The following is a 115343-nucleotide window of genomic DNA, read 5'->3' on the forward strand; positions in this document are numbered from 1 at the left end:
CCCGCGCCGAAGACCGCGTCCACGGAGCCCACGTCGACGGCGCCCAGGCCCGCCGCGAGGTCCGCGGCGCGGGCCGGGTCGGCGTCGGCGATCAGCAGTTCCGCGACGTCCTCGTGGTCCCGCAGCGCCCTGGCGTGGAAGGCGCCGATCCGGCCCGCGCCGATGAGTGCGATGCGCATGTGCTCGCTGTCCAATCTCGTGAGGGGTTCTTCGCGACCAGGGTGTACGGCCCCGGGCCGCCGGGAGCGCTAGGCGCCGCAGCCGCGCAGGAAGCGCCGCGTGCGCCGGGCGATGGGCAGCGGCCGGTCGGGAGCGCAGGGGTACATGTCCTGCTCGACGATGGCGAACAGGTCCACGCCGAGCTTCTGCGCCGCGCGCAGCACCGGCGGCAACTGGGGTACGCCGTGCGGCGGTTCGCACATCACGCCGCGCCGCACCGCGGGGCCGAACGGCACCTCGTTCGCCACCACGTCGGCCAGGATCGCGGGGTCCACCTGCTTCAGGTGCAGGTAGCCGAGGCGCTCCCCGTAGGTCTCGATCAGCTTGACGCTGTCGCCGCCGCAGTACGCGTAGTGGCCGGTGTCCAGGCACAGGCTCACCAGGTCCGCGTCGGTGGAGTCCAGGAAGCGGACCACGTGCTCCTCGGTGTCCACGTGGGTGTCGGCGTGCGGATGGACGACCACCCGCAGGCCGTAGCGCTCCCGCACCTCGCGGGCGAGGCGTTCGGTGCCGGTGGCCAGGTCCCGCCACTGGGCGGCGGTCAGCTCCCGGGGCTCCAGCTCCCGCGCGGTCCTGTCGTCGCGCCAGAACGCCGGGATGACCACCAGGTGGCCCGCGCCCATCGCCTGGGCGAGCGCGGCGACCTCGCTGACGTGCTGCCAGGTGGCGTCCCAGACGGCGGGGCCGCGGTGCAGCGCGGTGAAGACCGTGCCCGCCGACACCTGGAGGTGACGCCGCGTCAATTCGTCTCGCAGCCGGTCGGGTTGGGTCGGCAGGTAACCGTAGGGGCCCAGCTCGATCCACTCGTAGCCCGCCTCGCTCACCTCGTCGAGGAAGCGGGCCCAGGGCACCTGAGCCGGGTCGTCGGGGAACCACACGCCCCAGGAGTCGGGCGCGGAGCCGACGCGGATGCGGTCGAGGACCGGTGCGTTGGTGGGGTCGGCGCTCATGCGGTGTGCTCCTCACGGGTCTCGTCCGGATCGGCGGCGCCATCGGCTCCGGCTTCGGTGGCGGGGGCGGCGTCCGGATCCTTCGGCAGCTCGTCGGTGTCCACGCCGCGAACCTGCGCCAACTCGTGCTTGAGCGCCGCCAGTTCCGCGCCGCCCGCCATGTGGTGGGTGAGCTGGTCGAGGGCGATCTCCTCGCGGGCGGCGCTCAGCTCGACGGTGCCGAGCCGCAGCACGGTGAAGTGGTCGCCGACCATGTAGGCGTGGTGCGGGTTGTGGGTGATGAAGATGACGCCGAGCCCGCGCTCGCGCGCCGCCGCGATGTACTTCAGCACGACGCCGGACTGCTTGACGCCGAGCGCGGCGGTCGGCTCGTCCAGGATCAGCACCCGGGCGCCGAAGTGCACCGCGCGGGCGATCGCCACGGACTGCCGCTGGCCGCCGGACAGCGAGCCGATGGGCTGCTCCAGGTCGTCCAGCACGATGCCCATCGCGCGCAGTTCCTCGTCGCACACGCGCTTCATCCGGGCGATGTCGAGCCTGCGCACCGGCCAGGGGCCACGGGTGAGTTCGGACCCCAGGAAGAAGTTGCGCCACACCGGCATCAGCGGCACGGTCGCCAGGTCCTGGTAGACGGTGGCGATGCCGTGGCCGAGCGCCTCGCGCGGATTGTTCAGCCGCACCGGCGCGCCGTCGATCAGGTACTCGCCCTCGGTGTGCTGGTGCAGCCCCGAGACCACCTTGATCAGGGTGGACTTGCCCGCGCCGTTGTCACCGAGGACACAGGTGACGGTGGACGGCCGGACCACCAGGTCCACGCCGTGCAGCGCGCGCACGTTGCCGTACGACTTGCCGACGCCCCTCAGCTCGACGATCGGCGGCGCGGTGGAGGATCCCACGAGTTCGGGTGCGCTGAGGGCGGGGGTGGTGTCGGACATCGTGCCTCACCTCCGGGTCGCCTGGCGGCGGACCCACAGATTGACCAGCGTCGCCGCGAGCAGCATCACGCCGAGGAAGAACTTGAACCAGTCGGGGTTCCAGTTGGCATAGACGATGCCCTGGGTGACCATCCCGAAGATGAACGCGCCGATCACCGCGCCGACCGCCGACCCGTAGCCGCCGGTGAGCAGGCAGCCACCGATGACGGCCGCGATGATGTAGAGGAACTCGTTGCCGACGCCCTCGCCCGACTGCACGGTGTCGAACGAGAACAACTGGTTCATGCCGACGAACCAGGCGGCGAATCCCACCGACATGAACAGCGCGATCTTGGTGAACCCCACCGGCACGCCCACCGAGCGGGCGCTGTCGCGGTTGCCGCCGACCGCGAAGACCCAGTTGCCGAACCTGGTGCGCAGCAGCACCCAGGTGGCGATCGCGGCGAAGCCCAGCCACCAGAACACCGTCACCTTCACCTGCACGCCGCCGACGCCGACGCTGGAGGCGAAGACCGCCCGCGCCTGCCCGAAGCCGTCCATGTCGCTGATGGAGTCGGTGGCGACGTTGCCGGTGAGCAGCTTGGTGACGGCCAGGTTGAGGCCCTGGAGCATCAGGAACGTGCCGAGGGTGACCAGGAAGCTGGGCAGCCCCGTGCGCATCAGCAGGAAGCCGTTGAGGGCGCCGATGCCCAGCGACACCGCGAGCGCCACCAGCACCCCGACCCACACGTTCTGGGTGAGCTGCCAGCTGAACATCGACGCGGTCAGCGCCGAGGTGATCACCGCGACACCGGCCGACAGGTCGAACTCGCCACCGATCATCAGCAGCGCCACCGGCAGGGCGACGATGCCGATGGTGGAGCTCTGGTAGAGCACGGTCGCCAGCGAGTCCATCTGCCGGAACGGCGGCGCGACCGCGAAGAAGAACAGGTACACGGCCAACGCGCCGATCAGGGCGCCCACTTCGGGCCGGGCCAGCACGCGGCGCGGCAGCGAGCGCCGCGCGGTGCGGGGGACGGGCGCCGCGGCGGGGGCCTGACCGGGCGGGGTGGCGGTCTCGGTCATCGTGATCACCGGGTCCCGTCGGCGGCGAACTTCGCGACGCTCGCCACGTTGCCGATGTCCACGAAGGCCGGACCGGTCAGCACCGCCTGGCCACCGCCGCTGGTGTCGCCGTTGTACTTGTAGAGCCACAGGCCGTCGATGGCGAGATAGCCCTGCAAGTAGGGCTGCTGGTCCACCGCGAGCTGGATGGAGCCGTCCTTGATGGCGTTCACCAGATCGGAGTTGAGGTCGAAGGTGGCGATTTTCGCCTTGCTGCCCGCGTCCGACTCGGCCTGCACGGCGGTCAGCGCGTAGGGCGCGCCGAGAGTGACGATCTCGTCGATCGAGTGGTCCTGCTGGAGCTTGGCGGTGAGGGTGGACTTCACCGACGGCATGTCGGTGCCGTTGACGTAGAGGATGTCGGTGCGGCCGTGGAAGGTCTTCTTCAGGCCCGCGCAGCGGTCCTCCAGTGAGACGTTGCCCTGCTCGTGGATGACGCACAGCACGTGCTTGGCGCCCGACTGGTCGAGCCGGTCGCCGAGTTCCTGCCCGGCGATGCCGTCGTCCTGGCCGAAGTACTCCAGCAGCCCCTGCGACTTCCAGTCCTCGATGCCCGCGTTGAGGCCGACGACCGGGATGCCCGCCTTCTCCGCCTGGCTCACCACGCCCTTCATCGCGTCCGGCTTGGCCAGAGTGACGGCGATGCCGGCGACCTTCTGGTCGATGGCGTTCTGCACCAGGTTGGCCTGGTTGGCGGCGTTCGGGTCGGCGGAGTAGACCAGGTCGACGTTGTCCTTGGCGGCGGCCGCCTGGGCGCCCTTGCGCACCAGGTCCCAGAAGGTGTCGCCGGGTCCGGCGTGGGTGACCATGGCGATCTTGATGCGCGGGGTGGTGGCGTGCCCGGCGGCCAGCGCGTTGGCCGCCTCCTGGGCCCGCTTGCCGCCGTGGGCGCTGGCGCAGCCGGACAGGGCCAGCAGTCCGGCCGCGCAGGCCGCGACGACGGCGACGGCCCTGCGCCTTCTGGTGGTGGGTTCCATCGGTCCTGTACCTCACACTGCGGAAAGAGACGGGCGGGGAAACGGAAGACGGGGCGGGCTCGGTCGGGGGAGAGGGGTGGCGGCGGGTCGGCCGCCGGTCCGGAGCCAACCGGCTGGCCGCGATGGTGTCGAGACTTTGTTATGACATTCGTTCATCTCGACGTAACGACGCAGTAACGGCCCCGGCGGACGCTGGGTCTAGACGTTCGAATGTAAGGACAAAGCGTTGACACGGCTCCGTGGCGCGGGCTAGACCAGAGGCGCGACGCGACCGCACCGCCGACGCGGCGCGACCACCCGTGCCGACCGCGGACCACGAGGAGCGTGGGCATGACGGAGCCGTACGACCTGATCACCATGGGGCGGATCGGGGTGGACATCTATCCCCTCCAGACCGGGGTGCCGCTGGCCGAGGTCGAGACGTTCGGGAAGTTCCTGGGCGGGTCGGCCACCAACGTCGCGGTCGCCGCCGCCCGCCTCGGCCGCCGCACCGCGGTGATCAGCCGCACCGGGCGCGACCCGTTCGGCGACTACCTCCACCGGGCGCTGGCGGACTTCCGGGTGGACGACCGCTGGCTGACCGCCGTCGACGGCCTGCCGACCCCCGTCACCTTCTGCGAGATCTTTCCACCGGACGACTTCCCGCTCTACTTCTACCGCCTCCCCAAGGCCCCCGACCTGGAGATCCACGCCGACGACCTCGACCTCGCCGCCGTCGCCGCCGCCCGGGTCTTCTGGATGACCGGCACCGGCCTGTGCGCGGAACCCAGCCGCACCGCCACCCTCACGGCGCTGCGCGCCCGGAGCGCGGGCATGGGCGGCGCGGGCACGGGAGGCGCGGGTGCGGGCAGCGAAGGTGCGGGCAGTGAGGGCACCGGCGCGGCGTGGCCGGGCGTGACCGTCTTCGACCTCGACTGGCGGCCGATGTTCTGGAAGGACCCCGACGAGGCCCGCCCGCACTACGCCGAGGCCCTGCGGCACGCCACCGTCGCCGTCGGCAACCTCGACGAGTGCGAGATCGCCACCGGAGTGCGCGAACCCCAGGCCTGCGCCGAGGCGTTGCTGACCGCAGGGGTGCGACTCGCCGTCGTCAAGCAGGGCCCCAAGGGCGTGCTGGCGCTGGGCGCGGACGGGGAACGCGTCGAGGTCCCGCCGCTCGCGGTCGAGGTCGTCAACGGCCTCGGCGCGGGCGACGCGTTCGGCGGGGCGCTCTGCCACGGCCTGCTCGCCGGCTGGGACCTGGAGCGCACCACGCGGTACGCCAACGCCGCCGGTGCCGTCGTCGCCTCCCGTCTCGCCTGCTCCTCGGCGATGCCCACGGACGCGGAGGTGGCCGCCCTGCTCGCCGGCGGCTGACCCGGCCCCGCCCGCCCCTCCGCCACGTCGTCGCGGGTGCCGCCTTCCCGGCCGCCCGCGATCCCGCCCTGAAAAGAGAGCCCCTTGCCCCTCAGCATCAGCGACCTCGCCACGGTCCGCGCCCGGCACCCCGAGGCCGTCGCGGAAGCCGCCGCCCGGCGCGCCCGCCGCCCCCTGATCGGGGAGAGCGGCCGCCTGATGATCGTCGCCGCCGACCATCCGGCGCGCGGCGCGCTCGCGGTGGGGGACCGCGCCCTCGCCATGGCCAACCGCTTCGACCTGCTGGAGCGGCTGTGCGTCGCGCTGTCGAGACCGGGCGTGGACGGCGTGCTCGGCACCGCGGACGTCCTGGAGGACCTGCTGCTGCTCGGCGCCCTGGAGGGCAAGGTCGTCATGGGCTCGATGAACCGCGGCGGACTGGCCGGCGCCGCCTTCGAGCTCGACGACCGCTTCACCGGCCACCGTGCGCGCGACCTCGCCCGGCTGCGCTTCGACGCGGGCAAGCTGCTGCTGCGCGTCGACTACGACGACCCCGGCTCGCTGGCCACCCTGGAGACCGCGGCCCGGGCGATCGACGCGATGGCGCGGCGGCGGCTGCCGGTCTTCGTCGAGCCGTTCATCTCCCGCCGCACCGGCGGCCGGGTCGGCAACGACCTGAGCGCCGAGGCCGTCACCCGTTCCCTCGCCATAGCGTCGGGACTCGGCGGCACCTCCGCGTACACCTGGCTGAAGGTGCCGGTCACCGAGGACGTGGACGACATGGCCGCCGTGCTGGAGGCCTCCACCCTGCCCGTCGTGCTGCTCGGCGGTGAGGTCGGCGACGACCAGGAGGGCGCGTACGAGAAGTGGCGCAAGGCGCTGCGCCTGCCGACCGTGCAGGGCATGGTCGTCGGCCGTTCACTGCTCTATCCGGCGCACGGCACGGTCGCGGGAGCCGTCGACACCGCGGTGGGGCTGCTGTGAACGCCCGCGAGCCCGGGAAGGCTGACGCCATGAGCGACTCGACCGACGCTTCCGGCATGATCCGCGCCTCCGGCTCGTCCGGCACGACATCCGCGCCCGACTCGTCCGGCACGTCCAGCACCTCCGGCACGACCGGGGCCCGCTTCCACCTGCCCGCGGGCAGCGCCGCGTCCGGACCGTACGCCGTGGACGTCGGCCCCGAGCAGGCCGGATGGACCTACTGCTCCCTGCGGGTGCTCCACCTTCCGCCCGGCGGCACCCACGAGTTCGACACCGGGGCCAGCGAGTGGATCGTGCTCCCGCTCGCCGGGGGCTGCGAGGTCGGCGTCGAGGGCCGTACCTTCCAACTGCTGGGCAGGCACGACGTGTTCAGCGCGGTCAGCGACTTCGCCTACCTGCCGCGCGACGCCCGCGCCCGGATCGCCTCGCGCGACGGCGGGCGGTTCGCGCTCACCGGGGCACGCTGCGAGCGCGCCCTGCCCGCCCGGTACGTGCCCGCCGACGCGGTCCCGGTCGAACTGCGCGGAGGCGGCATGTGCTCGCGCCAGGTCAACAACTTCGCCGCCGCCGACGTCTTCGCGTGCGACCGGCTCATCGCCGTCGAGGTCCTCACCCCCGGCGGCAACTGGTCCTCCTACCCGCCGCACAAGCACGACGAGCACGTGCCGGGACACGAGTCGCGGCTGGAGGAGATCTACTACTTCGAGATCGCCCCGGCCCGGGCGGCGGGCACGGACGGCCCCGGCACGCCCGGCCTCGGCTACCACCGGGTCACGCCCTCGGGACTCGGCCGCGGCACCGACGTGCTCGCCGAGGTGCGCGACGGCGACACCGTGCTCATCCCGGACGGCTGGCACGGCCCGTCCATCGCCGCGCCCGGCCACGACATGTACTACCTCAACGTGATGGCGGGTCCCGACCCCGACCGCGCCTGGCTGATCAGTGACCACCCGGACCACGCCTGGATCCGCGGCACCTGGCCCGCCCAGGGCACCGACCCCCGGCTCCCGCTCGGCACGTTCGGCACACCACCCTCAGGAGACGCGCGATGACCACCCGACGGCTCACGGTCGCCCAGGCCCTCGTCGAGTTCCTGGCCCACCAGTACACCGAACGCGACGGCGTGCGGCGGCGGTTGATCGCCGCGTGCTGGGGCATCTTCGGCCACGGCAACGTCGCCGGGGTCGGCCAGGCGCTGCTGGAGACCGGGCAGGACGCCATGCCGTACCTCCAGGGCCGCAACGAACAGGCCATGGTGCACGCCGCCGTCGGCTACGCCCGGCAGTGCGACCGGCTGTCCGCACACGCCGTCACCACCTCCATCGGCCCCGGCGCGACCAACCTGGTCACCGGCGCCGCGCTCGCCACCGTCAACCGGCTGCCGGTGCTCCTGCTGCCCGGCGACACCTTCGCCACCCGCCCCGCCGACCCCGTGCTCCAGCAACTCGAAGCCCCCGGCGCGGGCGACGTCAGCGTCAACGACGCGCTGCGGCCGGTCAGCCGGTGGTTCGACCGGGTCACCCGGCCCGAGGCGCTGATCCCGGCCGCGTTGCAGGCGGTACGGGTGCTCACCGACCCGGTGGAGACCGGCGCCGTCACCCTCGCCCTGCCGCAGGACGTGCAGGCCCAGGGCTTCGACTGGCCCGAGGAGTTCTTCGCCGACCGGGTCTGGCGGGTGCGCCGCCCGGCGCCCGACCCGGCCGAACTCGCCGACGCCGTCCGGGCCGTACGCGCGGCCCGCCGCCCGCTGATCGTCGCGGGCGGCGGAGTCCACCACAGTGAGGCGGAGGAGTCGCTGCGCCGCCTCGCCGAGGCCACCGGCATCCCGGTCGCCTCCACGCAGGCGGGCAAGGGCTCGCTGCGCCACGACCACCCGGCCGACGTCGGCGGCATCGGCCACACCGGCACCGCCGTCGCCGACGAACTCGCCCGCACCGCCGACCTGGTGATCGGCGTCGGCACCCGCTACACCGACTTCACCACCGCCTCCGGCACCCTGTTCGCCGCCCCCGGCGTGCGCTTCGTGGGTCTCAACGTCACGCCCGCCGACGCCCGCAAGCAGTGCGGCCTGCCACTGGTCGCCGACGCCCGCGCGGGTCTCGACGCGCTGGCCGAAGCCCTCGCCGGTTTCCGCGTCGAGCCCGCCTACGAGGCCGAGTACGGTGCGGGCAAGGCGAGTTGGGAACGCGTCGTGACCGCCGCCCTCGCCGCGCCCGACCCGGACGCCCGCCCCACCCAGGCCCAGGTCATCGGCGCGCTGGACGCGGTGGCCGACGACACGGACGTGGTGATCAACGCGGCCGGCTCCCTCCCCGGCGACCTGCACAAGCTCTGGCGCGCCCGCTCCCGCAGGCAGTACCACCTGGAGTACGGCTACTCCTGCATGGGCTACGAGATCCCCGCCGCGATCGGCGTGAAGCTCGCCGCGCCCGACCGCCCGGTGTGGGCGCTGGTCGGCGACGGCACGTACCTGATGATGCCCACCGAGATCGTCACCGCCGTCCAGGAGGGTGTCGCCGTCAAGCTGCTGCTGCTCCAGAACCACGGCTACGCCTCCATCGGCGGCCTGTCCGAGCAGACCGGCGGCGAGCGCTTCGGCACCGCCTACCGCTTCCGGGCCGCCGACGGCACCTACACCGGCGACCCGCTCCCGGTCGACCTGGCCGCCAACGCCGCCAGCCTCGGCATGGACGTCCTGCGCGCCGCCACCGTCCGCGAGCTGACCGCGGCCCTCGCCACCGCCCGCGCCGCCGACCGCCCGACCTGCGTCCACGTCGAGACCGCCCCCGGCGGCGGGGTGCCGGACGCGCAGGCGTGGTGGGACGTGCCGGTCGCCGAGGCCGCCACCCGCCCGGCCGCGATCGCCGCCCGGCGCGAGTACGAACGGCGGGTCACCGAGCGCCGCCACCACCTGTGAGGCCGTGAAGCCCGAGAGGCGCCCCTGCCAAGGCCGGGGCGCTCCCGCGAAGTCCGCGGCGCGCCGCCTCCGCCGCCCCTGAGAGCCGATTGTCTGGACAATCTGATGTCAGAGGTTCCTGTCCTACCCGACGCGGGCTACGCTCGCCCCGTGCCCCAGCCCCCGTCCGCAAGCCTCGACCTGCACGTGGACCGCTCCAGCCCCGTGCCGCTCTACTACCAGCTCGCCCAGCAGCTGGAGAGCGCCATCGAGCAGGGCCGCCTCGCCCCCGGCACCCTGCTGGGCAACGAGATCGACCTCGCCTCCCGGCTGGGCCTGTCCCGCCCCACCGTCCGGCAGGCCATCCAGTCGCTGGTCGACAAAGGGCTCCTGGTGCGCCGCCGGGGCGTCGGCACGCAGGTCGTGCACAGCCAGGTCAAGCGCCCGCTGGAGCTGTCCAGCCTCTACGACGACCTCCAGGCGGCCGGCCAGAGCCCCGCGACCCGGGTGCTGCGCAACGAGACCGAGGCCGCGTCGGCGGAGGTCGCCGCCGCGCTGGGCGTCGCCGAGGGCGCCGAGGTCGCCGTCGTCGAACGCCTGCGGCTCACCCACGGCGACCCGATGGCCCACCTGCGCAACCACCTGCCGCTCGGCCTGCTGGAGCTGGACGGCGCCCGGCTGGAGACCACCGGGCTGTACCGCCTGATGCGCGGCGCGGGCGTCACGCTGCACAGCGCCCACCAGACCGTCGGCGCCCGCACGGCGACCGCCCAGGAGGGCGAACTGCTGGCGGAGCCGGAGGGCAGCGCCCTGCTGACCATGCGCCGCACCACCTACGACGACACCGGACGCCCGGTCGAGTACGGCTCGCACGTCTACCGCGCCTCCCGCTACGCCTTCGACTTCCAGCTGCTGGTGCGGCCCTGACCGGAGTCGGGCCCCGGGCCTCCTGTCGTATATTGGGCGGCTGGACCCCCGACCCGGAGAACCCCTTGAGCGCCTACCGCGAACGCGTCCACCGCACGGGCGCGGCGCGATCGACCGTCCTGCGCACCGTCGGCCGCCGGGAGCGCCGCTCCCACCTGACCGCCCCGCGGGTGCCCACCGTGGGCATCGACATCGGCGGCACCAAGGTCATGGCGGGCGTGGTCGACCCCGACGGGCACATCCTGGAGCAGCTGCGCACCGAGACGCCGGACAAGTCCAAGAGCCCCAAGGTGGTCGAGGACACCATCGTCGAACTCGTCCTGGACCTGTCGGAACGCCACGACGTGCACGCCGTCGGCATCGGCGCCGCGGGCTGGGTGGACGCCGACCGCTCCCGGGTGCTGTTCGCCCCGCACCTGTCGTGGCGCGACGAACCGCTGCGCGACCGCCTCGCCGAGCGGCTGCTCGTGCCGGTCATGGTCGACAACGACGCCAACACCGCGGCGTGGGCCGAGTGGCGGTTCGGCGCCGGGCGCGGCGAGGACCACCTCGTCATGATCACCCTCGGCACCGGCATCGGCGGCGCGATCCTGGAGGACGGCCAGGTCAAGCGCGGCCGCTGGGGGGTGGCGGGGGAGTTCGGCCACATGCAGGTCGTCCCCGGCGGCCACCGCTGCGCCTGCGGCAACCGCGGCTGCTGGGAGCAGTACAGCTCGGGCAACGCGCTGGTGCGCGAGGCCCGCGAGCTGGCCGCCGCCGAGTCGCCGGTCGCCTACGGGATCATCGACCGGGTCGGCGGGCAGATCGGCGACATCACCGGGCCGCTGATCACCGAGCTGGCCCGCGGCGGCGACGCGATGTGCGTCGAACTGTTCCAGGACATCGGCCACTGGCTCGGCGTCGGCATCGCCAACCTCGCCGCCGCCCTCGACCCGTCCTGCTTCGTCGTCGGCGGTGGCGTCTCGGCCGCCGACGACCTGCTGATCACCCCGGCCCGCGACGCGTTCCGCCGTACGCTGACCGGCCGCGGTTACCGGCCCGAGGCGAGGATCGTGCGCGCGCAGCTGGGCCCGGAGGCGGGCATGGTCGGCGCGGCGGACCTGGCCCGGCTGGTCGCGCGCCGCTTCCGGCGCACCAACCGGCGACGCGTCGAGCGCTTCGAACGCGGCCCGTTCCAAACGCTGTTGACCCCGCGCGGCCGGGCGGAGGACGAACGATGAGCACCGAGGCACGGGTGGACGACGCCCCGACCGTCCCGCAGGCCTCCGAGCCGCCGCGCCCACGGCACCGCTGGGTCAAGCCGGTCGTCGTCTCGCTGCTGATCGCGATCCCCGCCGGCTACGGCGCGGTGGCCGCCGTGCAGAGCCGCGACACCGACGGCGACAAGCAGATCAAGGCCGAGATGGCCGGCCTCGTCGACAGCTGGCCCAGCCATCTGCAACGCAGCATCTACCAGGTCCCCGTGCCGTACAGCGCGACCCACGTGGCGTACTACGAGTGGAACTCCTGGAAGACCAGCTCGCTGTACGTCCGCTTCACCACGACCGGCGGCGGCCTCGACACGTTCCTGGCCCAGCTCGGCACCGGCCGTACCGACCTCAGGTCCGGCCACGTCACCATCCCCGCGGACCAGGCGAAGCGCGTCGGCTGGACCTTCCCGGCCGGCCATGCCTGGTCGGGCGTCACCCTCTCGCAGTCCGGCAAGGCCCCCACCCACGAGGTCACCGTCGACCTGGACGACCCGGACGCCCCGGTGGTCTACGTGGTGTCGACGACGACGTTCGGCTGACGCCGCGGGAGGTTCGGGGCCGGGGCCGGCGGCCTCAGGCTTGCGCCGCCGTGGTCCCGCTCGGGTCCTGGTAGACCGGCTCCAGGGCGTGGTACGCGCCGCCGCGCGCCGCCGCGGTGAAGCCCAGGGTGGAGAGCATGACCTCGCAGCCGCCGACGTCGGGGGCCATCACGCGTTCGTCGAGGACGGAGCGGACGCGGTCCAGCAGGTAGTCGCCGAAGTAGGCGAAGTGACCGCCCAGCACGATCGCCCGGGGGTTGAGGACGTCCGCGAGGAGCGCCAGGCCCAGGCCCAGGCTGTCGGCGACGCGGTCGAGGGCGGCCAGGGTGCGGGTGTCACCCGACCCGGCGCGGTCGCGCAGGTCGGCCAGCCGCTGTTCGAGGTCGACCGCGGGATCGCGTACGGCGTCGCCGGTGTCGGCCGCGAAGCGCAGCAGCGCGGACAGCCCGACCATGGTCTCCCAGCAGCCGCGGCGTCCGCAGGCGCACGGGAAGCCGGTGGGGTCCAGCGGCATGTGCCCGATCTCGCCGGCGAACCCGGCCGCGCCGCGCAGCAGTTGGCCGCCGGAGATGATGCCGCCGCCGACCCCGGTCTCGCCGGTGACGTAGATCAGGTCGTGGATGTCGGCGGCGCAGGCCACCAGGTACTCGGCGACCGCGCCCAGCTTGGCGTCGTTCTCCACGCTCAGCGGTGGCGCCGCGGGGCCGAGGCGGTCGCGCAGGCCGTCGAGCGCGGCGACCTGGCGCCAGCCGATGTTCGGCGCGTAGCCGACGACCCCGGTCTCCAGGTTGATCACTCCGGGCGCGGCGAGCGTCACCCCGACCGTGCGGGCGCCGCGTCCGCGCAGCGTGTCCAGGGCGTCGCGGATCACCGCGGCGGTGGCGTCCAGGACCGACCCGGCCTCGGTCCCGGGTACGTCGAGGGGGACGCGCCGCTCCACGATCACCTCGCCGCACAGGTTCAGCGCGATCAGGCTCAGGTAGTCGACGTTGATCTCGACACCGATGCCGCACTGGCGTCCGGCGGCCGCCCCCCGGTGCAGCGCCCGCACTTCGCCCCCTACACCGACGCCCCCGGCCGGGAGCTGAGCCACTCGGTGTGGATGCTGGAGGCGCAACGGCACCTGCGGCCCGCCGGGGTGGGCAGCGAGCCGGAGATCGAGAACTGGCCGCACACCGCCTGGTCGAAGTCCGACACCCAGACCTGGTCCGAGATGGTTGCCGCGCAACTCTCCGGAGCCGACGCGCTGTTGCTCAACGTCCATCCCACCTTCGGCGCTCGCGCCGAGCGGTACCCCGCGGTGGGCGAGATGCTGCGCCGCTCCCGGCCGGCCCTCGACCGGATCGCCCGGCGGCGGCCCGCCGAGGCCCAGGCCCTGGGCGTGGGCCTGCCGTACCGCCAGGACACCGCGGCACGGATACGCACCGGTGGCGCCGCCCGGGACGGGGGGACGCCGGTGGACCCGGCGCTCGGCGCGCCAACCGTGGGCCACGCCCTGGACGAACTGGCCGTCGACCCGCAGCCCGCCGCCGACTTCCTGCTGCGCTACGGGATCCCGGTCACCCCGCGGCCCGCCCCGGTGCAGGCGCTGTTCGGGCCGGCCGCGTGGGCCTTCGACGACGAGGAGGTGCGCCGCATGCTCGCCGGCGGACTGCTGCTCGACGGGGTCGCCGCGGCCGTGCTCGACGAACGCGGCTTCGCCCGCTGGACCGGGGTGCGCGTCACGGAGACGGTCGGACGGGAGCAGGACGCCGCGCCCGGCCCGTACGCCCTGGAGCGGGTGACCGCCGAAGCGCCCGTCGCCGGGGTCCCCGAGGACACCGGGCTGAGCGTCAACCTCCAGCCGGCGCTGGCCAGGCTGGAGCCGTTGGACGGCGCGACGGTCTGGACCCGGGTGGTGACCGCCGAAGGCGTCCACTGGGGCGCCGGACGCTGCGGCTTCGCCAACGACCTCGGGGGCAGGGCGATGGTGCTGGCCGCCACCCGCCCCCAGGACCTGGCGCGTGACGACAACGGCCGACGCCTCGCGCACGCGACGGTCCGCTTCCTCGAAGCCGACCGCCCGCGGCTCCCGCTGGCCAGTGGCGGCCCGTACCTGATCCCCCACCTGACGCTGCATCAGGACGACGTGCACCGCCTCGCCGTGGCCAACAGCAGTGCCGACCCGGCCACGGTACGCGTCGACTTCCCGTCGCCGCCCGACGAGGTCCACGCCACCATGCTGGCCCCGCTCGCCGAACCCGCCCCCGCGGGCTGCCGGTTGAACGGAGAGCCTTCGGTCCCCCATCGGGGGTGGCTGGTCGTCGAGTGGTGAACCCGATCCACCGGACAAGGAGAACCGCGATGAGGTGTACGACATGAGGCGCACTGGCATCAGGCGCGAATCCACCAACAGGACAGCTCTGCGCTGGGCGGGCGCTGCGGCGGCGCTGGCGCTCGCGCTGTCCGCACTGGCCGCCGCGCCACCGGCCGGCGCGGCGGCGAACGCCACGAACACCGGCTCCGGCACGATCACCATCGGCTCGCAGTGCCTGGACGGCAGCGGCCCGGGCGGTGCGCACCTCGCCGGGTGCGACGGCTCGGCCACCCAGCAGTGGACCTGGACGAGCAGCGGTGGGATCAGCACCACCGACGGGTGCCTGGACATCCCCGGCGGTTCGACCGCCGATGGCACGCCGGTCCGGCTGGACGCCTGCTCGACGGGCGCCGCCGGACAGCACTTCAGCCACCTGCCCGACAGCACCGTCTTCGCCGCCGAGTCCGGCAAGTGCCTTGCCGTGCAAAGTGGTTCGGCCACCGCCGGCGCGGCCGTGGGGCTCGACGCGTGCGACGCCACCCAGGCGGGCCAGCGCTGGACGGCGGCCACCGCGCCCGGCGCGCGGTACGACCTGTCGGCCGGCAAGCCCGTACCGTTCTCGAACACCGACGACACCCCGGCGTACCCGTTCATCGACAAGGACGGGACCTTCTACTACCAGCAGTCCCACTCCCTCTACGGGAAGACCGACTCGCGGCAGTGGAGCTTTTACTCGGGAAGCGACTTCGACACCGCCACGCTCGATCCCATCAGCAGCGCGGTGAACCCGGCCAACCCCCAGGACCGCAACGACGACACGACCTGGCGCTGCAACAACGGTCCCACGGGCGTGCAGAGCACCTACGCGCCGAGCGGCTCCGGCTACGCGGAGCGCGACTACTGCGACCTGCTGGGCACCTGGGTCGACCCGGACACCGGCTACTGGTACGGCCTGGTGCACAACGAGTTCACCCCGCAGCCCTTCGGCGACGGCCTGCACTACGACGCCATCGACTACGCGGTCTCCAAGGACCAGGGGCACACCTGGACCATCGAGGGCCACGTCATCACCTCGCCGTACAGCACCGAGCGCGACGACACCGGCCAGTTCCCGCAGTCGACCTACTACTACGGCGACGGCGACCAGCGGCTGTTCGTCGACGACCGCACCGGCTACTTCTACGCCTTCTACTCCACCCGCGTGCTCAACAAGGCGGACGACAAGGAGATATGGGAGGAGCACGTGGCCCGGGCGTCCATCTCCGGCAAGATGGCGCCCTCGTCGTGGCACAAGTGGTACGACGGGTCGTGGACCAGCCCGGGCGTCGGCGGCAAGGAGAGCGACCTGATCCCCGCCGACGGCGGCGGCACCGGCTACGTGCCCTCGGCCAAGGACTACCAGCCCGGCGACGGCGGCACCGTGCAGAGCCAGTCGAGCGCCGGCACCATGCCCGCCCAGTCGCAACTGGCCGTGCTCAACGTGGCGTGGGACGCGTACCTCGGTGAGTACATCGGCACACCCCAGAACAGTCTCGCGCAGGACACCGGCACCAAGGCGCCGCTGCACTTCTACGCGACCAAGGACCTGGCCACCGAGCAGTGGACCGACATGGGAAGCATCGCGTCGCTGCCCAACGCCAGCTGGTACCGGTGGTTCCTGGACTCCAGGACCCTGACCGCCTCGCAGGTCCTGGGCAAGACCTTCCGCTCCTACTGCGCGTACTACTGCTCGACGGGGGACGGCGAGTACGCGGACGTCACCATCACCGCCAGGACGGCGGCCGGGCAGTCCGCGCCGCCGGTGCGCAGCGGCGCGTCCTACGGCATCACGGCGTCCGACGGGCGGCTGCTGGCCCAGTCCGGAAACGGCCTGACGGCCGCCGACCGGGTCGGCCCGACATCGAGGTGGACGTTCACCAGCACCGGCGACGGATTCTTCACCGTCGTCAACTCCCGCACCCACCAGGCCCTGGGCGTCAGCGGCAGGGCCTGGGGCGCCCCCACCACACTGTCGCGTCCGGCCGCCGATCCGTCCGCGCGGCAGGAGTGGTCGGTCCAGCAGGTCATGCGCTCCGCGCCGTCCGGCGGCCCGTCGGTCCCCACGGGCACGTACCGGCTGGTCAACCGCTACAGCGGTCTGGCCCTCAGCCTGGGCGGACCGAGATCGCACTCCGCGGTGACCGCACCGCAGCGCGACTGGGACAACTCGGGCCCGGGCAGGGCGGACACCCGGCTGGTCTCCGCGCAACTGCTGACCTTCACCACCGGCTGAGGCGAGGTGAGGCAGCCGTGGCCGCCGTCGAGGGACGGCGGCCACGGCCTGGCGGGGTCGGCTTCGGCGCGGCCGTAGGGTGGTCCTGCGGAGGCCGCGACCCCCGTCCGTACGGCGTGGCGGCGTGTGGGAGCGTGATCGGGTGAGTGAGACGACGGCACAGACCCTTCAATACCGCTGCGACGGGCAGGAACACGCTCCGGCCCTGGTCCTGGGGCCGGCCCTCGGCACCACCTGGCACAGGTTGTAGAAACCGTCCAGGGGCGTCTACGCCAGTCCAGCGCGGGCATGGAACCCCAGGTCAGAGCGTTCTGGTCCGTGAGGGGTCGCCCAGTCGGTGATTGTTCGGTGATAGACGAGTGATACGGCGAGGCCCCGCCGGGGCACTTCCTGCCGGGACTCCACGCGGAGCCCTGAGACGGCGCAGCCGCACCGGATCGCTCCGGTGCGGCTGCGCCGTGAGATCGGCTGCGCTGGCGCGGACGATGCGGTCGGCGCCTCACGCAGTCTGGGTTCCTGCGACGATCTGGGAGTGCATGCTTTGCGATCGCACCCGCCTACTCGTCCGTAACGATCCGCGCCGTCGTCGGTGAGGGCGCCGGCTTCCACGGCGGTGCGCCCGGATCCGATCGCCCTGTCGCTATCCACTTCTGCTTCGGCGCCCCGCTCGCGCGACTCGAGGTCCAGATCGCGGTCGGCGAGTTCGTCCGCCGGGTGCAGGACCCCCGGCTCGTCGAGGACCCCCCGCCGTACCGGCACAACCAGATCTTCCGCGGCCCGCGCCACGTCCTGGTCGACATCGACGGCATTCTCGACTGACCAGTGTGTGCCGGAGGCATCGCTATGCGCGCTTTTCGACTCGTCCGTTGGCGGCAGCCGCCCGAGCTGCGCGAGGTGCCGGTGCCCGAGCCCGGCGCGGGCCCGCTCCTGGTGAAGATCGCAGGTGCCGGTGCCTGTCACTCCGATCTGCACATCATGCAGGCACCTGCCGCCCGGCTTCACGGATCCGCCCTTCACGCTCGGCCATGAGAACGCGGGGTGGGTGGAGCGGCTGGGACCGGGCGTCACGGGGTTCGAGCCCGGGGACCCTGTGATCGTCTACGGCTCCTGGGGTTGTGGCATCTGCGCCAACTCCCGTCAGGGCCAGGAGAACTACTGCCAGGAGCGCGCGGGTGGGCCTGCGCGGTGGACACCACGGCGGCATGGCCGAGTACCTGCTGGTCCCGGCGGCGCGCTACCTGATTCCGCTCGGCGCCCCCGCCAGGCCGCCCCGCTCAGCGACGCCGGACTGACCGGCTATCACGCTGTGAAGCGGCGCAGCAGGGCGCTCAGCTCGTGCTGGACATGGTCCGCACCGACCCGACACTGCGGATGGCTGCTCAGATGGCCAGGATGCTCGGCCACCTGACCATTGTCGGCCTCGGCGGCGGAGCCCTGCCCGTCGACTTCTCCAGCCCGCCGCACGAGTGCTCGGTCGCCTCCCCCTACTGGGGCTCCCTCACCGAACTGATGGAAGTGATCACGCTCGCCCAGCAGGAGAGGATCGATGTGCTGGCCGAGCACTTCCCCCTGCAACGCGCCGACGAGGCTTACCGGCTCCTGCACGACGGCAGGATCCACGGACGCGCCGTCATCACTCCCCACGCGTGAATGCGGTCGTCAACGCGAAAGGACACCACGACTGTGCCTGGCCGCCGGCATCCGGGAGGTCCGGCGAGACCGCCCCCTGCTCCCGCAGGACGGAGGAGCTTGCTCGGACCACCTCATGCGCCAGGGACCCTCGCCCTTCCCACCGAGCGACATGAGGCCGGCCGGGTGACGATGGACATGTAGTGACGTGACCATGCTGCTCACAGAAGGAGGTAGGTGCCATGACATCTCCTTCCGATTCCCCCGGTTCCGTTCCACCACGTAGCACCGAACCGCAAGAGAGCCCCGCGGCCGAAGGCATCGCCGCCCTGGCGAACGCGGGCTGGCAGATCCTGCTCACCATGGGCCTCGCCACCATCGCCCTGGGCGTCGTCGCCCTGGTCTGGCCGGGCGAGACGCTCCGCGTCGTCGGCGTGCTCTTCGGCGTCTACCTGCTGGCCACCGGCGTCTTCCAGCTCGCCGCCGCCTTCGGCACCCGCGTCCCCCGGCATCTTCGGGTACTGCACTTCATCACCGGCGCGGCCTCCATCCTGCTGGGACTGATCTGCTTCCGGGGACCCCTGGAGTCACTTTTCCTGCTGGCCCTGTGGATCGGCTTCAGCTGGCTGTTCCGGGGCACCTTGGAGACGGTCGCGGCGGCCTCCGATGAGACCATGCCGGCCCGCGGCTGGCACGTGGCCTTCGGCATCATCGGCACCCTGGCCGGCATCGTGATGATCGTCATGCCGTTCGCCTCCATCACGACCCTCACCCTGGTCGTGGGCGTCATGGCCATCGTCGTCGGCCTGACCGAGGTGGTCCGTGCCGTCAGGACACGCGTCGAGATCGGCCATCTGGCCGCCGGCACCGCCCCCCAGCGGCGCCCCCTGTTCCACGCACGAGCGCACCCCCAGCACTGATCGGCGGAGCCGGATGGGCCCGACGCGGCGAGCGGCGACATCGCGCCACCTCCGGGGGGCGTCGGCCGGCGAACGGTCCTTCGCGCGCATCGTGCGGCGCGGCTGTGATGGCGACGCTGGCGTCGTGCTGCGTGCTCAACTGGGCGGGGTGATCTCGGACGTCGGCTCATTCGTCAGGGCGGCAGGCGGCAGCCGAGGTACTCGGTCAGTCCGACGTCCGGGTTCCGCTCGCACACTGACCAGGTGAGGGCGGTCAACAGGCCGCTCTCACCCCGGGTCTTCGCTGTCTGCCGGGTCTGTCCGTTCAAGCTGTGCCCTGCAAGCCCGACCGGCCCGTCGACGATCTTTCGCCTGACGAGGAAAAGCGCAGGCGTCGACCTGGGGGAACGCCTCGCTGCGCGTGTGGCGGCCGGATTCCAGGGGCCGTCATCCGGGGGCGTCGGGCCGTTCGGAGTTCTCGGGGCTGTCGTCTGCCCGTATCGGCGGTCCCAGTGACCGACCGCCGCGGTGAGCCCAGGGGTCACCGAGGACGACCTGGATGATGCCGGTGACGGGAATCGCCAGCAGGGCACCGAGGATCCCGGCGACTTCGGCGGCGATCAGGGTGGCCAGCAGCACGGTGAGGGGGTTGAGTTTCACCGTCCGGGACAGGATGACCGGTTGCAGGAGGTGGTTTTCGGCCTGCTGGTAGACGATGAAGAAGATGACGGCCCCGATGCCGGCCGGCAGGGAGTGGACGAACGCCACTGCGGAGGCGACGACAGCTCCTATGGTGGCTCCCACCAGGGGAATGAGGTCGGTCACGGCGACGAAGAGAGCCAGCAGGCCGGCGAACGGCACTCCGGAAACCAGCAGGACGACGTAGGTCAGAAGCCCGCAGATGACGCTGATCAGCAAGTTCCCGGTCGGATAGCCGTTCACGGTACGGGCGCACGCGGCTCCGACGCGGCGTATGCGGGCCGCGGGCGCCTCGTCCACGAAGGCCAGGGACCGGTCTATGGCCCTGGGGCCCTCCAACACCATCAGGTAGGCCAGCACGAAGATGGTGAGAGCGCCTGCCGCGGTGCTCGCGGCACCACGGAGGAACTTCGCGACGGGCGTGCTCAGACCGGTGGCGAACGCGCGGATCTGCGCCTGATGGTGCTGGACATACCGCAGGGCGTGTGTCCGCTCCAGCAGATTGCCGACTGGCCCGCGGCCGGCCTGGGCGTCCCTGATCATCGCGGGCAGGCGACCGGCGAACCGGCTTCCCTCCTGGGCCAGGGGGATGACGAACAGGGCGACCACCGCGCCGAGTGCCGCGGCCGCAGCCAGGAAGACCAGCAGGGCGGCCACCTACCGTCGGCACCGGGGCGCCCGTCGCTGCAGCGTTTCGACCGCTGGATGAAGGGAGACGGCCAGGAACAACGCGATGACCGCCCAGATCAGGACCCGTCGAGCCTGGACCACCAGCTCAAGTGCGACGCAGGTGGCGAGCACCAAGCCGATGGTGGCGAGAATGGTTCGCACCGGAACCGGACGCGTCGCCATGGGCACCGGGTTCCCAGCCCCGGTCACGGGAAAACGAGCCCCGAGGTGGCTGCCGGGTCCGTCACGTCCTGGGCGCCGAGGCGTCCTGGGCACCGCCGCACCCCAGGTGCGGATCCCCCGGCCGAGTTGCAAGCTGATGCCGTGGGCCGTGACTGTCGAAGGAGTGTCATGGGGGCGGTGGCCGCAGGCGCGATCTCCGGACCGCAGGTCCGGTGGGGGACAAAGCCGTCGGTCGCGGGCGTGACCGCGCCGGACCGGCTGGCGGCAGTCAGACGCGGCCGGCTGACGCATGCGACTGCAGGGTCCGCGCCGTGACCGAGAACGCGCCGCGACCGACGACGACCGGCGCGCGGCGGCCCTGTCTGTTCGTGAATCCGCGCTCGGGCGGGTGGTCCTGATCGATGCTTCCCTCGCCGGGGAACCGGCGGCGCTCGCCCGACGCGCGGGGGAGACGGCGCGGATCTTTACACGGCCGCTTGTCGCCGAGGTGGCTGCGGAGAGCGGACTGCCCTTCGTGGTCGTTCCGGCGGGTACCCGCAACCACCTCGCGATGGCTCTCGGCCTGGACCGTGCCGATCCCCACGGCCGCGCTGGAGGCCCTGACGAACGCCCGCTCGCCCGCGTACCCGAGATCCACGCGCAGCTCCACGCCGTCCGTCAGGGCCTCCAGCGCGGCCGAAGGGCCCTCACGGTCCAGACCGAGATCCATCGCGAAGTGGTTGCAGGTGCCCACCGGAACGACGACGAAAGGCAGGCCGCTTTCCGCGGCCACCTCGGCGACAAGTGCCTGCGTGCCGTCTCCGCCGGCCACTCCCAGCAGATCCGCACCGTCATCCACCGCGGGTCGGGCGACAGCCGCCAGGTCCTGAGGCAGGGAATGATCGATCAGAAAGACCTGGGCCCCTAACGCCCGGGCCCGGTCCGCGATCCGGAACCGGCTCGCTTTCCCTCCACCCGAACGCGGATTCACGATCAGATACGGCCGCCGCGCGCCGGTCGCAGGCCGTGACGCGTTCCCGGTCACGGCACGTGCCCAGAAGCCAGGTGCAGCAGCCTGGCGCAGGTCACTGGCAACAGCAGGATCGCCACGATCACGCCTGCAGCCGGCCGGGTCGTCCGCCACGGGGCCGACGCACCGGCGATCACACCTGCGGTCACCGCCACCATGACACTCCTTCGACGGGTGTGGCCTACGGCACCAGCTTGCCGCTCAGCCTGAGCATCCGCACCTGGGCCGTATGTGGTTGACAGGCCATCGCCGTTGAGGTTCATCACGCCCTGGCGCCCAGGCAGTACTGACTCCCAGGGTGTGTCCGGTGGGTTGCGCTGGTACACAGCCCTGTCATGCGGCCGTCGGTCGATATCTGGGTGGGCTGGGAGGAGGTGACTTGGGCGCCCGGCGCAGCGACGTCGCAAGGATCAGATGACGCTCACACCTGTGGCTTGGGGGCCCTTGGGGCCCTGGGTGACCTCGTACTCGACCCGCTGGCCCTCCTCCAAGCTGCGCTAGCCGGTTGCCAGGATCTCGGAGTAGTGGACGAAGAGATCGGGGCCGCTGTCCTGCTCGATGAAGCCGAAACCCTTGTCCGGGTGGAACCACTTGACGGTGCCCTGTGCCACGCCTTGCTCCTGCTGTGTCGTACCCGTGTCGGCGGCGCCATTGTCGCCTCACGCACCTGTCAGGCGAGCGGCCGACACGCCTGCTCTCCGGGACGGTTGCTCTGGGTCGTTCGTGAGCACGACGGACCGGATGACAGAGAACGGCAGGACTCCCGGCCAGCCCAGCAGCCGCACTCCAGCGGCCCCGGAGCCGGCCCGAATGTGCACTCCGGGGACCGCCGTCGCACACCACTTCTGACTGTCGTAAGTCACGGTTCATCATCGGTGTGGCCAGGGAGGGCGGCCGCATTGACACTCCGTACTTCGCCCGGAGGAGCGGGCTCCGGGCGTCGTGGCCGAGGGCGGACGGGGCCTGGAAGCGCGCTGACGGCCGCCGACGATGGCGCTGCCGTGGGGGAGCGTGTGCGAGGTCTCCGTCCGTACCGCCACCGGAGACGTTCGTTGTTCCTGGCGAGATGATGCGCCCGGCTGACTCAGGGTGGCGCCCAGGCACACGCGCAGGCGGGTCTACACGATCCGGTGCAGAGCCGCGTTCGCTCGCCGGTCGCAGCGGGCTGTGTTCGTCGCCATCGCATCCGGATGCACGGCGCGCAAGGCGAAGACCGAGCCCGCGAACTCGCCGCTGCACTCCGCGCCGACCGCGAGCGGCGACGAGTTGCGCACTGCCGACGGTCCGGCGGCAGCGCAGGCGTATCACAACGGCCTGGCCGGCGGCGATCTTGCCGGCGAGGACCCATGCCAGGACAACGGCGTATGTTGGAGGTGGGCTACGCGTCCGTCTTCGGTGCCGGCTTGGCGGCGCTGAGGACGGAGAAGCGCAGGGGGTTCCCGGAGGGATCGTGTGTGGTCAGGTGGGTCCCTGCACGCTGGTGCGGATGGTCGGCGGCGGTAAGCCGTTCGGCCAGTGCCTCGATCGCCTCCGGATCGGTCAGCCGCATGTCGACGCAGGTGAGCCGGGTGGTGTCGGGTCCTGCGGGCGTGCCTCCGTGCGGGCTGAACCGGTCGGTGAGGACGAGGAGACTGCGGTAGTCGCTCACGCCTACGCCGATGAACCCGTCTCCCAGGCGGGCGTAGATCTCCAGGCCCAGCAGGTCGCGGTAGAACGGTGTGGTGCGGGTGAGGGCGGCGTCGGTCGCCTTGAGTTGGACGTGTCCCATCTGTGTCCCGGCCGGCAGGGGTGCGGGCGTGCTCGCTCCGGGTTCGTCGAGAAGGTCCTGCACAGCGATCGAGGTGGAGACCACAATGGGCAGGCTCTCGTCGGTCCACTGCCATCGCTCCTGCGGGCAGGCCCAGGTCACCTCGATCGTGTGGCCGTCGGGATCGGTGACGTAGCACGACTGGCTCACGACGTGGTCGCGCGGGTCGACGTCGAGTCCCGCATCGAGGTGCCGCTGGGTGAAGCGGGCCACGTCCGCCCTGGCCGGCACCAGCGGCGCGAAGTGGCTGAGCCCGGGGCTGGAGGGTGGCGGCGCGACAGCCCCGGCTACCTCGTGCAAGTCGACCAGCACCTGTCCTTCAACGCCCAGTTGTGCTCGCTGTGGTTGGCGATCGAGGAGGCGGAAGCCTGCGACCTGCGTGTAATAGCGCACGCTGCGTGCCAGATCGGCCACCGTCAGCGTGACGGGTCCGAGGGTGAGTGTCCGGTCCATCCGGTAGTCGGTCATGGTCGACCTTTCATCCGTGCTGCGACTCGGCGGGAACCGAGCGGTGTGCGAGCCGCAGCGTGGCCGGTGTTGCGGCCCTGCTCGCAGCCAAAGCGCAGCCTTCACCGGCGTACCGGCGTGTGAAGTGGGCTGGGGGCCGGGACCGTCGTGTGAGAGGAGGTCGTGCGGGAAATCCTTCAGGAAGCCGGCGAGGCTGCGCTGCTGCGGGTGTAGGCGAGGGCGTTGCTCCAGGACAGGAGCTGGTCGAGCATTGCCGTCACAGCGGGGCCCTGGTGGTCGCTGGGGGTGAAGGTGGCGCCGAAGTCGGCGAAGTCGGTGCGCAGGTTCAAGGTGACGGTCGCGGAGACGTCCGCGAGCTTTAGGGCGCCCAGGACCGGGCGCAGGGCTTCGACGGCGCGCACGCCGCCGTCGAAGCCGTAGGAGACAAAGCCGACGGCCTTGTTGTTCCACTCGGCGTGGACGCGGTCGAGGGCGTTCTTCAGGACGCCGGGGAAGGAGTGGTTGTACTCGGGGGTGACGAGCACGTAGCCGTCGTAGGCGGCGACGGTCGTGGCCCACTGCCGGGTGTGCGGGTGGGTGTAGCGGCCCATGGCGGGCGGGAACGGTTCGTCGATCTGCGGCAGGTCGACCTGAGCGAGGTCGATCAGGTCGTAGTCGGCGTCCCCGCGCTTTCGGGCCTGTTCCAGGACCCACTGTGCGACGCGTCCGCCGGCACGTCCGGTGCGGGTGCTGCCGAGAATGATCGCGATCTTCGTCATCGTGCCTCCGGTGGATGAAGGGATGGTCGGTTCCCCGCCCCGCGCGGTCGGTGTGCGACGACCGCGCGTGATGAGTCCCACGGGCGCCCGCTTGCCGAGGGGCGATGCCGGCGCCGGCCGGCAGAGGGGGCACCAGGGGGCAGGGTTCAGCGGCCGGCGGCCGGGGCCCGGGGGGTGAGGAAGGAGTCCAGAGCGGTGAAGACCGTCTCGGGCTTCTCGCGGATGGGCAGGTGTCCTGCGCCGGGGATGAGTGCGAATCGCGCGTGGGGGAACTCCGCGGCGTAGGCGCGGCCGAAGTCGGGGGTGACGACTGTGTCGTCCGTGCCCCAGATCACCAGGACCGGGCAGGTGACGGTGGAAAGGCGGGGCAGCATGCCGGCGTCGCCCATGGCCGGGCCGGCGTAGGCGTGCATGGCGGCCATCGACTGCGCGGAGGGTCCGCCCTGCGGCGCTGCCGGTCCTGTGGCCGCCGGAGCCGGTGGCCCGGTGGGCACGGTGATCTGCTGGCCGGGTATGACGGGGCCGATGGCGTCCATGAGGACGAGCTTGGAGATCCGGCCCTCGCGGTCGTCCAGGACGGTCTGGGTGGCGACCCAGCCGCCGAAGGACGTGCCGATCACCGTCACGTCGCTCAGTGAGAGGTGGCCGAGCAGGTCCAGGTAGGCAGCGGCGAGTGCGGGCACGCAGTCCAGATCGTCAGGCCGTACGGTGCCCTCCCAGCCCGGATGGGTGGGCGCGATCACCCTGTGCTCCGGTGCGAGGTGGTCGATCAGGGGAGAGATGCTGGACGGGCCGGCGCCGCCGTGCAGGACGAGGATCGGGCTGCCGCTGGTGCCGGCCGCGCGCACGTCGAGGTCGAGGCCGGGCCGTACCGGAATGGTCCGCTGATGGGGTGCGGTCATGAGGTGCTCCTGGATGCGGGGGGTTCGGTGGCTGAGGGCGCGGTGGCCGTCGGGACTGCCCTCACCGGGCTGCCGGGCCGGAGGTGAAGAAGGCGACCATCTGCTCCAAGCCCTTCTCGCCGAACATCGTGTCCAGGTTGGCGGCGGACTCGGCGGCGGAGGCTTCGCTGCGCGGGAAGAGGGCCTCCTCGTACGCTGCCAGGGCGGCTTCGGCGTCGCCGGGGTGGGCGGCGACGGCCAGGGCGAGTTCGGCGCCGTCGAGCATGGCGAGGTTGGCGCCCTCCCCGGCGAAGGGGGACATCAGGTGGGCGGCGTCACCGAGCAGCGTCACGCCCGGGACGCGGTCCCAGCGGTGCCCGACGGGCAGGGCGTGGATACGGCGCGGGGTGATCGTGTCCGCGTCGGCGACCAGGCCGCGCAGACCCTCGTCCCAGTCCTCGAAGTGGGCGAGGACCGCGGCCTTGGCGGCGGCCTGGTCGGTGAAGTCGACTGTGTCCAGCCAGCCTTCGTCGACCTTGAGCGCGGTGTAGACGTGGAGGCTGCCGTCGGTCTCCCGGTGCGCGAGGACACCGCGTTCGCCCCCGAGGGCGATGAAGAACCCGCCGCCGATGACCGCGGCGCTGCGCGGGTGGCGGCTGTCAGCGTCGAACAGGTCGGTCTCGACGAAGGAGATGCCGGTGTAGGCGGGCCAGGCGCTGGAGACCAGCGGCCGGATCCGGGACCAGGCGCCGTCCGCGCCGATCAGGAGATCGGTGGTGATGGCCGAGCCGTCGGCGAACGTCACCTCATGACGGCCGTCGCCCAGCACGCGGGCCCCGGTGACCTTCCGGCCCCAGTGGATCGTGCTGTCGGGCAGGGAGCCCAGCAGCAGGTCACGCAGGACGCCGCGGTCCACCTCCGGCCGGCCGCCGGTGCCGTGGTCCTCCTCGTCCACGTGCACGGTGCCGTCGGGGCCGAGCAGGCGCATGGCCTGACCGCCCTCATGGACGATCTTGAGGAAGTCGTCATGCAGGCCGGCGGCGTGCAGGGCCTTCTGCCCGTTGCTCTCGTGGATGTCGAGCATCCCGCCCTGGGTGCGGGCCGCCGCCGACGCCTCCAGCTCGAAGATCGCCGACTCGATGCCGTTGACGTGCAGGACGCGGGCGGCGGTCAGGCCGCCAAGACCCGCACCGATGATCGCTATCGGGAAATGAGTGGTGTTCATGGGGGCCTCCGAAAGCAGTAGGGGGAACACCTCGGTGTGCCGAGTCATCGCCGCCGACGCCCCAGGCCCCCTTTCGCAGGGGCGGCGTGCGCGACGGGGCGGCAAAGGATGCCGCGGCCACCCCCTCACCGTACCGAACATGTTCGTTGCGAACAAGTTCGTCAATGCGGTCGCTGGGAGGCCGGCGAGGGCAACGTGCGTCTCCCAAGCCGCATCCGCCGCAGGGCGGGCCGCCCGGCCCCAGGCTCAGTCCACTGCGCCCGGAACGGGTGTGTGGGTGATGCCGTTGACGAGGACGTCGAAGCTCCAGCGGATCCTGTCCGGCACCGAGCCGCCGATCAGGGCGGGCATGTGCGCGGCGATCGCCGGATGCGTGGCGGGGTCCACGGCATGCAGGGCGCGCACGGTGGCGTCCCAGTCCTCCTCGGAGGCGGGGTCGTGCTCCCTCGTCGCGTGCTCGGCAGCGGTGGCGGTCGCGTCCTGGAGCAGTTTGTCCACCCCCCAGGCGACCTGCTCGCGGCCGGCGCCGCTCTGCGCGAGGAGGTCGAGGATGCGCTCCACCAGGCGCAGGTAGTTCTCGCCGCTCGGGCGGGCGACGAGCGCGGCCCGGGCCAGCTGCGGGTGCTCGAACAGCACCTGGGTGTACGACGTCATGACGGCACGGAGCTGTTCGCGCCAGTCGCCACCGCCGTGCCGTCCGGTCAGGTCGACCTCGCCGAGCAGGGAATCCAGAACGGCCGCGTGCAGCTCGGCGGTGTTGGCCACGTAGACGTACAGCGACGCCGGGCCGGTGTCCAGCTCCTGCGCCAGGCGGCGCATCGTGACCTTCCCCAGCCCCTCCGATCGCATGATCCGCACGGCGGTGTCGACGATCCAGCGCCGGGACAGGGCGGGCTTCGCCGGACGCTCCCGGCGGCTGATCGGCTCTCTTCTCGCAGTCATCACCCGATCGTAACGAACATGTTCGAGTTACGGGGTCGCTCGGTTCACCTCGCCTCGACGGATGCTGCTCCGGGTATGCCCCGGCCCCGGGCGGGGTGTGGCTTCGGCCGGGGCTTGAGAGCGTGCGGAACAGGCCGCTCAGCTCAGTCGGCCGGTTGGCTTTGTTCACGAGAACGGACAGCGGATATTCACCACTTCGGGAGGCACCTGCGGCGGAGCCTGTTCGAGCGGCGTCCTAGCGGCCGGGCGCCACGCTCGGCGGCGCCCGGCTGTCCGTCGGAGGTCAGACGGTGGGCGTCGCAAAGAGGTAGTGGGTCTTCTCCGTCTCGTTGCCTTGGTGGCTCCGGCCTACGAGCACCTGGCCTTCGGGCGCGCGGACGTCGTGATCCGGCTCCTCGGCAGTGACCCACTCGCCGTGCTGGAAGGACAGAGGATGCTCGGTGTCGTTGATGTGCACGGTGACCGGGGCCGACTGGTACTCCGTGGGGCCGTTCTCGTCGTCCTGGTGCCAGCGGCCCGTCAGAACGTGTCCCTCTTCAGCCTCGAACCGGGAGCTGCTCTCCGTCTGCGGCTCTGACCAGGAACCTGTACCTACGGTCGTGCGGTATTCCCCTTCGGGAGTCACAACAACCAGTGCAGCGTGGTGGTAGCAGGTACTGCCGTTCTCGTCCCCCTGGTGGGAGCGGCCAATCAGAACCCTCCCGTCCGGTACGACGTAGCGGGTGCCGTCCGACTCCTTGAAAGCCTCGCTGGTCTGCATGTCACGCACCTGGACACTCCAGCCCTCAGAGCCCATCAGCAATCCTCCTCGCGTCACGGGACCAGCCGACTGCCGGCAGGTCCCGGCACCATCTTCTTCGGGCGAGGACCTCGGTTCTCCGAGAAGATCAAAAGGTCACTCTGTCGGGGTGGGTTTTGGCCGGTTCAACGTCGGTGCCAGCTGGCTGTTCGAATCTTCGGGTCAGCCAGGTGCCTCCCGAAGTGGTGAATATCCGCTGTCCGTTCTCGTGAACAAAGCCAGCCGGTGGGCTCTGCCGCCTGGGGACGGGTTGCCGCCAGACTGGCGAGGAGCTTGAGGTGGTCTTCGGAGGTGCTGCCGGGTTCGGCGGTGTAAAGGCTCAGGTCGTGCACGGCTCGCTGGGATACGGGCAGGTCCACAGACTGGTAGGTCAGCTCCAGGAGACCGACCTCGGGGTGTTGCAGCCGTTTGATGCCCTCGTAGCGGATACGGACGTCGTGCGCGGCCCACAGCGTGCGGAAGTCGGAGCTGAGGGTGGACAGCTCACCGATCAGCTCGCGCAGGGCACGGTCATGCGGCTCACGCCCGGCCTCGGCGCGCAGCAGCGCGACGGTAGCGGCGGCGCCGGCGTCCCAGTCGACGAAGAAGTCCTGTGAACCGGCGTCGAGGAAGTGGTAGCGGGCGAAGTTGGCACGGCCGTGGCTGTGGGTGGTGGGGGTGTGGGTGGTGGGGCTGTCGAACATCGGCGCGTGCAAGGCCCGGGCCGACGCGTTGGTGGCGATGACGTCCAGTCGGCCGTTGCGCACGAAGGCGGCGGACATCGTGATGGAGTCGAGCAGCCACTGGATGCACGGTGGGGCTTCGACGTCCCTGCGGCGCGACGGTGTGCGGCGGGCGGGACGGGAGGCGCGGGCCAGGTCGAACAGGTAGGTGCGTTCGTCCTCGTCCAGTTGCAGAGCCTGGGCGACCGCGGTGAGGACGTCTTCGGACACCCCGCTGATGTGGCCCTTTTCCAGGCGGGTGTACCACTCGGTGCTCACCCCGGCCAGCACGGCGACCTCCTCACGGCGCAGCCCGGGAACCCGGCGTCGACCGCTGGTGGGAAGCCCTGCCTGCTCCGGGGTGATCTTCGCGCGACGGCTGGCAAGAAAGTCCCGGATCTCCGCGCGGTGATCGTGTTGGTCGTCCATGCGTTCCACGCTAGCCACCCCCCGCAGTACGAGGAGGCACCCGTCGGCTTCGGCAGCCTCTTCCGCCACAACATCCGGCTCGCCGGCGGCCCCGCACCCGTCCGCGCCTACATCGAGGAACTGATGCCCACCATCCTCGACGGCACCATGGAGCCGGGTAAGGTCTTCGACGCCACCACCACCTCGACGGCGTCCCAGCCGGCTACCGGGACATGGCCGACCGCAAGAGCCTCAAAGTCCTCGTCAAGCCCTGAACCCGGGACAGGCGAGGGTGCGGCACGGCCCTCACCCCCACCTGATACTCGAACCTTGACAGGCTTCCGGTGTGGATCTGACGTCCGATCAATCCGCAATCGCGGTAGAACGAAACGACTGTCTGAAATATGAAGCCCGGTCGGCAGTCCCTGCCGCACCCGCGGCGGAGATGCGCGACGGAGTACCACCGCCCGCTTCATCCTCGTGCCCGCACTCCGCGAGGAACTCGACGTCCCCGTCCCCGTCCCCGAGGACCGCGGACCAGGGACGCACCTGGAAGCAGGGACCGCCCGTCGAGGCGGCGCCGGCCGCCACGGCGGCCAAGCCGATCCGCATCGGGTACGCGCGCTGCTCTACCGCCCAGCAGGAGTCGCAGAGCCAGCTCGACGCTCTCCGGCCGCTCTGCAAGCGGATCTTCTCCGAGAAGATCAGCACGTGCGTGAAGACCCGGCCGAAGCTTCAGGGGGCGCTGAGGCTGGCGTACGACATCAGGGAGGCCGCCCCCGACCAGGAGGTCATCCTCACCGCCCACTAGCTCAAGCGCCTGGCCCGCAACGCCGCCGAGCTGATGACGCTGTCCGGCTAGCAGGCCGCAGCCGTCCAGCTCGAACTCCTCACCGGCCCGCTCAGCGGCATCTACGACCCCAACGGCATGGGCGCGAGGTTCTTCGCCGTCCTGGCCGCCGCCGCCCAGATTGAGCGGAACCACATCCGCGAGAAGCCCCTCGAAGGCCAGCACGCCGCCGCGGCCAACGGCAACTACGGCGGGCGGCCGAAGGTCATCGACGACGACATGCTCCACTTCGCCCGTGCGTTGAAGAACCGCGGTGTCCCCGTCCCGGAGATCGCGAAAAAGCTGACCATCAAGACGGGTAAGAACGTGGGCCAGCATCCCTCGGTGGCCTCGGTCTACCGGGCCCTCGCTGAAGCGGAGGCGAGCGAGGCACCAGCGGGGACGGAGATCATCGCCCCGCGCCGGCCTCGGGCGTGATCCGCGGGGAGGGTACGTGCCGTGTGCCAGGTAGTGCTGGCCGGCGCTTGTCAGGGCGACGCTCCACTGCCCGCTCTTCCGGGAGACCGTCACCAGGCCCCGGTTGTGGAGTGCCTGGCAGGTGGTCTTGTAGGAGCTGGTGTTCCCTACGCCTGCAGGGCACCCGGCTCCCACCCACTGCAACACCGACAGCTGCCGCTCATTGAACCTCTTTCATCCTGAATAGTTGCAGGGACGCCGAAGTCGGCGGCGATCTGTTCCAGCGTGACGCCGGGCTCGCGGTTGCGCGCGACCCGCACGACGTCCTCGCGGAACTCCTTCGGATACGGCTTGGGCACTGCAACATCCTTCCAGGCCGCCTCTCAGCAAGCCAGGTCAGATGTCACCTATCCGTGCAGCAGTCCCGCTCGACCACGACCTGTACCAGTCAAGTGACGGCGGGCCATGCGGGGTGGCGCGTCGCTTCGGCACCGCGGTGGCAGGTTCTCATCAACGAGGTTGTGCGGCTGCATTATGCAGGCGCCGGGCCCGTGCGCTTCACAAGCCCGCGACAGGAGGACTTGCTGGCTGTCGGCGGGCATTCGCTCACGGCAGACGAGAAATAGGACCACAGGACTGGATACCTCCGTCCGGACCATGTCAACGTACAACGTCCCGGAAAATACCAGGCCAGGATGTGCGGATGCTCCACTGCGGCCCAGGTTGCGAAATGCCTTGGAATCCTGCACCCGTGTGACTGCCTTGCTGGCAGGGCTCCTACTTGGGGAGGTCCGCCTGTCTGACCCCGCTATTCGATCCGCTCGCTTCACTGCACCCGCTCTTTATACCCGCGGCACGTCTGAACGCCTGGTACAGCCAGGCAGCCGGCGACTACGGGACCCTTTCCGTCGGGCTGTACGTCTGCCTTTGCGTGGCTGGCCTGTTCGGCGAGGACCTGTTGCAACCCGGCTATCGCAGCGTCAGTGCCGCCCTCGCATACTGTGCGGCACGTCTTGGCGCCGCAACACGGCAAGTGGCACTCGCCATCAGGACGAGCGACTCGCTGCCCGGAATCTCGACCGCCTCACCGATGACGGTCTGCTGGTGCTCGCCACGGACGGCGCGCACCTGGTTGCGCGTCGGCTGGCCCTGGCTGCGGCGGGCCTAAGCAGATGCCGCCTTCGTGATGCGGTGCGCAACATAGACGACGATCGCCGGTTAGCGAAACCGGCGATCGTGAGGTTCCTTGAGGACGTTCGCATGCGCGGCTGTGCTTGGTGGCGGAGCTGCAGCGAACTCAGCAGCCCGTGAAACGGAATGGCAGTGGTCTGGTGCTAGCCAGATGATCCGGCGCCCTGCTCGTGCAGGTCCCCTTGAAGGAGAGTGAGTACCCCCTGTCCGTTCCGATCAAGAAGCTTTTACCCAACTCCAGGGGACAGGTGCGCTACCGGTTCGTAGTCGACGTAGGCATCGACCCTGCCACCGGGAGGCGCAAACAGCTGACTCGTACGTTCGCCACTCTCAAGGAGGCGAAGGCTGAGTGCGCGCGCATCACCAACCGCCGCGAGGAAGGGACGTTCGTACCGCCCAACCAGATAAATGTAAATGAGTGGCTTGATCGGTGGCTGGCCATGAAGGCAGAGGATCTGGAAGAGACCACTATTTACAACTATCGGGTTACCCTCGATCGAGTTCGGGGGAGGCTGGGGCGCATCCGGCTTCAAGAACTCACCGAGGAAGATGTAGAAAATTGGATGCACTGGGCGTTGAAGCATGGGCGGGTACGCGGTGACAAAGCAGGTACTCCGCTTGGAGTGACCAGCGTGGAGATGAGTCTCGCCCGATTGAAGGACGCCCTGAATCGAGCCGTTACGCGTCGGCTAGTAACCATGAATGTAGCCCAACATGTGACCATCCCACGTAGGGCACGTAAAGAAGAGCGAAAGAAGAAGCAGGAGGTGAAGCCGTGGAACGTGCAGGAGATTCAGACGTTCATTCACGGTGTCCGGACAGAACGGCTTTACGCTGCCCTCTTGCTGTCCCTCATGGGTCTATGCCCGGCTGAAGTCTGCGGACTCCGATGGGAAGACGTGGACTTGGAAGCCGCCACGATCACCATAGCCAACACGCGGACGATGATGGGAAATCGGTACGTTGTGGAGAAGGACACCAAGTCCCTGGCTGGGGAACGGGATCTTCCTTTGCCGGCACCGGTGCTGGCTGCCCTCAAGTCGTTCAGGGCTCTCCAAGCCAAGGAGAAGCTCGTCCTCGGTGAGGCTTACTCGGATTCCGGATACGTCGTGGTGCACGAGACCGGGGCAGCCTTCACGATCAAGCAGCTCCGCAGACGCGCTTACCGGCTCATGGAGATCCTTGAACTCCGCAGAGTGCGCCTCTACGACGCTCGCTCCTCCTGCCTCACATACCTCGCCAACAAAGGCGTGCCGGATCACATCCTTGCCCGGTGGGCCGGACACACGAACGTCAAGACCACCAAGAAGTGGTACGTGAAGCCGGACGTGGAGGACCTCCGCGGAGCCGCCACAACGTGGGACGGCCTGCACGGTGCTGCGACGGAGGGGCAAGCGTGAATCAGGCGGCCTGCCGATTGAGGGACCTGCCCAGCGGTATGGCAGTCAAATCGAGGTGACCCGGAGGCCGGCTGCTGGTTGTGGGCCAGCGACGGCAACGGGGGAGGGGCGGCCAAGCTGCGGCCAACGTCTCCCCTCCTGCGAGGCAAGGCAGAGCTTGCCCGCTGTGTGGCGTTCGGGCTGTTCGTCGGTGAATCCCGGAAGGTTTTCAGGTGCGTCATGCCGACCTTGGGGACGGCACTACACGCTTTGCTGCAAACCAGACCGTCTGGAAGCCGTGCCGAGGGCGGGAAGCTGGGCGGCGCAGGGATTGGGAGGGTGCGCGAGCCGGGAGGACGCACTGTCCCCACGGTCAGGCGTGCACATCGAAGAAACCCGTACGTGGACCCATGAGGGTCTCGGCGGTGCCGGGCGTGCCGCGCCGCGAGGGTCACGAGCCGCCGGGTTCACCTGGCCGTGTGAGATTTCGTGAGACGTGAGAGGGTCTGGGGCGTGAGTGAGACACCACCGAACACCCTGCAATACCGCTTTGACGGGCCAGAAGACGCTCCGGTCCTGATCTTGGGTCCCTCACTGGGTACCACCTGGCACATGTGGGACCGGCAGGTGCCCGAGTTGGCCGGGCAGTGGCGAGTCGTCCGCTTCGATCTGCCGGGGCACGGCGGTGCCCCGGCGGAACCGGCCGCGTCGGTGGGTGAGCTGGCCGAGCGGCTGCTCGCCACCCTCGACGAGCTGGGCGTCGAGCGGTTCGGCTACGCGGGCTGCTCGCTGGGCGGCGCCATCGGCGTCGAGCTGGCGCTGCGCCACCCGCACCGGGTCGCCTCGCTGGCGCTGGTCTCCGCCTCCGCCCGCTTCGACACCCCGGACGCCTGGCGGCAGCGCGGCGTCGTGGTGCGCTCCGGCGGGCTCGGCCAGATCGCGATGACCACCCCCGAGCAGTGGTTCACCCCCGCGTTCCGGGCCGCGCAGGCGGGCATCGTCGAGTGGTCCGTGCAGATGGTGCGCACCACCGACGCGGACTGCTACATCGCCGCCTGCGAGGCGCTCGCCACTTACGACGTACGCGCCGAGCTGGGCCGGATCGAGGTGCCGACGCTGGTCGTCGCGGGCGCCGAGGACCCCAGCACGCCACCGGCCGACGCCCGTGCGCTGGTCGCCGCGGTGCACGACGCCCGGCTCGCCGTGGTGCCCGGCGCCTCCCACCTGGCCCCGGTCGAACAGCCGAGGGCGGTCACCGACCTGGTCGTGCGGCACTTCACCGCCGCCTGGTCCGAGCGCCTCATGCCACCGTCGGCTCCGCCCCTGCGCACCGCCCCCGAGGCCGGCCCTGCGCACGCCGCGCCGTCCGCCACCGGGGCGCACGCCATGCCCCCGGACGCGCCCCCGGTGCCCGCCGCCCCCGCGCCCCCCGGCCGCCCGGACCCGTACGAGGACGGGATGCGGATCCGCCGCGAGGTGCTGGGCGACGCCCACGTGGACCGGGCGAACGCCGCCGCCGACGACCTGACCGGCGACTTCCAGGAGTTCGTCACCCGCTACGCCTGGGGCGAGGTGTGGAACCGCCCCGGCCTGGACCGCAGGACCCGCAGCGTCGTCGCCCTGACCGCGCTGGTCGCCGGCGGCCACCTCAAGGAGCTGGCGTTCCACGTGCGCGCCGCGCTGCGCAACGGCCTCGCCCCGGCGGAGATCGGCGAGGTCCTCCTCCAGACCGCCGTCTACTGCGGCGTGCCCGCCGCCAACTCGGCGTTCGCCGTGGCCCAGCGGGTCATCGCGGAGGAGACGAGGCTGCCGGGCTGACGGACCGCACGAGCGAGCGCCGGGAGGAGGCCGGGCGCCAGGGTGGTTGGCCGGGTACCGGGATCGCGCCGCACTGCCGGGCGGCCCGGCCCGGTGCCATCATGGCTCGCATGAAGATGATCAAAAAGGGTCACGCCTGCGTCCGTCTGGAGAAGGAGGGCCGCGCGCTCGTCATCGACCCGGGCGCGTTCACCGAACAGGACGCGGCGGCCGGTGCGGACGCGATCCTCGTCACCCACGAGCACCTCGACCACTTCGACGAGGGCAGGCTGCGTGCCGCGCTCGACGCCAACCCCGAGGCCAGGATCTGGACCCTGCGCAGCGTCGCCGACCAGGTCGCGGCGGCCTTCCCCGGCAGGGTGACCACGGTCGGCCACGGCGACACGTTCACCGCCGCGGGCTTCGAGGTCCAGGTCCACGGCGAGCTGCACGCCGTCATCCACCCCGACATCCCCCGCATCACCAACGTCGGCTTCCTGGTGGACGGTTCCGTCTTCCATCCCGGGGACGCGCTGACCGTGCCCGACCAGTCCATCGAGACGCTGCTGCTGCCGGTGCACGCGCCGTGGAACAAGTTCTCCGAGGTCGCCGACTACGTGCGCGCCGTCTCCCCGACCCGGGCCTACGCCGTGCACGACGGGCTGCTCAACGACCTGGGCCTGTCGGTCTACGCCCGCAACCTCGGCCCCGGCGGCGTGACCACCGGCGCCGAGTACGCGCGGCTGCTGCCGGGCGAGAGCGCCCAGCTCGCCTGACGGGCGCCGGGCGGCGGGGGGCCGGGTTGTCGGTGGCGGGCGGTAGATTGCCAGGCATGGCACTGCGCATCGCGACCTGGAACGTCAACTCGATCACCGCCCGGCTGCCCAGGCTGCTGGCCTGGCTGGAGAAGTCCGGCACGGACGTGCTGTGCCTCCAGGAGCTCAAGGTCGCCGAGGCGTCCTTCCCGTACGAGCCGCTGCGGGAGCTGGGCTACGAGGCCGCGGTCAACGCCTCCGGCCGGTGGAACGGCGTGGCCGTGCTCTCCCGGGTCGGGCTCGCCGACGTCACGGCGGGCCTGCCCGGCCAGCCCGGCTACCCGGACGGAGAGGCGCCGGAGGCCCGGGCGCTGGCCGCCACCTGCGGCCCGGCCCGCGTCTGGTCCGTCTACGTGCCCAACGGCCGCGAGGTCGGGCACGACCACTACGCGTACAAGCTGCGCTGGCTCCAGGCGCTGCGCGACGCGGTCGTCCAGGACGCGGCGGGCGAGCGGCCGTTCGCCGTGCTCGGCGACTACAACATCGCGCCCACCGACGAGGACGTGTGGGACCGCGCCCGCTTCGAGGGACTGACCCACGTCACCGAGCCGGAACGGGCCGCGCTCGCCGCGCTGCGGGACGCGGGCCTGAGCGACGTGGTGCCGCGCCCGCTCAAGTACGACCAGCCGTTCACCTACTGGGACTACCGCGAGCTGTGCTTCCCCAAGAACCGCGGCATGCGCATCGACCTGGTCTACGGCAACCAGCCGTTCGCCAAGGCCGTCACCGACGCGTTCGTGGACCGCGAGGAGCGCAAGGGCAAGGGCGCCTCCGACCACGCGCCGGTCGTGGTGGACCTGGAGGCCTGAGCCGCCGACGGCGCGCGAGCGTCCACCACGTCGAGGCCCGCCGCTTTACGGGCTGTACGCGGCCCGGCCGCACGGCACGCAAGGTGTCGGCGCCGCGGGGCGGACCGGCCGCGTAGGCTCGCCGGTCATGAGCACCAGCGCCGTCCCGCCCTTCGCCCTGCACGTCGCCGACGCCGAACTGGCGCCGGACCCGCTCGACCCGGAGCAGATCGTCTCCGGCACCCCCGAGGTCACGAGCGCGGTGCTGTGGCGCTCGCCGGACGGCGCCGTGGAGCACGGCATCTGGCAGATCACCCCGGGCGTGGTGACCGACACCGAGGCGGACGAGCTGTTCACCGTGGTCAGCGGCAACGCCGCGATCGCCTTCGAGGACGGCCGGGTGATCGAGGTCGGCCCCGGCGACGTCTGCGTGCTGCGCGAGGGCGACCGCACGACCTGGACGGTGCGCGAGACGCTGCGCAAGGTCTACACGGTCCGCGGCTGACCCGTCGCGCCAGGCGGCCGCGGCACGGTGCGTCCCGCGCGGGCCGGGCCTGGGCGGACGGCGGCACTCCCGAACTCGCCCAGATGTACGCGGAGGTCGCCGAGGGGCACGGGACCGAGCGCCCCGCACCCCTCGGCTGACGAACCGGCGAGTTGGCGAGTCGGCGAACTGACGCCTTCACGCGCCCGCCGCGTCCGGCCTACCTCCCGCAGCCGCCGGGTACGAGGCTGCCGCGGTCCGAAGTGATCCAGCCGTGCGCGGCCCGCAGTGAACGCGTCCAGCACGCCCCGTCGTCCGTCGTGCCGTGGTAGCGCTCGGTCGAGGTGCCGTCCGCGGTCTGCACCACGCCGTCCTTCTTGGCCAGTTCACCGGTGGCCGTCAGACGGTCGTCGGTGGTGGCCGTGGTGCGCCACGCGCCGTACGCGCCGGCGCGCACGCTGTCGGTCAGCTCCCGGCCCTGCGTCACGGTGGCGGACAGCGCGTAGTTGTTGTCGTCCACGAGGGACGCCACGTCGCTGTCCACGTCGATGGGATACGACCAGGTGCTCCGCTCGGAGCGCCCCGTCCCCGCGCCCCGCGTGGTGACCGTGGTGGTGCCCGCGTCGCGCTGGCGGACCCGCTGGGACTGGCCGGTCGCCGAGACCACGTCGTCGTTGCTGTAGGTGTACGCCTGGCGGACGGTGGTGGTCACGCGGCCGTGCGAGGTGTCGACGTACCCGCTGATCGACCAGTCGCGGTGCGTGCCGACCGCCACGTCGGTGCCGCCGTCCGCCTGCCTGGTCTCCTTCGTGGTCACCGTCGGCGTCGCCGCCAGGGTGTCGGAGGTGACCGCGCCGCCGGTGTGCGCCCGGCCGTGGTCGGTGCCGAGGAAGAGCGAACCGCCCACCGTCCAGGTGTCGTCGGCGCCGTACGGGGTGAGCGTGAGGGTGTGCGCGCGGCCGTCCGCCAGGACGCCCGCGAACGGGGTGAGGTCCAGGTCGTAGGCGAGCGTGCGGAACTGGTCGATCGCCGGGACGGGACGCCACAGCGTGGGAACGATGCCGCCGGAGTAGACCACCGGGTACGGCTGCGCCAGCCCCGCCGGACGGCCGTCCACGCTGACCAGCACCTCGCGGTACGGGCCGCCGCCGCACAGGTAGTCGGGGGCGGTCGCCGCGAGGTCGTCCGGGACGTCGTCGAACCACTGCTCGTCGCAGCCGCCGCCGCGCGCGTACAACTCCAGCCTGGCGCTGGTCAGATCACGCGGGAAGGTCAGCGAACGGGACGCCGACTGCCCCTTGCCCAGCTGGAACCAGGGTTGCGCGCCGGGCGTGGGATCCGACACCGGCAGCACCTGGTCGGCGGTGCGGGCGGCCGGGTGGCGGGCGTCGGCCAGGTAGTAGGTGAACGTGATCCGCATGTGGAAGACGCCGGTGTACGTGCTGTTGACAACGTTGCCCAGCTCGACCTGGAGCTGCTGCGGGTGGCGCAGCAGCGGGGTGAACTCGGTGATGTCCTTGTCCACGTTCCAGCTGATGCCCTTGTCGTCCGGCTCGGGCGTGCTGGTGCGGAAGATCTCCGCGCCGCCCAGCCAGACCCCGGCCAGCCGGTCGTACTGCCGGCCCTTGATGCTGCCCGACCAGTTCATGACCACCTTGGTCCACGGTCCCGCGCAGGCCGCGGGCGGGGTGACGGTGGTGGCGTAGGGCGGGTCGCTGATGGTGTTGCCGAAGTCGTGCCGCAGCACCGCCACCGTGCAGTGCCGGGTCGCCGGGCGGCTGACCGGCGGCGCCGCGCTGACCGGGTCCTGGTAGTCCACCTCGGGCCCCGACGCCGGGGACGCGGGGCTCGTGGCGGAGGTCGCCGGGGTGGCCGCGAGGGCGGGGGCCGCGGCGCCCCCGAGGGTCAAGGCCGCGGCGGCGGCCAGCGTGACGAGCCCGCGTGATCGCCGTATCCAGTGGTGCCGTGTCATCCGTTCCCCTCTTCAGATCATCGTCTGATCAAGGTTTCTGATCATCGGTCGGCTGTACGGTGCCGTAATCCCGAATCCCGGACAAGACCTGGTTCACGGCCATGGACGGCCCCGCGTGCACGGGATTGGGGCCGCGGGCGGGCATCATGGCGGAACAGGTCACGAACTGTCGCAGACCGGGAGATACACATGGAATCTCTGGAAAAGCTCCCCAACATCGGCGCGATCCTCGCCGACCGGCTGCGGGGCGCCGGGGTGAGCGACGCGGAAGAGCTGCGGCGCCTCGGTGCCGCGGCGGCCTTCGCCAAGATCAGCGGGGAACTGCCGGAGGACGCGCGCAGTCACACGCTGTTCGCCCTCGAAGGTGCCATCCGCGGCACCCGGTGGACCTCGATCCCGCAGGACGAACGGGCCACGCTCGCCTCGCGGGTCTTCGACCGCGGGGAGATCTGAGGATTCTCGCGGACACGGCGGGTTGGCCCGGGCGGTGTGATCGCGTCGGGCCCGGCTCGCCGGCCTCCCCCGCGGCTCGTGTCATTACCGCGAGTAATGGCAATCCGGCCCGCCCGCGCCGTCCGCCCGGCCCATACGGACCACCCCGGTGCGGCGGGCCGCGTGACCTGGCGGGATCATGACCCCATGGCGGTACTGGTCGCGGTCGGCGCGTTCCTCATGACGGTGGTGGGCGGGGTGGTCGCCCACCGGATCGGCGACCGGCGCCACCTGGTCCTCGGCCTGGCCGCGGGGCTGATGCTCGGCGTGGTCGGGTTCGACCTGCTGCCCGAGGCGCTGGACGCGCAGCCGCGCGAGGTGTTCGGCGTGCCCGCCGCGCTGCTGATGTTCGTCGTGGGATTCCTCGGCATCCACGTGATCGAGCGCTCGGTCGCCATCCACCGCGCCCACGAGGGCGAGTACGCGGCGCATTCCCACGGCCACGCGCGTTCCCACGGCCACAGCCACGGGGGCGGCTCCCAGGGACTGGGGCTGGCCGCCGCGTCCGCGCTGGTCGGGCACAGCGTGATGGACGGGTTCGCCATCGGTGCCGCGTTCCAGGCGGGCTCCACGGTGGGCACGGTGGTCGCCATCGCCGTGATCGCCCACGACTTCGCCGACGGCTTCAACACGTACACGATCACCCGGCTGTACGGGAACGCCCGCCGCAGGGCCTTCGCACTGCTGGCCTGCGACGCGCTGGCGCCGGTCGCGGGCGCGGCGATCACGCTGGCGTTCACCATCCCGCAGGGCGTGCTCGGCCTCTACCTGGGCTTCTTCGCGGGATTCCTGTTCTACCTGGCCACCTCCGACATCCTGCCCGAGGCGCACAGCCCGCACCCGTCGCTGTCCACGCTGCTGTGCACGGTGGCCGGTACCGGCTTCATGTGGCTGGTCATCGGCCTGGCCGCCTGAGCGCGCCGGCCCGCGGCCTCTGCCCGATTCCGCTGGGTCCGCCGTCCGGCCTGTCACCGTACGAGACCTTCGTCGCATTTTCCGGTCGGGGCTGTCCGGGGCGCGGGTCGCTTTGCTACCACGGAAGGAGCCATCACCCCGCGACCCCGGAAGCGCCGCCATGACCGAGCAGCAGCACGCCTTCGACATCGACCTGACCCGCGAGGAAGCGCGCCGCCAGGCCGAGGTCGTCGCCGCGCTCGGCGACGCCTGGGACCCGGCCGCGGTCCTGGACGGCGAGCGCGAGGCGTACCGGATGCTCTACTCCTCGCTGGACGAGGAGCAACTCGCCGTCTACCGGCGGCTGGAGGCAGCCGGCGTGCTGCCGCCGCTGGAGGGGTACGGGCATGCTGCCGATTGACCCCAGCGCCGACCTGGGCCGCCGGGCCTGGGTGCCGTGCCCGGGCTGCGCCGACCACCAGGACTGCGGGACCTGCGGCGCGGGCCGCACCTGCGCCGAGCACTGGCGCTACCTGCTGTCCAACAAAGGCCGCACCCTGCATCTGCAGTGCCCGAACTGCACCCACCTGTGGAGCCACGACTCGGGCTTCGGCGCGACCTCGTAGACCCCGGCTCCCGGGGGCTCACCTCTCGGCGCCCTCGCCTCTTGGCGGCCGGCCACATCGGTCGGCGCCCTCACCGGTCGGCGTTCGCTTCCTGGAGCGCGGCGCCGAGGATCGCCGAGCCGGTCATGTCCAGCGCCGGTTCGCTGGTCTGCCAGGAACGCACGTCGTCCACGTAGCGGCTGCCGTGCCCGGTGAAGGCGCTGTACGGGTCACCGCTCGCCGGGCAGTGGCGCATGCCGTCCTGGTAGTCGCCGAGTCCGCCGCTGAACTGACCCGAGCCGTTGGGCCCGTTGACCACCGCACCGGTGTCGACGGGGGCCGAGCCGTCGGTCGAACCCTTGAGGTTGCCGACCTGGTGCTGCATGCAGCGCGGGTAGTCGGTGCCCTCGCCGACCATGAAGCTCGCGCCCCACGCGTTGGCGCCCAGCAGCCAGTCCCGCTGCTCGGTGGCGAAGCCCGCGTAGCCGCGCCCGCCGCCCGCCTGCTCGTAGAGCGCCTCGGTGGTCAGGAAGCCGAAGGTGTGCGAGTCCACGTCGAAGTCGTCGTAGTCCCCGCCCGCGTGGAAGACGTCCGCGCCGGCCTTGGCGGCGGCCGACGAGACCTGCCGCCTGAGGTCCGCCAGGAGGTCGCCGGTGGTCACCGCGAGCCCGGACGGACGGCCCGCCGCCTCGATGGCCCTGATCAGGTCGGCGTGGGCGAGCGCCGAGGTGTCGTAGAGGTTGAAGGTGTCGCCCTTGTCGTGTGCGATGTAGTCCTTCGCCCAGGTGGCGGCGGCCTTCAGGTACGCGGACGGGTCGTGGCCGAGTGCGTGGGCGGCGAGCGCGATCTCGGCGCCGCCGAACTCCATGTCGTCGTGCCATGTCGACTCCGGGTAGTACGCGTTCGGCAGTGCGGTGGTCAGCGGTGAGGGCGGGTTCGTGGTGTCCGCCATCGCGTAGAGCGAGGTCGCGGCGCGGTACTCGGCGGCGGCCCGCCTCGGGTCGGACGCGGCGTCCACCTGGGCGGCGAGCGCGAAGGCGGCGGAGACCCGGCCGGCCAGGTTGGGGCTGATCCGTGCGCCGGGCGCGGCGGCGCGGAAGACCGGGCGGTGGGCGGCGGAGTAGCGGTCGGCGGACGAGGTGTCGCCGTCGTCCCTCTCCGGCAGCCGCCACAGGTCGTGGTCGCCCGTGAAGGTGCCCGCCGCGTTCCCCTCCCCGATGCCCACCTGGAGGTAGAGCGTCTTCGCCGACTGGTCCCACATCCTGTTCAGCCACTCCTCGCCGAAGTGCGCCTCCGCTTCCAGCGACGCGGGCGCCGCGCCGCCCAGCGCCCGCTGCGAGGCGAACAGCAGCGCGTCGCCGAACGCGGTGGTGTGGGTGAACTTCAGGAAGTCGCCCGCGTCGAACCAGCCGCCCTCGACGTCGGCGGTCGCGCCCGCCTCGGTGAGGTCCTCGTCGGTGATGGTGTCCGAGCCACCGGAGGCGAAGTGCGGGTCGTCGTAGACGGTGGCCTTGGCGTCGTGGAGGTGCGAGGGCTCGCGGCCGAGGGCGCCGGGAATCACGTCGGAGCCGTCGCGCTGGTTCTGGAAGAACGTCACGCCGTCGGCCACCAGCTTGCCGTAGAGCCCCCCGGCGGCTTCGACGCGGAACGTGGGCGAGGTGGCCGGGGCGCCGCCGGTGAGCTGGACGCGGTAGGTGCCGGGCGTGCGCAGGGCGCTGAAGTCGACGGGGTAGACGTCCGGGTACGCCGCGTTCCACGATCCGCGGCTGCTCGTGCCGACGCTGCCCGACAGCACGGTCCGGCCCGCCGCGTCGAGTACGCGATAGCGCTCCCCGGACAGCTTGCCGGCGGCCATCACGTACGCCTGCTTGGTCTCGGTCGGCAGGAAGCCCACCTGGTCGACCCTGACGAACGCGGTCGTGGCGTGCGCGGTGGCGTGCGGCGCGCGGGCCGCCTGGGCCGGGACGGCGAGACCCGCGACGAGCAGGCCGCCCGTCGCGGCACCGGCGGCGAGAGCCGTTCGCCGTGCGCGCCTGCGGTGACGTGCCCGCGTGTCGTCCACCGTTGCCTCCACCAATCAATAGGAAAGTTTCCTTACTTGGTGGGCTGGGACCGTAGTGCGGTACGCGGCGCGGGTCAAGAGCGCGTGCGCGGGGGCCGGGCAGCCCGCGCGCCCGGCCCCCGCGCGCCCTCACCCCGCCGCGTACACGTCCTCGACGTAACGGCCCTGCGCCACCAGGGAGTCGAGCCACGCGGCAGGGTCCCCGGCCCCCGGCGCGCACCGCGCGTACACCTGGGAGAACGCCTCCCGTACGCCCGGTGCCAGCCGGGCCGCGTCGCCGCAGACGTAGACCACCGCGCCGGCCTCCAGCAACTCCCACACCTCGCGCGCCTCCGCGGCGACGCGGTGCTGGACGTAGCGCTGCCCGTCACGCGGCGCGTGCGAGAACGCCGGGCGCAGACCGACCGCTCCGCATGCCTCGGCCGCCCGCAGCTCGCCGTCGTGCAGCAGGTCGACGTCCGGGTGGTCGCAGCCGAAGTACAGCAGCGCGGGCGGGAGTTGGCCTCCGGCGGCGCGCAGCGCGACCCGGTCGGCGACGGCGCCGCGGAACGGCGCGAGGCCGGTGCCCGCCGCCACCATGATCGCGGGGACGTCGGTCCGGACGCGGAACGCCTCGCGGCACGACGCCACCCTCGCGTACACCGTCTCGCCCGGGCGCACCCGGTTCAGCCACGCGGACCCCGCGCCGGTGTACGTGCCCTCGCCCGACCGGTGCGGTGCCCGCAGCAGCGACACCATGAGGTCCACGTGGCGGGGCGAGCCGGCGGGGGAGGAGGAGATCGAGTAGTGGCGCGGACGCAGCGCGGGCAGCAGCTCCAGCACCGTCGCCCACTCCAGCGTGCCGACGAGCGCCGGGTGCCGCTCGATCAGGTCCAGCACGCTGTCCGGGCCGGGCCGGCGCTCCTTCAGGGCGAGCCGCTCGGGCGGGCACGGGTCGTGGTCGGCCAGGACGGCGATCTGCTCGGCGGTCGCCGGCGTCGCCAACTCCAGGTGATGGGAGAGGAGTTCGCGGACCGGCAGCGGGCGGTCGACCGGCAGCGCGCCGCGCGAGGGGCGGCGCGGGTGGACGGAGAGCACCGCGTCCGGGTCGGCGCCGAGCAGGCGGGCGGCCCGCTCCACCTGCTCCGGGTCGTTGACCGGCAGGACGGCCAGGTGGTCGCCGGTCCGGTAGGTGACGCCCTCGGGCAGCGCGAGCCGGACGAACCGCTTGGAGCGGCCCAACGGGTGCGTCATGTCGACCAGTTCGCGGCACTCGACCACCGTCATGGGCACCACCTCGTGCCGCCGCGCCAGCGCGTCGAGCGGGCCGCCGGTCAGGACGGCGACCTCGTGCGCGGGACCGGAGGCGGTGCCACCCGCGTCGCCCGCGCTGTCGCGGTCGCCGTACCGGGCCAGCAGCGCGTGCCGCAGCGCGGTGGTGAACCGCCGCACCCCACCCGCCAGGTCGCCGCCCGCGTCCGCCTCGCCCCTGGGCAGCAGGCGTTCCCCGCCGAGGGCCGCCAGGCGGCCGTCCACGAGCGTGGGCACGCGCTGGTAGGTGGCGGCCCAGTTGCGGTCGCCGACGCCCAGCACCGCGTACCGCACGCCGTCCGCCGAGGCGTTCTCGCCCTCCAGCCAGGAGACGAACGCGGCGGCCTCGTCCGTGGGCCGCCCGTTGTAGGAGGCGGCGACGATGACGACCGGGGAGGTGCGCGGCAGCGTGCCGTCCGCGTACGCGTCGAGCGGGGCCACGCCCACCTCGCACCCCAGCTCGGCGCCCAGGTCGGCCAGTTGACCGGCCAGTTCGCGGCAGGCGCCGAGGTTGGAGCCGTGCAGGACGGTCAGCGCGGTCCCCGGCATGACCCGCGTCGCCAGGGCGGCACTCCCGTCCGTCTCCGGCTCCCCGGTCCCGGTGCCCGGCTGCGGGGCCGTCGTGCGCTCGGTGCGCCGGGCGAGCTTCAGGGTGAAGCCCTCCGGCTTGAGGGTGAGCGTCTCGCGGATCCGCAGGTGGTAGCCGGTGTGGTCGAGGAAGCGGTAGCGGTGGATCAGCAGCCCGAGCAGCATCACCGCCTCGTGCAGTGCGAACTGCCGCCCGATGCAGGCGCGTTCACCGGTGCCGAACGGCTTGAAGGCGTGCGGGGGCAGCGCCGCCTCCCGCTCCGGCGCGAAGCGGTCCGGGTCGAACAACTCCGCGTTGTCGCCCCACACCGGGTCGCGGTGCAGCATAGGCGTCAGCACGAACGCGGTGTCCCCGGCCCGCATCGGCAGCCTCCCGCCGCCCAGTTCGGTGTTCCGCCTGGCGGTGCGCCCGAAGACGGCGGCCGTCGGCCACAGCCGCAGTGCCTCGCACAGCACCTGTCGTACGTACGTCAGCCGCCCCACGTCCTCGAACGCGGGCCGCGGGTCGGCCGCGTCGCCCCACAACGCGTCCACCTCGTCGCGCGCCCGGCTCAGCACCGCCGGGTTCTTCAGCAGGTGGTACAGCGCGAAGGACAGCGCACCGGACGTCGTCTCGTGGCCCGCGATGAGGAAGGTGATGACCTGGTTGCGGATGTTGGCCGGGTCCAGCGTCTCACCGGAGACCGGATGCGGTGCCTGGAGCATCAGCCCCAGCAGGTCGCCGGTGCCCGCCTCACCGCTCGCGCGCCGCGCGTCGATCACCTCGTCCACCACCCCGGCCAGGTAGTCCGCGTCCGCGCGGAACGCCGCGTCCTGCGCCGCGTGGTCCAGCCCGTCGTCCGGGCGGCGTGCCAGCAGGCCCTGGGAATGCGCGAGACAGCGCACCATCGCCGCGACGAACGGGTGCTCCTCGCTGCGCCCGAACGAGCCGAAGTCGTAGCCGAACCCGGCCAGCCCGATGGTGTCCAGCGTCATCCGCGTCATGTCCTCGGCCACCTCGACCGGGCGGCCGTCCGCCAGCGCCGCGTCCCAGGAGGCGATCAGGCGCCGGGCGACCCGTAGCATCGTGGGGTGGTAGGTGCGCAGGGAACCCATCGCGAAGGCGGGCAGCAGGATGTCGTGCGCCTTCGCCCAGTTGGGCTCGTCGTTGTACGCGGTGAACAGCCCGTCCCCGGCGAACTCCCTGACGTGTTCGAGCGCCGGGCCGACCGCCTTGGCGAACCGCTCCTCGTCGGCGAGCTCGTTCACCAGGTCCAGCGAGCAGGCGAAGAGCGCGTCACGCTCTCCGTACCGCCGCACGAACAGCGGCCCGTGCTCCCTGGCCAGTTCCATCGTCCGCTGGAGCGGACGTGTCCCCAGGCCCTCACGGGTCATGTCGGCCACCGGGATCGCGGTCCGGTCAGCACTGCGCGTCATGGGGGCTCCCTCCCTGGAGCGACGTGCTGATGGGTGACCAGCGATCCGCCGCCCCTTCCACGATGGCGAACGCCGGAAGCGCCCAGGACCCGGCGACTGCACGTTCGTGTAGTGGGCGGACACCCCCGGGGGCTGGACAGGACCTGTGCGATGTGATGGGCGGGCCGGTGGCGGACGACGGGCGGGAGCCCCGAGCGGACGACGGCCGGGAGTCCGGACCGCACGACGCGGGCGGACGGGCCGCGCACTGGCGGCGGGAGGCGGCCGCCTGGCACAACCGCTTCATCATGCTGCTCGACCGCTCGCCGGTGCCGATCGCGATCGCCGACACCGAAGGCGTGGTCTCGGGCGTCAATCCGCCGTTCGCCGCGCTGTGGGGACTGCGGCCCGGGCAGCTGCGCGACCGCAGGCTGCTCGACCTGTTCGACCCGCAGGACCACGACCGGCTGTGGCGGCTGGCCGAGGCGCTGCGCACCGGCCGCCGCTCCCGCTACCCGCTGCGGGTGCGCTGGCAGGGCGCGGGCGGCGCGTGCGGCACCGGTCAGCTCACCGTGGAGCCGGTCGGGGGCGACACGCAGACCGCTCCGGCGCTGCTGGTGACGCTGCGCGAGGAGGAGCCGCCCCGCGCCTGCCTGGATCCGCCCCGCGGTGTGGAGCTGGGCGAACGGGAGGCGGCGGTGCTGGCGCTGGTGGCCTCAGGGGCCACCACGGCCGCGATCGCCCGCGCGCTGGACCTCACCGTGGACGGAGTCAACTACCACCTGGGCAGGCTCGCGCGCAGGCTCCAGGCGCCCAACCGGGCCGCCCTGGTCGCCCGCGCGTACGTCCTCGGCCTGCTGGAACCGGGCAGCTGGCCACCCCGGGCGCGGGTGCACGATCAGGAGCGGGACTGACGGCGCGTTGCGAGGAGGGTGGCCGGTGGGGCCCCGGCGCACAGGCGGTCGCGCCCCGGCACGCAGACGGAAAGGCGGCGGGCGCGTCGCCGTGCGCCCGCCGCCTCCGATGGGCCGTCGGCCCGTCCGGCTCAGCCCAGCAGCGCGATGATCGCGTCCGTGGTGTCGGTCTCGCCGAGGCGGGGGAGGATCTTCTCGACGCTGACCCGGTGGGTCTCCGGGTCGAGGTCGGTCACCGCGTCGGTCGCGACGGTGACGTTGTAGCCGTGCTCGTAGGCGGCACGCGCGGTGGACTCCACGCCGATGCTGGTCGCGATGCCGGCGACGACCACCTGGGTCACCTCGCGCCTGCGCAGCTCATCGTCGAGGGCGGTGCCGTGGAACGCGCCCCAGGTCTGCTTGGTGACGGTGATGTCGTCCGGCTGCTGGTCCAGCTCCGGCACCAGGTCGGCCCAGTCGGCGGGCGGCTGACCGCCGGAGTGGGACCGCTCGGTGCGGCCCGGGGCGCCGCCGGTCACGTTGACCAGCACGACCGGCAGTCCGGCCTTGCGGAACGCGGCGGCGAGCCGCGCGCCGTTGCCCACGACCTGTGCGGCGGGCAGCGGCTGGACCGGGGCGCCGGCGATGCCCTTCTGGAGGTCCACGAGGACGAGCGCGGTACGGGGGTCGAGTTGCGTAGCGGGCATGGGTGCCGCCTTCTTTCCTGGGTGGTTCCGGCCTGTTTGCGGCCTGGGTGGTTCGGGAGCGTCAGGACTGAGCCAGCCGCCTCAGCAGGGCGACGGCCTCGGTCAGGGTGCGCTGCTGTGCCTCGGTCAGCTCGGTCTCGATGGCCTCGGTCAGCCAGCCGCGCTTGGCGTCCCGCGCCGAGGCGACGCACCGTGCGCCGGCCGCGGTGAGCGACACGACGACCTGACGGCCGTCCCCGGGATCGGGGCGGCGCTCGACCAGCCCCTGCTCCTCCAGCGCGGCGACGGTCAGGCGCATCGACTGGGGCCGCACGCGTTCCGCCCGGGCCAGCGCCGCCGTCGTGGCGTCCCCTTCCGCGAGGCGGCCCAGCACGATGCGCTGTGACGGCGTGAGCCCGCCGTGCGGCGCGGCGGCCCGCATGCGCCGGCTGAGCTGCGCGACGGCGGTCGCCAGCTCGACGGCGGTACGTGAGGGATCCGGTTCAGGCACTCCGGCACCGTAAGCGATCGACAGGCAGACTGCCAAGTCTGCCTGTCGAACCCGCCCGCCGGTCCGGCCGTCCTCGGCGGGCGCCCGGTGGCCAGACGGCGGCCTCCGGCGATCGTGACCGGACGAAACGTGATCGTCTTCGTTGAGTAACGACCTACGTATTGCCACAGTGGGTGATGCGCTCTTACCGTCTTTCCCTCAGCGGGTTCTACGTGCGTAGACCCCGCTTGACGTCGCGTCAGAGGAGCTGGTCATGGCCACAGTCGTACGCGCCGCACTCGTCCAGGCCACCTGGACCGGTGACACCGAATCGATGATCGCCAAGCACGAGGAGCACGCCCGTGCGGCAGCCGCCCAGGGCGCGAAGATCATCGGGTTCCAGGAGGTCTTCAACGCCCCGTACTTCTGCCAGGTGCAGGAGCCGGAGCACTACCGCTGGGCCGAGCCGGTCCCGGACGGCCCCACCGTCCAGCGCATGCGGGCGCTGGCCCGGGAGACCGGCATGGTGATCGTCGTCCCGGTCTTCGAGATCGAGCAGTCCGGCTTCTACTACAACACCGCCGCCGTCATCGACGCCGACGGGACCGTGCTGGGCACCTACCGCAAGCACCACATCCCGCAGGTCAAGGGCTTCTGGGAGAAGTACTACTTCAAGCCCGGCAACCTCGGCTGGCCGGTCTTCGACACGGCCGTCGGCAAGGTCGGCGTCTACATCTGCTACGACCGGCACTTTCCCGAGGGCTGGCGGGCGCTGGGCCTGGCCGGGGCGCAGATCGTCTACAACCCGTCCGCCACCTCGCGCGGTCTGTCCGCCTACCTGTGGCAGCTGGAGCAGCCCGCGGCGGCCGTCGCCAACGAGTACTTCGTCGCCGCGATCAACCGCGTCGGCCAGGAGGAGTACGGCGACAACGACTTCTACGGCACGTCGTACTTCGTCGACCCGCGCGGCCGGTTCGTGGGGGAGCCGGCCAGCGACACCAAGGAGGAACTGGTCGTGCGCGACCTCGACCTCGGGCTGATCGACGAGGTCAGGCAGCAGTGGGCGTTCTACCGGGACCGCCGTCCCGACGCCTACGGCGACCTCGTGGAGCCCTGATCGTTATGGCAGCCATGACCGATCCCGCGCACTCCGCGCTCTTCGCCCGCCACCGCGCCGTCATGCCGGACTGGCTGGCCACCTACTACCGGCAGCCCATCGAGATCACCCATGGCGAGGGCCGCCGGGTCTGGGACGCCGAGGGACGCGAGTACCTCGACTTCTTCGGCGGCATCCTGACCACCATGACCGCGCACGCGCTGCCCGAGGTCACCAAGGCGGTCAGCGAGCAGGCGGGCCGCATCCTGCACAGCTCGACCCTCTACCTCAACCGCACCGCCGTCGAACTCGCCGAGCGCATCGCGGCGTTGTCCGGCATCCCCGACGCCCGGGTCTTCTTCACCACCTCAGGCACCGAGGCCAACGACACCGCACTGCTGCTCGCCACGACCTTCCGCCGCTCCAACCAGATCGTGGCGCTGCGCAACAGCTACCACGGCCGCTCCTTCACCTCGATCGGGATCACCGGCAACTCCTCCTGGTCGCCGACGAGTCTGTCGCCGCTCCAGACCCTCTACGTGCACGGCGGCATCCGCAGCCGGGGCCCGTTCACACACCTGACGGACGCGCAGTTCATCGCGGCCTGCGTCGAGGACCTGCGCGACGTGCTCGGTCAGGCCAACGGCACCGTCGCCGCGCTGATCGCCGAACCGGTGCAGGGCGTCGGCGGGTTCACCTCGCCGCCGGACGGGCTGCTCGCGGCGTTCCGCGAGGTGCTGGCGGAACGCGGCATCCTGTGGATCACCGACGAGGTGCAGACCGGCTGGGGCCGCACCGGCGACCACTTCTGGGGGTGGCAGGCGCACGCCGAGGCCGGACCACCGGACATCCTCACCTTCGCCAAGGGCATCGGCAACGGCCTGTCCATGGGCGGCGTCGTCGCCCGGGCCGAGGTGATGAACTGCCTGGACGCCAACTCCATCTCCACCTTCGGCGGCAGCCCCGTCACCACCGCCGGCGCGCTCGCCAACCTCACCTATCTCGTCGACCACGACCTGCAGGGCAACGCCCGCCGCGTCGGCGGGCTGCTGCTCGCCAGGCTCCAGTCGATCGCCGCCGCCAGCCCGGTCGTGCGCGAGGTGCGCGGGCGCGGGCTGATGATCGGCGTCGAACTGGTCGAACCCGGCACCGGCGAGCCGTCGCCCGCGATCGCCACCGCGGTCCTGGAAGCCGCCCGCGAAGGCGGCCTGCTCATCGGCAAGGGCGGACGCGCCGGCAACGTCCTGCGGATCGCGCCGCCCCTGACGCTCACCGTCGCCGAGGCCGAACGCGGCGCCGCCGTCCTGGAAGGCGCGCTGCGCGAGGCCCATGCCGCCACCACGGAAGGACAGCGCGCATGACCAGCACCCTCATCCGCGGCGGCCTGGTCGTCACCGCCGCCGAGGAGACCCACGCCGACGTCCTGGTCGACCACGGCCGTGTCGTCGCCCTGTTCGCCCGCGACACCGGAACCGACCTCACGCCCACCGCCGACCGCGTCATCGACGCCACCGGCAAGTACGTCATCCCGGGCGGCGTGGACGCACACACCCACATGGAGATGCCGTTCGGCGGCACCTACGCCTCCGACACCTTCGAGACCGGCACCCGCGCCGCCGCCTGGGGCGGCACGACCACCATCGTGGACTTCGCCATCCAGAGCGTCGGCAAGTCGCTGCGCGAAGGGCTCGACGCCTGGCACGGCAAGGCCGACGGCCGCTGCGCCATCGACTACGGCTTCCACATGATCCTCGCGGACGTCAACGACCGCACCCTCAAGGAGATGGACACCCTCGTGGAGGAGGGCGTCACCTCCTTCAAGCTGTTCATGGCCTACCCCGGCGTCTTCTACAGCGACGACGGCAAGATCCTGCGCGCCATGCAACGCGCCGCCGTCAACGGCGGGTTGATCATGATGCACGCGGAGAACGGCATCGCCATCGACGTCCTGGTCGAACAGGCGCTGGCCGCCGGCAGGACCGACCCCCGCTACCACGGCGAGGTCCGCAAGGCGCTGCTGGAGGCCGAGGCGACGCATCGCGCCATCCAGCTCTCCCGGGTCGCGGGCTCACCGCTCTACGTCGTCCACGTCTCCGCCACCGAGGCGGTCGAGGAACTGGCCCGCGCCCGCGACATGGGCCTCAACGTCTTCGGCGAGACCTGCCCGCAGTACCTGTTCCTGTCCACCGACAACCTCGCCGAACCCGGCTTCGAGGGCGCCAAGTACGTCTGCTCCACCCCGCTGCGCCCCGTCGAGCACCAGGCGGCGCTGTGGCGGGGCCTGCGCACCAACGACCTGTCGGTGGTCTCCACCGACCACTGCCCGTTCTGCTTCACCGGGCAGAAGGACCTCGGCCGCGGCGACTTCTCCCGCATCCCCAACGGCCTGCCCGGCGTGGAGAACCGGATGGACCTGCTCCACCAGGCCGTGGTCGACGGCCACATCAGCCGCCGCCGCTGGATCGAGCTGGCCTGCGCCACGCCCGCCCGGATGTTCGGGCTGCATCCGCGCAAGGGCACCATCGCGCCGGGCGCGGACGCCGACATCGTCGTCTACGACCCGCGCGCCGAGCAGGTGATCTCCGCCGAGACCCACCACATGAACGTCGACTACTCGGCGTACGAGGGCCGCCGGATCACCGGCCGGGTGGAGACGGTCCTGTCCCGGGGCGAACTCGTCATCGAAGGCCGCGAGTTCGTCGGCCGCGCGGGCCACGGCCAGTACCAGCCGCGCGGCACCTGTCAGTACCTGCTCTGACCCCGTTCGCCGCCGCCCCGCGCGATCACGGGGTGGCGGCGGCCGGTCCGAACCGCTGTGAAGGAACCAGAAAGTAGGGCCGACTGATGGACTTCGGACTCGTCCTGCAGACCGATCCGCCCGCCTCAGCCGTCGTCGGACTCATGCGCCGCGCCGAACGCAACGGCTTCCGTTACGGCTGGACCTTCGACTCCGCCGTGCTGTGGCAGGAACCCTTCGTCATCTACAGCCGCATCCTGGAACACACCGAACGCCTCGTCGTCGGCCCGATGGTCACCAACCCCGGCACCCGCAGCTGGGAGGTGACCGCCTCCACCTTCGCCACCCTCAACGACATGTACGGCAACCGCACCGTCTGCGGCATCGGCCGCGGCGACTCCGCCATGCGCGTCGCGGGCCGCAAGCCCAACACCCTCGCCCGGCTCGGCGAGGCCATCGGCGTCATCCGCGACCTCGCCGAGGGCCGCGAGGCCGAGGTCGACGGCAACCCGGTGCGCATCCCGTGGGTCAAGGACGGCCGGCTGCCGGTCTGGATGGCCGCCTACGGGCCCAGGGCCCTGGCGCTCGCCGGGCGGACCGCGGACGGCTTCATCCTCCAGCTCGCCGACCCGTTCCTCACCGAGTGGATGGTCAAGGCGGTGCGCTCGGCAGCCGAGGAGGCCGGGCGCGACCCCGGCGAGGTGACGATCTGCGTGGCCGCGCCCGCGTACGTCACCGACGGGAGCGACGCCGCGCTGGCGCACGCACGCGAACAGTGCCGCTGGTTCGGCGGGATGGTCGGCAACCACGTCGCCGACCTGGTCGGCCGCTACGGCGAGCACTCCGGCATGGTCCCCGACGAGCTGACCGCGTACATCAAGGACCGCCAGGGGTACGACTACGCGCACCACGGAAGGGCCGGCAACCCCGACACCGCGTTCGTGCCGGACGCCGTGGTCGACCGCTTCTGCCTGATCGGGCCGCCCGAGGCGCATCTCGAGAAGCTGCGGGCGCTGCGGGAGCTGGGCGTCGACCAGTTCGCGGTGTACGCCATGCACGACGCCCGCGAGGCGGTCGTCGACGCCTACGGCGAACACGTCATCCCGGCGCTGGGACAGGAGAGATGACCACCGGGGCGGCACGCCCGCCCGCCGCCGCCGACGGGCCCCTGGAGCTGTCCGCGGCCGAACTGCCCGACGACGGCCGCTTCGCCAACGCCGACCTGCGCCCGGTGCCGCTCGCCGAACGGCACTGGACGACGTACAACTTCACCGCCCTGTGGGTCGGCATGGCCCACAACATCCCGTCCTGGACGCTGGCCTCCGGCCTGGTCGCGCTCGGCATGGACTGGAAGCAGTCGGTGCTGACCATCGCGCTGGCCAACGTGATCGTGCTGGTGCCGATGCTGCTGACCGGGCATGCCGGGCCCAAGTACGGCATACCCTTCCCCGTGCTGGCCCGGGCGTCGTTCGGGCTGCGCGGGGCGAACCTGCCGGCGCTGGTGCGGGCCGCCGTGGCCTGCGCCTGGTTCGGCATCCAGACGTGGATCGGCGGCGAGGGCATCTTCTTCCTGGCCGGCAAGCTCTTCGGCCACGGCTGGGCGAACGCAGGCGTCGTCGGCGGCTACCCGTGGACGCAGTGGCTGTCGTTCGGTGTCTTCTGGCTGATCGAACTCGCCGTCATCGCGCGGGGGATGGAGACGCTGCGGCGCTTCGAGAACTGGGCCGCGCCCTTCGTCCTCGTCGGCGCGATCGCGCTGCTGGTCTGGATCACCGTCAAGGCGGGCGGCCTCGGGCCGCTGCTCGACCAGCCGTCGAAGCTCGGCTGGGGCCACCGCTTCTGGCCGGTCTTCTTCCCCTCCCTGATGGGCATGATCGGCTTCTGGTCCACGCTGTCGCTCAACATCCCCGACTTCACCCGCTTCGGCGCGGGACAACGGGCGCAGGTGCGGGGGCAGTCACTGGGCCTGCCGACCACGATGACCGCCTTCGCGCTGCTGTCGGTGCTGGTCACCTCGGGTTCGCAGGCGGTCTACGGCAAGCCGGTGTGGGACCCGATCCAGCTCGCCTCCCACCTGTCGAACTGGGCGGGCGTGCTGTTCGCGCTGCTGACCGTGCTGATCGCCACCATCAGCTGCAACCTCGCGGCCAACGTCGTCTCGCCCGCCTACGACCTGTCCAACCTCGCGCCGCGGCTGTTCACCTTCCGGGGCGGCGCGCTGCTGACCGGGGTGGTGGGGGTCGTGATCTTCCCCTGGAAGCTGATCTCCTCGCCGCAGGTCTACATCTACACCTGGCTCGGCGTGGTCGGCGGCCTGCTCGGCACGGTCGCGGGTGTCCTGATCGCCGACTACTGGATCGTGCGCCGCACCCGCCTCGACCTCGCGGGCCTGTACCGCCAGGACGGCCCCTACTGGTACCGGGCGGGCTGGAACTGGCGGGCGGTGACCGCGTTCGCCGTCGGCGGCGTGCTGGCGGTCGGCGGCTCGTACTCCGCCCCCGGCAGCGGCCCGTTCCCGGCGCACGGCATGATCCCGTTCCTCAAACCCCTGGCGGACTACGGCTGGGCGGTCGGCCTGATCACGGCGCTGCTGCTGTACGCGGGACTCATGCGGGCCTTCCCGCACGACCGCCGGGCCGCGGCGATCCCTTCCCCGACAGGCGCGACCGGGTGACGCGGCGGGGCGTCGCGTCTGGCACGGTGGTGGCGTGGACAGGGACGCTACGGATGTGATCGTGATCGGGGCCGGGCCCAACGGGCTGACCGCCGCCGTGGAGCTGGCCCGGGCGGGGCTCGGCGTCGAGGTGTACGAGGCGGCCGACGCGGTGGGCGGCGGGGCCCGCACCGAGGAGCTGACGCTGCCCGGCTTCCGGCACGACCCCTGCTCCACCGCGCACCCCTTCGGCGCGGGCTCCCCCGTCTTCAACCGCCTGCCGCTGCGCGAGCACGGCCTGGAGTGGGCGCACGCCGCACTGCCGATGGCGCACCCGTTCCCCGACGGCACCGCCGCCGTCCTGGCCCGCGACGTCGGCGAGACCGCCGCCTCGCTCGGGACGCGGGACGCGGGCGCCTACCGCAGGATGGTGGAGCCGTTCACCGGCCGCTGGGACACGCTGGCGCGCGACGTGCTGCGGCCGCAGTGGGCGGGGCTGCCGCGCGATCCGCTGCTGTTCGCCCGCTTCGGGGCGGTCGGCGGGCTGCCGGTCGCCCTCCTCGCGCGGCGCTTCAGGGACGAGCGGGCGCGCGGCCTGCTCGCCGGCGCCGCCGCCCACCTGGTCGGACCGATGACCGGGCCGGTCACCGCGGGCGGCGCGCTCACCTTCCTGCTCGCCGGGCACGACGGCGGCTGGCCGTTCGCGCGCGGCGGCTCGCAGGCCATCTCCGACGCGCTGGCGAGCCTGCTGCGCGTCCACGGCGGCGTCGTGCGCACCGGCGTCACGGTCACCACGCTCGCCGACCTGCCGCCCGCGCGCGCCTACGTCTTCGACACCTCGCCGACCGCGCTCGCCCGGATCGCCGGCCTCGACCGCGCCTACCGGGGCTTCCGTTACGGGCCCGCCACGTTCAAGGTCGACTACGCGCTGGACGGCCCGGTGCCGTGGACCGCGCCGCAGGCCCGCCGCGCCGGGACCGTCCACCTCGGGCCGTCCTACGGCGAGATCGGCGCGGCGATGCGGGCGGTGACCCGGGGACGCGAGCCCGAGGTGCCGTTCGTGCTGACCGCGCAGCCCACGCTCGCCGACCCCGGCCGGGCGCCGGAGGGCAAGCACGTCTTCTACGCCTACTGCCACGTGCCCAACGGATGGCGCGGCGACGCCACCGCCGCCATCGAGCGGCAGATCGAGCGCTTCGCCCCCGGCTTCACCGACCGCGTCCTGGCCCGCGCGGTCAGCGGCCCCGCCCGGCTCGCGGCCCGCAACGCCAACTACGTGGGCGGCGACGCGCTGTGCGGCTCGACGGCCGGACTGCGCGCGGTGATCCGCCCCGCGCTGCGCAGGGTGCCGTACGCGACGAGCGACCCGGCGGTCTTCCTGTGCTCGCAGGCGACCCCGCCGGGCCCCGGGGTGCACGGGATGTGCGGCCACCACGCGGCGAAGGCGGTGCTCAAGGCGCTGGGGCGGTCGCGCTGAGGCCCCCGGGACGCTCATGGCGCGACGCGACCGTATTGTCCTTCTTGAGGGCGTCTTGCGGCGCTCGGGGCACGGTCCTAGCCTTACCCGTGACTTACCCGTCAGTAGCGTCCTCGGGGCGTCCGCGCGTCAGACCTCGGAAAGGGTTCCCGCCATGGTGACCGGCGACCGCCCCGCGCACGTCCCCGGAACCGGCCTGGACACGCTGGACCTCGGGACGCTGGAGCTGGCCCGCGTGGAGCCGGACGAGTTCGCCCGCATCGTCAAGGCGACCCCGGCCCGGCAGACCGCCCGGATCATGGCGGGGCCCCACCGCAGGCGCGTCCTGGACGAGCTGTTCCGGCGGATGGAGACGCTCTTTCGTCCGGACGCCGCCGGCGACCGCGACGCGCTGGTGCGCTGGCGGATCACCGGAGAGGGCGGCGCCGTCGACACGTACGAGACGCACATCGCCGACCGCCGCTGCGTGGTGACCGCGCACGCCACCGACCGCACCCCCCGGCTGACCCTCACCATGGCCGCGCCCGAGTTGCTCAGGCTCGCCTCCGGCAACGCCTCGGGCCCCGCGCTGTACCTCGTGCGCAGGCTGAGGGCGCAGGGCGACCTGCGGCTCGCGGGCGGGCTGATGCACTACTTCGACCTGCCGAGGCCGTGAACCGGCCGCGTCCGTCCGTCACTTGAGACGCACGGCCGCGGATCGTTTGGGGCGCGGGCGGCCGGGACAGATCCCTGCTGGCCCGACCGCGAGAGGACTGCCCTTGTTCACCACCCGGCCCACCCTCCAGGGCACGTTCGGCATGGTCTCCTCCACCCACTGGCTGGCCTCCCAGTCCGCCATGGCCGTGCTGGAGGACGACGGCAACGCCTTCGACGCGGCGGTCGCGGCGGCCTTCACCCTGCACGTCGTCGAGCCGCACCTGAACGGCCCCGCGGGCGAGGTGCCGATCATCCTCGCCCCGGCCGGCGGCCCGGTGCGGGTGCTGTGCGGCCAGGGCCCGGCCCCGGCCGCCGCCACCATCGCCCACTACACGGGCCTCGGACTCGAACTCGTCCCCGGCACGGGCCCGTTGGCGGCCGCCGTGCCCGGCGCGTTCGACGCCTGGCTGCTCCTGCTGCGCGACCACGGCACCAAGTCGCTGGCCGACGTGCTGAAGTACGCCATCGGCTACGCCGAACACGGCCACCCGGCGGTCGAACGGATCGGCGCCACCGTCGAGGCGGTGCGCGAGCTGTTCACCACCGAGTGGACGACGTCGGCCGAGCTGTACCTGCCGGGCGGGCGGGCCCCGGCGCCGGGCGCCCTGCTGCGCAACCCGGCCCTCGCCCGCACCTGGCGCCGCGTCGTCGCCGAGTCCGACGCCGCGGGCGGCAGCCGCGAGAACCGGCTGGACGCCGCCCGCGCGGTGTGGCGGGAAGGCTTCGTCGCCGAGGCGCTGGCCGCCTGGGCCGCCCGGCCCGCCACGGACACCTCGGGCGAACGCCACGCGGGCGTCCTGACCGGCGACGACCTGGCCGCCTGGTCCGCGCACTACGAGGACCCGGTCACGTACGACTGGAACGGCTGGACCGTCGCCAAGGCGGGCCCGTGGAGCCAGGGCCCGGTCTTCCTCCAGCAACTCGCCCTCCTGCCTGACGAGTTGGGCACCGGCGAACTGTCCTACGGCAGCGGCGCGTACGTGCACACCGTGGTCGAGGGCGCCAAGCTCGCGTTCGCCGACCGCGAGGCGTGGTACGGCGACGCGGCCGACGTTCCGCTCGCCGACCTGCTCTCACCCGCCTACAACGCCCGCCGCCGTGCCCTGGTCGGCGGCACCGCCTCCCTCGAACTGCGTCCCGGCCGGCCCGGCGGACGCACACCCTGGCTGGCCGCGCTCAGGCTCGCGCGGGCGGTGGGGCCCGACGCGACCGACACGGCGATGGCGGTTCCGGGCGCGGGGGAGCCGACCGTGGGCCCGGACGGCGCGACCCGCGGCGACACCTGCCACCTGGACGTGGTCGACCGGCACGGCAACATGGTCGCCGCGACCCCCAGCGGCGGCTGGCTCCAGTCCAGCCCCGTCGTACCCGAACTCGGCTTCCCGCTCGGCACCCGCCTCCAGATGACCTGGCTGGAGCCGGGCCTGCCCAGCTCGCTCACCCCGGGCCGCCGCCCGCGCACCACGCTCACGCCCTCGCTGGCACTGCGCGACGGGCAGCCGGTGCTGGCGTTCGGCACGCCGGGCGGCGACCAGCAGGACCAGTGGAGTCTGAACTTCTTCCTCGGCGTCGCGCTGCGCGAACGGGTCCGCGGCGGCCTCGATCTCCAGGGCGCGATCGACGCCCCGAACTGGCACACCAGTGCCTTCCCCGGCTCGTTCCACCCGCGCGCCACGCAGCCCGGCAGCCTCACCGTCGAGTCCCGGCTCGGCGAGCGGGCCGTCGCCGAGCTGCGGGCCCGCGGCCACCGCGTCACCGTCGCCGGGCCGTGGACCGAGGGCAGGCTGTGCGCGGTCGCCCGCGACCCGGAGACCGGCGTGCTGTCGGCGGGAGCCAACCCGAGGGGCGCGCAGGGGTACGCGGTCGGGCGCTGACCGGTTTCACTCGAGCGCGCGCCGTACCCGCCTCACGGCCCGGGCGCGTCCCGCCGCGCGGGCAGCCAGGTGGCCGAGACGGTGATCGTCGCCTGCCCGGACGCGCCGACCACGCCCAGGGCCAGGTCCTCGCCGATCTGGAGGCCGAACTGCACGGCGATCTGCTGCGGCGGGTCGTCCCCCGCCGCCACCGCGTCGTGCACCGTGCGCAGCAGCGGCCCGAGTGGCCGCAGGACGTGCTCCAGCGCGTCCTGCTCCAGCGTCGCCACGACCTCGCCGGCGCGAGTGGCGATCTTCGAGCCGAGCACGCCTTCCGCGTGCGGCGGGACGGAGGCGGCGGCGTCGTGGTCCTGCGCGGGGTCGCGCACCGGCGCCAACTCCAGCCGTACGCGGGTGTTCTCGTCGAAGTGGATCTCGGCATACCGCGGCACGCGCCCCATTGTGCCGGTCCGCGTCCGCCCTCGCGCCGGGTTCGCCGGCGGTCTCACCATCCGTCCACCCATGGGCAGCGGGGGCACCTGGCGGATAGGGTCCCTAGGGCGCGACATGGTCCATGGGAGTTGCAAGGTGGGAGAGATTCACGAGGAGCACGGCGAGCACCGGCGGGACACGGAGCACCGGGCGGACGGCGGCCGGGGCGCGCTGCCGCGCGTGCTGATCGCGGCCGACAAGTTCAAGGGCTCGCTCACCGCCGTCGAGGTCGCCGAACACGTCACCACGGGCCTGCGCCGGGCCCTGCCCGCCCTGCCGGTGGAGTCGCTGCCGGTCGCGGACGGCGGTGACGGCACCGTGGACGCCGCGGTCGCCGTGGGCTTCCAGCGCCGCGCGACGACCGTCACCGGACCGCTGGGCGAGCCGGTGACGGCGGCCTGGGCGCTGCGCGAGGACGTCGCCGTGGTCGAGATGGCAGAGGCCTCGGGCCTGCGCCACGTCACCCCGGACAGCCGTTCCGCGCTCGCCTCGTCCACGTACGGAACCGGCGAGCTGCTGCGGGCCGCGCTGGGCGCGGGCGCGCGCACCGTCGTGCTGGGCGTCGGCGGCAGTGCCTCCACCGACGGCGGCGCGGGCATGCTGGCCGCGCTGGGAGCCGTCTTCACCGGTGCCGACGGCCGCCCGGTGGGTCCTGGCGGCGGGGCGCTGGCCGGCCTGGAGCGGGCCGACCTCACGGGGCTCGACCCGCGGATCGCCGGGACCGCGTTCGTGCTCGCCAGCGACGTCGACAACCCGCTGCGCGGCCCCAAGGGCGCCCCCGCGGTGTACGGCCCGCAGAAGGGCGCCTCGCCGGACGACGTGGCCGCGCTGGACGCCGCGCTCGGGCGGTACGCGCAGGTGCTGGGCGCCGCCCTGGGCCCGCAGGCCGCCGAGGCCGCCGAGGCGCCGGGCGCGGGCGCGGCCGGCGGGATCGGCTACGGCGCGCTGGTCGGTCTTGACGCGGTCTTCCGGCCCGGGGTCGAGGTCCTCTTCGAGCTGCTGGGGTTCGCCGAGGCGCTTGAGCGGGCGGACTTCGTGATCACCGGTGAGGGCTCGCTCGACGCCCAGACGCTGCACGGCAAGGCCCCGGCGGGCGTGGCCCAGGCGGCCCGCGCCCGCGGCGTGGACGTGGTGGCCGTCTGCGGCCGCCTCGCGCTCCCCCCGGAGGCGCTGGGCGGCGCGGGCATCCGCCGTGCCTACGCCCTCACCGAGCTGGAGCCGGACCCGGCGCGCTGCATGGCCGAGGCGGGCGCCCTCCTGGAGCGCCAGGCCGAACGGCTCGCCCGCGACTTCCTGGCGCCGTAGCGCCTTCGGCGACCGTCGCGGGCCGTAACGCCTTCGGCGACCGTCGCGCGTACAGAACGCGGCAGAACGCGTGAGGGCCCCGGGCGGATCGCCCGGGGCCCTCACGCACGGTGTCGGCGTGCGGACGGTTACCGAAGCTGCGCGGCGCGTGCCTCGCGGCGGTTGCCGCGGATCGTGTTCACCCGGCGGATCGCGGCGAACAGCGGGATGCCCGCGGCCATCACCACCTGGAGCGCGGCACCGGCCTGGAGCAGGCGCTGCGCGCCGGGGGAGTCGGCGGCCCAGGCGGCCAGGCAGCCCATGCTGATGAAGATCCAGCACAGGGTGGCGACCGCCAGGCGGCCACGCGGCTTGGGGTACTCGACCCGGCTCACCATCAGCCACGCCACGCCCACGATGATCGCCAGCGTCGGCAGGAACGGCAGCTGGAGCAGGACCGCCGAGATGATCGTCAGCGCGCCCATCGGGGAGGGCATGCCCTGGAAGATGCCGTCCCGCACGGTCGTGCAGGAGAACCGGGCGAGCCGCAGCACCACCGCGAGCACCACCACGATCGCGGCCACCGCCGAGACGTGCTGGTGGCCGTCGTTGGCGACCATGCCCCACACGACCACGAAGTACGCCGGGGCGAGCCCGAAGCTGATCAGGTCGGAGAGGTTGTCCAGCTCCGCCCCCATCGCCGAACTGCGCAGCTTGCGCGCGACCAGCCCGTCGAACAGGTCGAAGACCGAGGCCAGCAGCATCAGCATCACGGCGGTCGCCGCGCTGTGCCGGGTCATGCCGCCGTCGGTCCGGCCCATCAGGTGCGGGACCAGGACGCCGGTGGTGGTGAAGTACACCGCCATGAAACCGCAGGTCGCGTTGCCGAGTGTGAGGGTGTCCGCGATCGACAGCCGGGTGGACAGCGGCATGTCGTCCGCCGCGTCCTCCTCCAGCCCGCTGACCCAGGAGGCGGCTTGGGTGTCGGGATCAATCACGGTCAAGGCGAGTCACCCCTGCCTGTGTGGGCTGGCCGACCTCGACGGCGGCCTCGACACCTTCCGGCAGGTAGACGTCGACGCGGGAGCCGAAGCGGATCAGGCCGATCCGCTCGCCCTGCTCGACCTTGGTGCCGGCCGGCACGTAGGGGACGATCCGCCGGGCGACCGCACCGGCGATCTGGACCATCTCGACGTCGCCCAGCTCGGTGTCGAAGTGCCAGACGACCCGCTCGTTGTTCTCGCTCTCCTTGTTGAACGCCGGAACGTACCCGCCGGGGATGTGCTCGACGGACGTCACGGTGCCCCCCAGGGGCGCCCGGTTGACGTGGACGTTCAGCGGGCTCATGAAGATCGCGACGCGGGTGCGCCCGTCCTTCCACGGCATGATGCTCTGCACCACGCCGTCGGCGGGGGAGATGACCCGGCCGTGAGCGATCTCACGTTCCGGGTCGCGGAAGAACCACAGCATGCCCGCCGCGAGGGCGGTGGTGGGGACGGCCACAGCCGCCCACCGTCCGGAGCGACGGGCTCGGGTCAGGCTGACCGCTGCGGCGGCGACGGTCGGGAGGAGCCACGGCGACGCTCCACGCGCGAGGCGGACCCGGCCGCGTTGTGCAGAGGATGGGCTGTGGGGCATGGATGACCTTCGTAGCGGAGGGTGCCGCGATGAGACATGGGGACGGCGGCTTTTCCCGATGGTATCGGTAGCGGCCAGCAACTCGGCAAGCTCAAGGGCGAGTCGATGGCCGCTCGACCGATGACAGGGTGTGACTTTCCTTGCGGATGAAACCCCACAAAAACGGACATAACGCTCGGTCTAGCTCTGGATCCGGTACTCCTCGAGCAGCCGCCGCCCAATGATCATCTTCTGGATCTCAGCGGTTCCTTCACCGATCAGGAGCATCGGCGCCTCCCGGTACAGGCGCTCGATCTCGTACTCCTTGGAGAATCCGTAGCCGCCGTGGATGCGGAAGGCGTCCTCCACGACCTCCTTGCAGTACTCCGAGGCCAGGTACTTGGCCATGCCCGCTTCCAGGTCGTTGCGCTGGCCGGAGTCCTTCTTGCGGGCCGCGTTGATCATCATCTGATGCGCGGCCTCCACCTTGGTGGCCATCTCCGCCAGCTTGAACTGGATCGCCTGGTGCTGGGCGATGGGCTTACCGAAGGTGTGCCGCTGCTGCGCGTACTCGACGCCCAACTCGAAGGCCCGGCGCGCCACACCGCACCCGCGCGCGGCGACGTTCACGCGCCCCACTTCGACGCCGTCCATCATCTGGTAGAAGCCGCGGCCGCTGCGCCCGCCCAGTACGCGGTCGGCCGGCACCCGGACGTCCTCGAGCACCAACTCCGTGGTGTCGACGCCCTTGTAGCCCATCTTCTCGATCTTCCCCGGCACGGTCAGGCCCGCCACCTTGGCGTTGGGGCCGAAACCGGGCTCCTTCTCGATGAGGAAGGTGGTCATCGACTTGTGCGGCGCCGCGTCCTGCGGCTGCCCCTCGTCGGTGCGGCACAGCACCGCCACGAGGTTGGACGAACCGCCGTTGGTCAGCCACATCTTCTGGCCGTTGACCACGTAGTCGTCGCCGTCGCGCACGCCCTTGGTGCGGATCGCCGAGACGTCGGAACCGAGGCCCGGCTCCGACATCGAGAAGGCGCCGCGCACGTCACCGGTGGCCATCCGGGGCAGGAAGTGGTCCTTCTGCTCCTGGGTGCCGTGCTGCTTGAGCATGTAGGCCACGATGAAATGCGTGTTGATGATGCCCGACACGCTCATCCAGCCGCGCGAGATCTCCTCCACGCACAGCGCGTAGGTCAGCAGCGACTCCCCGAGGCCCCCGTATTCCTCGGGAATCATCAGGCCGAACACGCCGAGTTCCTTCAGGCCCTCGACGATCTGCGTCGGGTATTCGTCGCGGTGTTCCAGTTCGGTGGCGACCGGGATGATCTCCTTGTCCACGAAGTCGCGGACGGTCTTGAGGATCTCCTGCTGGATCTCGGTCAGACCCTCGGTCTGCTGGAGGCGGCTCATCGACTTATCGCTCCTGCTCGGAGAGTTCCGGGCGGCCGGGCTGCTCGCCGCCGCGCTCCTTGGTGTACGTGGCGGTGGGAACCATGACCTTGCGGCGGAACACGCAGACCAGCGTGCCGTCCTGCTTGTAGCCCTTGGTCTCGACGAAGACGATGCCGCGGTCGTTCTTCGACCGCGACTCCCACTTGTCCAGCACGGTCGTCTCGCCGTAGACCGTGTCGCCGTGGAAGGTCGGCGCGACGTGCCGCAGCGACTCGATCTCCAGGTTGGCGATCGCCTTTCCGGAGACGTCCGGCACCGACATGCCCAGCAGCAACGAGTAGATGTAGTTGCCCACCACGACGTTCTTGCCGAAATCCGTCGTCTTCTCGGCGTAGTTGGCGTCCATGTGCAGCGGGTGGTGGTTCATGGTGAGGAGGCAGAAGAGATGGTCGTCGTATTCCGTGACCGTCTTTCCCGGCCAGTGCTTGTAGACCGCACCGACCTCGAACTCCTCGTACGTGCGCCCGAACTGCATCGTCAGACCTCCAGGTTGTGCGCGAGCCGGATCTCGTCCGCGATCCGCCCGATCATCTCGGTGATGCCGAAGTCCTTCGGCGTGAACACGGCGGCGACGCCCTGCGCCTTGAGCGCCTCGGCGTCGGCGGTGGGAATGATCCCACCGACGATGACCGGAACGTCGCTCACGCCGGCGCGCCGCAGCCGGCGCAGTACGTCCGGCACGAGTTCGCCGTGCGAACCGGACAGGATGGACAATCCGACGCAGTGCACGTCCTCCGCGACCGCCGCGGAGACGATCTGCTCGGGCGTGAGCCGGATCCCCTGGTACACGACCTCGAAACCGGCATCACGAGCGCGAACCGCGATCTGCTCGGCGCCGTTGGAGTGCCCGTCGAGCCCCGGCTTGCCCACCAGCAGCCGGAGTTTGCCGACGCCCAGCGCCTCGGCGGTGGCCGCGACCTTCGCCCGGACCTCGGCCAGCGGTGTGCCCTCCTCGGCGGCGACCGCGACCGGGGCGCCGCTGACCCCGGTGGGGGCACGGAACTCGCCGAACACCTCCCGCAGCGCGAACGACCACTCGCCGGTGGTCACCCCGGCGCGGGCGCACTCCAAGGTGGCCTCCATCAGGTTGGCGTCGCCGGCGGCGGTGTCCTTCAGCGCCTCCAGGGCCGCCTTGGCCCGCGCCTCGTCCCGCTCCGCCCGCCAGGTCTCCAGCGCCTCGACCACCCGCGCCTCGTTGGCCGGGTCGACCGTCATGATGGCGGTGTCCAGATCGGCGGTGAGCGGACTGGGCTCGGTGGCCTGGAAGGAGTTGACGCCCACCACCTTCTCCTCGCCCGACTCGATGCGCGCCCGCCGCAGCGCGTGCGAGGAGACCAGCTGCGACTTGAGGTAGCCCGACTCGACGGCCGGGATCGCGCCGCCCATCTCCTGCACCCGGTCCATCTCGGCGGACGCCTCGGCGACGATCTCCTCGACCTTCGCCTCGATCACGTGGCTGCCGCGGAAGATGTCCTCGTACTCCAGCAGGTCGCTCTCGTGCGCCAGGACCTGCTGGATGCGCAGGCTCCACTGCTGGTCCCAGGGCCTGGGCAGGCCCAGCGCCTCGTTCCAGGCGGGGAGCTGGACCGCGCGGGCGCGGGCGTCCTTGCCGAGGGTGACGGCCAGCATCTCCAGCACGATGCGCTGGACGTTGTTCTCCGGCTGCGCCTCGGTCAGGCCCAGGGAGTTGACCTGGACGCCGTAGCGGAAGCGCCGCTGCTTGGGGTCCTCGATCCCGTAACGCTCCCGGGTGACGCGGTCCCAGATGCGGGTGAACGCCCGCATCTTGCACATCTCCTCGACGAACCGCACGCCCGCGTTGACGAAGAACGAGATACGCGCGACCACGTCGCCCATCCGCTCCCGCGGCACCTGACCGCAGTCGCGCACCGCGTCCAGCACCGCGATCGCCGTGGACATCGCGTACGCGACCTCCTGCACCGGCGTGGCCCCGGCCTCCTGCAGGTGGTAGCTGCAGATGTTGATCGGGTTCCACTTGGGGATGCGGGCGACCGTGTAGGCGATCATGTCGGTCGTCAGCCGCAGCGACGGCCCCGGCGGGAAGACGTGCGTCCCGCGCGAGAGGTACTCCTTGACGATGTCGTTCTGCGTCGTGCCCTGGAGCCTGGAGACGTCCGCCCCCTGCTCCTCGGCGACCACCTCGTACAGCGCCAGCAGCCACATCGCGGTGGCGTTGATGGTCATCGAGGTGTTCATCTGCTCCAGCGGGATGTCCTGGAACAGCCGCCGCATGTCGCCGAGATGGGCGACCGGGACCCCGACCCGGCCGACCTCGCCGCGGGCGAGGACGTGGTCGGGGTCGTAACCGGTCTGCGTCGGCAGGTCGAACGCGACGGACAGGCCGGTCTGGCCCTTGGCGAGATTACGCCGGTACAGCTCGTTGGACGCCTCGGCGGTGGAGTGCCCGGCGTAGGTCCGCATCAGCCACGGACGATCCTTTTGACGCTCAGTCATCGAAACAGCGCTCTCTTCGACGTGTCGTGACGTGTGCCTGCGTGCGCGCCGGCGCTCAGATGTCCCTGAAGCGGTTGATGGCGTCGATGTGCTTGGCGCGGGTCTCCTCGTCGCGCACGCCCATGCCCTCGCGCGGGGCGAGCGCCAGCACGCCGACCTTGCCCTGGTGCAGGTTGCGGTGGACGTCGAAGGCGGCCTGACCGGTCTCCTCCAGGCTGTAGGTCTTCGACAGCGTGGGGTGGATCTTGCCCTTGGCGATGAGGCGGTTGGCCTCCCACGCCTCGCGGTAGTTGGCGAAGTGCGAGCCGATGATGCGCTTGAGCGACATCCACAGGTAGCGGTTGTCGTACTCGTGCATGTAGCCCGAGGTCGAGGCGCAGGTGGTGATGGTGCCGCCCTTGCGGGTGACGTAGACACTGGCGCCGAAGGTCTCGCGGCCGGGGTGCTCGAAGACGATGTCGATGTCCTCGCCGCCGGTCAGCTCGCGGATGCGCTTGCCGAAGCGCTTCCACTCCTTGGGGTCCTGGGTGTGCTCGTCCTTCCAGAACCTGTAGTCCTCGGCGTTGCGGTCGATGATCGCCTCGGCGCCCATCGACCGGCAGATCTCCGCCTTCTGCGGGCTGGAGACCACGCAGACCGGGTTGGCGCCGCCGGCCAGCGCGAACTGGGTGGCGTAGGAGCCCAGGCCGCCGGAGGCGCCCCAGATCAGCACGTTGTCGCCCTGCTTCATGCCGGCGCCGTTGCGGGAGACCAGCTGCCGGTAGGCGGTGGAGTTGACCAGGCCGGGGGCGGCGGCCTCCTCCCAGCTGAGGTGCCTGGGCTTGGGCATCAGCTGGTTGGACTTGACCAGCGCGATCTCGGCGAGACCGCCGAAGTTGGTCTCGAAGCCCCAGATGCGCTGCTCGGGGTCGAGCATGGTGTCGTTGTGGCCGTCCGCCGACTCCAGCTCCACCGACAGGCAGTGCGCGACGACCTCGTCACCGGGCTTCCAGGCGTTGACGCCGGGGCCGGTGCGCAGCACGACGCCCGCCAGGTCGGAGCCGATGACGTGGTACGGCAGGTCGTGACGCTTCGTCAGCGGCGACAGCTTCCCGTAGCGCTCCAGGAACGCGAACGTGGAGACCGGCTCGAAGATGGACGTCCAGACCGAGTTGTAGTTGACCGAGGAGGCCATCACGGCCACCAGGGCCTCGCCCGGGCCGAGTTCGGGGACAGGCACGTCGTCCAGGTGCAGCGACTTGCGCGGGTCCTTCTCACGGGTGGCGAGCCCGTCGAACATCTCCGCCTCGTCCTTGTGGACGGTGACGGCGCGGTAGGACTCCGGCAGCGGCAGGGCCGCGAAGTCGGCGGAAGTGGTGTCGGGCGCGAGGATCGCGTCGAGGATCTCGTTCACTGGGGCCTCCGGCGAAGCGTCTTCGGGGACGCTTGAGGGAACGCTGGGGTCTCGGGTGTGCCGTCGGTTCGGCGGGTACTGCGGTCCGTGGCTGTCGCACGGACAGGGCCGCGGAACGCAGGTGACGTACCGCGAACAAGAGCCTGTGACGCAGGCGTCCGGACGCTTGGGGACAGACGGTGTGCGAGGGATCGCCGCACGCCGCCCGTCCGGACTGGGACAACCGTATGGCACGCGGTGCCAGCAGTAAAGACACTGCGTGCCATTAATTTTCGCCGAACGGGGCCCGGGCGCAACAGGGGGAGAGGGCGAAGGGATGCGCCAGGCTCCCGCGGCCGTGTGGGGGCGCCGGCGGCGGACCGTAGGAGGCTCGGTGGCCTCGTGGGTGGGTGGCGCGTGCCGGCCTGGTGAGCGCTGGTGGGGTCGTGCCTGGTCAGGGGCGGACGGGGCCACGCTCGCAGCCGCGCGGGGTGCGCCGAGCTGCGGCTGCGCCGAGGGGGAACGGGCGGGGTCAGCCCCTGCCCAGGGCCTTTTCCACCGCTCGCAGAACCTCCGCGGGGGAGGCGTCCGTCCGGGCCACCGCGACGACCACCTCACCCTCGCTCTCGGCGGTCCCTTCGACCGGTACGGGCACGGGCGCCGGGACCTGGCCGCGCGCGGAGCGCCCGATCCCCATCCCGGTGCCGAAGGTCTTGCGGATCACGTCGAACGCCCGGTTCAGCTGGGCCTCCACGTCGCCCTTGCCGCCCGCCCGCAGCCACCGCCTCAGCACGTGGTTGTGGGCCGCGACCACCGCCGAGGCAGCGACCTCCGCCAGCAGCGGGTCGTCGTCGCCCGGCTGATGCGCCGCCTCGTCGAAGTGGCCCAGCAGATACCGCGTGAACAGCCGGTCGTACCGGGCCACCGAAGCGATCTCGTGCTCCCGTAGCGCCGGCACGGAACGGGTCAGCCGGTAGCGCTCCACCGAGACCTCGGGGGACTCCGCGTACATCCGCAGCACCTCGGTGATGCCGCGGCACACGGTGTCCAGCGGGTGTTCGCCCGGCTCCGCGCTGTCCAGCACCGCCTGCACCCGCACCAGCGTGTCGTCGTGGTCGGGGAAGATCGCCTCTTCCTTGGAACGGAAGTGCCGGAAGAAGGTCCGGCGGGCCACCCCGGCCGCCCCGGCGATCTCGTCCACCGTGGTCGCCTCGTACCCCTGGGTGGTGAACAGCCGCATCGCTGCGGTGGCGAGATCCTGCCGCACGCGGTGCCGCTGTGCGGTGGTACGGGTGCTGGTGCGCGGCTGGGACATGCTGGGAACGTAACGCATTTCCCGAGCTGACGTCGGCGCCGTCCGTTTTCCGGTCCCCGCCGCCCCCTTCGCCGCCGGCCCCGCGGGCGGCGGTCCTCCCCGGCCGTGTGCCAGGCCGGGGAAGACCCCGTTCCAGCCCGAACCGTCGTCAGGCCCTGGCATATTCGCGGAAGCCGCGACCGCTCTTGCGGCCGAGGCAGCCCGCCGAGACCAGGTGCTCCAGCAACGGCGCCGGAGCCAGCCCCGGGTCGCGGAACTCCCGGTGCAGCACCCGCTCGATCGCCAGTGAGACGTCCAGGCCGACCACGTCGAGGAGTTCGAACGGGCCCATCGGGTAGCCGCCGCCCAGCTTCATCGCGGCGTCCACGTCGTCCACGCTCGCGTAATGCTCCTGGACCATCTTCACCGCGTTGTTCAGGTACGGGAACAAGAGCGCGTTGACGATGAACCCGGCGCGGTCGCCGCAGTCCACCGGGTGCTTGCGGACGCGGGCGCAGACCTCGTGCACCGTGGCGCGCACGTCGTCGGCGGTCAGGACGGTGCGGACCACCTCGACCAGCTTCATGGCAGGGGCCGGGTTGAAGAAGTGCATGCCGATGACGTCCTGCGGCCGCGAGGTGGCCGCCGCGATCTCCACCACGGGCAGCGAGGAGGTGGTGGTCGCCAGCACCGCGCCCGGCCTGCACACCTTGTCGAAGGCGGCGAACAGCTCCTGCTTGAGGCCGAGTTCCTCGGCGATCGCCTCCACCGCGAGGTCCACGTCGGCGAACGCGTCCAGCGTGCCGGACGGGGTGATCCTGGCCAGCGTGGCGTCCCGGTCCTCGGGCGAGAGCCTGCCCTTGTCGACCGACCGTTTCAGCGACTTGGCGATACGGGCGACGGCCGCCCGCGCCTTCTCCTCGCTGCGGGCCGCCAGCACCACGGGGAAACCGGACTTGGCGAACACCTCCGCGATGCCGGTCGCCATCGTGCCCGACCCGGCCACCCCGACACTGCGCACCGCACGCCCGGCGGTCGCGCCCGAGGCGGCGTCCGGGGTGAGGGCGTCGGGCACCACGCTCTGGCCGCCCGGCCCGTCGTAGGTGTAGAAGCCGCGGCCCGCCTTCCGGCCGGTCAGCCCGGCGGCGGCCAGGTGGCCGAGGATCGGCGCGGGCGCGTGCAGGCGGTCGTGCGAGGCGGCGTACATCGCCTCCAGCACGGTACGGGCGGTGTCGATGCCGATCAGGTCCAGCAACGCGAGCGGTCCCATCGGCAGACCGCAGCCGAGCCGCATCGCCGCGTCGATGTCCTCCCGGGTCGCGTAGCGCGCCTCGTACATCGCGGCGGCCTGGTTGAGGTAGCCGAACAGCAGCCCGTCCGCGATGAACCCGGGGCGGTCGCCGACCGGGACCGCCTCTTTGCCCAGCTCGGTCACCAGCTTGGTCACCGCCTGCGTGGCCTCCGGCCCGGTCAGCACGGTCGAGACCACCTCCACCAGTTTCATGGCCTGCGCGGGCGCGAAGAAGTGCAGGCCGAGGACGCGTTCGGGGCGGGTGGTCTCGGCGGCCAGCCGGGTCACCGACAGCGCGTTGGTGCCGGTGGCGAGGATCGCCTCGGGCCGCACGATGGCGTCGATCGCGGTGAAGACCTCGCGCTTGAGATCGTAGTTCTCCGGCACAACCTCGATGACCAGGTCCGCGTCGGCGGCGGCCTGCAGGTCGGCGAAGACGCGGAAGCGGGCGAGTGCCTCGGCCCGTTCGGCGGCGGTGATCCGCTCGCGTTCGACGGCGCGGGCGGTGGAGCGCTCCAGCGCGGCCACGGCGGCGGTCGCGGCGGGCTCGCTCGGCTCGATGCCGATCACCTCGTGGCCGGCGCGGACCAGGACCTCGGCGATGCCGGATCCCATCGTGCCGAGGCCGACGACGGCGATGACGTGCAAAGGGGAGCGCGAGAGGGAGGAAGCGGACGGACGGTCCATCGCGGAACTCCAGGGAGTGTGCCCCGACGAAAAGGGGGCGTGACGACTGAGGGGGTGCCGAGGGCGTAGCGACGTGCCCGTACGGCCAAGGAGTTGAATGACCGGTCATCGCGTGCACGTCACTGTGCGCGCGAGCCGGTGAAAGCGGCGGGCCCTGTCCCGGGGCCGCGCCAGGCGATGCCGAACCGACGAAATACCGCGTGGTGCTGGTGGTGCTGTGGTTCTTCGTTGCGTGGTGCTGGGTCGTGCTTCGGGTGGTGCTCTGGTGGTGCGGCGCACGGCGGCTGCGTCACCAGGCCGTCGTGCTCGGCGGGCCCGATCACCGCGGTCGGCGGATCACGGACTCGTCGGCTTGAGAGTAACTCGCGGGTAACTTGATCGCCAGGGGAACGCGCATGTGATTTGGACCGCGTTCAGATGAGCGAAAGCTGCACCGGCTCGGCCTCGGGCTCGGGCGGGGGCGCGGGCCGCGGCGGTGGGCCGTCCTGCGGGATGCCGCGCGATCCGCCGCGCCGGGTCGGGCCCATGCCGAACTCGGCGGCGAACTCGTGAACCTGCCGGGTGATCCGTCGCTGGTACCACTTCGGCGCGTACGAACCACCCGCGTACATCGCCTCGTAGCGCCGCACCAGCCCCGGGTGGCGCTCGGCGAGCCAGGCGAAGTACCACTCGCGGGCGCCGGGTCGCAGGTGCAGCACGAGCGGTGTCACGGAGGTCGCGCCCGCCTCCGCGATCGCCCGCACCGTCTCGCGCAACCGTTCCGGCGCGTCGGACAGGAACGGCAGCACCGGCGCCATCAGCACCGAGCACGGTATGCCGTGCTCGGTCAGCGTCCGGCACACCTCCAGGCGCTTGTGCGGCGAGGGGGTGCCGCGTTCGACGTCGCGCCACAGCTCCCGGTCGGTGAAGCCGACCGAGACCGCGGTGGAGACGGAGGTGACCGCGGCTGCCTCCTCCAGCAACGGCAGGTCGCGCAGGATCAGCGACCCCTTGGTGAGGATCGAGAACGGGTTCGCGAAGTCGCGCAGCGCGCAGATGATGCCGGGCATCAACTGGTAGCGGCCCTCGGCGCGTTGATAGCAGTCCACGTTGGTGCCCATCGCGACGTGCGCGCCCTGCCAGCGCGGCGCGGCGAGCTCGCGCCGCAGCAGCTCCGGCGCGTTGACCTTCACCACGATCTGCGAGTCGAAGTCGTGCCCGGTGTCGAGGTCCAGATAGCTGTGCGTCTTGCGGGCGAAGCAGTAGACACAGGCGTGGCTGCATCCCCGGTACGGGTTGACGGTCCACTCGAACGCCATCCGCGAGGTGCCCGGGACCCGGTTGAGTATCGAGCGGGCCCGTATCTCGTGGAAGGTGATGCCACGGAACTCGGGCGTGTCGAACGTACGGCTGACCAGGCCGGTTCCGAAGAGCGCCGGAGCGGCCCGACCTCCGCTCGCCGCCGGTCCCCCGCCCGCCGCTTGATCGTCGTCGCCGAGGTTGTCCCATCGCATGCCGCTGCCGCCCTCCGCCGTGTTGGTCCCGTCCTGCCCGCGTTCCCCTCTTCGGCCCGCGTCCCGTCGGCGGCCCGTCCCTAGCATTAGAACACGCGAACGAATATTGTTCGAGTAATTTTCGATTGCGGGTGGGTGGTGGCTGCCGGCCGGGTCCCCGATTTTGGGTGGGCGTGGCCGCGGTGGTTGGCTTGCCGTCAGCACAGGTGATCCCCGGGGAGTCGAACTCCGGGAGGCGATGCCTGGAAGAGACCGGAGGACGTACAGATGGCGCAGGTCGAGGCCACCACCCAGCGAGTCGTCGCCGCCACCCCCGAGGCGGCGTTCGGCACCCTCGCGGACTACGCGCACGCCCGGCGGGAACTGCTGCCCGAGCAGTTCAGCGAGTACGAGGTGCGGGAGGGCGGCGCCGGGGCGGGCACCGTCGTGCACTGGAAGCTCCAGGCCACGAGCAAGCGGGTGCGTGACTGCCTGTTCGAGGTCAGCGAGCCGCAGCCGGGCCGTCTCGTGGAGAAGGACCGCAACTCCAGCATGGTGACCACCTGGACGGTGACCCCGGCCGGCGAGGGCAAGGCGAAGGTCGTCGTCGAGACCACCTGGGCCGGTGCGGGCGGCATCGGCGGCTTCTTCGAGAAGACCTTCGCCCCCAAGGGGCTCAACCGCATCCAGGACGCGATCCTCGCCAACCTCGCGGCCCACGTGGAGAAGTAGCCACCGCCGCCCGCCACTTACTGGCGGCTACCTGGCGCGACCTCCCGGCGGCTGCCCCGCGCGACCGTCCGTCGCCCACTCCGCCCGGCGAACTCGTCTCCCGTCGGCCTCCCGCGGCGGCCTCCGTCGCGGTCCCGTGTCCCGGGAGTGGACACCGCCCACCTGTCGCCCACCTCGGTTGGCCCAGTCGTCGCTTCACCGGATCGAGTGGATCTGCGGAGGGGTGGGGCGTGCGCCCGGCGCGCGCCCGCCCTTCCGAAAGCCCCTGATGGGGCGCCAGTTCCCGTGTATCGCAAGGGAGTTGGCGGACATTCCCGCATCCCCTCGCGGTGAAACGTCTCGCTTGCTCGCCGATGGTGCGTAATGCGAGAAAAGGGCGCGCGCAGCGGGCGGACGACTCGCGCGCGGGCGAACGGGCGGACGGCTCGCGCGTGGGCGGACGAGGGGAGCAGCAGGTGGGCGGGACCGCACTGGCCGGACTGACGGCCGGGGAACCTCCGGCGAACGGAGGATCGTCGGCACGCGCACAGCCGGTACGGGGTGCGGGGCCGTCGCCCGAGGCGGGCGCGTCCGCGTCCCCGTCCCCGTTCCCCGGGGCCGTCCCGGCCTCCGGTGCCGCACACGGAGCCACACCTGGTGCCGTCGCATCCGGCGGGCTCGGCTCGGCCGGGGTCTCCGGGCCGGCGGGCACGGTCACGGTCGAGATCGAGATCCCGGGCCCGTATGACGACCTCGCGAGGGCCGTGACTCCAACTGCCGACACTGGGGGCGCCGTTGGCGAGGGGCTGCCTCGGAGTTCGGGTGAGGGTGCCGGCGCGGGAGGGTTCGCGAGTGGTACGGACGCGGGTGCCGGAGTGGGCGCGTTCGCGAAGGGTGCGGATGCGTTCGTTAAGGGTGCGGGTGCGGGCGCGCTCGTGACAGGTGCGAACGCGGACGCGTTGGTGAAAGGTGCAGACGCGGGCGCTTTCGCGAAGGGCGCGGGCGCGTTCGCCAAGGGTGCGGGTGCGGGTACGTTCGCGAAGAGTGCCGGGGACGTGGCCTCCTACGAGCGCGAGGAAGGCCCCGGCGACAGTGGTCCCTCGGCAGACCGGGGTGCGGGGCTCAGTCCGCGCCGGGTGCGCATGGTGTTCGTCGGGCTGCTGCTGGCCATGCTGCTCGCCGCCCTCGACCAGACCGTCGTCGCGACCGCGCTGCCGAAGATCGTGGGCGAACTGCACGGTCTGGACCGGATGTCGTGGGTGGTCACCTCCTACCTGCTGGCGTCGACCGTGGGGCTGCCGATCTACGGCAAGCTGGGCGACCTGTTCGGGCGCAAGCCCGTCTTCCAGTTCGCGATCGTCACCTTCGTCATCGGGTCCGCCCTCGCGGGCTGGTCGCACACCATGAACGAGCTGATCGTCTTCCGCGGCCTGCAGGGCGTCGGAGGCGGCGGCCTGATGATCGGCGTGCAGGCGATCATCGCGGACGTCGTGCCCCCGCAGCGGCGCGGACGCTACCTGGGCGTGATCGGCGCCGCCTTCGGCCTGGCCTCCGTCGCCGGACCGCTGGTCGGCGGCTTCTTCACCGACCACGCCTCCTGGCGCTGGTGCTTCTACGTCAACGTGCCGTTCGGCGTGCTCACCCTCCTGGTGATCGCCGCCGTGCTGAGGCTGCCCGCCCCCGCCGTCCGGGCGCACTTCGACGTGCTGGGCGCGCTGCTGCTGACCTCGGCCTCGACCTGCCTGGTGCTGCTGACCAGTTGGGGCGGCACGCGCTACGCCTGGCGCTCGCACGTGATCCTCGGCCTGGGCGGCGGCGCGCTCGCCTCCACCCTGCTCTTCCTTCTGGTCGAGCGCTTCGCCGTACAACCGGTCATCCCGCTGCGGCTGTTCAGCGACCGCGTCTTCAACGTCTCCAACGTCATCGGCGTGGTGACCGGCGTCGCCCTCTTCGGCGCGGCCGGCTACCTTCCGACCTTCCTGCAGATGGCCGACGGCGTGTCGGCCACCGAATCCGGCCTGCTGATGCTGCCGATGACCGGCGGGGTGGTGGTCGCCTCCATCGCCTCCGGCAGACTCATCGGGCGCACCGGCCACCTCAAGGTCTACTCGCTGCTGGGCTGCGCGCTGGCCGCCGCCGGCCTGTGGCTGCTGTCGGGCCTGACGGCACACACCGGGCGCCCGGTGTACAGCGTCTGGATGGCCGTCCTGGGTCTGGGCGTCGGCCTCACCCTGCCCGTCCTCCTGCTCGCGGTGCAGAACTCCGCCGCCCCCGACGACCTGGGCGTCGCGACGTCCGCCAACAACTACTTCCGGCAGATCGGCGGTTCGGTCGGCGCGGCCGTCTTCGGCACGCTGTTCGCCCGCCGCCTGACCGAACGCCTCGCCGCCGGCCTCCCGCACTCGGTGCGGCTGCCCAGTCCCGACTCCATCACTCCGCAGCTCGTGCGCGCCCTGCCCGCGCCGCTGCGCGACGCCTACGTACGGGCGTACGCGGAGGCGATGCCGCACATCTTCCTCTACTTCGTGCCGCCCCTCGCCCTCGGCTTCCTGACCGCCTTCCTGTTCAAGGAGAAACCCCTGGTGACGACCCACGACGGCACGCCCGCGGACGCCTCCGCCAACGCCTACGTACCCCCGCAGACCCGCCCGGGCGGCGCGGCCGGCGTCGGCGTACCGGTGTGCGGCACCGTCCAGCACGCGGACGGCACCCGGGTGGCCCGGGCCGCCCTCACCCTCATCGATTCCTCCGGACGCCAGATCGGCCGCGGCGCGACCGGTGACGACGGCCGCTACGCACTGTCCACGCCGGGCAGCGGCAGCTACGTCCTGATCGCGGCGGCGGGCGGGCACCAGCCGCAGGCGGTGAGCCTCACCGTCGGGGACCGGCCCGTCGACCTGGACGTGGTGCTCGGCGGCGCGGGACGGCTGGCCGGGTCCGTGCTGACCGCCGACGGCACCCCTGTGCACGACGCCGTGGTCACCCTGACCGACGTGCGTGGCGAGGTCGTCGCCGGCGCCCGCAGCGATCGCGACGGCGCCTACGTGCTGACCGATCTGGTCGCGGGGGAGTACACGCTCGCCGCGAGCGCCCCTGCGTACCGGCCCGCCGCGCTCCCGGTGTCGGTGCAGGCGGCGCGCGAGACCCGGCAGGACGTCGAACTCGCGGGCGGAGCCGTCCTGCGCGGCACGGTGCGAGCCCCCGGCGGCCGTCCGGTCGAGGACGCCCGCGTGACGTTGCTGGACGCCGCGGGCAACGTCGTCGACTCCGTCACCACCGGCACGGACGGGGTGTTCCGCTTCGTCGACCTGGCCGCCGGCTCGTACACGGTGATCGCTGCGGGGTACCCACCGGTCGCCACCGTCCTTCAGGTGGCGGGCGGCGGCCGCACGGAACGCGACTTGCGGCTCGGTCACGAGGACTGATCCGCCCGGCCCCGGCGGGGCGGCGGCTGCCGTCCGCCCCGCTAGGACCCGGACCGCGTCGGGCAGGGTGTGCCCCGGGGCAACTGGTAGCGGGCCCCGATCCGGAACAGGCCAGGGCCGGAGGCGTGCAACATCGTCCACTCCCCGTCCTGTTCCAGGCATCCGTGGCCCCCGCCGAGGACTCCGAGCCACGGCGACCAGGTGATCCGCACCAGCACAGAGCCGGCAGCGGGTACCCGCAACGACAGTTCGCTCTCGCCTGCCTGCACCACCTTGGACGGCGCGGCGGCCAACGGCACCGGGTCGGTCACCCGGTACACCCGCCAGTGCGGGTCCTGCCACACCTGCCGCAGCCAGGGCTGGCCCTCGGAGACCAGCCGCGCCTCGGCGACGGCGGCGTTGTCCGGCGTCGCGTCGGGCAGCACCACGTAGTTCACCGCCCAGCGCCGCAGCCAGTCGTGGTAGGACGCGGCGGTCAGCGTCCCGTTGTAGAACAGCGGGTTGCGCTCCACGTCGACCTGGCGGTTCCAGCCGCGCGCCAGGTCCACGTAGGGGGACAGGCCCGCCGACTCGAAATGGGTCTGCGCCGACACGATCTCCACGCGCCCCTGGCTCGCGTCCAGCCGCCGCAACTCGCCCTCCAGGGGCCGCGCGTACGACGCCCATCCGGCGGCCGGGGCGGTCGCCAGCAAGTCCTGCACGGGCTTGAAGATCTGCCACACCGCGGCCACCGCGAAGGCCAGGTAGAGCGCGAGCACCTTCCTCGGCGCCAGGTGGCGGCGTCCCGCCGCTGCCGCCAGCAGCAGAGCCCCGGCGAACAGCAGTGCCAGCCGGACCACGTTGCTCCCGATCGGCGAGGGCACCGCGAGCGTGAGCGCCACCCCGAGGCAGTACGCCGCCGCCGCGATTCGCACCGGGCGCCACGACTTCGGTGCCCACAGCGCCAGCGGCAACGACACCCCGATCGGCAGCAGCGCCCCCGCCAGCGAGAACGGCTGGACCCCGTAGAACGGGAAGAAAATCGTGGTGGCCGCCACCACCAGCACCGGCCCCGCCGCCATCGCGTAGGCGTCCTTGCGCCTGCCGGTGAAGAACAGCGCCGCCGCGACCACCTCGACGAAGAGCCCCGCCACCGGGCTCGACATGGTCGCCAGCGCCCCCAGCCCGGCCGCCGCCGCGCCGCGCCACGCCCTGCTGCCCCACGACTCGTAGGCGACCCAGACCGCAGCCAGCCCGAAGAACACGCCGACGGCGAACGTCACCCGGCCCGAGGCGCTGTCGCACCACAGGGCGAACGCCCCCCACAGCGCCGGGACCATCGGGCGCCGGACCCCGGTGCGCACCAGCATGCGCGCGAAGATCGCGGCGGAGGCCGTCCCCACGATCACCGCGGTCGTGCGCACCCCGAGCGCCGCCATCAGATACGGGGTCAGCACGCTGTACGACACCGGATGCATGCCGCCGTACCACGACAGGTTGTACGCGGAACCGGGGTTGCGGTCCGCGAACTCCGTCCATGCGTACTGCGCCGCCAGGTCGCCACCCTCGGTGGCCAGGAAGACCGCCCACACCACGTGCAGCACCGCCGCCAGCAGCACGGACGCCACGACCGGGTCGCGCAGCCAGGCCGCCACCGCCTGCCGACGCGGCGAGAATACGGCGCGAGACGCCGGTTCGAGGGTGGTCATGGTGATTGCTCCCGGTCTTCCCCAGTTCTCCTACCGCGTACGGGACGCTAACACGCTGTTCGTCCCCCGCCCGGCAACAGGTGCCGCGCGCGGGCGTACGCCGATTTGCGCTTCGCGCTCCGCAGCCCGATGCGTCACCTCTACCGTGGTATTCGGCGCCACGGGTCTCGCGGCCGGGGCGAGGCGCCGACCGCGGCCGCGGTCCCGACAGGGGGAAGGGGTCCCCGGAACCATGGAGCGTCGCCCGCCTGGGGAGCACTCCGCCCAGCCGGCCGGGCGCGTTCCGCTCGCCGTGGTCGTCGTGGACGGCGACGGCCCGGTCCTCCACTGGAACAGCGGCGCGCGCAGGCTGTTCGGCGTCGCTCGGGAAGAGGCCGTCGGCGCCGATTCCCCGGGAGTTCGCATGGCCGTGCCGGACCGCTGCAAGGAGGCGTGGGAGAGCTTCTGGAGGGAGACCGCGGTCCGGGACTACGACGCGTCGCTGAGCGTCAAGTCCCACCTGGCACTCTTCGAGCCGTTCGTCGACGGCTCGAAGCCCGTGGTCGACCTCGGGTGCGGCAGCTGCGCCACGACGCGCTTCCTGGCGGAGCGGTTCGCACGTGCGGCCGGGGTGGACCTCTCCCGCGTCGTCGTCGAACACGCCCGGCGGGCCGACCCGTCCGGCACGGCGGAGTTCCGGCAGCTGAACGCCGCCGAGCCCGAGCAGGTCCGTGCCCTGCACGCGGAGTTGGGGGACGCCGACGTCCACCTGCGCGCGGTGATCCACCAGAGCGAACCTGCGGCGCGTCCCGCGATCGCCGCAGCCGTGGCCACGCCGGCCGGGCGGCGCGGCCGGGCCTTCATCGTGGAAGCGCTCGCGGTCGCCAAGACCGTGATCGCGGACGCGGTCCGGGACGCGGGTGGGCCCCCGCCGAAGATCGCCAGGGTCTTCGCGCACGGGCTCACGCCCGCGGAGACCGAGGACGAGACCGTGCCCGAACTGCTGCAGGAGACCGGCCTTTCGGCGCTCGCGAGCGCGCGCGCTGACCTGGTGATGACGGAGTGCCGGGCGGACGGGTCGTCCAGGACCGGCCTGCCGACCCAGTGGCTTGTGGCTGGTCGCTGAGAGTGAGTTCATGAAATCGAGTCTGTGAGCGAGGGGCGGATCGCACCAGGCCTGTGGATAACTCTAGAGGTCTAGACCTCTAGAGTTATCCACAGGCCTGGTGTCCGTTCGGGCCGCCGCGTACCGTCCGAGCCATGAAGATTCTGATCTCCGCCGACATGGAGGGCGCCACCGGCGTCACCTGGCCCGCTGACGTGCTGCCCGGCACCGAGCAGTGGCAGCGGTGCCGACGGATGTTCACCTCCGACGTGAACGCGGCCATCGCCGGGTTCTTCGACGGGGGCGCGGACGAGGTCCTCGTCAACGAGGCCCACTGGACGATGCGCAACCTCCTCCTGGAGGAATTGGACGAGCGGGCCGTGATGCTCACGGGGCGTCACAAAGCCCTGTCGATGGTCGAAGGCGTCCAGCACGGGGACGTCGACGGTGTCGCCTTCCTCGGCTACCACACCGGCGCGGGCACCGAAGGCGTCCTGGCCCACACCTACCTCGCCAACTCGATCACCGGTGTCTGGGTCAACGGTGAGCCCGCGGGCGAGGGCAGACTCAACTCCCTGGTCGTCGCCGAGTACGGCGTCCCCGTCGTCCTGGTCACCGGTGACGACAGGACCGGACTCGACGCCAGGAGCTACGCACCGCGGGCACCGGCGGTCGCGGTCAAGGACTACGTGTCCCGCTACGCGGCCGTGTGCCGCCCGCCGGCCCGCACCGCGGCCGAGATCAGGGAAGCCGCGCGGCGCGGCGCCGAACTCGCCGTGCGACACGAGCCGGTCCAGGCCGGGCCGTTCACCGTCGAGGTGGAGTTCGACGCCTCCCACCTGGTCTGCGCGGCGACCGTCGTGCCCCTGGTGGAGCAGTGTGGCGAGCGGCGGGTGCGCTACACCACCGACACCATGTACGAAGGCATCCGCGCCTTCAAGGCCGTGACCACGCTGGTCTCTTCACACGTGGAGGAACACTATGGCTGAGTCGACACTGGACCTGCCCCCGGCTCCGCCGCCGGGGCAGCAGGCCCTGGACGAAGTGGTCCGCTTCACCTCCGACCTCATCCGCATCGACACCACCAACCGGGGCGGCGGCGACTGTGCCGAGCGGCCCGCCGCCGAGTACGTCGCCGAACGCCTCGCCGACGCCGGGATCGAACCGCGCGTCCTGGAGTCCGCGCCGGGCCGGGCCAACGTGGTGGCCCGTATCGAGGGCAGCGACCCCTCGGCCGGAGCCCTGCTGGTCCACGGTCATCTCGACGTGGTGCCCGCCGAGCCCGACGAGTGGAGCGTGCACCCCTTCTCCGGCGAGGTGCGCGACGGCGTGGTCTGGGGGCGCGGCGCCGTCGACATGAAGGACATGGACGCGATGGTGCTCGCCACCGTACGCGCCTGGGCCAGAGAAGGCCGCAGGCCGCGCCGGGACATCGTGCTGGCGTTCACCGCGGACGAGGAGGACAGCGCCGTCCACGGCTCCGGATTCCTCGCCGACCGGCACGCCGATCTGTTCGACGGCTGTGTCGAAGGCATCAGCGAGTCGGGCGCGTTCACCTTCCACACCGCATCCGGCCTGCGGCTCTACCCCGTCGCCGCCGGGGAGCGCGGCACCGCCTGGCTGAAGCTGACGGCCAAGGGCCGGGCCGGGCACGGCTCGAAGGTCAACCGGGAGAACGCCGTCAGCGCCCTGGCCGCCGCCGTCTCGCGGATCGGCGAACACCACTGGCCGGTCCGGCTCAGCGCGACCGTGCGAGCCGCGCTCGCCGAACTGGCCGCCCTGCACGAGATCGACACCGACCTGGACGCGGCCTCGCCCGACGGTCTGGAACGCGCCGTCGAAGCCCTGCTGGAAGCACTCGGCCCGAGCGCGGCGCTGGTCGAGTCCACCGTCCGCAACAGCTCCAACCCGACGATGTTCTCCGCCGGTTACAAGCTCAACGTGATCCCGGGAGAGGCCACCGCCCACGTGGACGGCCGGATCGTGCCCGGCGGCGAGGAGGAGTTCACCGAGACCCTGGACCGCCTCACCGGGTCCCGGGTGGACTGGGAGTTCCATCACCGTGAGCGACCGCTCGAGGCGCCGATCGACTCACCGACGTTCGCCGCGATGCGGGAGGCGCTGGAGCACTTCGACCCCGGAGCCCACGTGGTGCCGTACTGCATGTCCGGAGGCACCGACGCCAAGCAGTTCGGGCGTCTGGGCATCACCGGATACGGATTCTCACCGCTGAAGCTGCCACCGGGATTCGACTACCAGGCGCTCTTCCACGGAGTCGACGAACGTGTTCCGGTGGAGGCGCTGCACTTCGGAGTCCGGGTCCTCGACCGCTTCATGAGCCGGTAAGCCAGCGACGCGAGAGCGCGCCGCCGCCAAGACAAGGAGCCAACTGCCATGACCGCCCGAACCGCCCCCTACGGCGCCTGGGAGTCACCGATCGACGCGCTGACGGCGGCGTCTCACGACGGACGCCCGGAGCACCTCGGCATCGTCGGCGAGGACCTGTGGTGGACCGCGCCCCGCCCCGCGGAGGCAGGGCGCCGCACCCTCATGCGCCGCCGGTCGCAGGACGGCACCGAGCGGTCCGTGCTGCCCGCGCCGTGGAACGTGCGCACGCGTGTCATCGAGTACGGCGGCGTGCCCTGGGCCGCCGCGCCGCAAGGCCCTTCCCGCCAGAACCCGTTGATCGTCTTCGTGCACTTCGACGACCAGCGGCTCTACGGCTGGGAACCCGACGTGCCCGGTGCCGAGCCCCGGCCGCTGACGCCGGTGTCGGACATCGGCGGAGGACTGCGGTGGGCCGAGCCGCGGATCTCGCCGGGAGGCGACGAGGTGTGGTGCGTGCTGGAGGAGTTCACCGGTGAGGGCGCGAGCGACGTGCGGCGGGTCGTCGCTGCGGTGCCGCTGGACGGTTCGGCCGCCGAGGACCGCTCGCGGGTGCGCGAACTGAGCGGCGGCGAACACCGGTTCGTCACCACACCCCGGATCTCGCCGGACGGGCGGACGGCGGTGTGGATCGCCTGGGATCACCCGCGGATGCCGTGGGACGGCACGGAGTTGAAGATCGCGGAGGTGACGGACACCGGGCTCGCCGGCATCCGCACGCTCATCGGCGGGCCGGACGAGTCGGTCGCGCAGGCCGAATGGACCGGCGACGGCGCGTTGCTCGCGGTCTCGGACCGCACCGGGTGGTGGAATCTGTACCGCGTCGACCCGGTCAGCGGTCAGGCGGTCAACCTCTGTCCGCGCGAGGAGGAGTTCGCGGGGCCCGCGTGGCGTATCGGATCGCGCTGGTTCGCACCGCTGGACGGGGGACTGGTCGCCGTCCTGCACGGGCGCGGCGCACTGCGGCTCGGCATCCTCGACCCCGCCGACGGGGAGATCACCGACGCCCCCGGCCCATGGAGCGAATGGGACGCGACCCTCGCCGCGGACGGGACCCGGATCACCGGCGTCGCGGCCACCGCGAGCACCGGCCACGAGATCGTGGAGCTCGACACCCGCACCGGGCACTCCCGCGTCGTGGCCGCCGCACACCGGGACACCGTCGATCCGCACATGCTGCCCGACCCGGTGGCGCGCGTGTTCAGCGGCCCCGGCGGCCGGGAGGTCCACGCCCACGTCCATCCGCCGCACAACCCCCGCTTCACCGCGCCCGACGGCGAACTGCCGCCCTACGTGATCTGGGTGCACGGCGGCCCCACCAGCCGCGCCCCACTGGTGCTCGACCTGGTCATCGCCTACTTCACGTCGCGGGGCATCGGTGTCGCGGAGGTCAACTACGGTGGCTCGACCGGATACGGGCGCGCCTACCGCGACCGCCTCAAGGGCCAGTGGGGCGTGGTCGACGTCGAGGACTGCGTGGCCGTCGCCGAGGCCCTCGTCAAGGAGGGCCTGGCCGACCCGGACCGACTCGCGATCAGGGGCGGCAGCGCGGGCGGCTGGACCACCGGCGCGGCCCTCACCAGCGTCGACACCTTCGCCTGCGGCACGATCAGTTACCCGGTGCTCGACCTCGCCGGATGGGCCCGGGGCGGTACCCACGACTTCGAGTCGCGGTACCTGGAGACGCTGATCGGACCCCTCGCCGAGGTCCCCGAGCGCTACGAGGACCGCTCGCCGGCCAACCGCGCCGACCGGATCCGCGTGCCCTTCCTGCTGCTCCAGGGACTGGACGACCCGATCTGCCCGCCCGCGCAGTCGGAGGGCTTCCTCGCCCGCGCCGCGGGCCGGGGAGTGCCGCACGCGTACCTGACCTTCGAGGGCGAAGGGCACGGCTTCCGCAGGCAGGAGACGATGGTGACCTGCCTCGAAGCCGAACTCTCCCTCTACGGGCAGACGTTCGGATTCACCCCGCCCTGCGTGCCGACCCTGGAGCTGACGACATGACCACCGCGTTCCCTTTGACCAGGCCGCCGCGTCTGCGCCCCGGCGACCGGGTGGCGGTCGTCGCGCCCAGTGGGCCGGTCGTCGCCGAGCGGCTCGACGCCGGGATCGACATCCTCGTCGGCTGGGACCTGGACCCGGTGGTGATGCCCCACGTTCGTGGCCGCGACCATCGGTTCCGCTACCTCGCCGCCGACGACGCCGCCCGCGCACGGGACTTCCAAGACGCCTGGTGCGACCCGGAGGTGACCGCGGTCTTCTGCGCACGCGGCGGTTACGGCGTCCAGCGCATGGTCGATCTGCTGGACTGGGACGCGTTGCGTGCCGCCGGACCCAAAGTGCTGTGCGGGTTCAGTGACATCACGGCGCTGCAGGAGGCGTTCGCGCTGCGGCTCGGACTCGCCACGCTCTACGGACCGGTGGCGTCGGGGGTGGCGTTCACCAAGGACGGCCCGACCCGCGAGCACCTGCGGCGCACGCTCTTCGAGCCCGAGGCGGTGCGCACGCTGACCTCCGCCACCGCGCGGGCCATGGTGCCGGGCGCCGCCACCGGCGTCACCTTCGGCGGCTGCGCCAGCCTGCTCGCCGCCGAGGCCGGCACACCGAAGGCCAGACGCGGCGGGCACGGTGGCATCCTCGCGCTGGAGGACGTCGGCGAGTCCCCGTACCGGCTCGACCGCGTGCTGACCCAACTCCTGCGCTGCGGACTGCTGGACGGCGTCGCGGGGATCGCGCTCGGGTCGTGGCGCGACTGCGGCCCCTACGAGGAGGTGCGCGACGTCCTGTTCGACCGGCTCGGCGGCCTCGGTGTCCCCGTCATCGAGGAACTGGGCTTCGGGCACGGCGACAGCAGCCTGACCGTGCCGCTCGGCGTGCCGGCCGACCTCGACGCCGACGCGGCCACGCTCACCTGCCGCATACCGGCGCTGAGTTGAGGCCACAGCGCTCGGAGGCTTCCGCGCGGGAACCGGCGACCGCCGTCCTGGGATGACGCTCCGCGTGGTCGGCCCCGCAGGTCGGCGCTCCCTGGGTCTTACGGAACCGTGACGCGCCGCCCGCCGGGCACCCGGGCGCGCCGCGCTAGCCGTACGGTCGGCCCATGCTGGTACTGGTCACCGGAGGAATGGGCTTCATCGGCTCGCACGTCGTCACGGCGCTCACCGAGGCCGGACAGGAGGTACGGGTCCTGGACGCCCTGTCGCCCACCGCCCACGGAGCGGGCGCGCCCCCGCCACCACCCCTACCCGGTGTGGAGGTGGTGCGGGCCGACGTCCGGGACCGGGCCGCCGTCGTCGCGGCGCTGCGCGGGGTGGACGCGGTGTGCCACCAGGCGGCGATGGTCGGCCTCGGCAAGGACTTCGCCGACGCGCCGGAGTACGTGAGCAGCAACGACCTCGGGACGGCCGTACTGCTGGCGGCGATGGGGCAGGAGCGGGTGCCGGGACTCGTGCTGGCCGGGTCGATGGTGGTCTACGGCGAGGGGCGTTACGACTGCGCCCGCCACGGCACCGTCCGGCCGGGGCCGCGGCGGGTCACCGACCTCGACGCGGGACGGTTCGAGCCGCCGTGCCCCCACTGCGGCGAACCGCTCTCGCCGGGGCAGGTCGCCGAGGACGCGCCGCTCGACCCGCGCAACGTCTACGCGACCACCAAGCTCGCCCAGGAGCACCTGGCCGCCGCGTGGGCCCGCGCGACGCACGGCACCGCCGTCTCGCTGCGGTACCACAACGTCTACGGGCCCCGGATGCCGCGCGACACCCCGTACGCCGGGGTCGCGTCGCTGTTCCGGTCGGCACTGGAACGCGGCGAGGCGCCGAGGGTGTTCGAGGACGGCGGGCAGCGCCGGGACTTCGTCAACGTACGGGACGTCGCCGACGCGAACGTCGCGGCGCTCGGTGCGCTCGGCTCGCGGATCGAGCCCGGCACGTTGCGCGCCTACAACGTCGGCAGCGGCACACCGCACACCATCGGCGAGGCGGCCGGCGCGCTGGCCGAGGCGTTCGGCGGGCCGCCGCCGGTGGTGACGGGGGAGTACCGGCTCGGCGACGTGCGGCACGTCACCGCTTCCTCGCAGCGGATTCGCGACGAGTTGGGATGGTCGGCCCGGATCGGGTTCGCCGACGGCATGGCGGAGTTCGCGCACGCCCCGATGCGCGCACCGATCACGCCGATCACGCCGGCCGCGCCGAGCGAACGGACCGCGTCGGCCGAACCGACCGCACCAGTCACGCCGGCCGGACGGACCGCCGTCAGTCGGTGACCCGGCCGCCCACCTCGATCGTGCCGTCGGGGTGCGGCAGGGTGAGGATTTGGGAGCCGGTGCCCTGGCGGATGTCGAGGGGACGGCCGAGTTCGGCGGTGAGCAGGAGTGCCGCGGCACCGGTCGCCTCGTCCTCGACGATGTCGTCGCCGCGGCGCGGGAAGGCGCGGGCGCGCACCAGGCCCGCGGTCTCGTCCTGCCAGGCCCAGGCGTACAGCCACCCCTCGCCCGGCGGCGGGGCGGGCAGCGCGTCGATGTCGGCGGGCGAGTCGAAGCGTTCGGTGCGACGGCCTGTCACCCAGGCGGCGCGGCCGGTGATCCACGTCAGGTCGCCGTCGTGGCGGACGGCGACCTCGCCCGCCGGAGGACGCAGGACGTCGACCGGCCGGCCGCGGTCCCGCAGGAGCCGGGCGAGGCCCACGAGGGGGTGGCCCGCGAAGGGAAGCCGGGCGCTGGGGGTGTAGATGTCGGCCACGCCCGCGTCGGGATCGTCGAGGAACACGGTCTCGCTGTAGCCGAGTTCGGTGGCCAGCTGTTGCCGCTCCGCGCGGTCGGCGACGGAGGGGCCGTCGTAGACGATGCCGAGTTCGTTGCCGCCGGTGCCCTCGGGGCCGGTGAAGACCCGAACCACCACGAGATCGTCCATGGGGAGATTGAACCCCATCCCGGAATCCGGCGGGATTCCGGGGGATCCCGGCGGATACTTCGGCGTCTTCGGTCCGCACGTCGGGCGGGCGGGGCCAGTTGGGGGCGGCTCAGTGGGGCGCGGCGGGCAGGACGACGTCGAAGCGGCAGCCGCCGGGGACGTTGGTGACGAGCGCGCGGCCCCGGTGGGCCTCCACGATGCCGCGGACGATGGCCAGCCCGAGTCCTGCCCCCGCGGGAGGCGTGCGGGCGCCCGTGCCACGCCAGCCGGTGTCGAAGACGCGCGGCAGATCCTCGGGCGGGATGCCGCCGCAGCCGTCGGTGACCGACAGCACCACCGACTCCTGCCAGCGCCGTGCGGCGACCGCCACGGTGCCGTCGGCGGGGGTCCGGTGGATCGCGTTGACCAGCAGGTTCGCCAGGACGCGGGTCATCTCGCGGCCGTCGACCTCGACCGGCACCGGTTCGACGCCCGCGCCGACCAGCCGGACGCCGCGTTCGCGGGCCAGGGCGCCGACTCCGGAGATCGCGTCGCCCACCAGGTCGTAGACCGACATCCGGGAGGGGCTCAGCGGCAGGGCTCCGGCCTGGATGCGGGAGAGTTCGAACAGGTCGCCCACCATGGCGCTGAGCCGTTCGACCTCGGCGCGGATCTGGGCGTGGTAGCGCGGCGGATCCGGCACCATGCCGTCCTCCAGCGCCTCGGCCATCGCCCGCAGTCCGGCCAGTGGGGTGCGCAGGTCGTGCGAGATCCAGGCGACCAGTTCGCGGCGGGACGCCTCCAGCGCGCGCTCGCGGTCCCTGGAGGCGGCGAGCTTGGCGCTGGTGGCCGCCAACTCCCGCCCGAGCTCGGCCAGTTCGGCGGTCGGAGCGGTGTGGGGCGGGGCGAAGGGCGTGCTGCCCCCGCCGTCGCCCAGCGCCCGGGTCGCGGCCGTCAGCGCCCTGCTGCCCGCGACGACCTGGCGTCCGAGCACCAGTGTCACGGCGAACGACACGATGCCGGCCATCACGCAGACCAGGACGACGACCCGCAGGTCGTGCGAGGAAAGGAACATCGCCCACGCCACCGAGAGGGTCCCGGCGAGGAACGCGGCCACCGTGACCGCGGCGACGACCACCAGCGACAGCGCCACCGAACGATGCCGCAGCAGCCGCAGCGCCACGGCCCCGAGCAGCCCCGCCGCTGCGGCACCCGCGGCGGCGTACAGGGCGATCTGTGCGAGGTCAGACACCGCGGGCCTCCGCCGCGTCCACGCCCGTCGACCCGGCTCCGGCGACGGCCCCGGTTCCCGCCGCTGTTGCGGTCCCGGTACGGGAGACGTCCCCGGACTCGGCGCCGGCGCCGGCGCCCGGTTGGACGTCCTCGCACTCCGCGCCCGGTTCCACGTCCTCGCCCTCCGCGCCCGGCGGGTCGAAGCGGTAGCCGACGCCCCAGACCGTGCTGATCAGGCGGGGGCGGGCCGGGTCCGCCTCGATCTTCTCGCGCAGCCGCCGTACGTGCACCGTGACGGTGGACAGGTCGCCGAACTCCCAGCCCCACACGCGGTGCATCAGCTCCTCGCGGCCCAGCACTCGACCCGGGTGCCGCAGGAAGAACGCCAGCAGGTCGAACTCCCGTATCGTCAGCGAAAGTTCGTCGCCGTCACGAGTGGCGCGGCGGGCCGCCGGGTCGAGGGCGAGCGGACCCGAGCGCAGCCATGGCCCGGGCGCGGGCGGCGTGCCCGCCCTGCGCAGCACGGACTCCACGCGCAACACCAGTTCGCGGGGGCTGAACGGCTTGGTCACGTAGTCGTCCGCACCGACCTCCAGACCCAGGATGCGGTCGTCCTCCTCGCCTCGCGCGGTCAGCATGACCACCGGAACGGGTCCGCGCTCGCGTATCCGGCGGCAGACCTCCAGGCCGTCGAGACCGGGCAGCATCAGGTCGAGCACCACCAGGTCGGGGGCCAGCCGGGCCGCGCGGGCGAGCGCGGTCGGCCCGTCGGCGGCGCGGTCCACCGCGAACCCGGCGCGTTGCAGGTAGCCGGTCACGACCTCGGCGACGGTCGGGTCGTCGTCCACGACCAGCACCCGCCGCGGCGCGCCCGCGCCACCCGCGTCCCTCCCACCCGCTCCCGCACCGGCCTCTCCCGAAGGCGCGGCGTCCGGCCGCGCAGGCGGATCCGCGGCGGCGGGCGCCGTGTCGTGGGTCGCCGGACCGCCGTCCCCGGTGTCCGGGTGGTCGGCTGAGCTGGGCAGAGGGTTCACGGTCACGCTACGAGTCTCGCACCGGGGTCGGCCGGACGGACGGCGCGAGGTGCTCGTACGGTCGCACGTCCGTGTTTCGTAAGGATCGCATGTCCGGTTCGCGAATTTCGTCTTCGTAAGGTGAAGCGCGTGACCGATACCCCTCACTCACCCGGCGGAAGCCGGGTTCCCGCGCCCGTCGACGTCGTGCTTCCGTGTCTGGACGAGGCCGCGGCTCTGCCCTGGGTGCTGGAAAGGATCCCGTCCGGCTGGCGGGCGATCGTCGTCGACAACGGTTCGACCGACGGCTCCGCGCGGCTGGCCGCGTCGCTCGGCGCGTACGTCGTGCACGAGCCGGTACGCGGGTTCGGCGCCGCCTGCCACGCCGGGCTGCGCGCCGCCACCGCCGAGGTCGTGTGCTTCCTCGACTGCGACGCCTCGCTGGACCCCGTGCAGCTGCCCCGGGTCGCGGGCCCGGTACTCGACGGCGACGCCGACCTCGTGCTGGGCCGCCGCAGGCCCACCGCGCGCGGCGCGTGGCCGGTGCACGCGCGGCTGGCCAACCGCGAACTGGCCCGCCTGATCCGCCGCCGCACCGGCCTGCGCTTGCACGACCTGGGCCCGATGCGCGCCGCCCGCCGCGAACCGATGCTGGCCCTCGGGCTGACCGACCGGCGCTCCGGCTACCCGCTGGAGACCGTGGTCGCCGCCGCAGACGCGGGCTGGCGCGTACGCGAGCTGGACGTGTCGTACGCGCCGCGCGCGGGCCGTTCCAAGGTCACCGGTACGTGGCGCGGCACCTGGCACGCGGTGCGCGACATGCGCGCGGTCCTCGACCGTCCACCGGCGGCAAGAGGAAGCGACGCGCTGCCGCGCACGGCGGCGGGGACGGTGATCCGATGAGCGTCCCGTACAGTCGCGGCACCGCGGCCCCGACCACGATCCCGACCCCGCCTTCGATCCCGACCGCCGCCCCGGGCCCGGCCGCCGCCCCGAGCCCGAGCCCGGGACTGGGCCCGACCGGCCCGACCACGCTGCTGGTCATCGCCAAGGAACCGGTTCCGGGGCGGGTGAAGACCCGGCTGACGCCGCCGTACTCGCCCGGTCAGGCCGCCGCGCTGGCCGAGGCGGCGCTCCGCGACACGCTGGACGTCGTCTCGCGGGCGCCGGCCCGGCGCAGGGTGCTCGTGCTCGACGGACGGCCCGGGCCCTGGATGCCCGCCGGGTTCGAGGTGCTGCCGCAGGCCGGGGGCGGGCTGGACGAACGGCTCGCAGCGGCCTTCGCCGCGCACGCGGACGGACCCGCGCTGCTGGTCGGCATGGACACCCCGCAGATCACCACGGACCTCCTCGCGCCCGTGCTGGCGCCGGACGCCTGGCGGGAGTGCGACGCCTGGTTCGGGCCCGCGCGGGACGGCGGCTTCTGGGCGCTGGGGCTGGCCGCGCCCGACCCGGCCCTGCTGCGCGGCGTGCCGATGTCCACCGATCACACCGGCGCCGTCCAGCGCGCGCGGCTGACCGGGGCGGGACTGCGGGTGCGGGATCTGCCGCGGCTGCGGGACGTGGACACCGCCGCCGACGCGACCGCGGTGGCGCGGCAGGCTCCGGGATCGCGCTTCGCCTCCCGGCTGGCGGGGTTCGCCGCCTCATGAACGCAAGCACGACATCGGAATTGACGTCACGTCAGCGACGCACGCCCTGGGTGGACGACCCCTACGCCCACGCCTTGCGCACCGGCCGCGGGCCGCTCTTCCTGCGGCGCAGCGACGGCTGGATGCTGCCGCTCGAAGTCGAACGGTGGTGTGCCGAACCGGACGCCGCCGACACGGAGTTGCTGCGCCGTTGCCGCGGTCCCGTGCTGGACATCGGCTGCGGGCCCGGCCGGCTGGTCGCCGCGCTCACCGCGTACGGGCTGCCCGCGCTGGGGCTCGACGTGAGCCCGGCGGCGGTGGCCAGGACGCGGGGGATGGGCGGGGCGGTGCTGCGGCGTTCGGTCTTCGAACCGCTGCCGGGGGAGGGGCGCTGGGCCACCGCGCTGCTCGCCGACGGCAACGTCGGGATCGGCGGCGACCCGGCCGCGCTGCTTCGGCGGGTGCGTCAACTCGTGGCACAGGGCGGGGTGTTGCTGGTCGAGGCGGACGCGTACGACGTCGACGAGCGGTTCACGGTACGGGTGGAGGACGCCTTCGGGCGGTACGGGGAGGAGTTCCCGTGGGCGCGGGTGGGCAGCGCGGGTGTGGTCGAGGCGGCGGAGGCCGCGGGGTGGGCGCCGGTGGAGCACTGGACGTGCGACGGCCGCAGATTCGTCAGCCTGCGCCCGACCGCCTGAGCCGACCGCCCCGCCGCGACCCGTGACCGGTGACCTGGAGCCGCCCCGCCCCGCCGCGACCGACCGCCCGAGCGGACCGCCCCCCGCCCCGGCCTACCGCCGCCTCCGCAGTGCCCGCACGGCGGCCATCACCCCCGTCGCTCCCGCCACCACCCCCACCGCGACCAGCCAGTCGCGGACGTAGTCCAGCGGCAGCACCGTCGGATTGGCCGACGGACGCGGGGTGAGGATCGCGGGGAGGGCGACCACCGTCAGGCACGCCGCCGTCAACAGCCCCGCGCGCAGCGGCCCGCGCCGGGGGCCGTCGCGGGGCACGAGCAGCGCGCCCACCCCCAGCGTCACGGGCACCAGTACACCGTCGTGCAGCAGCACCGCGCCCACCAGCCACCGCACGACGTCCCACGGATCGCGGATGTAGGGATCGGTCAGCAGGACCGAGAGCCCCACGCCGATCGCCGCGAGCCCCAGAGCGCCGCACGCCCCTCGTACGAACCATGTCCTCACGTCAACACCTCGATCCTGGTGACCCACTTGGTCTGGAGCACCCCGGGCCGGTTCGGGGCGATGACGCGCGCGGGGTAGCCGTGGTCGTGGTCGAGGGGGCGTCCGCCCAGCGACACCGCGAGCAGCGTCAGCGGGTCGCGCGCGTACGAGGCCCCCATCTCGGTGACCGCGTAGTTGCCGCCGCGCTCCAGGGAGACGATCCGCACCCGTGCGTCGTGCGGCGCCTGCGCGCGGTCGAGCAGGTCCCGCAGCGGTACGCCCGTCCAGTGCGCGTTCTGGCTCCAGCCCTCGACGCAGGAGATCGGCAGGACTGCGGAACGTTGTGGCAGCGAGGTGAGTTGACGGTAGGTCAGTTCGTACGGGGTCGGTCCGGCGACGCGCAGGCGCCAGCCGGCGAGCCGGGTGCCGGTGATGCCCGCCTGCGCGGCCGTTCGGTTGACCGGAAGGGCCTGCGGGCCGTCGCCGGGGCGGCGCGGGGCGAGCAGGTCGGTGGCCTTGAGCGGGGTGAACGACTGCCCGACCGTCGCCAGGGTCACCCCGCCCACGGCGGTCAGCACGGCGGCGACGAAGGACCTGCGATCGGGTGCGTCCGGGTCGGCCGGAGCGGAGCCGCGACGCCAATGGGCCGCGATCACCGGCGCCTTGACCGCGATGTGCAGCAGCACCGAGCCGATCGCCACCCAGGCCAGCGCGAAGTGCGTCTGCCGGAACGGGAAAGGCCACGGGTACCACTGCGTGGTGTCCAGCAACCCGGTGAAGATCTCCAGCAGGAGGCTGGCCACCAGTACCGCGATGGACAGCCGTTCCAGCGCGTGCGCCACGGACTTCACGGGCGGCCAGCCGAACAGCCGGGGGTAGACCGTCCACAGCTTGGCCAGCAGCAGCGGGATCGCGGCGATGCCGGTCGCCACGTGCAGGCCCTGGGTGAGGCGGTAGCCCCAGACCGGGCGGCTGGGCAGCACGTTCGCCGCCCAGCCCGGCGGTTGCTGGAGGTAGTGGCTGATCAGCCCGGTCACGAAGCACACGGCCACGGCGGCGCCCAGCAAGCGGCCGACCACTGTCGCGGTCCGTGCGTCGTGCAGACGGCCACGGAACCGGGGCAGGCGCCCGCCGACCGATTCCAGGCGCGCGTTCACAGCCCGCACCTGAGCGCGGACCTGGACTCGTCGCCCGCCCGCCTCCGATCGCCGGAGGGCCGACAGGGCTCGCCTCGTCCGCCGCACCTTCGTGCCGGACTCTCTCCTCACTCGCATGCCGTCCATCCCACCCCGGGAATCCCCCGATGGGGGCGTGCGACTCCTTACGGAACACGGACACCGGGCACGGCACCACCCTCGACCGCGCCCCGCGATGCCACGGTGTCCTGGTGACCGCACCCCCGCACACCGCCGACACCGCCGACCGCAGTCGCGGCCAGGACCGGCCCCGCAGCCGGAGCCATGGCCGCGTCCGCGTCCGCACGGCCCTCACCGTCACCCTGCTCGCCGCGCTCACCGCCGCCACGCTCGCCACCGTCGCGACCGGCGGCACGCTCGGCGACCCCGGCCGCCTGCTGCCGTGGTACGGCGTCTGCTGGGCGCTGTTCGCCGGTGCGGCCTGGGCGGTGCGAGAGGTGCCGCGCCGGGTCGCGGTGCCGCTGGTCGCGGTCGGCGCCGTCGCGTTGTCGCTGGCCGCGCTCGCCGCGCCACCGCGCACCAGCGACGACATGTACCGGTACGCGTGGGACGGCCGGGTGCAAGCGGCGGGCATCTCGCCGTACACCTACGCGCCCGACGCCCCGAGGCTCGCCGGGTTGCGCGAGCAGTGGCTGTTCCCGACCGGGACCGCCTGCCGGGGCTGGGACCTGCACGCCGCGCCCGGCGGGGTCTGCACCCTGATCAACCGGCCCGCTGTCCACACCATCTACCCGCCGGTCGCCGAGGCGTGGTACCTGGTCGTCCACCTGGCCTCGCCGCCCGGCAGCCGGTGGAAGCCGTTCCAGGTGGCGGGCGCGGTCCTGGTGGTCGCCGTCGCCTGGGCGCTGGTGTGGGCGCTGCGGCGGCGCGGGGCCGATCCGCGCCGGGCCGCGCTGTGGGCGTGGTGCCCGGCGGTGCCGTTCGCGGCGGTCAACGACGCCCACGTCGACACGCTCGGGGTGCTGTTGCTGGTGGTGGCGTTCGGGGTCGGCGCGGGAGGCCGGCGCGGGGTGCCGCTCGGCGGCGCCATCGCCGTGAAGCTGCTGCCGGGGCTGGCACTGCCGGGCGCGCTGTCCGGGGTGCTGGCCCCTGGACGACCCCGCCGATGGCGGGAGTTGACGTGCACCACCGTGGCGGCGGTGGGCGCGGTGGCGCTCGCCTACCTGCCCTACGTGGCCGCCTCCGGGACCGGTGTCATCGGCTACCTGCCCGGCTACCTCCAGGAGGAGGGGTACGAGTCGGGCGACGTCGGGCGGTTCGCGCTGCTGCGACTGGTGCTGCCGGACGCCTGGGCCGGCCCGGTCGCGATCGCGGTCGTCGTGGGTGTGTCGTCGTACGTGCTGCGCCGCGGCGATCCGGCGCGGCCCTGGCGCGGCGCCCTGCTCGTGGTGGGCACCGCGTTCCTCGTCACCTCGCCCGCGTACTACTGGTACGCGCTGATGGTCGTCGGCCTCGTCGCGCTGGACGGACGGTGGGAGTGGCTGGCGGTTCCGGCGGCCGGCACGGTGCTGTACATCGGCAACGCCCTGCGCTGGCACGGACTCGCCCCGCAGGCCTGGCCGTTCGGGGTGGCCGCAGCGGTCGTCGTGGCGGGCGCGGTCCTGCGCGGCAGGGCAGCGACACGGCACGCGTCAGCCAACGCCCCCGCGTCCAGCGTCAGTTGACGGGCGGCGGCCCCGCCGGACGCCCGCCCTCGCGCACCGCCGCCACCCCCGTGACCGCCCACGCCAGCAGGGCGACCCACAGCAGCACATCGCCCAGCGTCCGCAGCCACCCCACGTCCGCCGTGACCGACCACGCGATCGTGGCGAGCGCGGTCATGGCCATCGGGTTGACGGTCGACCACCGCCGCACGTCGTAACGCGGCCTGGGCCAGCGGATCTCGCAGCACACCAGCACCGCGTACGCGGCCAGCGCCAGGCCCAGCAGTACGATGCCCGCGAGCCGCAACGCGTCGTGCGCGCCGGTCGCCCAGCGCAGCGGCCCGGCCGGGGCGGCGGCGTCCGCCAGCCGCGAGACGGCCAGCGCGGTGATCGCCAGGGCGCTGCACGCCACCCAGTGATCCCCCTTGCCGCGCCGCAACTCGCCCACGTCGAACCGCTCCAGCGTCACCCCGTACAGCGCCAGCCCCAGCACGACGAGTCCTGCGGAGGGCCAGGCGAGCCACCGGGTGCCCGAGTCGAGGGCGACGGACGCGGTGAGCACGGCCAGCGCCTGCGTCGAGACGCAGACCAGGTACGCCGCCCCCGGCACCTTGCGCCCGCGGTGCCGCAGCACGCGGGTCAGCAGCGGCAGCCACGCCACCACCGCGAGGCACAGCAGCGGAACCGCGGCGCCGGTCCATCCCAGCAGGGCGAAACGCGTGCCCAGCACGGCGGTCGCCGCCACCGAGGTCAGCGCGGGCGGGGTCGCCGTCTCCCGCCGCCAGCGTTCGCCCTCGTACCGCAGCCGCAGGCAGAAGGCCGCCGCCAGGACCGCCCAGATCAGGCAACCGAGCACCAGGAACACGCCGGACGACAGCCCTGCGCCCAGCAGCCCGCAGCCGATCGACAGCGCCCCGGTGGCCATCACGGCGGCACCGGAGGCCGCAGGCACGGCACGCAGGAACCGCGCCCATCGGCCGTGCGGGAGGGAGCGGCGATCGTGGGCTTCGGCCACGGCCCCAGCCTCCCCGGTCAGCACCTCGCCGACCCGTCATGGACGGCGTGCGGCACGTGAGCGTCACCCGTGCGGAGGCTCGCGCCGCCCGGCGCCCGCCGGACCGCACCGCGGCATCCGTCAGCCCACCGGATCCGTGGGCAGCCTCGCGTACATCAGCATGTCGCGGCGGGCCCCGCCCACTTCCTGCCACGAGCGCAGCAGTCCCTCGGGACGGAATCCGGCGGATTCGGCAGTGCGGCGCGAGGCGGTGTTCCACGGCTCGACGTACAACTCGACGCGGGCGAGGCCGAGCGCGGCGAAGGCCCAGGCGGTGGCCGCGCGCAGTCCGGCGAGGGCCGCGCCGCCGCCGCGCGCCGAGGGGGCGACCCAGTATCCGGCCGAGGCGCGGGCGTGCGGCGCGGACCACAGCCCGACGGTGCCGACCGCACGGCCGTCCGCCACGCGTTCCACGACGAACGGCCACCCGGTGCCGTGCGCCGCCCGGTCCCACTGCCGCTCGACGAACGCGACACCGGCGGCGTGCGAATAGGCGGACGGGACCGTCGTGATCAGCGGGATGTACGGATCGCCCGAGGCCTCCTCGACCAGCGGGAGATCGGCGAGCGTCCAGGGGCGCAGGGCGAGGGAGTCGCCGGCGGGCAGGCGCGGTACGTCGAACGGCGGTTCGGGCATGCGGGCATCCTCCCGCAGTCCTTCGCCGGTCACGGGGAATTACGCCTCGGCGCCGGACCCTCAAGGCTCATCTATGAGGTTAGGCTAACCTAAGTTAGGCTGCCTCCGGCGGCACGTCCGGTGCGCGGTCGGGAGGCCGATCCCGCCCGGCCGGCATGCCCCGGCGAACCCCTGACAGCGCCCGGCCGAAGGACACGCGAGGACCATGACTGGCGACACGCACACCCTCGGCGCGGCCGAACTCACCGGTCGCGTCGCCCTGGTCACCGGTGCCGGACAAGGCATCGGCGAAGCCGTAGCCCGCACCCTCGCCGCCCGGGGCGCGCGGGTCGCCGCGATCGACCGCGACCCCGCACGCCTGAAGGCGCTGGAAGCCGCACTCGGCCCGGGCGTCCTGCTCGCGCACGTCGCCGACGTCACCGACAGCGCCGCCGTCGACGCGGCCGTGGAACGCGCGGAACGCGAACTCGGGCCACTGGACATCCTGGTGAACGTCGCGGGCGTGCTGCGCCCGGCCCCCGTGGTCGACCTCACCGACGAGGACTGGGCGGCCACCTTCGCCGTCAACACCGGCGGCGTCTTCCACGCCTCCCGGGCCGTCGCGCGGCGCATGGCCGCCCGGAGTTCCGGCTGCGTCGTCACCGTGGGCTCCAACGCCGCCGGAGTACCGCGCACCCACATGGCCGCCTACGCCGCGTCCAAGGCGGCGGCGACCATGTTCACCAAGTGCCTCGGCCTGGAGCTGGCCGCCTGCGGGGTGCGCTGCAACGTCGTCTCGCCCGGCTCCACCGACACCGCGATGCAGCGAAGGCTGTGGACGGACGATCCCGGCGCCTCACGCAAGCGGGTGGTGGAAGGCGACCCGGACAGCTACCGCGTCGGCATACCGCTCGGGCGGCTCGCCGAGCCGCGGGACATCGCCGAGGCCGTCGCCTTCCTGGTCTCCGACCGCGCCCGGCACATCACCATGCACGACCTGTACGTGGACGGCGGCGCCACCCTGCGCGCCTGACCCGCCACCCGCCCGCCTTCCTGACGCTGCCCCGTACGCCGACCACCCCCGCACCGCCGTGATCCGGATCGGAGAGAACCAGGTGACCACAGCACACGACCTCGCCGCAGACCCCGGCCCGGGGCACGGCGGAGCCCGGGGCGGCCGCCCGCGGGGCCCCGCCGACGCCGCGGCGCGGCAGCCGGGGCGGACGGTGGGGGAGGCCACGGCGCTGCTCGACGCCTACCGGCCGGGCGGCACGGCGTTCTTCGGCTCGCCCACCCGCACCCTGCTCGCCCGCGGTGTCCGCGCCCGCGTCCCGCACGGCGAGGCGCCGCTGGCCGAACGGGTCGCCGGCACCCTGCACGCGGCCCGGGCGCAGGGCATCGAGCGTCCGGTGGTGGTCGGTGCGGTGCCGTTCGACGCGGACGCGCCCGCGCGGCTGTTCGTTCCCGAACTCCTGTACACCGCAACCCCGTTGGAGCGCGATCCGCTGATCGCGCTGGACGCGCCGCCCGCCGGTCCCGCCGCCTGGACGGTACGGCCGCACCCGGAGCCGGTCGTCTACGAGGCGGCGGTCGCCGAGGCGGTGCGGCGGATGGCGGACGGCGGGCTGGACAAGGCGGTGCTGGCCCGCACCCTGGAACTGACGGCGCCCGAACCATTCGACCTGACGGCGATGCTGTGGCGGCTGGCCCGGCGCGACCCCGGCGGCTACACGTTCGCCGTGCCCGCGGGGGAGGGCCGCACGCTGCTCGGCGCCAGCCCCGAACTGCTGGTCTCCCGGCACGGCGGCACCCTGCGGGCCAACCCGCTCGCCGGATCCACCCCGCGCCGTGCCGACCTCGCCGAGGACGTCATGGGGGCGGTCGAGCTGCTGGGCTCGCCCAAGGACCGCCACGAGCACGCCGTGGTGGCCGACGCGGTCCGCGCCGCGCTGGCGCCGTACTGCGCCCGGCTCCAGGTGCCGCACGCGCCGACGCTGGTCCGCACCGCCGCGATGTGGCACCTGTCCACGACCGTCACCGGCGAACTGCGCCAACCCCCGCCCACCGCTGTCGAGTTGGCGTCCGTCCTGCATCCGACCCCGGCCGTCTGCGGCACGCCCACCGAGGCGGCCCGCGAACTCATCGGCGCTGTCGAGCCGTTCGACCGCGGCCTGTACGCGGGCATGGTCGGCTGGCAGGACGCGGACGGCGACGGCGAGTGGGTGGTGACCATACGCTGCGCCGAGGCCGACGAGCACAGCCTGCGGCTCTACGCGGGCGCGGGCGTCGTCCCCGGCTCGTGCCCGGAAGCCGAACTCGCCGAGACGACGGCCAAGTTCCGCACGTTCCTCGACGCCGTGGGGGTCTTCGCATGACCGCCCCGGCCCGGCCCGGCTCCGCCCCGGCCACCGGCCGCCCACCCATCACCGACCCCGCCGCCCTCGCGCCCACCTGGCCGCAGGAGTTCGCGGAGCGCTACCGTGCCGCCGGTCACTGGCGGGGCGAGACCTTCGGGCGGATGCTGCGCGAGCGGGCCCTGCGGCACGGCGATCGGATCGCGATCGTCGACCCGGCCACCGACACCCGCTGGACCTACGCCGAACTCGACGAGCGCGCCGACCGGCTCGCCGCGGGACTGCTCGGCCTGGGCATCCGCAAGGGCGACCGGGTCGTCGTCCAACTCCCCAACGTCGCCGCGTTCTTCGAGGTCGTCTTCGCCCTCTTCCGCGTCGGCGCCCTGCCGGTCTTCGCGCTGCCCGCACACCGCTACAGCGAGATCCGCCACTTCTGCGCCTTCACCGAGGCCGTCGCCTACGTCGTCCCGGACACCGCCGACGGCTTCGACCACTGCCAACTCGCCGACCGCGTGGCCGCCGAGGTGCCCACCCTGCGGCACGTCATCGTCGCGGGCGACGAAGCGGGCCGCCACCTGCGCCTGTCCGACCTGCCCACCGAGCCGGTCGCGCCCCCGGACGAACCGCGCCCGAACGACCTCGCGTTCCTCCAGCTGTCCGGCGGCAGCACGGGCGTGCCGAAACTGATCCCACGCACCCATGACGACTACCTCTACAGTCTGCGCGGCTCCGCCGACATCTGCGCGCTGGACCAGGACAGCGTCTACCTCTGCGCGCTGCCCGCCGCCCACAACTTCCCGCTCAGCTCGCCCGGTTCGCTGGGCACGCTGTACGCGGGCGGGCGCGTCGTGCTCGCCGCCCGGCCGGGGCCCGAGTCCGCCTTCCCGCTGATCGAACGCGAGGGCGTCACCCTCACCGGCCTGGTGCCGCCGCTCGCGCTGCTGTGGCTCGACGCGGCCGAGCACACCTCGTACGACCTCAGCAGCCTGGAGATCCTGCTGGTCGGCGGCGCCAGGTTCAGCGAGCAGGCGGCCCGCCGGGTCACGCCGACCCTCGGCTGCGCGCTCCAGCAGGTCTTCGGGATGGCCGAGGGCCTGGTCAACTACACGCGCCTGGACGACGCCGAGGAACTCGTCGTCACCACCCAGGGCCGCCCCATCTCCCCGCACGACGAGATCCGCGTGGTGGACGACGAGGACCGCGACGTGCCGCCCGGCGAGGTCGGCCACCTGCTCACCCGCGGCCCGTACACCATCCGCGGTTACTGGAACGCCCCCGAGCACGACGCGACCGCGTTCACCCCCGACGGCTTCTACCGCACCGGCGACCTGGTGCGCCGCACCCCCACCGGCCACCTGGTGGTGGAGGGCCGGGCCAAGGACCAGATCAACCGGGGCGGCGAGAAGGTGGCCGCGGAGGAGATCGAGAACCACCTGCTGGCGCACCCCGCCATCCACGACGCCGCCGTGGTCTCCATGCCCGACCCCTACCTCGGCGAACGCACCTGCGCCTACGTCGTCCCGCGCGAGGGCGTCGCACCGCCGCGCGCGGCGGACGTCAGGAGGTTCGTACGGGGGCGCGGCCTCGCGGAGTACAAGGTCCCCGACCGCGTGGAGTTCGTGACCGCCTTCCCGGTGACCGGCATCGGCAAGGTCAGCAAGAAGGACCTGCGAGCGGCGATCACCGAATACCTCAAGAGAGGGGAGAGGCGCCCTAATTGACGAGGCGACAAGGCACACCCCTGACGCCCCGCCCCCACGGCACCGTCCACCCGACCCCCAAGGACACCTCCCCATGGCCCTTCCCGACATCGCCCCCTACCCCATGCCCGCTCCCGCCTCGCTGCCGAACGGACGAGTGGCGTGGGACGTCGACCCGGACCGCGCGGTGCTGCTGGTGCACGACCTGCAAAACCACTTCCTCGACGCGTTCACCCCCGGCGCCTCGCCCGTCAGCGAACTACTGCGCAACGTCAGGGCGTTGACGGACGCCTGCCGCCGGGCCGGGGTCCCGGTCGTCTACTCGGCCCAGCCGGGCGGCCAGACGCCCGCGGAGCGCGGCCTCCAGCAGGACTTCTGGGGCCCGGGCCTGCCGGCCGGCACCAGGGCCGCCGCCGTCCACGAAGCGGTCGCCCCGGCCGACGGCGACACCGTGCTGACCAAGTGGAAGTACAGCGCCTTCGTCCGCACCGACCTGGAGCGGCGCATGCGCGACCAGGGCCGCGACCAGGTGCTGATCACCGGCGTCTACGCGCACATCGGCGTCCTGACGAGCGCCTGCGACGCGTGGATGCGCGACCTGCGCGCCTTCGTGATCGCCGACGCGGTCGCGGACTTCAGCGAACGCGACCACCGCATGGCGCTGGAATGGGCGGCGGGCAGGTGCGCCGCCGTCACGACCACCTCCCGTGTGCTGGACGCGCTCGGCGAGGGCCGCGCGGCGGACCCGGCCGGGACGCCGCGCCACGCCTCGGTGTGGACCGCCGAGCGCGTGCGGGCCGACGTCGCCGTGGTCCTGGGCGATCGGCCCGAGGACGTGCCGCTGGACGAGGACCTGGTCGACCACGGCCTGGACTCGATCCGGCTGATGACGCTCGTGGAGCGGTGGCGCGAGGAGGGCGCGGCCGTGTCGGCCACCGACCTCGCGGACCGCGCGACGGTACGGGCCTGGGCCGGCGTACTGGCGCGCGCCCACCGCCGACGCGGAGTGCCGCGCCCCTGAAACGGGCCGCCCGCAGCGCGTTCACGGGCGCAGACGAGCGGGCGGCACGCGTGCGAGGATGGGGCCGAGTCACGGCGGATGGTACGCGTGGTGCACCGGGCGGACCGCACCGCCGAGTTCGGCCCGTGGCGCGTCGCGGGCACGCACACCAGGAGGAACCGCTGAGTCCCGCACCCCGCCCCCTCGGTCCCGACCCGCTGCCGTCCGGCCTCGCCGTGCCCGCGCCCGGTGAGCTCCCGCACGTGTGGGCGCTGCGCGTCTCCTCCTACGCCGGCGCCCTGCCGCACTCGCTCGGGCTGCTCGACGCCGCGGAGCGGGAACGCCACAAGGCCTTCGTCCGCGCCGCCGACCGGGCGAGCTACGCCGCCGCCCACGTTGCGCTGCGGCGGCTGCTCGGCGCGTACACAAACGCCGATCCGGCCGGTCTCGAGTTCACGCGGGAGACGTGCCCGGTGTGCGCGGGGGCGCACGGACGGCCCGCGCTGGCGGGCGGCGCCGGTCCGCACTTCTCGCTGTCGCACAGTGCCGACATGGTGCTGATCGCGGTCGCGGGCACACCGGTCGGCGCGGACGTCGAGCGCATACCCGAGGGCGGGTTCGTCGACGACGTGGCCAGGAGCCTGCACCCGCGCGAGCGCGACGAACTGGCCGCGCTGCCCGCGCAGGAGCGCCGGGCCGCCTTCGCCCGCTGCTGGACCCGCAAGGAGGCCTATCTCAAGGGCACCGGCGAGGGCCTGGCGGGCGATCCGGCCCGCGACTACGTGGGCAGCGGCGACGCACCGGCCGCCCTGCCCGGCTGGGCGCTCGCCGACTGGACGGTGGACGAGGGCTACGCGGCGGCCGTCGCCGTGGCCGACAGCGCCTGACCGGGGGCCGCGCGGATGCGTGCCGAGCCCTCACCAATGCCCCCGGCCGCGGCGGGCGTTGACGCGTACGCGATCAAGCGCGCCCTCTTGGGCCCGTCCCGTACCGCGAGTACGCTCCGGGAGCCATGCGACCCCACACCCACACCGGTCCCGCGCCCACCCGGCGCACCCTCCTCGGCGCGGCGGGCGCCGCCGTCGCCGGTACCGCGATCGGCGCGGCGCTCACCCCGGCCACCGCCTTCGCCGCGACGGCTCCGGCCGCCACCGGCATCCGCCCCTCGACGTCACGTCCGGCCGAGCCCCTGCCGTCCGACGCGGCCGTCGCGAGCCAGGTGCGCGACGAGTTCCTGCACGGCTGGCACGGCTACACCGCCAAGGCCTGGGGCTATGACCAGGTCTGCCCGGTCAGCGGCACCCACAACGACTTCTTCGCCCCCGGCAAGACCTTCGGCCTGTCCATCGTCGAGGCGCTCGACACCCTCTACGTCATGGGGGAGGACGCCGAACTCGCGCGCGGCTGCGAATGGATCGAGGCGCACTTCGACCCCACCCAGGACGCTGACGTGCACGTCTTCGAGGCCATCATCCGCATGGTCGGCGGCCTGCTCGCCGGGTACCTGGCCACCGGCAGGCCCAAGCTGCTGTCCTTGTGCCGCGAACTGACCGACCGCCTGCTGCCCGCGTTCACCGCGTCGCCCACCGGCATCCCGTACACCTATGTGAACCTCAGTACCGGCGCGGTCAGTGGCAGCAGCGTACCGCTGGCGGAGGTGGGCACCAACATCATGGAGTTCGGCCTGCTGTCGAAGCTGACCGGCGACTCCCGCTACCACGACGCGTCGATGCGCGCCTATCAGGTGGCGATGGGCAAGCGCAGCTCGCTGGACCTGATGGGCACCACGCTGGACGCCGAGACCGGCCGCTGGACCGACCCGTCCTCGGTCGCGCCCAACCCGCCGGTGGACTCCTTCTACGAATACCTGTGGGGCGGTTACGCGTTGCTGGGCGACCGGCGGCTGCTCGACTGGTACCGGCTGCTGACCGGGGCGATCCTGCGCCACCAGGCGGACCGCTCCACCGGCACCCTGTGGTTCCGCCAGGTCGACGCCACGACCGGTGAGGCGACCGGCACGGCGCAGTCCGAACTCGCCGCGTTCTACGCCGGGTTGCTGGGCAAGGGCGGTGACACCGCGGACGGCGCGGCCTACTACCGCTCCTGGAGCGCGGTGCTCGACCAGCACCCGGTGCTCCCCGAGGGCATCGACTACACGACGCTCGCCGTCACCGACAAGGGCAACCAGCTGCGGCCCGAGTACGCCAACTCGTCGTTCGACCTGTGGCGGATCACCGGCGACGCGTACTACAAGCGCACGGCCTACCAGTACTTCACCGGCATGCGGGACAACCTGAAGGTGGCCGGCGGCTACACGATTGCCAACGATGTCACGGCGTCGCCGATGGCTCTCGGCGACCTCACGCCCGCGTACTGGTTCGCGGAGAACCTCAAGTACGTCTACCTGACCTTCGCCCGCAGCCCCCGCTTCGACTACCGGGCCGGGCTGCTGTCGACGGAGGGCAAGGTCCTGCGGGGCCTGGTCCGGGGCCGCTGAGGCCGCCGACCGCGCCGGGCGAACCCGTGGGACGGGCCGACGGCCGCCTGTGTCCTGATTGCGTCAAGGACTCGGCGGGTCTGTGGAAAGCGCTGGTCACCGTGGCGGGCGCGGGGGTTCGATGGAAGGGTGCGCCGCCGCGGGCGGAAGGGCGGCGCACCCGCCACAGAGAGGGGCAGCCTTGGCCACCACCGTGCGACGCACCCGCATCACCCTCCCCGCCGCTCCCTTCGGGCCGGAGAACCCGCTGCCCGCGCTGCTCGTCCCCGACGACGCGTCAGCACCGGGCGGCGGACCGGCCGCGCCCGGCGACCGGGCGGCGCGGCGCGACCCGGACGCGCCGCGCACGCTGCTGCCGGTGCGCCGCCTCGACACGTACGGGCGGCGCAGGGTGGCCACCGAGTTCGACGCCCTGGTGGTGGAGAGCGACCGGCTGCGCGTCACCGTGCTGCCCGGTCTCGGCGGACGCGTGCACTCCCTGCTCCACAAGCCCACCGGCCGCGAACTGCTCTACCGCAACCCGGTCGTGCAGCCCGCCGACTTCGGCCTGGCCGGCGCCTGGTGCTCCGGCGGCATCGAGTGGAACAGCGGCGCCACCGGTCACACCACGCTGACCTGCGCCCCCGTCCACGCCGCCCGTGTCCCCGCGCCGGACGGCGGCGAGATGCTGCGGCTGTGGGAGTGGGAACGCCTGCGTGACCTGCCGTTCCAGGTGGACCTGTGGCTGCCGGACGGCTCCGACTTCCTGCACGTCGGCGTCCGGGTGCGCAACCCGCACCAGCGCACCGTGCCCGCCTACTGGTGGTCCAACGCGGCCGTGCCCGAGACCGAGGGGCTGCGGGTGCTCGCCCCGGCCGACCACGCCCTGCGGTGCGGCGATCACCGGGGCGCCCGCCGCGTCGGCCTGCCGTGCGACGAGGGCACCGACGTCACCCGCCCCACGCGCTCGCGGCACGCCGCCGACTGCTTCTACGACGTCCCCGCCGCCGCCCGCCCCTGGATCGCCGCCCTCGACGCCGACGGACGCGGCCTCGTCCAGGCGTCCACCGGGGCGCTGCGCGGGCGCAAGCTGTTCGTGTGGGGCACCGGACCCGGCGGGCGGCGCTGGCAGGAGTGGCTGACGGAGCCGGGCACCGGCGGCTACGCGGAGATCCAGGCGGGCCTGGCCCCGACGCAGCGCGAGTACGTCCACCTGGAAGGCGGCACGGAACTGTCCTGGCTGGAGGCGTACGGCCCGCTGACCGCCGACCCGGACGCGGTGCACGGCGAGGACTGGACGGCGGCCCGCGCGGCGGCACAGGACGCGCTGGAGGCCGCGCTGCCGGGCGCCGAGGTGGACGCCGCCCACACCTCCTGGTTGCCGCAGGCGGACGTCGAGCCCAAGGAGATCCTGGCCACCGGATCCGGCTGGGGCGCTCTGGAGGTGCTGCACGGCGGCTTCGAGCTGCCCGGCACGCCGTTCGACGCGGCCGGGCTGGGCGAGGAGCAGCGGCCGTGGGAACGCCTGCTGCACACCGGCACCTTCCCGGAAGCCGCGCCGGGACGGCCCACCGCGCCCGGCCCCACCCTCGTCGCCCCGCACTGGCGCGAGCAGCTGGAGGCGGCCGGAGCCGGGCCGCTGACGGACTACCACCTCGGCGTCGCCCAGTGGCACGCGGGCGACCGCGCCCAGGCGGTGCGCAGCTGGGAGCGATCCCTGCGGCACGCCGAGACGTGGTGGGCGCTGCGCTGTCTGGCCGTGGCGGACGCCGAGGCCGGTCACGCGCAGCGCGCGGCCGACCGTCACGCCGCCGCGTTCCGGCTCGCCGCCGAGGCGGGCGACCGGGCGGGCGCCGCCCTCGCCCGTGAAGCGGTGCCCGCGCTGCTCGCCGCGGGCCGGGCCGACGAGGCGCGGCGTGTACTGGAGGCGCTGCGGCCGGCCGACCGCGAGCGTGGCCGGATGCGGTTGCTCGCCGCGCGGGTGCTGCTGGCGCTGGGGCGGGCCCGCGAGGCGCGGGCGGTGTTCGACGAGGGGTTCGAGGTGGAGGACCTGCGGGAGGGCGAGGAGTCGTTGCACGAGACGTGGGACGCGATCGCCCTGGCCCTGGTGGCGGACGGCGGGCCGGTGACCGAGGCGGTGCGCGAGCGGGCCCGCCGGGAGCATCCGCTGCCCTCGACGTACGACTTCAGGATGCGTCCGGCCACCTGAGGAGCGCCGGGTCACGCCACCTGAGGAGCGCCGGCGAAGCCGCGCCGGCCGCCGGACCCGTGCCAAACGCCCGGGCGTATCGCGAGGTTACGGGTTCGACGAGACGGATCACCCCTGAGGGGCATGGGGCGGGCCTGGGTGGCGGGGTGGCGTGTTGCGGGTGTTGACATGGCGTCAAGCGGGCGTTTGACTCTTCCCTCGTACGCACTGGCAACGTTGTCAGGCCATCAGATAATAAGACAACGTTGTCGGCCGTGCTGTGCGGTGACGCACACCCCGCACGTCATCCGTGAAGTCTCAACACCCGCCGTGGAGGCACGTGATGGCAAGACAACGGCGCACCCCCGCGCCAATCTTCCGCAACCGGTTCCGCAGACGCGTAGCCGCCCTGTCCGTGCTGGGCATGGCGGTGCTGCCGCTCCAGGCGCTCGGCGCCGCGGGCGCGTCCGCGGCCACCGCGTTCGTCGACGACCCCGCCTCACTGGTCAATCCACTCATCGGGACCTCCGGCGCGGTGGACACCTTCCCCGGCCCCGACATGCCCTTCGGCATGCTCCAGTGGGGCCCCGACACCACACCGGACCGCGCCTACGGCGGCGGTTACGAGTACAAGGACAGCAAGCTCTCCGGCTTCAGCCTCACCCACCTGTCCGGGCCCGGGTGCAGCGCCGGCGGCGACGTGCCGATCCTGCCGTACACCGGTGCCCTCTCCGGCAACCTGGGCAGCACCTCGGTCGGCTTCAGCCACGACGACGAGCAGACCGGCATCGGCTACTACGGCGTCACCGACTCCTCCGGCACCACCACGGAGTTGACGACGACCACCCGTGCCGGGCTCGGCCGCTTCACCTTCCCCAGCGGCAGCGACGCCAACCTGCTGCTCAAGCTCAGCGGCGGCGCCACGCAGATCGACGGCACCCGCGCCCAGGTGGTCAACGACCACGAGGTGATCGGCGCGGTCGACAGCGGCCACTTCTGCGGCGCCGACAACACCTACACACTCCACTTCGACATCAAGTTCAACCAGCCCATCACCGCCAGCGGCACCTGGACCGGCAGCACCATCAACCAGAACGCCAAGTCGCTGCAACTCGGCCGCCCGCAGCAGCAGTTGAGGACCCGCTCGGCCGCCCCGCACCAGGAGAAGCACTTCACCGTGCCCTCCCAGCCGTCGCCCACCGTGCACGGCGAGAGCCAGGGCAAGGGCGAGAACCGGGACGCCGTCTCCGGCCCGCCGGTAACCGGCGCCAACGGGATGTACCTGACGTTCGGCGGCGACTCGGGCAAGACCGTCACCGCCGCGGTCGGCATCTCGTACACCTCCGACACGAACGCCAGGCTCAACCTCTCCAAGGAGGTCAAGGGCTGGAACTTCGACGCGATGCGGCAGGCCAACCACGACGCGTGGAACAAGCTCTTCGACCGGGTACGCGTCGGCGGCGGCAGCCACGACCAGCAGGTGCAGTTCTACACCGCGCTCTACCACGCGCTGCTGCACCCCAACGTCTTCTCGGACGACAACGGCCAGTACATGGGCATGGACGACCAGATCCACAAGCTGACCAAGGGACAGCACGCCCAGTACGCCAACTACTCCGGCTGGGACACCTACCGCTCGCAGACCCAGCTGATGGCCACCGTCGACCCCGCCGTCGCCAGTGACGTCGTCACCTCGATGGTCAACGGCTACGACCAGACCGGACAGTTGCCCAAGTGGGCGCAGAACAACGGCGAGAGCTACGTGATGGTCGGCGACCCGGCCGACGGCATCATCGCCGACGCCTACGCCTTCGGGGCACGGAACTTCAACGCCTCGCACGCGCTGGACGCGATGGTCCACGAGGCCACCAAGGCCAGCAACATCCGCCCCGGTGAGTCGGTGCGCGACGCCAAGGGCTACCTGCCCATCGACGCCACCTACGGGTGCTGCAACTTCTACGGCCCGGTCTCCACGCAACTGGAGTACGACACGGCCGACTACGCCATCGCCTCGCTCGCCGACTCGCTGGGCAGGAAGAGCGTCTACGACCAGTTCGCCACCCGTGCGCAGGACTGGGAGAACGTCTTCAACCCGCAGACCGGCTACATGCAGGCGAAGGACTCCGACGGAGAGTTCGCGGCCGGCTTCACGCCCGGCACCTCCAACGGCTTCGTGGAGGGCACCTCGGCGCAGTACACCCCGATGGTGCCGTTCAACCTCAAGTCGCTGATCGCCGCGCGCGGCGGCACGCAGGCGTACTCCTCGTACCTCGACAGCCTGCTGTCGAACCTGACGGACCCCGGCAGCACCAACGCCAACCTCAGCAACGAACCCAGCCTGGAGATCCCCTGGGAGTACGACTACCTCGCGCAGCCGTGGAAGACGCAGGAGGTCGTCCGCGAGGCGCAGCAGGAGTTGTACTTCAACGCCCCCGTGGGCTCGTTCGGCAACGACGACCTCGGCGCGATGAGCTCCTGGTACGTCTGGTCGGAGCTGGGCATGTACCCGGAGACCCCGGGCACCGACACCCTGGCGCTGGGCAGCCCGGCCTTCCCCGTCGCGCAGGTCACCCTGGGCAACGGCCACACGCTGCGGATCAACGCCCCGCAGGCGGCGCCCGGCGCGCCCTACGTGCAGGCGATGTCGGTGAACGGCAAGGCGTACGACGACTCGTGGCTGACCTACTCCCAGCTGGAGGGCGCCGGCTCGCGGGCCAGGGGCACCACCACGCTCGACTACACGCTCGGCACGCAGCCGGACACCTCCTGGGCCGCCTCTCCGTCCTCTGTCCCGCCGTCCGACACGACGGGACAGCACGGTGTGTTCGCCTCCGCGGGCCCCTCGGGCGCCGGCCTGGTGATCGCCCCGGACGGCTCCGGCACGGCCACGCTGACGCTGGCGAACATCGGTGACAGCCCGGTGACCGCCAGGTGGTCGGCGCAGGCGCCCTCCGGCATCACCGTGCCGGACGCCACCGGCTCGGTGACCGTACCGGCCGGCGGCAAGGCGCAGCAGCAGATCCAGGTCACCGCGGGCGGCACCGAGGGCGTCTACCCGCTGACCTTCGCCCTGACCTCCTCCACCGGCGCCGACCTGGGCAACGCGGTGCTGCGGGTGTCGGTGGCGCAGCCGACCGAGCTGTGGCCGTACTACACCGGCCAGGGCGTGTACGCGGACGGTGCGACGTTCAGCGGCGGCTTCGATGGCGGGGGCTGGGCGTACAGCGCCAACGCGCTCGCCGCGCAGGGCATCAGCCCGGGCGCCAAGGTCACGGTGGACGGCATCACGTACACCTGGCCCGCCTCCGGCCACGGCGGCCTGGACAACATCGAGATGGCCGGGCAGACCATCCCCGCTCCGTCCGGCACCTCGGGCGGCACACTGGGTCTGCTGGGCGCGGCCACCAACGCCGACGCGAGTGGTGCCACCGGCACGCTGACCGTCACCTACACCGACGGCAGCACCTCCAAGGCGACGGTCGGGTTCTCCGACTGGACGCTGGGCGCCGGGGCCAACCAGCCGGTCGCGGGGGACACCGTCGCGGTGACCACGCCGTACCGCAACACCCACACCGGCGGGAAGGACGCGGTGAAGACCTACGTCTTCGCCACCGAGGTCCCGCTGACCGCGGGCAAGCAGGTCGCCTCCATCACGCTGCCGACGACGACCGGCGGTACGGCGCATCTGTTCGCCTTCGGATTCGGCGGCTGACACACCGTCCGATCGCCCTGAACGGCGGCCGGTTCGCGGGCCCGCGCCCGCGAACCGGCCGCCGTTGTCTGTGGGGCTCCGGTGAAAAGAGTGTCCGACGCGTACACGACAAGTAAACAGTTAGCCATTTCAGGCGAATCCCGATGCACGGCTCTATACCGGGTCACCGGTATGCGCTTACCTCTGCGTAGCGCTCGCGACTACCCGCGAGTAGCAGCCCTCAGCTCTTCCGCACACCCCACGTGGAGGAACCGTGCGCAGATCCGCCCTGCTCGCCGCCGCCGTCTCCCTCGCGGCAGGCGCCGCGATCACCCTCGGCGGCGCCCCCGCCGAGGCCGGCGGCGTCAACTATGTCGCCCTGGGCGACTCGTACTCCGCCGGAGTCGGGTCGACCAGCGACTACCTCAACAGCTGCGACCAGAGCACCGCCGCCTACCCGTACCTCTACAGCAAGGCGGCCGGCGTCAGCTCCTTCAGCTTCGAGGCATGCACCGGGGCCACCGCGCCCGACATCGAGAACAACCAGCTGGGCCCGCTCAACTCCGGCACCACCCTGGTCAGCCTCACCGACGGCGGCAACGACGTCGGCTTCTCCGACGTCATGGAGACCTGCGTGCTGGACTCCACCAGCACCTGCCAGAGCGCGGTGGCCAACGCCGAGAACGAGGCGAAGACCCAACTGCCCGCGATCCTGGACACGTTGTACTCCGACATCCGCTCCAAGGCTCCCAACGCCCATGTCGTGGTGATCGGCTACCCGGAGTTCTACGACCTGTCCAAGACCAGCTGCGTCGGTCTGAGCCAGGCCGACCACACCGCCCTAGACCAGGGCTCCGACACCCTCGACAGCGTCATCGCGGCGCAGGTCGCCAAGTACTCCAACTTCACCTTCGAGGACGTGCGCGGCGCCTTCTCCGGCCACGAACTGTGCGACTCCACCGAGTGGCTGCACTCGGTGACCTGGCCGATCTCCGACTCCTACCACCCCACGGCCTCCGGCCAGTCCGGCGCCTACCTGCCGGTCTTCGAGTCGGGCGTGTGATCGCGGCCGGTGCGCGTGACGGCGGTCAGGCGTCCGGCAACCCGCCCACCAGTTCCATGAGTTGAGCAGGCGTCAGCTCGCCCGGCCGGCGGCGTTCCCTCGCGAAGTCGCCGGCCACCCGCTGCAACACCTCGTTGACGGGCGTGCGCACGCCATGCGCACGCCCGAGCAGCACCACCTCGCCGTTGAGGTAGTCCGCCTCGATCGAGCCCGTGCCACGCGCCAGGCTCTGCCACGACGAGCCGCCCTGACGGCGCGTCCCGCCGATCTCCCGCACGGTCACCAGGTCGCCGCGCACCCGCGCCTGCTCCGCCGCGTCCACGTACGCGATGCCCGCCGCGTCCAGCGCCCGCGCCCCCTCCTCGCGCGCCCGCCCCAGCAACTCCCGCGCCACCGCGTCGTCCGTCACGCCGCACACCGCCTGCAGGGCGTTGCCGAGGTTGCCCAGCAGCTTGGCGTACTTCCACGGCATCACGTCCGGCGGCAGCGGGGCGCCGAAGCCCGCGCTCTCCAGGTCGGCCGCGATCCGCGCGGCGAGCGGATCGCGTTCGCCGCGCGGCGGCGCCGGGAAGCGTCCCACGTGCAGCATCCCGCTCAGCGGCCCGGCCGACGCGACGACCGCGCCCGGCTCCAGGAAAGTCGCCGGAAGCCATACGCACATCCCGTAGACGGTACGGAAGCGGCGCAGCGCCAGCCGCTCGTTCTCCACGCCGTTCTGCGCGCACAGCAGCGGCAGCCGGGTCGCCGCCGTGCCGCCGCCCTCGACCGGCCGCGCCGCCCAGGCGTCCAGCGCCGCCACGCTGTCCTGCGTCTTGACCGCCAGCACCAGCACGTCCTCCGGCCGCAGTCCGACCGCCCCGGGGCCGTCGGCCGCGGGCACCGGGAGCGTCATCGCGCGGTCGGGCGTGGTCAGCCGCAGACCGCCCGCGCGCAGCGCCTCGTAGTGCGCGCCGCGGGCGACCAGTACGGCCTCGTGGCCCGCGTCGAAGAGCCGTCCGCCGATGGTCGCGCCGACCGCGCCGGCACCGATGATCACGTAGCGCATGGGGGGCAGGCTCTCACGCCGGTACGGCCTGCCGCGAGGGGGTCGCGACCGCGCGGTCCCCAGGTGCGCGCGCCGCGCGTCAAGCTTTACGCGGCAGGTGGCATGACCCGTGCTCGTCCGGGTACGCGGCGGGTTCGACCCGTCACGGCGGACGGCGCCCCGCGTCACCGTCGGACCGACCCGCGAAGAAGGGTATGGACACCATGACCGAGAACACGCCGGGCGCGCAGGGCGACCCCGCCGTCGTCCAGCAGGCGCTGCACCAGCTCGCCTCCGACCGCGACGACGTCGTGGCCCTCGGCACGCTCGCCGCCAGCGACGTACTGCTGCCGGTCCCCGACGACCTGCCGGGACCGGAGGGCGACGGTGAGCCCGGCAGCATCCACCTTCCCGTCTACGAGCAGAGCGACGGCATCCGCCTGGTCCCGGTGTTCACCTCCGAGGACCGGCTCACCCAGGCCCTGCCGCAGATCCACAGCTACCGCACGGTGCGGCTGTCCCTGCTGGGACAGGGCTGGCCCGCCGACGACCTGTCGCTGTCCATCGACGCCGGGTCGCCGGACACCCTCACCGTGCAGGGTCAGGGCGTGCGCGCCCTCGCCTCCCTCGCCGGAGGCGCCTGAGGGGACCTCGGTCCGCCCGGCCCCCGGCGTGAGAGCGGGCCCCCGCCGCGGCGGGGGCCCGCTCGTGCCGTACGGCCGCCGCTCGGGCGGCGACCGCGGCGCCTACCGTCCGGACAGGCCGGTCAGCGCCTCCGCCACCTCACCGACGTTGCGGTACGTCGTCCCGTCGGGCAGGTCGCGCAGCCGGTCGGTGAGCGGGTCCGGAGCGTGCTCCGCCGCCATCCGCCGCACGAGCACCCGCCGCTTGGCCGGGAACGCGCCGCGCCCCAGATAGCGGGCCAGTTCGAACCGCAGCTCCACCGGGTCCGGCGCGCCCGGCGCCACCGGGCCCGAGGCCACCTGCGGGTCGTCGTCAGCGGCGGGCTCGGGGTCGTGCCACTCCTCGGACCGCGTCGGGTGTCCTGAGCGGATCAGCCCCTGGAGCTCGTGCTTCATCTCCTCGTCCTTGTGGACGCTCAGCCGGTCGCTGCCTCGCTGCATGGCGGGCTCCTCCCGCGTCGCTTGCACTGTGCCCTGGCCCTGCCCGGAATGCCGCGAATCATTCCCGGAAAACCACGCGGCGCACGCCACGCGCCGCTCGTAGGATCACCGGATGCCCGACGACTACCTGATCAGCGGCGAACGCGTGGCCCTGCGCCACCTGACGCGGGCCGATCGCGACGAGTACACCCGCAAGGCCCGCGAGAACGCCGAGGTCCACCACCCCTGGCTCTTCCCGCCCCGCACCACCGCCGCCTTCGAGGCCTACCTGGAGCGGCTGGACGAGCCGTCCCGCGAGGGCTTCGCGATCTGCCTCGCCGACACCGGCGAACTGGCCGGCTACGTCACCGTCAACAACATCGTGCGCGGCGCCTTCCAGTGCGGCGCCATCGGCTACGGGGCCTTCCTGACCGGCCGGGGCCTGGTCACCGAAGGCGTCGGGCTGCTGCTTCGGTACGCCTTCGGCCCGGCGATGGGCCTGCACCGGCTGGAGATCAACGTCCAGCCCGCCAACACCGCCTCCATCGCCCTCGCCAAGCGCCTGGGCTTCCGCCTGGAGGGCCTCTCCCCGGACTTCCTGTTCATCGACGGCGCCTGGCGGGACCACGAACGCTGGGCGATCACGGCCGAGATGACGCGCCCCGGCGACTGACCGCGGGCACGGGCGGGTGCGCTCCGGGGGCCGGGTGGCGATACTGGTCGGGTACGGGGACGGCCGCGACGCGTCCCCGCGGGCCCTTGCGGACCGATCCGGGAAGGAACGCGCCCATGGCCGAGTACGACAACGGTGTGGCTCCCGAGCAACTCGACGACCGGCTGCTGCTGCGGGAGCTGGAAGCCATCCACCGCACCCGGCACGAGACGCTGCTGTACGCCTCCGACGAAGCCCTGCGCACGCACAGCTCGCGCATGGCCGCGCTGGAGGCGGAGTACCTGCGCCGCCACCCCGACCGGCGCCCCGCGGCGGGCCGCACCCGGGCCGGCGCCCGGGCCCGGGCGGGCGAGGAGATGGTCTGAGGGCCGCACACGGCGGGCCTCAGACCCCGCGGGCCCGGGGGCCCGGCCGCGGGCCGGTCGCCGCGCCGGTGTGATCTTCGGCGCGCACCGGGGTACGTAGCGCACGAGCCCATCTCGTACCTGCTCGTACCTGCCGGAGGCGACGGATGCAGCGGACCACGGGCGGTCGTGGCGACGTGACCACCGATGCCGGGCTGCCGGTCGCGCCGGAGACGGCCGAGCGCCTCGCCCTGTCCGCCGACGCCCCGCCCCAGCCACCCGGCGGCAGCCGTACGGTGCGGGCCGCGGCGGCGGGGCACTGGGAGCGCCGGGGCCTCGCCACGGCCGCGGAGCAGGTGCTGATGGCGCCGGGTCCCGCGCCGCTGCTGCTCGCCCTGCTCGCGGTGACCGGCGGCGACCTCGTCCTGACCCGCCCCACCGCCGCCTGGTACGCGCCGCAGGCCGAACTGCTCGGGCGCCGGGTGCACCGGGTCGCGGCCCCGGCGGAGTGTGGTGGGGTGCCCGATCCGGTCGCGCTGCTCGAAGCGGTGCGCCGGGCCCGCGCGGACGGCTCGCCCGGGCCCCGGGTGGTGGTGCTGAGCGTCGCCGACGACCCCACCGGCACCGTCGCGCCGCCCGAGCTGGTGCACGAGGTCTGCGAGGCCGCCGCCGAGGCCGACCTGCTGATCGTCTCCGACGAGACCTTCCGCGACGTGCTGCACGCCCCGCTCACCGTGGTCCTCAGCCCCGCCGAGTCGCTGCCGGGGCGGACCGTCGTGCTGACCGACCTGGCCGCCGGCGCCCTGCCGTCCGGCTGGCCCGCGGCGGTCGCGCGCTTCCCGGCAAACGGACCGGTCGCCGCTCTGCGCGATCCGGTGTGCGACGTCCTCGCCCGGCTCGGTGCGGTGATCGTGACGCCGGTCGCCGAGGCGGCCGCGCTCGCCCTCACCGAACCCGGCCCGCTGCGGCTGCGGCGCACGAGCGCGAACCGTCTGCACGGGGCCGTGGCCCGCGCGGCGCACGACGCGCTGCTGGAGGCCGGCGCGCTGTGCCTGCCGCCCGCCTGCGGGTTCCATCTCTACGCCGACTTCGCGCCGTTGCGCCCGGCGCTTGCCGCGCACGGGGTCACCGGTCCGGACGAGCTGGCCCGCCTGCTGCCGGGCGCGGCACCCGGCCACCGCTTCGGCGACGACCCGCGGGCGC

Annotated in this window: 97 protein-coding genes and 8 pseudogenes (2 of these 105 running past the window's edge); 63 read left to right on the forward strand and 42 right to left on the reverse strand. The window is 72.7% G+C overall.

All coding sequences use genetic code 11. From position 1 onward, the window contains the following. The 5 genes from CK485_RS21495 to CK485_RS21515 form a co-directional block, all read right to left on the reverse strand. On the reverse strand, positions 1–179 hold the beginning of the coding sequence (locus CK485_RS21495) for a Gfo/Idh/MocA family oxidoreductase (protein WP_109453514.1). Its footprint begins 829 nt before the window's first position; the window shows 179 of its 1008 coding nt (coding positions 1–179); it begins with the start codon at positions 177–179; its stop codon lies off the left edge, out of view. A gap of 69 nt (positions 180–248) precedes the next feature. Next, entirely contained in the window at positions 249–1169 is a 921-nt protein-coding gene (locus tag CK485_RS21500) for a sugar phosphate isomerase/epimerase (RefSeq protein ID WP_109453515.1), read from the reverse strand. Then, positions 1166–2104, reverse strand: a complete 939-nt coding sequence (locus CK485_RS21505; protein ID WP_109453516.1) for an ATP-binding cassette domain-containing protein — start codon at positions 2102–2104, stop codon at positions 1166–1168. Before CK485_RS21505 ends, CK485_RS21500 begins: the two co-directional genes overlap by 4 nt. A gap of 6 nt (positions 2105–2110) precedes the next feature. Next, positions 2111–3169 carry an ABC transporter permease gene (locus tag CK485_RS21510; protein WP_109454313.1) on the reverse strand — a complete coding sequence of 353 codons (1059 nt, stop codon included), beginning with the start codon at positions 3167–3169 and terminating at the stop codon, positions 2111–2113. Positions 3170–3174: 5 nt separating this feature from the next. Continuing rightward, complete coding sequence (locus tag CK485_RS21515; RefSeq protein ID WP_109453517.1) at positions 3175–4185, reverse strand: substrate-binding domain-containing protein; 1011 nt, start codon at positions 4183–4185, stop codon at positions 3175–3177. 330 nt (positions 4186–4515) lie between these two features. Here CK485_RS21515 and CK485_RS21520 point away from each other — a divergent pair, with 330 nt between their 5' ends. The 7 genes from CK485_RS21520 (at position 4516) to CK485_RS21550 (ending at position 12116) form a co-directional block, all read left to right on the forward strand. After that, positions 4516–5541, forward strand: coding sequence for a 5-dehydro-2-deoxygluconokinase (locus CK485_RS21520; protein WP_109453518.1), 1026 nt, complete (start codon positions 4516–4518; stop codon positions 5539–5541). Between the two features lie 84 nt (positions 5542–5625). Continuing rightward, positions 5626–6504: a deoxyribose-phosphate aldolase gene (locus CK485_RS21525; protein ID WP_109453519.1), complete on the forward strand. Its 879-nt coding sequence runs from the start codon at positions 5626–5628 to the stop codon at positions 6502–6504. 29 nt (positions 6505–6533) lie between these two features. Continuing rightward, complete coding sequence (gene iolB, locus CK485_RS21530) at positions 6534–7556, forward strand: 5-deoxy-glucuronate isomerase (RefSeq protein WP_241968519.1); 1023 nt, start codon at positions 6534–6536, stop codon at positions 7554–7556. Further along, on the forward strand, positions 7553–9421 hold the full coding sequence (gene iolD / locus CK485_RS21535; RefSeq protein ID WP_109453520.1) for a 3D-(3,5/4)-trihydroxycyclohexane-1,2-dione acylhydrolase (decyclizing): 1869 nt from the start codon (positions 7553–7555) through the stop codon (positions 9419–9421). Before iolB ends, iolD begins: the two co-directional genes overlap by 4 nt. Before the next feature lie 105 nt (positions 9422–9526). After that, complete coding sequence (locus CK485_RS21540; RefSeq protein WP_109453521.1) at positions 9527–10327, forward strand: GntR family transcriptional regulator; 801 nt, start codon at positions 9527–9529, stop codon at positions 10325–10327. 65 nt (positions 10328–10392) lie between these two features. After that, positions 10393–11547 carry an ROK family glucokinase gene (locus tag CK485_RS21545; protein WP_109453522.1) on the forward strand — a complete coding sequence of 385 codons (1155 nt, stop codon included), beginning with the start codon at positions 10393–10395 and terminating at the stop codon, positions 11545–11547. Continuing rightward, on the forward strand, positions 11544–12116 hold the full coding sequence (locus CK485_RS21550) for a hypothetical protein (RefSeq protein WP_109453523.1): 573 nt from the start codon (positions 11544–11546) through the stop codon (positions 12114–12116). Before CK485_RS21545 ends, CK485_RS21550 begins: the two co-directional genes overlap by 4 nt. Before the next feature lie 34 nt (positions 12117–12150). Here CK485_RS21550 and CK485_RS21555 read toward each other — a convergent pair whose 3' ends face one another. After that, a complete protein-coding gene (locus tag CK485_RS21555) occupies positions 12151–13167 on the reverse strand; it encodes an ROK family protein (protein ID WP_158288231.1) in 1017 nt (338 codons plus the stop codon). On the opposite strand from CK485_RS21555, the gene CK485_RS21560 reads away from it, so the two are divergent. The 6 genes and pseudogenes from CK485_RS21560 (at position 13153) to CK485_RS21580 (ending at position 19233) form a co-directional block, all read left to right on the forward strand. Beyond that, positions 13153–14430, forward strand: coding sequence for a hypothetical protein (locus CK485_RS21560; RefSeq protein ID WP_158288232.1), 1278 nt, complete (start codon positions 13153–13155; stop codon positions 14428–14430). The genes CK485_RS21555 and CK485_RS21560 overlap by 15 nt on opposite strands. Positions 14431–14473: 43 nt before the next feature. Beyond that, positions 14474–16684: a ricin-type beta-trefoil lectin domain protein gene (locus tag CK485_RS21565; RefSeq protein ID WP_146214569.1), complete on the forward strand. Its 2211-nt coding sequence runs from the start codon at positions 14474–14476 to the stop codon at positions 16682–16684. Positions 16685–17326: 642 nt separating this feature from the next. Further along, positions 17327–17503, forward strand: a pseudogene (locus CK485_RS29785) (cytochrome P450); the annotation flags it as partial. 130 nt (positions 17504–17633) lie between these two features. Next, positions 17634–17792: pseudogene (locus tag CK485_RS30190) on the forward strand (alcohol dehydrogenase catalytic domain-containing protein); the annotation flags it as partial. 212 nt (positions 17793–18004) lie between these two features. Next, positions 18005–18334 (forward strand): annotated as a pseudogene (locus CK485_RS30195) (zinc-binding dehydrogenase); the annotation flags it as partial. 221 nt (positions 18335–18555) lie between these two features. Continuing rightward, entirely contained in the window at positions 18556–19233 is a 678-nt protein-coding gene (locus CK485_RS21580; RefSeq protein WP_109453527.1) for an HdeD family acid-resistance protein, read from the forward strand. Positions 19234–19659: 426 nt separating this feature from the next. Here the strand turns inward: CK485_RS21580 and CK485_RS21585 are convergent, their stop codons facing one another. The 10 genes and pseudogenes from CK485_RS21585 to CK485_RS21630 form a co-directional block, all read right to left on the reverse strand. Next, positions 19660–20568, reverse strand: a complete 909-nt coding sequence (locus CK485_RS21585) for an AI-2E family transporter (RefSeq protein WP_241968520.1) — start codon at positions 20566–20568, stop codon at positions 19660–19662. Between the two features lie 796 nt (positions 20569–21364). Continuing rightward, a pseudogene (locus CK485_RS29790) lies at positions 21365–21751 on the reverse strand (acylglycerol kinase family protein); the annotation flags it as partial. A 431-nt stretch (positions 21752–22182) separates the two neighbouring features. After that, positions 22183–22383 (reverse strand): annotated as a pseudogene (locus tag CK485_RS21595) (cold-shock protein). Between the two features lie 767 nt (positions 22384–23150). After that, on the reverse strand, positions 23151–24047 hold the full coding sequence (locus tag CK485_RS21600; RefSeq protein ID WP_109453529.1) for a VOC family protein: 897 nt from the start codon (positions 24045–24047) through the stop codon (positions 23151–23153). A 176-nt stretch (positions 24048–24223) separates the two neighbouring features. Next, positions 24224–24805: an NAD(P)H-dependent oxidoreductase gene (locus tag CK485_RS21605; protein WP_109453530.1), complete on the reverse strand. Its 582-nt coding sequence runs from the start codon at positions 24803–24805 to the stop codon at positions 24224–24226. 146 nt (positions 24806–24951) lie between these two features. After that, complete coding sequence (locus tag CK485_RS21610; RefSeq protein ID WP_109453531.1) at positions 24952–25707, reverse strand: alpha/beta hydrolase; 756 nt, start codon at positions 25705–25707, stop codon at positions 24952–24954. Positions 25708–25768: 61 nt separating this feature from the next. Next, positions 25769–26911, reverse strand: a complete 1143-nt coding sequence (locus CK485_RS21615; protein ID WP_199239467.1) for an NAD(P)/FAD-dependent oxidoreductase — start codon at positions 26909–26911, stop codon at positions 25769–25771. Between the two features lie 246 nt (positions 26912–27157). After that, entirely contained in the window at positions 27158–27853 is a 696-nt protein-coding gene (locus CK485_RS21620; protein WP_109453533.1) for a TetR/AcrR family transcriptional regulator, read from the reverse strand. A 283-nt stretch (positions 27854–28136) separates the two neighbouring features. Continuing rightward, on the reverse strand, positions 28137–28613 hold the full coding sequence (locus CK485_RS21625; protein ID WP_146214570.1) for a hypothetical protein: 477 nt from the start codon (positions 28611–28613) through the stop codon (positions 28137–28139). Between the two features lie 164 nt (positions 28614–28777). Continuing rightward, positions 28778–29782, reverse strand: a complete 1005-nt coding sequence (locus CK485_RS21630; RefSeq protein ID WP_109453535.1) for a helix-turn-helix transcriptional regulator — start codon at positions 29780–29782, stop codon at positions 28778–28780. 21 nt (positions 29783–29803) lie between these two features. Between CK485_RS21630 and CK485_RS29795 the strand changes: the two are divergent. The 3 genes and pseudogenes from CK485_RS29795 to CK485_RS30205 form a co-directional block, all read left to right on the forward strand. Further along, positions 29804–30036 (forward strand): annotated as a pseudogene (locus CK485_RS29795) (IMP dehydrogenase); the annotation flags it as partial. 170 nt (positions 30037–30206) lie between these two features. Further along, positions 30207–30572 (forward strand): recombinase family protein, encoded by a 366-nt coding sequence (locus CK485_RS30200; protein WP_199239468.1) that lies wholly within the window; start codon positions 30207–30209, stop codon positions 30570–30572. A 117-nt stretch (positions 30573–30689) separates the two neighbouring features. Beyond that, positions 30690–31028 carry a recombinase family protein gene (locus tag CK485_RS30205; RefSeq protein ID WP_199239469.1) on the forward strand — a complete coding sequence of 113 codons (339 nt, stop codon included), beginning with the start codon at positions 30690–30692 and terminating at the stop codon, positions 31026–31028. A 146-nt stretch (positions 31029–31174) separates the two neighbouring features. Here the strand turns inward: CK485_RS30205 and CK485_RS29120 are convergent, their stop codons facing one another. Beyond that, entirely contained in the window at positions 31175–31366 is a 192-nt protein-coding gene (locus tag CK485_RS29120; RefSeq protein ID WP_199239470.1) for a hypothetical protein, read from the reverse strand. 1002 nt (positions 31367–32368) lie between these two features. Between CK485_RS29120 and CK485_RS21655 the strand changes: the two genes are divergently transcribed. The 5 genes from CK485_RS21655 (at position 32369) to CK485_RS21675 (ending at position 37482) form a co-directional block, all read left to right on the forward strand. Then, positions 32369–33598, forward strand: a complete 1230-nt coding sequence (locus tag CK485_RS21655; protein WP_241968521.1) for a tyrosine-type recombinase/integrase — start codon at positions 32369–32371, stop codon at positions 33596–33598. 492 nt (positions 33599–34090) lie between these two features. Continuing rightward, on the forward strand, positions 34091–35395 hold the full coding sequence (gene pcaD, locus CK485_RS21660; RefSeq protein ID WP_109453536.1) for a 3-oxoadipate enol-lactonase: 1305 nt from the start codon (positions 34091–34093) through the stop codon (positions 35393–35395). A gap of 110 nt (positions 35396–35505) precedes the next feature. Beyond that, complete coding sequence (locus CK485_RS21665) at positions 35506–36150, forward strand: MBL fold metallo-hydrolase (protein WP_109453537.1); 645 nt, start codon at positions 35506–35508, stop codon at positions 36148–36150. Between the two features lie 62 nt (positions 36151–36212). Continuing rightward, positions 36213–36998 carry an exodeoxyribonuclease III gene (locus CK485_RS21670; RefSeq protein WP_109454316.1) on the forward strand — a complete coding sequence of 262 codons (786 nt, stop codon included), beginning with the start codon at positions 36213–36215 and terminating at the stop codon, positions 36996–36998. Positions 36999–37125: 127 nt separating this feature from the next. Next, positions 37126–37482: a cupin domain-containing protein gene (locus CK485_RS21675; protein WP_109453538.1), complete on the forward strand. Its 357-nt coding sequence runs from the start codon at positions 37126–37128 to the stop codon at positions 37480–37482. Between the two features lie 199 nt (positions 37483–37681). On the opposite strand, the gene CK485_RS21680 is transcribed toward CK485_RS21675, so the two are convergent. Further along, the gene (locus CK485_RS21680) at positions 37682–39433 is read right to left on the reverse strand and encodes a peptide-N4-asparagine amidase (protein WP_109453539.1); all 1752 of its coding nucleotides are present in this window, start codon (positions 39431–39433) and stop codon (positions 37682–37684) included. Between the two features lie 189 nt (positions 39434–39622). On the opposite strand from CK485_RS21680, the gene CK485_RS21685 reads away from it, so the two are divergent. The 4 genes from CK485_RS21685 to CK485_RS21700 all read left to right on the forward strand — a co-directional run bounded on the left by CK485_RS21685 (position 39623) and on the right by CK485_RS21700 (position 41445). Next, complete coding sequence (locus CK485_RS21685) at positions 39623–39886, forward strand: TfoX/Sxy family DNA transformation protein (RefSeq protein ID WP_109453540.1); 264 nt, start codon at positions 39623–39625, stop codon at positions 39884–39886. Positions 39887–40072: 186 nt separating this feature from the next. Beyond that, a complete protein-coding gene (locus CK485_RS21690) occupies positions 40073–40840 on the forward strand; it encodes a ZIP family metal transporter (protein ID WP_109453541.1) in 768 nt (255 codons plus the stop codon). A 160-nt stretch (positions 40841–41000) separates the two neighbouring features. Then, positions 41001–41240, forward strand: coding sequence for a DUF6400 family protein (locus CK485_RS21695; protein ID WP_109453542.1), 240 nt, complete (start codon positions 41001–41003; stop codon positions 41238–41240). Then, positions 41227–41445, forward strand: a complete 219-nt coding sequence (locus tag CK485_RS21700) for a hypothetical protein (protein WP_109453543.1) — start codon at positions 41227–41229, stop codon at positions 41443–41445. Before CK485_RS21695 ends, CK485_RS21700 begins: the two co-directional genes overlap by 14 nt. Positions 41446–41515: 70 nt before the next feature. Here CK485_RS21700 and CK485_RS21705 read toward each other — a convergent pair whose 3' ends face one another. Beyond that, positions 41516–43486 carry a glycoside hydrolase family 9 protein gene (locus CK485_RS21705; protein WP_199239471.1) on the reverse strand — a complete coding sequence of 657 codons (1971 nt, stop codon included), beginning with the start codon at positions 43484–43486 and terminating at the stop codon, positions 41516–41518. A 129-nt stretch (positions 43487–43615) separates the two neighbouring features. Then, positions 43616–46780: a cytochrome P450 gene (locus CK485_RS21710; RefSeq protein WP_109453544.1), complete on the reverse strand. Its 3165-nt coding sequence runs from the start codon at positions 46778–46780 to the stop codon at positions 43616–43618. Between the two features lie 155 nt (positions 46781–46935). Here CK485_RS21710 and CK485_RS21715 point away from each other — a divergent pair, with 155 nt between their 5' ends. Continuing rightward, complete coding sequence (locus CK485_RS21715; protein ID WP_241968522.1) at positions 46936–47673, forward strand: LuxR C-terminal-related transcriptional regulator; 738 nt, start codon at positions 46936–46938, stop codon at positions 47671–47673. Between the two features lie 131 nt (positions 47674–47804). Here CK485_RS21715 and CK485_RS21720 read toward each other — a convergent pair whose 3' ends face one another. Both CK485_RS21720 and CK485_RS21725 read right to left on the reverse strand, forming a co-directional pair. After that, positions 47805–48359, reverse strand: coding sequence for an isochorismatase family protein (locus CK485_RS21720; RefSeq protein WP_109453545.1), 555 nt, complete (start codon positions 48357–48359; stop codon positions 47805–47807). 61 nt (positions 48360–48420) lie between these two features. Next, positions 48421–48849, reverse strand: coding sequence for a MarR family transcriptional regulator (locus tag CK485_RS21725; RefSeq protein WP_241968523.1), 429 nt, complete (start codon positions 48847–48849; stop codon positions 48421–48423). Positions 48850–49102: 253 nt separating this feature from the next. Between CK485_RS21725 and CK485_RS21730 the strand changes: the two genes are divergently transcribed. The 8 genes from CK485_RS21730 to CK485_RS21765 all read left to right on the forward strand — a co-directional run bounded on the left by CK485_RS21730 (position 49103) and on the right by CK485_RS21765 (position 59361). After that, entirely contained in the window at positions 49103–49945 is an 843-nt protein-coding gene (locus tag CK485_RS21730) for a nitrilase-related carbon-nitrogen hydrolase (RefSeq protein WP_109453546.1), read from the forward strand. 14 nt (positions 49946–49959) lie between these two features. Next, positions 49960–51285 carry an aspartate aminotransferase family protein gene (locus CK485_RS21735; protein WP_109453547.1) on the forward strand — a complete coding sequence of 442 codons (1326 nt, stop codon included), beginning with the start codon at positions 49960–49962 and terminating at the stop codon, positions 51283–51285. Then, positions 51282–52682 (forward strand): dihydropyrimidinase, encoded by a 1401-nt coding sequence (gene hydA, locus CK485_RS21740; RefSeq protein ID WP_109453548.1) that lies wholly within the window; start codon positions 51282–51284, stop codon positions 52680–52682. Before CK485_RS21735 ends, hydA begins: the two co-directional genes overlap by 4 nt. 86 nt (positions 52683–52768) lie before the next feature. Then, the gene (locus CK485_RS21745) at positions 52769–53788 is read left to right on the forward strand and encodes a TIGR03842 family LLM class F420-dependent oxidoreductase (protein ID WP_109453549.1); all 1020 of its coding nucleotides are present in this window, start codon (positions 52769–52771) and stop codon (positions 53786–53788) included. Next, the gene (locus CK485_RS21750) at positions 53785–55335 is read left to right on the forward strand and encodes an NCS1 family nucleobase:cation symporter-1 (protein WP_109453550.1); all 1551 of its coding nucleotides are present in this window, start codon (positions 53785–53787) and stop codon (positions 55333–55335) included. The genes CK485_RS21745 and CK485_RS21750 overlap by 4 nt, the downstream gene beginning before the upstream one ends. 34 nt (positions 55336–55369) lie before the next feature. After that, positions 55370–56791, forward strand: a complete 1422-nt coding sequence (locus tag CK485_RS21755) for an NAD(P)/FAD-dependent oxidoreductase (protein ID WP_109453551.1) — start codon at positions 55370–55372, stop codon at positions 56789–56791. 154 nt (positions 56792–56945) lie between these two features. Beyond that, the gene (locus CK485_RS21760; RefSeq protein WP_109453552.1) at positions 56946–57446 is read left to right on the forward strand and encodes an SCP2 sterol-binding domain-containing protein; all 501 of its coding nucleotides are present in this window, start codon (positions 56946–56948) and stop codon (positions 57444–57446) included. Between the two features lie 103 nt (positions 57447–57549). Further along, positions 57550–59361, forward strand: a complete 1812-nt coding sequence (locus CK485_RS21765) for a gamma-glutamyltransferase (protein ID WP_109453553.1) — start codon at positions 57550–57552, stop codon at positions 59359–59361. A gap of 32 nt (positions 59362–59393) precedes the next feature. Here the strand turns inward: CK485_RS21765 and CK485_RS21770 are convergent, their stop codons facing one another. Next, complete coding sequence (locus CK485_RS21770; RefSeq protein ID WP_109454319.1) at positions 59394–59792, reverse strand: CU044_2847 family protein; 399 nt, start codon at positions 59790–59792, stop codon at positions 59394–59396. A gap of 220 nt (positions 59793–60012) precedes the next feature. Between CK485_RS21770 and CK485_RS21775 the strand changes: the two genes are divergently transcribed. After that, complete coding sequence (locus CK485_RS21775) at positions 60013–61137, forward strand: glycerate kinase (protein ID WP_241968593.1); 1125 nt, start codon at positions 60013–60015, stop codon at positions 61135–61137. Positions 61138–61265: 128 nt separating this feature from the next. Here the strand turns inward: CK485_RS21775 and pssA are convergent, their stop codons facing one another. The 8 genes from pssA to CK485_RS21815 form a co-directional block, all read right to left on the reverse strand. Beyond that, the gene (gene pssA, locus CK485_RS21780; RefSeq protein WP_109453555.1) at positions 61266–62120 is read right to left on the reverse strand and encodes a CDP-diacylglycerol--serine O-phosphatidyltransferase; all 855 of its coding nucleotides are present in this window, start codon (positions 62118–62120) and stop codon (positions 61266–61268) included. Continuing rightward, positions 62107–62754, reverse strand: coding sequence for a phosphatidylserine decarboxylase (locus tag CK485_RS21785; protein ID WP_109453556.1), 648 nt, complete (start codon positions 62752–62754; stop codon positions 62107–62109). Before CK485_RS21785 ends, pssA begins: the two co-directional genes overlap by 14 nt. Before the next feature lie 180 nt (positions 62755–62934). After that, a complete protein-coding gene (locus CK485_RS21790; protein WP_109453557.1) occupies positions 62935–64146 on the reverse strand; it encodes an acyl-CoA dehydrogenase family protein in 1212 nt (403 codons plus the stop codon). Between the two features lie 4 nt (positions 64147–64150). Next, entirely contained in the window at positions 64151–64663 is a 513-nt protein-coding gene (locus CK485_RS21795; protein ID WP_109453558.1) for a MaoC family dehydratase, read from the reverse strand. A gap of 2 nt (positions 64664–64665) precedes the next feature. Then, a complete protein-coding gene (locus tag CK485_RS21800) occupies positions 64666–66663 on the reverse strand; it encodes a protein meaA (protein WP_109453559.1) in 1998 nt (665 codons plus the stop codon). Positions 66664–66718: 55 nt separating this feature from the next. Beyond that, positions 66719–68056 carry a crotonyl-CoA carboxylase/reductase gene (gene ccrA, locus CK485_RS21805; RefSeq protein ID WP_109453560.1) on the reverse strand — a complete coding sequence of 446 codons (1338 nt, stop codon included), beginning with the start codon at positions 68054–68056 and terminating at the stop codon, positions 66719–66721. Positions 68057–68567: 511 nt separating this feature from the next. After that, complete coding sequence (locus CK485_RS21810; protein ID WP_109453561.1) at positions 68568–69368, reverse strand: TetR family transcriptional regulator; 801 nt, start codon at positions 69366–69368, stop codon at positions 68568–68570. Between the two features lie 130 nt (positions 69369–69498). Then, entirely contained in the window at positions 69499–71307 is a 1809-nt protein-coding gene (locus CK485_RS21815; RefSeq protein WP_109453562.1) for a 3-hydroxybutyryl-CoA dehydrogenase, read from the reverse strand. A gap of 200 nt (positions 71308–71507) precedes the next feature. Here CK485_RS21815 and CK485_RS28825 point away from each other — a divergent pair, with 200 nt between their 5' ends. Beyond that, positions 71508–71663, forward strand: a complete 156-nt coding sequence (locus CK485_RS28825; protein WP_158288233.1) for a hypothetical protein — start codon at positions 71508–71510, stop codon at positions 71661–71663. Between the two features lie 57 nt (positions 71664–71720). On the opposite strand, the gene CK485_RS21820 is transcribed toward CK485_RS28825, so the two are convergent. After that, entirely contained in the window at positions 71721–72800 is a 1080-nt protein-coding gene (locus tag CK485_RS21820; RefSeq protein WP_109453563.1) for an Rv2578c family radical SAM protein, read from the reverse strand. 267 nt (positions 72801–73067) lie between these two features. Between CK485_RS21820 and CK485_RS21825 the strand changes: the two genes are divergently transcribed. Continuing rightward, positions 73068–73511 (forward strand): SRPBCC family protein, encoded by a 444-nt coding sequence (locus CK485_RS21825; RefSeq protein ID WP_109453564.1) that lies wholly within the window; start codon positions 73068–73070, stop codon positions 73509–73511. Positions 73512–74545: 1034 nt separating this feature from the next. Next, a complete protein-coding gene (locus CK485_RS21830; RefSeq protein ID WP_241968594.1) occupies positions 74546–76915 on the forward strand; it encodes an MFS transporter in 2370 nt (789 codons plus the stop codon). Between the two features lie 41 nt (positions 76916–76956). On the opposite strand, the gene CK485_RS21835 is transcribed toward CK485_RS21830, so the two are convergent. Further along, a complete protein-coding gene (locus CK485_RS21835; RefSeq protein ID WP_109453565.1) occupies positions 76957–78603 on the reverse strand; it encodes a hypothetical protein in 1647 nt (548 codons plus the stop codon). 232 nt (positions 78604–78835) lie between these two features. Here CK485_RS21835 and CK485_RS30210 point away from each other — a divergent pair. From CK485_RS30210 to CK485_RS21865, 7 genes and pseudogenes are all read left to right on the forward strand, one after another. Then, positions 78836–79036, forward strand: a pseudogene (locus tag CK485_RS30210) (PAS domain-containing protein); the annotation flags it as partial. Between the two features lie 105 nt (positions 79037–79141). Continuing rightward, positions 79142–79708: a class I SAM-dependent methyltransferase gene (locus CK485_RS30215; protein WP_342673504.1), complete on the forward strand. Its 567-nt coding sequence runs from the start codon at positions 79142–79144 to the stop codon at positions 79706–79708. Between the two features lie 134 nt (positions 79709–79842). Next, on the forward strand, positions 79843–80676 hold the full coding sequence (locus CK485_RS21845; RefSeq protein WP_109453566.1) for a M55 family metallopeptidase: 834 nt from the start codon (positions 79843–79845) through the stop codon (positions 80674–80676). Then, positions 80669–82033 carry a M20/M25/M40 family metallo-hydrolase gene (locus tag CK485_RS21850; protein ID WP_109453567.1) on the forward strand — a complete coding sequence of 455 codons (1365 nt, stop codon included), beginning with the start codon at positions 80669–80671 and terminating at the stop codon, positions 82031–82033. Before CK485_RS21845 ends, CK485_RS21850 begins: the two co-directional genes overlap by 8 nt. Positions 82034–82081: 48 nt before the next feature. Further along, a complete protein-coding gene (locus CK485_RS21855) occupies positions 82082–84076 on the forward strand; it encodes a prolyl oligopeptidase family serine peptidase (RefSeq protein ID WP_109453568.1) in 1995 nt (664 codons plus the stop codon). Then, positions 84073–85008, forward strand: a complete 936-nt coding sequence (locus CK485_RS21860) for an LD-carboxypeptidase (RefSeq protein ID WP_109453569.1) — start codon at positions 84073–84075, stop codon at positions 85006–85008. Before CK485_RS21855 ends, CK485_RS21860 begins: the two co-directional genes overlap by 4 nt. A gap of 164 nt (positions 85009–85172) precedes the next feature. Further along, on the forward strand, positions 85173–86333 hold the full coding sequence (locus CK485_RS21865) for an NAD-dependent epimerase/dehydratase family protein (RefSeq protein ID WP_109453570.1): 1161 nt from the start codon (positions 85173–85175) through the stop codon (positions 86331–86333). On the opposite strand, the gene CK485_RS21870 is transcribed toward CK485_RS21865, so the two are convergent. The 3 genes from CK485_RS21870 to CK485_RS21880 form a co-directional block, all read right to left on the reverse strand. Beyond that, positions 86323–86979: a PhzF family phenazine biosynthesis protein gene (locus CK485_RS21870; RefSeq protein WP_109454322.1), complete on the reverse strand. Its 657-nt coding sequence runs from the start codon at positions 86977–86979 to the stop codon at positions 86323–86325. The two genes, CK485_RS21865 and CK485_RS21870, sit on opposite strands and share 11 nt — an antisense overlap. A gap of 109 nt (positions 86980–87088) precedes the next feature. Next, positions 87089–88210 (reverse strand): HAMP domain-containing sensor histidine kinase, encoded by a 1122-nt coding sequence (locus CK485_RS21875; protein WP_109453571.1) that lies wholly within the window; start codon positions 88208–88210, stop codon positions 87089–87091. Continuing rightward, on the reverse strand, positions 88203–89048 hold the full coding sequence (locus CK485_RS21880; RefSeq protein WP_109453572.1) for a response regulator transcription factor: 846 nt from the start codon (positions 89046–89048) through the stop codon (positions 88203–88205). Before CK485_RS21880 ends, CK485_RS21875 begins: the two co-directional genes overlap by 8 nt. A 306-nt stretch (positions 89049–89354) precedes the next feature. On the opposite strand from CK485_RS21880, the gene CK485_RS21885 reads away from it, so the two are divergent. The 3 genes from CK485_RS21885 to CK485_RS21895 are packed head-to-tail and all read left to right on the forward strand — an operon-like array spanning position 89355 to position 91533. After that, a complete protein-coding gene (locus CK485_RS21885; RefSeq protein ID WP_199239472.1) occupies positions 89355–90107 on the forward strand; it encodes a glycosyltransferase family 2 protein in 753 nt (250 codons plus the stop codon). Then, a complete protein-coding gene (locus CK485_RS21890) occupies positions 90104–90856 on the forward strand; it encodes a DUF2064 domain-containing protein (RefSeq protein WP_109453574.1) in 753 nt (250 codons plus the stop codon). Before CK485_RS21885 ends, CK485_RS21890 begins: the two co-directional genes overlap by 4 nt. 50 nt (positions 90857–90906) lie before the next feature. After that, on the forward strand, positions 90907–91533 hold the full coding sequence (locus tag CK485_RS21895; RefSeq protein ID WP_342673495.1) for a methyltransferase domain-containing protein: 627 nt from the start codon (positions 90907–90909) through the stop codon (positions 91531–91533). Between the two features lie 93 nt (positions 91534–91626). Here CK485_RS21895 and CK485_RS21900 read toward each other — a convergent pair whose 3' ends face one another. Together CK485_RS21900 and CK485_RS21905 are read right to left on the reverse strand one after the other, a co-directional pair. Next, on the reverse strand, positions 91627–92037 hold the full coding sequence (locus CK485_RS21900) for a hypothetical protein (RefSeq protein ID WP_109453576.1): 411 nt from the start codon (positions 92035–92037) through the stop codon (positions 91627–91629). Beyond that, on the reverse strand, positions 92034–93173 hold the full coding sequence (locus CK485_RS21905; protein WP_241968524.1) for a molybdopterin-dependent oxidoreductase: 1140 nt from the start codon (positions 93171–93173) through the stop codon (positions 92034–92036). Before CK485_RS21905 ends, CK485_RS21900 begins: the two co-directional genes overlap by 4 nt. Positions 93174–93403: 230 nt before the next feature. On the opposite strand from CK485_RS21905, the gene CK485_RS21910 reads away from it, so the two are divergent. Continuing rightward, positions 93404–94876 (forward strand): glycosyltransferase 87 family protein, encoded by a 1473-nt coding sequence (locus CK485_RS21910; RefSeq protein WP_241968525.1) that lies wholly within the window; start codon positions 93404–93406, stop codon positions 94874–94876. Here CK485_RS21910 and CK485_RS21915 read toward each other — a convergent pair. Together CK485_RS21915 and CK485_RS21920 are read right to left on the reverse strand one after the other, a co-directional pair. After that, a complete protein-coding gene (locus CK485_RS21915; RefSeq protein ID WP_241968526.1) occupies positions 94869–95870 on the reverse strand; it encodes a tellurite resistance/C4-dicarboxylate transporter family protein in 1002 nt (333 codons plus the stop codon). The two genes, CK485_RS21910 and CK485_RS21915, sit on opposite strands and share 8 nt — an antisense overlap. 120 nt (positions 95871–95990) lie before the next feature. After that, on the reverse strand, positions 95991–96545 hold the full coding sequence (locus CK485_RS21920) for a GNAT family protein (RefSeq protein WP_109453578.1): 555 nt from the start codon (positions 96543–96545) through the stop codon (positions 95991–95993). Between the two features lie 205 nt (positions 96546–96750). Between CK485_RS21920 and CK485_RS21925 the strand changes: the two genes are divergently transcribed. The 10 genes and pseudogenes from CK485_RS21925 (at position 96751) to CK485_RS21965 (ending at position 110996) form a co-directional block, all read left to right on the forward strand. Next, positions 96751–97557 carry a 2,3-dihydro-2,3-dihydroxybenzoate dehydrogenase gene (locus tag CK485_RS21925; RefSeq protein ID WP_109453579.1) on the forward strand — a complete coding sequence of 269 codons (807 nt, stop codon included), beginning with the start codon at positions 96751–96753 and terminating at the stop codon, positions 97555–97557. Between the two features lie 193 nt (positions 97558–97750). Then, the gene (locus CK485_RS21930; protein ID WP_109454325.1) at positions 97751–98899 is read left to right on the forward strand and encodes an isochorismate synthase; all 1149 of its coding nucleotides are present in this window, start codon (positions 97751–97753) and stop codon (positions 98897–98899) included. Further along, positions 98896–100599 (forward strand): (2,3-dihydroxybenzoyl)adenylate synthase, encoded by a 1704-nt coding sequence (locus CK485_RS21935; protein WP_109453580.1) that lies wholly within the window; start codon positions 98896–98898, stop codon positions 100597–100599. Before CK485_RS21930 ends, CK485_RS21935 begins: the two co-directional genes overlap by 4 nt. Before the next feature lie 73 nt (positions 100600–100672). Beyond that, a pseudogene (locus tag CK485_RS21940) lies at positions 100673–101281 on the forward strand (isochorismatase family protein); the annotation flags it as partial. A gap of 87 nt (positions 101282–101368) precedes the next feature. Then, entirely contained in the window at positions 101369–101599 is a 231-nt protein-coding gene (locus tag CK485_RS29805) for a phosphopantetheine-binding protein (RefSeq protein ID WP_275124675.1), read from the forward strand. A gap of 125 nt (positions 101600–101724) precedes the next feature. After that, positions 101725–102465, forward strand: coding sequence for a 4'-phosphopantetheinyl transferase superfamily protein (locus tag CK485_RS21945; RefSeq protein WP_241968527.1), 741 nt, complete (start codon positions 101725–101727; stop codon positions 102463–102465). Between the two features lie 125 nt (positions 102466–102590). Then, the gene (locus CK485_RS21950; protein ID WP_109453582.1) at positions 102591–104075 is read left to right on the forward strand and encodes a glycoside hydrolase family 47 protein; all 1485 of its coding nucleotides are present in this window, start codon (positions 102591–102593) and stop codon (positions 104073–104075) included. A 181-nt stretch (positions 104076–104256) separates the two neighbouring features. Next, on the forward strand, positions 104257–106263 hold the full coding sequence (locus CK485_RS21955) for a DUF5107 domain-containing protein (protein ID WP_241968528.1): 2007 nt from the start codon (positions 104257–104259) through the stop codon (positions 106261–106263). A 322-nt stretch (positions 106264–106585) separates the two neighbouring features. Further along, positions 106586–109954, forward strand: coding sequence for a lectin (locus CK485_RS21960; RefSeq protein WP_109453584.1), 3369 nt, complete (start codon positions 106586–106588; stop codon positions 109952–109954). A 253-nt stretch (positions 109955–110207) separates the two neighbouring features. Further along, on the forward strand, positions 110208–110996 hold the full coding sequence (locus tag CK485_RS21965; protein WP_109453585.1) for an SGNH/GDSL hydrolase family protein: 789 nt from the start codon (positions 110208–110210) through the stop codon (positions 110994–110996). 25 nt (positions 110997–111021) lie between these two features. Here CK485_RS21965 and CK485_RS21970 read toward each other — a convergent pair whose 3' ends face one another. Next, positions 111022–112041 carry a 2-dehydropantoate 2-reductase N-terminal domain-containing protein gene (locus tag CK485_RS21970; RefSeq protein WP_109453586.1) on the reverse strand — a complete coding sequence of 340 codons (1020 nt, stop codon included), beginning with the start codon at positions 112039–112041 and terminating at the stop codon, positions 111022–111024. A 203-nt stretch (positions 112042–112244) separates the two neighbouring features. On the opposite strand from CK485_RS21970, the gene CK485_RS21975 reads away from it, so the two are divergent. Further along, complete coding sequence (locus CK485_RS21975; protein ID WP_109454327.1) at positions 112245–112664, forward strand: SseB family protein; 420 nt, start codon at positions 112245–112247, stop codon at positions 112662–112664. A 102-nt stretch (positions 112665–112766) separates the two neighbouring features. Here CK485_RS21975 and CK485_RS21980 read toward each other — a convergent pair whose 3' ends face one another. Next, positions 112767–113144, reverse strand: a complete 378-nt coding sequence (locus CK485_RS21980) for a DUF2795 domain-containing protein (RefSeq protein ID WP_109453587.1) — start codon at positions 113142–113144, stop codon at positions 112767–112769. Between the two features lie 112 nt (positions 113145–113256). Between CK485_RS21980 and CK485_RS21985 the strand changes: the two genes are divergently transcribed. The 3 genes from CK485_RS21985 to CK485_RS21995 all read left to right on the forward strand — a co-directional run. Further along, complete coding sequence (locus tag CK485_RS21985; protein ID WP_109453588.1) at positions 113257–113796, forward strand: GNAT family protein; 540 nt, start codon at positions 113257–113259, stop codon at positions 113794–113796. 116 nt (positions 113797–113912) lie between these two features. Beyond that, positions 113913–114161 carry a DUF6158 family protein gene (locus tag CK485_RS21990; protein WP_109453589.1) on the forward strand — a complete coding sequence of 83 codons (249 nt, stop codon included), beginning with the start codon at positions 113913–113915 and terminating at the stop codon, positions 114159–114161. A 146-nt stretch (positions 114162–114307) separates the two neighbouring features. After that, positions 114308–115343: the 5' portion of an aminotransferase class I/II-fold pyridoxal phosphate-dependent enzyme gene (locus CK485_RS21995; protein ID WP_109453590.1), read on the forward strand. 152 nt of this gene lie beyond the right edge of the window; 1036 of the gene's 1188 nt are visible here — the first part of the coding sequence; its start codon is at positions 114308–114310; its stop codon lies off the right edge, out of view.

It is taken from the genome of Streptomyces sp. ICBB 8177 (assembly GCF_003144095.1).
Classification (GTDB): domain Bacteria; phylum Actinomycetota; class Actinomycetes; order Streptomycetales; family Streptomycetaceae; genus Streptantibioticus_D.

Excerpts from the sequence above, each read along its gene's own strand:
- CK485_RS21680 (WP_109453539.1), bottom strand. The coding sequence starts at position 39,433 with ATGACACGGCACCACTGGATACGGCGATCACGCGGGCTCGTCACGCTG.
- CK485_RS21625 (WP_146214570.1), bottom strand. The coding sequence starts at position 28,613 with ATGCAGACCAGCGAGGCTTTCAAGGAGTCGGACGGCACCCGCTACGTC.
- CK485_RS21720 (WP_109453545.1), bottom strand. The coding sequence starts at position 48,359 with ATGCCCGCTACGCAACTCGACCCCCGTACCGCGCTCGTCCTCGTGGAC.
- CK485_RS21850 (WP_109453567.1), top strand. The coding sequence starts at position 80,669 with ATGGCTGAGTCGACACTGGACCTGCCCCCGGCTCCGCCGCCGGGGCAG.
- CK485_RS21920 (WP_109453578.1), bottom strand. The coding sequence starts at position 96,545 with ATGCCCGAACCGCCGTTCGACGTACCGCGCCTGCCCGCCGGCGACTCC.
- CK485_RS21610 (WP_109453531.1), bottom strand. The coding sequence starts at position 25,707 with ATGACCGCACCCCATCAGCGGACCATTCCGGTACGGCCCGGCCTCGAC.
- CK485_RS21990 (WP_109453589.1), top strand. The coding sequence starts at position 113,913 with ATGGCCGAGTACGACAACGGTGTGGCTCCCGAGCAACTCGACGACCGG.
- CK485_RS21505 (WP_109453516.1), bottom strand. The coding sequence starts at position 2,104 with ATGTCCGACACCACCCCCGCCCTCAGCGCACCCGAACTCGTGGGATCC.
- CK485_RS30205 (WP_199239469.1), top strand. The coding sequence starts at position 30,690 with ATGGGCGCGAGGTTCTTCGCCGTCCTGGCCGCCGCCGCCCAGATTGAG.
- CK485_RS21510 (WP_109454313.1), bottom strand. The coding sequence starts at position 3,169 with ATGACCGAGACCGCCACCCCGCCCGGTCAGGCCCCCGCCGCGGCGCCC.
- CK485_RS21600 (WP_109453529.1), bottom strand. The coding sequence starts at position 24,047 with ATGACCGACTACCGGATGGACCGGACACTCACCCTCGGACCCGTCACG.
- CK485_RS21835 (WP_109453565.1), bottom strand. The coding sequence starts at position 78,603 with ATGACCACCCTCGAACCGGCGTCTCGCGCCGTATTCTCGCCGCGTCGG.
- CK485_RS30200 (WP_199239468.1), top strand. The coding sequence starts at position 30,207 with ATGCGCGACGGAGTACCACCGCCCGCTTCATCCTCGTGCCCGCACTCC.
- CK485_RS21970 (WP_109453586.1), bottom strand. The coding sequence starts at position 112,041 with ATGCGCTACGTGATCATCGGTGCCGGCGCGGTCGGCGCGACCATCGGC.
- CK485_RS21785 (WP_109453556.1), bottom strand. The coding sequence starts at position 62,754 with ATGCCCCACAGCCCATCCTCTGCACAACGCGGCCGGGTCCGCCTCGCG.
- CK485_RS21700 (WP_109453543.1), top strand. The coding sequence starts at position 41,227 with ATGCTGCCGATTGACCCCAGCGCCGACCTGGGCCGCCGGGCCTGGGTG.
- CK485_RS21500 (WP_109453515.1), bottom strand. The coding sequence starts at position 1,169 with ATGAGCGCCGACCCCACCAACGCACCGGTCCTCGACCGCATCCGCGTC.
- CK485_RS21845 (WP_109453566.1), top strand. The coding sequence starts at position 79,843 with ATGAAGATTCTGATCTCCGCCGACATGGAGGGCGCCACCGGCGTCACC.
- CK485_RS21580 (WP_109453527.1), top strand. The coding sequence starts at position 18,556 with ATGACATCTCCTTCCGATTCCCCCGGTTCCGTTCCACCACGTAGCACC.
- CK485_RS21715 (WP_241968522.1), top strand. The coding sequence starts at position 46,936 with ATGGGCGGGCCGGTGGCGGACGACGGGCGGGAGCCCCGAGCGGACGAC.
- CK485_RS21815 (WP_109453562.1), bottom strand. The coding sequence starts at position 71,307 with ATGGACCGTCCGTCCGCTTCCTCCCTCTCGCGCTCCCCTTTGCACGTC.
- CK485_RS21890 (WP_109453574.1), top strand. The coding sequence starts at position 90,104 with ATGAGCGTCCCGTACAGTCGCGGCACCGCGGCCCCGACCACGATCCCG.
- CK485_RS21795 (WP_109453558.1), bottom strand. The coding sequence starts at position 64,663 with ATGCAGTTCGGGCGCACGTACGAGGAGTTCGAGGTCGGTGCGGTCTAC.
- CK485_RS21760 (WP_109453552.1), top strand. The coding sequence starts at position 56,946 with ATGGTGACCGGCGACCGCCCCGCGCACGTCCCCGGAACCGGCCTGGAC.
- hydA (WP_109453548.1), top strand. The coding sequence starts at position 51,282 with ATGACCAGCACCCTCATCCGCGGCGGCCTGGTCGTCACCGCCGCCGAG.
- CK485_RS21865 (WP_109453570.1), top strand. The coding sequence starts at position 85,173 with ATGCTGGTACTGGTCACCGGAGGAATGGGCTTCATCGGCTCGCACGTC.
- CK485_RS21980 (WP_109453587.1), bottom strand. The coding sequence starts at position 113,144 with ATGCAGCGAGGCAGCGACCGGCTGAGCGTCCACAAGGACGAGGAGATG.
- CK485_RS21695 (WP_109453542.1), top strand. The coding sequence starts at position 41,001 with ATGACCGAGCAGCAGCACGCCTTCGACATCGACCTGACCCGCGAGGAA.
- CK485_RS21870 (WP_109454322.1), bottom strand. The coding sequence starts at position 86,979 with ATGGACGATCTCGTGGTGGTTCGGGTCTTCACCGGCCCCGAGGGCACC.
- CK485_RS21950 (WP_109453582.1), top strand. The coding sequence starts at position 102,591 with ATGCGACCCCACACCCACACCGGTCCCGCGCCCACCCGGCGCACCCTC.
- CK485_RS21935 (WP_109453580.1), top strand. The coding sequence starts at position 98,896 with ATGACCGCCCCGGCCCGGCCCGGCTCCGCCCCGGCCACCGGCCGCCCA.
- CK485_RS21685 (WP_109453540.1), top strand. The coding sequence starts at position 39,623 with ATGGAATCTCTGGAAAAGCTCCCCAACATCGGCGCGATCCTCGCCGAC.
- CK485_RS21790 (WP_109453557.1), bottom strand. The coding sequence starts at position 64,146 with ATGAGCCGCCTCCAGCAGACCGAGGGTCTGACCGAGATCCAGCAGGAG.
- CK485_RS21855 (WP_109453568.1), top strand. The coding sequence starts at position 82,082 with ATGACCGCCCGAACCGCCCCCTACGGCGCCTGGGAGTCACCGATCGAC.
- CK485_RS21860 (WP_109453569.1), top strand. The coding sequence starts at position 84,073 with ATGACCACCGCGTTCCCTTTGACCAGGCCGCCGCGTCTGCGCCCCGGC.
- CK485_RS21630 (WP_109453535.1), bottom strand. The coding sequence starts at position 29,782 with ATGGACGACCAACACGATCACCGCGCGGAGATCCGGGACTTTCTTGCC.
- CK485_RS21820 (WP_109453563.1), bottom strand. The coding sequence starts at position 72,800 with ATGCGATGGGACAACCTCGGCGACGACGATCAAGCGGCGGGCGGGGGA.
- iolD (WP_109453520.1), top strand. The coding sequence starts at position 7,553 with ATGACCACCCGACGGCTCACGGTCGCCCAGGCCCTCGTCGAGTTCCTG.
- CK485_RS21565 (WP_146214569.1), top strand. The coding sequence starts at position 14,474 with ATGAGGCGCACTGGCATCAGGCGCGAATCCACCAACAGGACAGCTCTG.
- CK485_RS21515 (WP_109453517.1), bottom strand. The coding sequence starts at position 4,185 with ATGGAACCCACCACCAGAAGGCGCAGGGCCGTCGCCGTCGTCGCGGCC.
- iolB (WP_241968519.1), top strand. The coding sequence starts at position 6,534 with ATGAGCGACTCGACCGACGCTTCCGGCATGATCCGCGCCTCCGGCTCG.
- CK485_RS21710 (WP_109453544.1), bottom strand. The coding sequence starts at position 46,780 with ATGACGCGCAGTGCTGACCGGACCGCGATCCCGGTGGCCGACATGACC.
- CK485_RS21605 (WP_109453530.1), bottom strand. The coding sequence starts at position 24,805 with ATGACGAAGATCGCGATCATTCTCGGCAGCACCCGCACCGGACGTGCC.
- CK485_RS21985 (WP_109453588.1), top strand. The coding sequence starts at position 113,257 with ATGCCCGACGACTACCTGATCAGCGGCGAACGCGTGGCCCTGCGCCAC.
- CK485_RS21825 (WP_109453564.1), top strand. The coding sequence starts at position 73,068 with ATGGCGCAGGTCGAGGCCACCACCCAGCGAGTCGTCGCCGCCACCCCC.
- CK485_RS21520 (WP_109453518.1), top strand. The coding sequence starts at position 4,516 with ATGACGGAGCCGTACGACCTGATCACCATGGGGCGGATCGGGGTGGAC.
- CK485_RS21745 (WP_109453549.1), top strand. The coding sequence starts at position 52,769 with ATGGACTTCGGACTCGTCCTGCAGACCGATCCGCCCGCCTCAGCCGTC.
- CK485_RS21730 (WP_109453546.1), top strand. The coding sequence starts at position 49,103 with ATGGCCACAGTCGTACGCGCCGCACTCGTCCAGGCCACCTGGACCGGT.
- CK485_RS21800 (WP_109453559.1), bottom strand. The coding sequence starts at position 66,663 with ATGACTGAGCGTCAAAAGGATCGTCCGTGGCTGATGCGGACCTACGCC.
- CK485_RS21665 (WP_109453537.1), top strand. The coding sequence starts at position 35,506 with ATGAAGATGATCAAAAAGGGTCACGCCTGCGTCCGTCTGGAGAAGGAG.
- CK485_RS21540 (WP_109453521.1), top strand. The coding sequence starts at position 9,527 with ATGTCAGAGGTTCCTGTCCTACCCGACGCGGGCTACGCTCGCCCCGTG.
- CK485_RS21925 (WP_109453579.1), top strand. The coding sequence starts at position 96,751 with ATGACTGGCGACACGCACACCCTCGGCGCGGCCGAACTCACCGGTCGC.
- CK485_RS21550 (WP_109453523.1), top strand. The coding sequence starts at position 11,544 with ATGAGCACCGAGGCACGGGTGGACGACGCCCCGACCGTCCCGCAGGCC.
- CK485_RS21675 (WP_109453538.1), top strand. The coding sequence starts at position 37,126 with ATGAGCACCAGCGCCGTCCCGCCCTTCGCCCTGCACGTCGCCGACGCC.
- CK485_RS21750 (WP_109453550.1), top strand. The coding sequence starts at position 53,785 with ATGACCACCGGGGCGGCACGCCCGCCCGCCGCCGCCGACGGGCCCCTG.
- CK485_RS21620 (WP_109453533.1), bottom strand. The coding sequence starts at position 27,853 with ATGACTGCGAGAAGAGAGCCGATCAGCCGCCGGGAGCGTCCGGCGAAG.
- CK485_RS21960 (WP_109453584.1), top strand. The coding sequence starts at position 106,586 with ATGGCAAGACAACGGCGCACCCCCGCGCCAATCTTCCGCAACCGGTTC.
- CK485_RS21735 (WP_109453547.1), top strand. The coding sequence starts at position 49,960 with ATGACCGATCCCGCGCACTCCGCGCTCTTCGCCCGCCACCGCGCCGTC.
- CK485_RS21690 (WP_109453541.1), top strand. The coding sequence starts at position 40,073 with ATGGCGGTACTGGTCGCGGTCGGCGCGTTCCTCATGACGGTGGTGGGC.
- CK485_RS21975 (WP_109454327.1), top strand. The coding sequence starts at position 112,245 with ATGACCGAGAACACGCCGGGCGCGCAGGGCGACCCCGCCGTCGTCCAG.
- CK485_RS21615 (WP_199239467.1), bottom strand. The coding sequence starts at position 26,911 with ATGAACACCACTCATTTCCCGATAGCGATCATCGGTGCGGGTCTTGGC.
- CK485_RS21810 (WP_109453561.1), bottom strand. The coding sequence starts at position 69,368 with ATGCGTTACGTTCCCAGCATGTCCCAGCCGCGCACCAGCACCCGTACC.